This is a genomic window from Salmonella sp. SSDFZ69 (assembly GCF_004010755.1).
Classification (GTDB): Bacteria; Pseudomonadota; Gammaproteobacteria; order Enterobacterales; family Enterobacteriaceae; genus Salmonella; species Salmonella enterica.
This window is the reverse complement of record NZ_CP034831.1, coordinates 4,371,436-4,486,201: the sequence shown is the minus strand read 5'-3', so window position 1 is coordinate 4,486,201 and position 114,766 is coordinate 4,371,436. Positions and strand designations below refer to the sequence as shown.

At 52.6% G+C, this 114,766-nt stretch carries 102 protein-coding genes, 6 tRNA genes, 3 rRNA genes, 2 pseudogenes and 1 riboswitch (2 of these 114 running past the window's edge); of the genes and pseudogenes, 59 read left to right on the top strand and 54 right to left on the bottom strand.

The genetic code is table 11. The features are described from left to right. Both dtd and fabY read left to right on the top strand, forming a co-directional pair. Positions 1-163 carry the 3' portion of a D-aminoacyl-tRNA deacylase gene (dtd, locus tag EOS98_RS22185; RefSeq protein WP_000560969.1) on the top strand. It extends 275 nt beyond the left edge of the window, so 163 of the gene's 438 nt are visible here — the last part of the coding sequence; its start codon lies off the left edge, out of view; its stop codon occupies positions 161-163. A gap of 44 nt (positions 164-207) precedes the next feature. Next, complete coding sequence (gene fabY / locus EOS98_RS22180; RefSeq protein WP_001518251.1) at positions 208-1,149, top strand: fatty acid biosynthesis protein FabY; 942 nt, start codon at positions 208-210, stop codon at positions 1,147-1,149. Positions 1,150-1,163: 14 nt separating this feature from the next. Here the strand turns inward: fabY and EOS98_RS22175 are convergent, their stop codons facing one another. The 3 genes from EOS98_RS22175 to EOS98_RS22165 form a co-directional block, all read right to left on the bottom strand. Continuing rightward, positions 1,164-1,610, bottom strand: a complete 447-nt coding sequence (locus EOS98_RS22175; RefSeq protein ID WP_001259009.1) for a helix-turn-helix domain-containing protein — start codon at positions 1,608-1,610, stop codon at positions 1,164-1,166. After that, complete coding sequence (locus tag EOS98_RS22170) at positions 1,607-1,918, bottom strand: type II toxin-antitoxin system HigB family toxin (RefSeq protein ID WP_000558163.1); 312 nt, start codon at positions 1,916-1,918, stop codon at positions 1,607-1,609. Before EOS98_RS22170 ends, EOS98_RS22175 begins: the two co-directional genes overlap by 4 nt. Before the next feature lie 85 nt (positions 1,919-2,003). Continuing rightward, a complete protein-coding gene (locus tag EOS98_RS22165) occupies positions 2,004-2,933 on the bottom strand; it encodes an alpha/beta hydrolase (RefSeq protein WP_126524392.1) in 930 nt (309 codons plus the stop codon). 217 nt (positions 2,934-3,150) lie between these two features. On the opposite strand from EOS98_RS22165, the gene EOS98_RS22160 reads away from it, so the two are divergent. Both EOS98_RS22160 and EOS98_RS22155 read left to right on the top strand, forming a co-directional pair. Continuing rightward, positions 3,151-3,462, top strand: a complete 312-nt coding sequence (locus EOS98_RS22160; RefSeq protein ID WP_023138876.1) for a hypothetical protein — start codon at positions 3,151-3,153, stop codon at positions 3,460-3,462. Continuing rightward, on the top strand, positions 3,463-3,753 hold the full coding sequence (locus EOS98_RS22155) for a helix-turn-helix domain-containing protein (protein WP_000362050.1): 291 nt from the start codon (positions 3,463-3,465) through the stop codon (positions 3,751-3,753). A gap of 46 nt (positions 3,754-3,799) precedes the next feature. On the opposite strand, the gene fdhE is transcribed toward EOS98_RS22155, so the two are convergent. Genes fdhE through fdnG form a run of 4 tightly spaced genes read right to left on the bottom strand, consistent with a single transcriptional unit; the run spans position 3,800 to position 9,323 of the window. Beyond that, a complete protein-coding gene (gene fdhE, locus EOS98_RS22150) occupies positions 3,800-4,729 on the bottom strand; it encodes a formate dehydrogenase accessory protein FdhE (protein WP_000027730.1) in 930 nt (309 codons plus the stop codon). After that, the gene (gene fdoI, locus EOS98_RS22145) at positions 4,726-5,361 is read right to left on the bottom strand and encodes a formate dehydrogenase cytochrome b556 subunit (RefSeq protein ID WP_000829025.1); all 636 of its coding nucleotides are present in this window, start codon (positions 5,359-5,361) and stop codon (positions 4,726-4,728) included. The genes fdhE and fdoI overlap by 4 nt, the downstream gene beginning before the upstream one ends. Beyond that, a complete protein-coding gene (fdxH, locus tag EOS98_RS22140) occupies positions 5,358-6,260 on the bottom strand; it encodes a formate dehydrogenase subunit beta (RefSeq protein ID WP_000331364.1) in 903 nt (300 codons plus the stop codon). The genes fdoI and fdxH overlap by 4 nt, the downstream gene beginning before the upstream one ends. 12 nt (positions 6,261-6,272) lie before the next feature. Beyond that, complete coding sequence (fdnG, locus tag EOS98_RS22135; protein WP_077248424.1) at positions 6,273-9,323, bottom strand: formate dehydrogenase-N subunit alpha; 3,051 nt, start codon at positions 9,321-9,323, stop codon at positions 6,273-6,275. 194 nt (positions 9,324-9,517) lie between these two features. Here fdnG and fdhD point away from each other — a divergent pair, with 194 nt between their 5' ends. After that, the gene (gene fdhD, locus EOS98_RS22125; RefSeq protein ID WP_061383745.1) at positions 9,518-10,354 is read left to right on the top strand and encodes a formate dehydrogenase accessory sulfurtransferase FdhD; all 837 of its coding nucleotides are present in this window, start codon (positions 9,518-9,520) and stop codon (positions 10,352-10,354) included. 267 nt (positions 10,355-10,621) lie between these two features. On the opposite strand, the gene EOS98_RS22120 is transcribed toward fdhD, so the two are convergent. After that, positions 10,622-11,653 carry a YiiG family protein gene (locus EOS98_RS22120; protein WP_126524391.1) on the bottom strand — a complete coding sequence of 344 codons (1,032 nt, stop codon included), beginning with the start codon at positions 11,651-11,653 and terminating at the stop codon, positions 10,622-10,624. 182 nt (positions 11,654-11,835) lie between these two features. Between EOS98_RS22120 and EOS98_RS22115 the strand changes: the two genes are divergently transcribed. Further along, positions 11,836-12,936, top strand: coding sequence for a YiiG family protein (locus EOS98_RS22115; protein ID WP_000828048.1), 1,101 nt, complete (start codon positions 11,836-11,838; stop codon positions 12,934-12,936). Positions 12,937-13,290: 354 nt separating this feature from the next. On the opposite strand, the gene EOS98_RS22110 is transcribed toward EOS98_RS22115, so the two are convergent. Both EOS98_RS22110 and EOS98_RS22105 read right to left on the bottom strand, forming a co-directional pair. After that, on the bottom strand, positions 13,291-13,614 hold the full coding sequence (locus EOS98_RS22110) for an AzlD domain-containing protein (RefSeq protein ID WP_000527677.1): 324 nt from the start codon (positions 13,612-13,614) through the stop codon (positions 13,291-13,293). Continuing rightward, entirely contained in the window at positions 13,614-14,273 is a 660-nt protein-coding gene (locus tag EOS98_RS22105; RefSeq protein ID WP_000683586.1) for an AzlC family ABC transporter permease, read from the bottom strand. Before EOS98_RS22105 ends, EOS98_RS22110 begins: the two co-directional genes overlap by 1 nt. 100 nt (positions 14,274-14,373) lie before the next feature. Here EOS98_RS22105 and EOS98_RS22100 point away from each other — a divergent pair, with 100 nt between their 5' ends. Beyond that, positions 14,374-14,922, top strand: a complete 549-nt coding sequence (locus tag EOS98_RS22100; RefSeq protein WP_001517951.1) for a helix-turn-helix domain-containing protein — start codon at positions 14,374-14,376, stop codon at positions 14,920-14,922. An 88-nt stretch (positions 14,923-15,010) separates the two neighbouring features. Here the strand turns inward: EOS98_RS22100 and rhaM are convergent, their stop codons facing one another. The 5 genes from rhaM to rhaB all read right to left on the bottom strand — a co-directional run bounded on the left by rhaM (position 15,011) and on the right by rhaB (position 20,292). Continuing rightward, positions 15,011-15,325, bottom strand: a complete 315-nt coding sequence (gene rhaM, locus EOS98_RS22095; RefSeq protein ID WP_000619478.1) for an L-rhamnose mutarotase — start codon at positions 15,323-15,325, stop codon at positions 15,011-15,013. Beyond that, complete coding sequence (fucO, locus tag EOS98_RS22090; protein ID WP_000009254.1) at positions 15,322-16,470, bottom strand: lactaldehyde reductase; 1,149 nt, start codon at positions 16,468-16,470, stop codon at positions 15,322-15,324. Before fucO ends, rhaM begins: the two co-directional genes overlap by 4 nt. Before the next feature lie 126 nt (positions 16,471-16,596). Continuing rightward, entirely contained in the window at positions 16,597-17,424 is an 828-nt protein-coding gene (gene rhaD / locus EOS98_RS22085; protein ID WP_001179696.1) for a rhamnulose-1-phosphate aldolase, read from the bottom strand. A gap of 142 nt (positions 17,425-17,566) precedes the next feature. Next, a complete protein-coding gene (gene rhaA / locus EOS98_RS22080; protein ID WP_000211468.1) occupies positions 17,567-18,826 on the bottom strand; it encodes an L-rhamnose isomerase in 1,260 nt (419 codons plus the stop codon). Further along, positions 18,823-20,292, bottom strand: coding sequence for a rhamnulokinase (rhaB, locus tag EOS98_RS22075; RefSeq protein ID WP_061375796.1), 1,470 nt, complete (start codon positions 20,290-20,292; stop codon positions 18,823-18,825). Before rhaB ends, rhaA begins: the two co-directional genes overlap by 4 nt. Positions 20,293-20,579: 287 nt before the next feature. On the opposite strand from rhaB, the gene rhaS reads away from it, so the two are divergent. Next, positions 20,580-21,416, top strand: a complete 837-nt coding sequence (gene rhaS / locus EOS98_RS22070) for an HTH-type transcriptional activator RhaS (RefSeq protein ID WP_000217117.1) — start codon at positions 20,580-20,582, stop codon at positions 21,414-21,416. Positions 21,417-21,568: 152 nt separating this feature from the next. Beyond that, complete coding sequence (gene rhaR / locus EOS98_RS22065; protein WP_000013290.1) at positions 21,569-22,417, top strand: HTH-type transcriptional activator RhaR; 849 nt, start codon at positions 21,569-21,571, stop codon at positions 22,415-22,417. Here rhaR and rhaT read toward each other — a convergent pair. After that, positions 22,414-23,448: an L-rhamnose/proton symporter RhaT gene (gene rhaT, locus EOS98_RS22060; RefSeq protein WP_000063541.1), complete on the bottom strand. Its 1,035-nt coding sequence runs from the start codon at positions 23,446-23,448 to the stop codon at positions 22,414-22,416. The two genes, rhaR and rhaT, sit on opposite strands and share 4 nt — an antisense overlap. A gap of 618 nt (positions 23,449-24,066) precedes the next feature. Between rhaT and EOS98_RS22055 the strand changes: the two genes are divergently transcribed. Further along, complete coding sequence (locus EOS98_RS22055) at positions 24,067-24,750, top strand: oligogalacturonate-specific porin KdgM family protein (protein ID WP_000378721.1); 684 nt, start codon at positions 24,067-24,069, stop codon at positions 24,748-24,750. Positions 24,751-24,907: 157 nt separating this feature from the next. Here the strand turns inward: EOS98_RS22055 and EOS98_RS22050 are convergent, their stop codons facing one another. From EOS98_RS22050 to EOS98_RS22040, 3 genes are read right to left on the bottom strand one after another with little or no spacing between them, the layout of a single operon-like run. Continuing rightward, positions 24,908-26,215: a TRAP transporter large permease gene (locus EOS98_RS22050; protein WP_000566800.1), complete on the bottom strand. Its 1,308-nt coding sequence runs from the start codon at positions 26,213-26,215 to the stop codon at positions 24,908-24,910. Next, positions 26,208-26,723: a TRAP transporter small permease gene (locus EOS98_RS22045; RefSeq protein WP_001091413.1), complete on the bottom strand. Its 516-nt coding sequence runs from the start codon at positions 26,721-26,723 to the stop codon at positions 26,208-26,210. The genes EOS98_RS22050 and EOS98_RS22045 overlap by 8 nt, the downstream gene beginning before the upstream one ends. 18 nt (positions 26,724-26,741) lie before the next feature. Next, positions 26,742-27,725, bottom strand: coding sequence for a TRAP transporter substrate-binding protein (locus tag EOS98_RS22040; RefSeq protein WP_001749225.1), 984 nt, complete (start codon positions 27,723-27,725; stop codon positions 26,742-26,744). Between the two features lie 328 nt (positions 27,726-28,053). On the opposite strand from EOS98_RS22040, the gene sodA reads away from it, so the two are divergent. The 3 genes from sodA to EOS98_RS22025 all read left to right on the top strand — a co-directional run bounded on the left by sodA (position 28,054) and on the right by EOS98_RS22025 (position 29,840). Then, positions 28,054-28,674 carry a superoxide dismutase [Mn] gene (gene sodA, locus EOS98_RS22035; RefSeq protein ID WP_000122632.1) on the top strand — a complete coding sequence of 207 codons (621 nt, stop codon included), beginning with the start codon at positions 28,054-28,056 and terminating at the stop codon, positions 28,672-28,674. Between the two features lie 69 nt (positions 28,675-28,743). Continuing rightward, positions 28,744-29,433, top strand: a complete 690-nt coding sequence (yiiM, locus tag EOS98_RS22030) for a 6-hydroxyaminopurine reductase (protein WP_000559225.1) — start codon at positions 28,744-28,746, stop codon at positions 29,431-29,433. 11 nt (positions 29,434-29,444) lie between these two features. Next, positions 29,445-29,840: a nuclear transport factor 2 family protein gene (locus EOS98_RS22025; protein ID WP_021294276.1), complete on the top strand. Its 396-nt coding sequence runs from the start codon at positions 29,445-29,447 to the stop codon at positions 29,838-29,840. Between the two features lie 50 nt (positions 29,841-29,890). Here EOS98_RS22025 and cpxA read toward each other — a convergent pair whose 3' ends face one another. Together cpxA and cpxR are read right to left on the bottom strand one after the other, a co-directional pair. Next, positions 29,891-31,264 (bottom strand): envelope stress sensor histidine kinase CpxA, encoded by a 1,374-nt coding sequence (cpxA, locus tag EOS98_RS22020; protein WP_000580402.1) that lies wholly within the window; start codon positions 31,262-31,264, stop codon positions 29,891-29,893. Further along, positions 31,261-31,959: an envelope stress response regulator transcription factor CpxR gene (gene cpxR, locus EOS98_RS22015; protein ID WP_001033731.1), complete on the bottom strand. Its 699-nt coding sequence runs from the start codon at positions 31,957-31,959 to the stop codon at positions 31,261-31,263. The genes cpxA and cpxR overlap by 4 nt, the downstream gene beginning before the upstream one ends. Before the next feature lie 150 nt (positions 31,960-32,109). On the opposite strand from cpxR, the gene cpxP reads away from it, so the two are divergent. From cpxP to EOS98_RS21960, 11 genes and pseudogenes are all read left to right on the top strand, one after another. Next, positions 32,110-32,610 carry a cell-envelope stress modulator CpxP gene (gene cpxP / locus EOS98_RS22010; RefSeq protein WP_001233463.1) on the top strand — a complete coding sequence of 167 codons (501 nt, stop codon included), beginning with the start codon at positions 32,110-32,112 and terminating at the stop codon, positions 32,608-32,610. Between the two features lie 147 nt (positions 32,611-32,757). Further along, positions 32,758-33,660, top strand: a complete 903-nt coding sequence (gene fieF, locus EOS98_RS22005) for a CDF family cation-efflux transporter FieF (protein ID WP_127821206.1) — start codon at positions 32,758-32,760, stop codon at positions 33,658-33,660. A gap of 184 nt (positions 33,661-33,844) precedes the next feature. After that, positions 33,845-34,807, top strand: a complete 963-nt coding sequence (pfkA, locus tag EOS98_RS22000) for a 6-phosphofructokinase (protein ID WP_000591793.1) — start codon at positions 33,845-33,847, stop codon at positions 34,805-34,807. A gap of 203 nt (positions 34,808-35,010) precedes the next feature. After that, on the top strand, positions 35,011-36,000 hold the full coding sequence (locus tag EOS98_RS21995) for a sulfate ABC transporter substrate-binding protein (RefSeq protein ID WP_000758711.1): 990 nt from the start codon (positions 35,011-35,013) through the stop codon (positions 35,998-36,000). 100 nt (positions 36,001-36,100) lie between these two features. Continuing rightward, a complete protein-coding gene (locus tag EOS98_RS21990; protein WP_000750762.1) occupies positions 36,101-36,856 on the top strand; it encodes a CDP-diacylglycerol diphosphatase in 756 nt (251 codons plus the stop codon). Between the two features lie 264 nt (positions 36,857-37,120). After that, positions 37,121-38,455, top strand: a complete 1,335-nt coding sequence (locus EOS98_RS21985; protein ID WP_126524390.1) for an MFS transporter — start codon at positions 37,121-37,123, stop codon at positions 38,453-38,455. A gap of 10 nt (positions 38,456-38,465) precedes the next feature. Then, positions 38,466-39,425, top strand: a complete 960-nt coding sequence (locus EOS98_RS21980; RefSeq protein ID WP_126524389.1) for an aminoimidazole riboside kinase — start codon at positions 38,466-38,468, stop codon at positions 39,423-39,425. A 9-nt stretch (positions 39,426-39,434) separates the two neighbouring features. Then, entirely contained in the window at positions 39,435-40,475 is a 1,041-nt protein-coding gene (locus EOS98_RS21975) for an ADP-ribosylglycohydrolase family protein (protein WP_000557882.1), read from the top strand. Positions 40,476-40,537: 62 nt separating this feature from the next. Further along, positions 40,538-41,260: a GntR family transcriptional regulator gene (locus EOS98_RS21970; protein ID WP_001533426.1), complete on the top strand. Its 723-nt coding sequence runs from the start codon at positions 40,538-40,540 to the stop codon at positions 41,258-41,260. 97 nt (positions 41,261-41,357) lie between these two features. Next, positions 41,358-41,483 (top strand): annotated as a pseudogene (locus tag EOS98_RS21965) (hypothetical protein); the annotation flags it as partial. A 51-nt stretch (positions 41,484-41,534) separates the two neighbouring features. Next, positions 41,535-41,675, top strand: a pseudogene (locus tag EOS98_RS21960) (CDP-diacylglycerol diphosphatase); the annotation flags it as partial. Positions 41,676-41,764: 89 nt separating this feature from the next. Here the strand turns inward: EOS98_RS21960 and EOS98_RS21955 are convergent. From EOS98_RS21955 to lsrR, 3 genes are all read right to left on the bottom strand, one after another. Continuing rightward, the gene (locus EOS98_RS21955; protein ID WP_001173080.1) at positions 41,765-42,115 is read right to left on the bottom strand and encodes a cupin domain-containing protein; all 351 of its coding nucleotides are present in this window, start codon (positions 42,113-42,115) and stop codon (positions 41,765-41,767) included. Positions 42,116-42,128: 13 nt separating this feature from the next. After that, positions 42,129-43,721 carry an autoinducer-2 kinase gene (gene lsrK / locus EOS98_RS21950; protein WP_000113084.1) on the bottom strand — a complete coding sequence of 531 codons (1,593 nt, stop codon included), beginning with the start codon at positions 43,719-43,721 and terminating at the stop codon, positions 42,129-42,131. Between the two features lie 79 nt (positions 43,722-43,800). Further along, the gene (gene lsrR / locus EOS98_RS21945) at positions 43,801-44,760 is read right to left on the bottom strand and encodes a transcriptional regulator LsrR (RefSeq protein ID WP_001283049.1); all 960 of its coding nucleotides are present in this window, start codon (positions 44,758-44,760) and stop codon (positions 43,801-43,803) included. A 255-nt stretch (positions 44,761-45,015) separates the two neighbouring features. On the opposite strand from lsrR, the gene lsrA reads away from it, so the two are divergent. The 7 genes from lsrA (at position 45,016) to EOS98_RS21910 (ending at position 51,688) form a co-directional block, all read left to right on the top strand. Further along, positions 45,016-46,551 carry an autoinducer 2 ABC transporter ATP-binding protein LsrA gene (gene lsrA / locus EOS98_RS21940; RefSeq protein ID WP_001167250.1) on the top strand — a complete coding sequence of 512 codons (1,536 nt, stop codon included), beginning with the start codon at positions 45,016-45,018 and terminating at the stop codon, positions 46,549-46,551. Further along, positions 46,545-47,588 carry an autoinducer 2 ABC transporter permease LsrC gene (lsrC, locus tag EOS98_RS21935; RefSeq protein ID WP_000911133.1) on the top strand — a complete coding sequence of 348 codons (1,044 nt, stop codon included), beginning with the start codon at positions 46,545-46,547 and terminating at the stop codon, positions 47,586-47,588. Before lsrA ends, lsrC begins: the two co-directional genes overlap by 7 nt. After that, a complete protein-coding gene (lsrD, locus tag EOS98_RS21930) occupies positions 47,585-48,586 on the top strand; it encodes an autoinducer 2 ABC transporter permease LsrD (protein ID WP_000981826.1) in 1,002 nt (333 codons plus the stop codon). Before lsrC ends, lsrD begins: the two co-directional genes overlap by 4 nt. Positions 48,587-48,614: 28 nt before the next feature. Further along, positions 48,615-49,637: an autoinducer 2 ABC transporter substrate-binding protein LsrB gene (gene lsrB / locus EOS98_RS21925; protein WP_000090742.1), complete on the top strand. Its 1,023-nt coding sequence runs from the start codon at positions 48,615-48,617 to the stop codon at positions 49,635-49,637. A 28-nt stretch (positions 49,638-49,665) separates the two neighbouring features. Beyond that, entirely contained in the window at positions 49,666-50,541 is an 876-nt protein-coding gene (gene lsrF, locus EOS98_RS21920) for a 3-hydroxy-5-phosphonooxypentane-2,4-dione thiolase (RefSeq protein ID WP_126524388.1), read from the top strand. Between the two features lie 82 nt (positions 50,542-50,623). Beyond that, a complete protein-coding gene (gene lsrG / locus EOS98_RS21915) occupies positions 50,624-50,914 on the top strand; it encodes a (4S)-4-hydroxy-5-phosphonooxypentane-2,3-dione isomerase (protein WP_001543603.1) in 291 nt (96 codons plus the stop codon). A gap of 9 nt (positions 50,915-50,923) precedes the next feature. Beyond that, entirely contained in the window at positions 50,924-51,688 is a 765-nt protein-coding gene (locus EOS98_RS21910; protein WP_126524387.1) for an epimerase, read from the top strand. Positions 51,689-51,779: 91 nt separating this feature from the next. On the opposite strand, the gene tpiA is transcribed toward EOS98_RS21910, so the two are convergent. Beyond that, positions 51,780-52,547: a triose-phosphate isomerase gene (gene tpiA / locus EOS98_RS21905; RefSeq protein WP_001216339.1), complete on the bottom strand. Its 768-nt coding sequence runs from the start codon at positions 52,545-52,547 to the stop codon at positions 51,780-51,782. A 112-nt stretch (positions 52,548-52,659) separates the two neighbouring features. Beyond that, positions 52,660-53,256, bottom strand: coding sequence for a YiiQ family protein (locus tag EOS98_RS21900; protein ID WP_000802241.1), 597 nt, complete (start codon positions 53,254-53,256; stop codon positions 52,660-52,662). A gap of 100 nt (positions 53,257-53,356) precedes the next feature. Here EOS98_RS21900 and EOS98_RS21895 point away from each other — a divergent pair, with 100 nt between their 5' ends. Further along, positions 53,357-53,785 (top strand): DUF805 domain-containing protein, encoded by a 429-nt coding sequence (locus EOS98_RS21895; protein WP_000155237.1) that lies wholly within the window; start codon positions 53,357-53,359, stop codon positions 53,783-53,785. A 109-nt stretch (positions 53,786-53,894) separates the two neighbouring features. Here EOS98_RS21895 and fpr read toward each other — a convergent pair whose 3' ends face one another. From fpr to EOS98_RS21875, 4 genes are all read right to left on the bottom strand, one after another. After that, on the bottom strand, positions 53,895-54,641 hold the full coding sequence (gene fpr / locus EOS98_RS21890; protein WP_000796303.1) for a ferredoxin--NADP(+) reductase: 747 nt from the start codon (positions 54,639-54,641) through the stop codon (positions 53,895-53,897). A gap of 96 nt (positions 54,642-54,737) precedes the next feature. Further along, a complete protein-coding gene (glpX, locus tag EOS98_RS21885; RefSeq protein ID WP_001250624.1) occupies positions 54,738-55,748 on the bottom strand; it encodes a class II fructose-bisphosphatase in 1,011 nt (336 codons plus the stop codon). A 111-nt stretch (positions 55,749-55,859) separates the two neighbouring features. Further along, positions 55,860-57,368: a glycerol kinase GlpK gene (gene glpK / locus EOS98_RS21880; protein WP_000136808.1), complete on the bottom strand. Its 1,509-nt coding sequence runs from the start codon at positions 57,366-57,368 to the stop codon at positions 55,860-55,862. Between the two features lie 20 nt (positions 57,369-57,388). Next, positions 57,389-58,234, bottom strand: a complete 846-nt coding sequence (locus tag EOS98_RS21875) for an MIP/aquaporin family protein (protein ID WP_000084285.1) — start codon at positions 58,232-58,234, stop codon at positions 57,389-57,391. Positions 58,235-58,632: 398 nt separating this feature from the next. Here EOS98_RS21875 and zapB point away from each other — a divergent pair, with 398 nt between their 5' ends. Beyond that, entirely contained in the window at positions 58,633-58,872 is a 240-nt protein-coding gene (gene zapB / locus EOS98_RS21870; protein ID WP_000051370.1) for a septal ring assembly protein ZapB, read from the top strand. 221 nt (positions 58,873-59,093) lie between these two features. On the opposite strand, the gene rraA is transcribed toward zapB, so the two are convergent. From rraA to priA, 7 genes are all read right to left on the bottom strand, one after another. Next, a complete protein-coding gene (gene rraA / locus EOS98_RS21865; RefSeq protein WP_000872918.1) occupies positions 59,094-59,579 on the bottom strand; it encodes a ribonuclease E activity regulator RraA in 486 nt (161 codons plus the stop codon). 92 nt (positions 59,580-59,671) lie between these two features. Then, positions 59,672-60,601, bottom strand: coding sequence for a 1,4-dihydroxy-2-naphthoate polyprenyltransferase (gene menA, locus EOS98_RS21860; RefSeq protein ID WP_000139639.1), 930 nt, complete (start codon positions 60,599-60,601; stop codon positions 59,672-59,674). A gap of 66 nt (positions 60,602-60,667) precedes the next feature. Beyond that, positions 60,668-61,999 (bottom strand): HslU--HslV peptidase ATPase subunit, encoded by a 1,332-nt coding sequence (gene hslU / locus EOS98_RS21855; protein ID WP_001293360.1) that lies wholly within the window; start codon positions 61,997-61,999, stop codon positions 60,668-60,670. Between the two features lie 9 nt (positions 62,000-62,008). Continuing rightward, positions 62,009-62,539, bottom strand: coding sequence for an ATP-dependent protease subunit HslV (gene hslV / locus EOS98_RS21850; RefSeq protein ID WP_000208240.1), 531 nt, complete (start codon positions 62,537-62,539; stop codon positions 62,009-62,011). 91 nt (positions 62,540-62,630) lie between these two features. After that, the gene (gene ftsN, locus EOS98_RS21845) at positions 62,631-63,605 is read right to left on the bottom strand and encodes a cell division protein FtsN (RefSeq protein ID WP_000068812.1); all 975 of its coding nucleotides are present in this window, start codon (positions 63,603-63,605) and stop codon (positions 62,631-62,633) included. Positions 63,606-63,698: 93 nt separating this feature from the next. Continuing rightward, a complete protein-coding gene (gene cytR, locus EOS98_RS21840) occupies positions 63,699-64,724 on the bottom strand; it encodes a DNA-binding transcriptional regulator CytR (protein ID WP_000841337.1) in 1,026 nt (341 codons plus the stop codon). 154 nt (positions 64,725-64,878) lie between these two features. After that, positions 64,879-67,077 carry a primosomal protein N' gene (gene priA, locus EOS98_RS21835; RefSeq protein WP_061383754.1) on the bottom strand — a complete coding sequence of 733 codons (2,199 nt, stop codon included), beginning with the start codon at positions 67,075-67,077 and terminating at the stop codon, positions 64,879-64,881. 203 nt (positions 67,078-67,280) lie between these two features. On the opposite strand from priA, the gene rpmE reads away from it, so the two are divergent. Continuing rightward, entirely contained in the window at positions 67,281-67,493 is a 213-nt protein-coding gene (gene rpmE, locus EOS98_RS21830; RefSeq protein ID WP_000715284.1) for a 50S ribosomal protein L31, read from the top strand. Positions 67,494-67,537: 44 nt separating this feature from the next. On the opposite strand, the gene EOS98_RS21825 is transcribed toward rpmE, so the two are convergent. The 3 genes from EOS98_RS21825 to metJ form a co-directional block, all read right to left on the bottom strand. Continuing rightward, on the bottom strand, positions 67,538-68,200 hold the full coding sequence (locus EOS98_RS21825) for a TIGR02117 family protein (protein WP_000792797.1): 663 nt from the start codon (positions 68,198-68,200) through the stop codon (positions 67,538-67,540). Between the two features lie 200 nt (positions 68,201-68,400). Next, positions 68,401-70,191 carry an aryl-sulfate sulfotransferase gene (locus tag EOS98_RS21820; RefSeq protein ID WP_000899639.1) on the bottom strand — a complete coding sequence of 597 codons (1,791 nt, stop codon included), beginning with the start codon at positions 70,189-70,191 and terminating at the stop codon, positions 68,401-68,403. Between the two features lie 456 nt (positions 70,192-70,647). Continuing rightward, a complete protein-coding gene (metJ, locus tag EOS98_RS21815) occupies positions 70,648-70,965 on the bottom strand; it encodes a met regulon transcriptional regulator MetJ (protein WP_000852811.1) in 318 nt (105 codons plus the stop codon). 264 nt (positions 70,966-71,229) lie between these two features. Here metJ and metB point away from each other — a divergent pair, with 264 nt between their 5' ends. Then, positions 71,230-72,390, top strand: a complete 1,161-nt coding sequence (gene metB, locus EOS98_RS21810; protein WP_000197216.1) for a cystathionine gamma-synthase — start codon at positions 71,230-71,232, stop codon at positions 72,388-72,390. A 2-nt stretch (positions 72,391-72,392) separates the two neighbouring features. Next, the gene (locus EOS98_RS21805; RefSeq protein WP_000110805.1) at positions 72,393-74,825 is read left to right on the top strand and encodes a bifunctional aspartate kinase/homoserine dehydrogenase II; all 2,433 of its coding nucleotides are present in this window, start codon (positions 72,393-72,395) and stop codon (positions 74,823-74,825) included. 125 nt (positions 74,826-74,950) lie between these two features. Here the strand turns inward: EOS98_RS21805 and mscS are convergent, their stop codons facing one another. From mscS to EOS98_RS21790, 3 genes are all read right to left on the bottom strand, one after another. Then, a complete protein-coding gene (gene mscS / locus EOS98_RS21800) occupies positions 74,951-75,808 on the bottom strand; it encodes a small-conductance mechanosensitive channel MscS (protein WP_000398249.1) in 858 nt (285 codons plus the stop codon). Between the two features lie 2 nt (positions 75,809-75,810). Beyond that, entirely contained in the window at positions 75,811-76,809 is a 999-nt protein-coding gene (locus tag EOS98_RS21795) for a hypothetical protein (protein ID WP_000406812.1), read from the bottom strand. A 234-nt stretch (positions 76,810-77,043) separates the two neighbouring features. Further along, on the bottom strand, positions 77,044-78,168 hold the full coding sequence (locus tag EOS98_RS21790) for a cytoplasmic protein (protein ID WP_080213047.1): 1,125 nt from the start codon (positions 78,166-78,168) through the stop codon (positions 77,044-77,046). A 135-nt stretch (positions 78,169-78,303) separates the two neighbouring features. On the opposite strand from EOS98_RS21790, the gene EOS98_RS21785 reads away from it, so the two are divergent. The 3 genes from EOS98_RS21785 to katG all read left to right on the top strand — a co-directional run bounded on the left by EOS98_RS21785 (position 78,304) and on the right by katG (position 83,290). Beyond that, positions 78,304-79,860: a bifunctional metallophosphatase/5'-nucleotidase gene (locus EOS98_RS21785; RefSeq protein WP_094897845.1), complete on the top strand. Its 1,557-nt coding sequence runs from the start codon at positions 78,304-78,306 to the stop codon at positions 79,858-79,860. Positions 79,861-80,054: 194 nt separating this feature from the next. After that, positions 80,055-80,945, top strand: coding sequence for a methylenetetrahydrofolate reductase (gene metF, locus EOS98_RS21780; RefSeq protein ID WP_042948963.1), 891 nt, complete (start codon positions 80,055-80,057; stop codon positions 80,943-80,945). Positions 80,946-81,109: 164 nt separating this feature from the next. Further along, a complete protein-coding gene (gene katG / locus EOS98_RS21775) occupies positions 81,110-83,290 on the top strand; it encodes a catalase/peroxidase HPI (RefSeq protein WP_000108105.1) in 2,181 nt (726 codons plus the stop codon). Between the two features lie 57 nt (positions 83,291-83,347). On the opposite strand, the gene EOS98_RS21770 is transcribed toward katG, so the two are convergent. From EOS98_RS21770 to argE, 7 genes are all read right to left on the bottom strand, one after another. Then, a complete protein-coding gene (locus EOS98_RS21770) occupies positions 83,348-83,971 on the bottom strand; it encodes a DUF1287 domain-containing protein (RefSeq protein WP_000666689.1) in 624 nt (207 codons plus the stop codon). 258 nt (positions 83,972-84,229) lie between these two features. After that, positions 84,230-85,333, bottom strand: coding sequence for a bifunctional L-1,2-propanediol dehydrogenase/glycerol dehydrogenase (gene gldA / locus EOS98_RS21765; RefSeq protein ID WP_000374031.1), 1,104 nt, complete (start codon positions 85,331-85,333; stop codon positions 84,230-84,232). Positions 85,334-85,344: 11 nt separating this feature from the next. Further along, entirely contained in the window at positions 85,345-86,007 is a 663-nt protein-coding gene (fsa, locus tag EOS98_RS21760) for a fructose-6-phosphate aldolase (RefSeq protein ID WP_000424866.1), read from the bottom strand. A gap of 254 nt (positions 86,008-86,261) precedes the next feature. Beyond that, complete coding sequence (locus EOS98_RS21755) at positions 86,262-87,098, bottom strand: helix-turn-helix transcriptional regulator (protein ID WP_000274595.1); 837 nt, start codon at positions 87,096-87,098, stop codon at positions 86,262-86,264. Positions 87,099-87,258: 160 nt separating this feature from the next. Then, entirely contained in the window at positions 87,259-88,992 is a 1,734-nt protein-coding gene (locus tag EOS98_RS21750) for a phosphoethanolamine transferase CptA (protein WP_001192092.1), read from the bottom strand. Between the two features lie 210 nt (positions 88,993-89,202). Then, complete coding sequence (gene ppc, locus EOS98_RS21745; protein ID WP_001005548.1) at positions 89,203-91,854, bottom strand: phosphoenolpyruvate carboxylase; 2,652 nt, start codon at positions 91,852-91,854, stop codon at positions 89,203-89,205. A 368-nt stretch (positions 91,855-92,222) separates the two neighbouring features. Beyond that, a complete protein-coding gene (argE, locus tag EOS98_RS21735; RefSeq protein ID WP_000800208.1) occupies positions 92,223-93,374 on the bottom strand; it encodes an acetylornithine deacetylase in 1,152 nt (383 codons plus the stop codon). An 88-nt stretch (positions 93,375-93,462) separates the two neighbouring features. Here argE and argC point away from each other — a divergent pair, with 88 nt between their 5' ends. From argC to oxyR, 4 genes are all read left to right on the top strand, one after another. Beyond that, complete coding sequence (gene argC / locus EOS98_RS21730; protein ID WP_000935332.1) at positions 93,463-94,467, top strand: N-acetyl-gamma-glutamyl-phosphate reductase; 1,005 nt, start codon at positions 93,463-93,465, stop codon at positions 94,465-94,467. Positions 94,468-94,474: 7 nt separating this feature from the next. Continuing rightward, the gene (gene argB / locus EOS98_RS21725) at positions 94,475-95,251 is read left to right on the top strand and encodes an acetylglutamate kinase (RefSeq protein WP_126524386.1); all 777 of its coding nucleotides are present in this window, start codon (positions 94,475-94,477) and stop codon (positions 95,249-95,251) included. Positions 95,252-95,368: 117 nt separating this feature from the next. Further along, positions 95,369-96,745 (top strand): argininosuccinate lyase, encoded by a 1,377-nt coding sequence (argH, locus tag EOS98_RS21715; RefSeq protein ID WP_126524385.1) that lies wholly within the window; start codon positions 95,369-95,371, stop codon positions 96,743-96,745. Positions 96,746-97,028: 283 nt separating this feature from the next. Then, the gene (gene oxyR / locus EOS98_RS21705) at positions 97,029-97,946 is read left to right on the top strand and encodes a DNA-binding transcriptional regulator OxyR (protein WP_001025919.1); all 918 of its coding nucleotides are present in this window, start codon (positions 97,029-97,031) and stop codon (positions 97,944-97,946) included. Here oxyR and sthA read toward each other — a convergent pair. Then, a complete protein-coding gene (sthA, locus tag EOS98_RS21700; RefSeq protein WP_126524384.1) occupies positions 97,929-99,329 on the bottom strand; it encodes a Si-specific NAD(P)(+) transhydrogenase in 1,401 nt (466 codons plus the stop codon). The genes oxyR and sthA overlap by 18 nt on opposite strands. Positions 99,330-99,527: 198 nt before the next feature. Between sthA and fabR the strand changes: the two genes are divergently transcribed. Both fabR and EOS98_RS21690 read left to right on the top strand, forming a co-directional pair. Continuing rightward, entirely contained in the window at positions 99,528-100,163 is a 636-nt protein-coding gene (gene fabR / locus EOS98_RS21695; protein ID WP_000971958.1) for an HTH-type transcriptional repressor FabR, read from the top strand. A gap of 15 nt (positions 100,164-100,178) precedes the next feature. After that, positions 100,179-100,538, top strand: a complete 360-nt coding sequence (locus tag EOS98_RS21690) for a YijD family membrane protein (protein ID WP_000813838.1) — start codon at positions 100,179-100,181, stop codon at positions 100,536-100,538. 46 nt (positions 100,539-100,584) lie between these two features. Here EOS98_RS21690 and trmA read toward each other — a convergent pair whose 3' ends face one another. Further along, the gene (trmA, locus tag EOS98_RS21685; protein WP_126524383.1) at positions 100,585-101,685 is read right to left on the bottom strand and encodes a tRNA (uridine(54)-C5)-methyltransferase TrmA; all 1,101 of its coding nucleotides are present in this window, start codon (positions 101,683-101,685) and stop codon (positions 100,585-100,587) included. A 114-nt stretch (positions 101,686-101,799) separates the two neighbouring features. After that, positions 101,800-101,993, top strand: a riboswitch (cobalamin riboswitch). A gap of 65 nt (positions 101,994-102,058) precedes the next feature. Here trmA and btuB point away from each other — a divergent pair. The 9 genes from btuB (at position 102,059) to birA (ending at position 112,522) form a co-directional block, all read left to right on the top strand. Continuing rightward, a complete protein-coding gene (gene btuB, locus EOS98_RS21680) occupies positions 102,059-103,903 on the top strand; it encodes a TonB-dependent vitamin B12 receptor BtuB (protein ID WP_000591403.1) in 1,845 nt (614 codons plus the stop codon). Beyond that, on the top strand, positions 103,848-104,699 hold the full coding sequence (gene murI / locus EOS98_RS21675) for a glutamate racemase (protein ID WP_000201805.1): 852 nt from the start codon (positions 103,848-103,850) through the stop codon (positions 104,697-104,699). The genes btuB and murI overlap by 56 nt, the downstream gene beginning before the upstream one ends. Before the next feature lie 379 nt (positions 104,700-105,078). Further along, positions 105,079-106,620 (top strand): 16S ribosomal RNA (locus EOS98_RS21670). Positions 106,621-106,689: 69 nt separating this feature from the next. Continuing rightward, positions 106,690-106,766, top strand: a tRNA-Ile gene (locus EOS98_RS21665). 109 nt (positions 106,767-106,875) lie between these two features. Next, positions 106,876-106,951 (top strand) — tRNA-Ala (locus EOS98_RS21660). A gap of 182 nt (positions 106,952-107,133) precedes the next feature. Continuing rightward, positions 107,134-110,041, top strand: a 23S ribosomal RNA gene (locus EOS98_RS21655). Between the two features lie 196 nt (positions 110,042-110,237). Continuing rightward, a 5S ribosomal RNA gene (gene rrf / locus EOS98_RS21645) occupies positions 110,238-110,353 on the top strand. The 16S, 23S and 5S rRNA genes sit together here with 2 tRNA genes alongside, the layout of an rRNA operon. A gap of 181 nt (positions 110,354-110,534) precedes the next feature. Next, positions 110,535-111,563 (top strand): UDP-N-acetylmuramate dehydrogenase, encoded by a 1,029-nt coding sequence (murB, locus tag EOS98_RS21640; RefSeq protein ID WP_126524382.1) that lies wholly within the window; start codon positions 110,535-110,537, stop codon positions 111,561-111,563. Further along, positions 111,560-112,522, top strand: a complete 963-nt coding sequence (gene birA / locus EOS98_RS21635) for a bifunctional biotin--[acetyl-CoA-carboxylase] ligase/biotin operon repressor BirA (protein ID WP_000655746.1) — start codon at positions 111,560-111,562, stop codon at positions 112,520-112,522. Before murB ends, birA begins: the two co-directional genes overlap by 4 nt. A gap of 34 nt (positions 112,523-112,556) precedes the next feature. Here birA and coaA read toward each other — a convergent pair whose 3' ends face one another. Both coaA and EOS98_RS21625 read right to left on the bottom strand, forming a co-directional pair. Then, the gene (gene coaA, locus EOS98_RS21630; RefSeq protein WP_000023068.1) at positions 112,557-113,507 is read right to left on the bottom strand and encodes a type I pantothenate kinase; all 951 of its coding nucleotides are present in this window, start codon (positions 113,505-113,507) and stop codon (positions 112,557-112,559) included. A gap of 208 nt (positions 113,508-113,715) precedes the next feature. After that, positions 113,716-113,889, bottom strand: a complete 174-nt coding sequence (locus tag EOS98_RS21625; RefSeq protein ID WP_001541267.1) for a hypothetical protein — start codon at positions 113,887-113,889, stop codon at positions 113,716-113,718. Positions 113,890-113,908: 19 nt separating this feature from the next. Between EOS98_RS21625 and EOS98_RS21620 the strand changes: the two genes are divergently transcribed. From EOS98_RS21620 to tuf, 5 genes are all read left to right on the top strand, one after another. Then, positions 113,909-113,984 (top strand) — tRNA-Thr (locus EOS98_RS21620). Positions 113,985-113,992: 8 nt separating this feature from the next. Continuing rightward, positions 113,993-114,077 (top strand) — tRNA-Tyr (locus EOS98_RS21615). Positions 114,078-114,193: 116 nt separating this feature from the next. Further along, a tRNA-Gly gene (locus EOS98_RS21610) sits at positions 114,194-114,268 on the top strand. Positions 114,269-114,274: 6 nt separating this feature from the next. Next, positions 114,275-114,350, top strand: a tRNA-Thr gene (locus EOS98_RS21605). A 115-nt stretch (positions 114,351-114,465) separates the two neighbouring features. Beyond that, a protein-coding gene (gene tuf, locus EOS98_RS21600) for an elongation factor Tu (RefSeq protein WP_000031748.1) crosses the window boundary here: on the top strand, positions 114,466-114,766 show its 5' end (the start). It continues 884 nt past the right edge of the window; 301 of the gene's 1,185 nt are visible here — the first part of the coding sequence; it begins with the start codon at positions 114,466-114,468; its stop codon lies off the right edge, out of view.

Sequence of the window (114,766 nt, the reverse complement as noted above, 5' to 3'; positions counted from 1 at the left end):
CTTTTCCGGCGGGGCTGCGCCGGATCGCGCGCAGGCGCTTTATGAATATTTTGTCGAACGCTGCCGCCAGCAGGCGATAAACACGCAAACCGGACGCTTCGCTGCCGATATGCAGGTTGAGCTGGTTAATGACGGTCCCGTGACATTCTGGCTCCAGGTATGAGTCAGCTTCCGGCGTGGCCGCGGATAACAAGAGAGAGTACGGCTATGTATCACCTTCGAGTTCCGCAAACAGAAGAAGAATTAGAACGTTACTACCAGTTTCGCTGGGAGATGCTGCGTAAACCGCTGCACCAGCCGAAAGGGTCGGAACGGGATGGCTGGGATGCGTTGGCGCACCATCAAATGGTGGTGGACGAAGAAGGAAATTTAGTTGCAGTGGGCCGCCTGTATATCAATGCAGATAACGAGGCGTCTATCCGTTTTATGGCTGTACATCCCTCGGTACAGGATAAAGGGCTGGGGACATTAATGGCGATGACCCTGGAGTCTGTCGCCCGCCAGGAAGGCGTTAAGCGCGTCACCTGCAGCGCGCGCGAAGATGCGGTTGAGTTCTTTGCCAAACTCGGGTTTGTCAATCAGGGGGAGATTACTACGCCCACAACCACGCCAATCCGCCATTTTCTGATGATTAAACCGGTAGCATCGCTGGATGATATCCTGCATCGCGGCGACTGGTGCGGGCAGCTTCAGCAGGCCTGGTATGAGCACATTCCATTGAGTGAAAAGATGGGGGTGCGCATTCAGCAGTACACCGGGCAAAAATTTATCACCACGATGCCGGAAACCGGTAATCAAAATCCGCATCACACGGTGTTTGCCGGCAGCCTGTTCTCCCTGGCGACGTTGACCGGATGGGGACTTATCTGGCTGATGCTCCGTGAACGCCACCTGGGCGGGACGATTATTCTTGCTGACGCCCATATTCGCTACAGTAAACCCATTAGCGGAAAGCCAAACGCCGTGGCTGATTTGGGGTCGCTAAGCGGTGATTTGGACAGGCTGGCGCGGGGTAAAAAAGCGCGTGTCCAGTTGCAGGTTGAACTGTTGGGCGGCGAGACCGCTGGGGCAATTTTCGAAGGCATTTATATCGTACTACCTGCGAAACCGTTCGGCCCGTATGAAGAGGGCGGGAATGAGGAGGAGTAGCTGGACATCTCCAACTACTCGATGAAGGCATCTGCTGGTAGTTTGAAGCGTTGTGTAAGCGCTTTAATATGATTAACCGTTAGTGCTCTGCGGCCATTTAAGATGTTGCTGACGTTCGATTTAGAACCAAGTTCGTTGGCAAGATCTGCTGCTTTGAGACCGTATTGATCCATGAGCGTTCGCAATACTGAAACGCCAGGGGGCGTTTTCTCCAGGTGTTGGTTGAGTGCTTTGAATTCCGGCGCATGTTTTTCGTATTCACTGATTCGGGCACAGAGCAATTCAAATAGTGGGTTTTCAAGATCGTCGTGGTCGACCAGAAACTCCACTAGCGCTAGTGCCCTGCGATACTCATTGTCATTTCGGTCTTCCCCCATCAGTGGGACGCTTTTTACCGCATCGCTGAAGGTATCAACGATCTTTTTTGCGCTGGTTGCATCCATCTGACGATGAGTTCTCATTCTTTATTACCCCGATAATATGCGGTCAGTTTGTCATATTCGGCATGGGAAACGATATGTTTCACAAATATCTTATGTAACCTGAAATCTATGTAGGAAATGAGTCTCAGGCTGTTACCAGAAACATCAATCACCCACCATTTATCTCTGTGCTTAAAATTATCCAGTGAAGGAATATACCGCTTCATCTCTTCAGGCTGAGTGAATGTTTTTTTCTCCAGAACATTCAGCAACTCAGTGAGAGCAAGCTCATGGTTTGGATACATGAGCATCGCTTCATTGAACGGTTTTCGGCTGATAACATGCACACTGTAGTTCCATTACAAAGTTTTCAACCTGAAAACAATTTAGCGCAACGTTATCCAGTTTTCAAGTTGAAAACAAAATTGAATTTTAGGTCATTTTGCCTGTTGATGGACTTACAACACGCCAGGCCACATCTCGCATGGCGCTTCGTGCCGCCTGGCTCACGCCTCCGAGCTGGAAAAAGCCATGGATGACACCGAGATAGCGCTGGCAAGTACACGCCACGCCCTGGTCGTTCAGACGGTGATATAGCGCTTCGCCTTCATCACGCAGTGGGTCGAACTCTGCGGTGAGGATATGCACCGGCGGTAAACCGGCAAAATCTTCACGCCATATCGGACTGGCTTCCGGGTGGCGGAGGTCGGCACCCTGGAGATACATTTCGAAACCCGATAACAGCGTATCGCGGGTGATGATGTAGTCTTGCCCGTTGCTGGCATAGCTGGGGAAACTGGCAGTAGCGTCAAGCATCGGGTAGATCAACAGCAGCTTCGCCGGAGACCAGTGGGCGGCGGATTTCAGGCGTAGCGCGCTGACCAATGCCAGGTGCCCGCCTGCGCTATCGCCAGCAAGCGTGATACGTTCACGATCGATGCCTAACTGCTCCGCGTATTGATGGACGATATTGGCCCCACGTTCAGCGTCGTCATGAGCCGCCGGGAAGGTGTGCTCTGGCGCAAGGCGATACTGAATGGCAATCACCCTACAGCCGCTTTTCCAGGCCAGTTGCCGTAGCTGGGGGTCATGAGTCAGAAAGCCGCCGCTAACAAAACAGCCGCCGTGATAGTAGAGGATACAGGGTAGAGAACCGGATGCGTTTGGCGGCGAAACGACGCGAAATGTCATCCCTTCCAGCACGATATCTTCCGAACTCACCCGAATTTCTTTCTCACCCGCCAGCGTCGTGCTGGCAATATAGCCCGTTCTCCGGTCATCAATATTCTGCTCTCGTGAAGAGGGACGGCCCGCGGCGATAAACCCAGCGACCAGTTCGGCAATTCCTTTTTCCAGTGGCATATAACGCTCCTTTGACTGTATGTATGTACAGTTTATAACCTGGTCCGTTGGGGATGGAAAGTGGTGAAACGAGGGGATGATGATTCTGGATAGAGGTTCGCAAAAAATGGAATGCGGTTGGCGCTGGGTTTTTAATTTTTGTACTGTGAAATGATGATGCTATACGCCATTGACGTATAGATTATTTTCACTACTATAAGCCAATGGCGTAGGGAATATGCAATTCATAGAAACGGAACTCTTTACTGAAGATGTTAAAAAACTGCTCGATGAGGATGAATACCATAAGCTTCAGGTTTTTATGGCTCAGCATCCAGATTGTGGTGATGTCATTCAGGAAACGGGCGGCCTGAGAAAAATGCGCTGGGGATCGCGAGGCAAAGGAAAGCGTAGTGGCGTGCGAATTATCTATTTTCACCGTAGTCAACGGTATGAGATTCGCTTGCTTCTGATTTATCAAAAAGGCATTAAAGATGATCTCACGCCGCAGGAAAAAGCGGTGCTTCGTATGCTGAATGAGAGGTGGTAGATGGATAAAGTGTTATTTGAGCGATTAACTCAAAGTATGTCTCAAATGAATGAAATCATTGAAGGGACCCGTGAGCCTTCTCGTACCTTTCATATTGATGCAATGAAGATTAAAGAAATACGGCAGGCATCTGGGTTGTCGCAATCTAAGTTTGCAGAACTGATTTCGGTCAACGTGGATACGCTGCGCAACTGGGAGCAAGGAAGACGTTCACCGACAGGGCCAGCCAAAGCGTTACTTCGCGCCATTGCCAACGACCCGAGAAACGTTATACAAGCATTGCGTTATTGAGCAATGATCCGGCTAACGTAGATTGCTAGCCGGTATACCAGAGAACTTATTCCCCTTCCCCCGGGAACAGGAACGGGTTGATAGAACTGCGGGCGAAGCCCTCCTGTTCCATGCGCGCGTCCAGCACCAGCGAGGCGAGGTCGTCGGCCACGGCTTCCACTTTCGGGTCTTTTTCCTGATAGAGAATCTTCAGGTAAGTCCCGCAATCGCCGCAGCTTTCGGCTTTCACCGCAGCCTGCTCATTTTCCAGTGACCAGTAGTGTAAGTCGCGGCTCTGTTCGCAGTTACTGCATTTTACGCGCACGACATGCCATTCGGTTTCGCACAGGTTACAGTGCAGATAACGCAGCCCCTGCGTGGTGCCGATCTGCACCATGCTGGAGACCGGCATCGAACCGCACACCGGGCAATACTGGCGCGCTTCACCGTATTCCGCGCGGGCTTTGCCTGGAATCAAGCTGGCCATTTGCGCCCAGTAAAGGGAGAGCGCGGCCCAGATAAACGGGGCTTTATCGCTGCTGACGGAGGCAAAATCCGAGGCAAACAGCGCGCTGGCCATCTGCTCCAGCTCCTGCTCGGAGGCTTTCTCCAGGTTCTCAATCACCGCCAGCGCGGGGCCGCTCATCTCGGGTTTTAGCTCGGCAATTAACGAATGCAGCAGTTTTTGCCAGTGCTTATCACGCGGCAGCACGTGGATATCCAGCGGCGGCTTGCCCTGGTCGTTCGCTTCTTTAATACGTGCGGTCAGATCCATCTCCAGCGGATGGTCGTACAGCACCACTTCCTGCGCGTGCGCGATAAGCGCGGCAAAGCGCAGGTAATCGCCCAGCGGGTTATTTTCAGCCAGCTCGCGCAGACGTTCGGCGCGGCGGTTGTAGACGTTTTTGAGTCGGGGGAACAATAACGGCGGAATCATATCCGCCGTACGTTTCTCGCTCGACCCCAGCTCATCTTGCGGGATTATGCGAATACTCATTCAGTTTCTTTTTCCGTTGTCTTGCGGACTTCTCGGTACCAGCGTGGGTGATGTTTCTTCGCCCACGACCGGGTTACCCAGCCTTCCACCATCGCGGTAATGGTGCCTTTCACCCAAAGGGCGGCGTAGATATGCACCATGATAACCACAATTAACGCTACTGCGGCAAAAGAATGCAACATTAACGCGAATCGGATCACCGGGATTGAGAAAGCAGGCGCAAAGTACGGACGCCAGATAATTACCCCGCTTACCAGCAGCAGCACCAGGAAGATAATCGCCGCCCAGAATACGCATTTCTGACCGAAGTTATAACGCCCGGTGTCACCCACTTCCTCGTTGACGACGATCTTACGAATATTCTTCGCCCAAAAGATATCATCCCGATTGATTAGATTGTGGTGCCAATAACGGAAAAACATGATGATGAACGAGGCAAACATAACCACGCCCACAAACGGGTGCAGAATTCGCGCCAGTTGTGGGGTGCCCAGGATATGCATCAACCAGTTGAAGGATGGGAATAAAAAGCCCAGCCCGCTCACCGCCGCCAGCACGAAGCAGAAGGCGACGATCCAGTGGTTGATGCGTTCCGGCGCCGTATAGCGCACGATGGTGTCACGTCGTTTCATTTGCGCACCTCGTCTTTCTCTTCATGCAGGTTGTCATCTTCCTCTTCCGCGCGGTTCGGACCGACGCCGACATAGTGGAAGACGCTGGCGGCAAAGGTCGCGGCAAAACCGAACGCGGCGAGCGGTTTCCAGACGCCTTTCCAGAACTTAACGGTTTCGCTGATTTCCGGGTTTTCCGGCAGACCGTGATACAGATTCGGCTTATCGGCATGATGCAGCACGTACATGACATGCGTACCGCCTACGCCCGCCGGATCGTACAGACCCGCGTTGTCATAACCACGGGTTTTTAGTTCCGCCACCCGCTCGCCCGCCAGCGTTTTCATATCCTCTTTCGAGCCAAAATGAATGGCGCCGGTTGGACAGGTCTTCACGCAGGCCGGCTCCTGGCCGACCACCACACGGTCAACGCACAGCGTACATTTATAGACGCGGTTGTCTTCCGGGTTGAGGCGCGGCACGTTGAACGGGCAGCCAGCGATACAGTAGCCGCAGCCGATACACTGCTCGGACTGGAAGTCGACAATACCGTTAGCGTACTGAATGATTGCCCCTTCCGCCGGACAGGCCTTCAGGCAGCCGGGATCGGCGCAGTGCATACAGCCATCCTTACGGATCAGCCATTCCAGTTTGTCGTTCTGTTCCACTTCCGAGAAGCGCATTACCGTCCAGGATTTCGCGGTCAAATCAGCCGGGTTGTCATACACCCCGACGTTATTGCCCACTTCATCACGGATGTCGTTCCACTCGGAGCACGCCACCTGACACGCTTTACAGCCGATACAGGTGGTGACGTCGATGAGTTTCGCCACCTCTTCCTGGTGGTCCCGCGCCTGGGGCGCGGGGGTGAAACCGTTAGTGGCGGAACGACGAATGATGTCTTGCGATTGATAAGCCATAGGTCGTCTCCGTTACACCTTTTCCACGTTCACAAGGAAGGATTTAAACTCCGGCGTTTGCGTGTTCGCATCACCGACGAAAGGCGTTAACGTATTGGCGATAAAGCCTTTTTTCGCCACGCCTTCGTAGCCCCAGTGAATAGGAATACCGATGGTATCGATATCCTTGCCGTCCGCTTTCAGCGTGCGAATACGCTTGGTCACCACTGCTTTGGCTTTGATATAGCCGCGGTTCGAGGAGACCTTCACGGTATCGCCATGCGCGATGCCGAGTTTATTCGCCAGCTTCTCGCCAATTTCCACAAACTGTTCCGGCTGGGCGATAGCGTTAAGCAACGCGTGCTTGGTCCAGTAGTGGAAGTGCTCGGTCAGACGGTAAGTGGTTCCGACATACGGGAACTTATCCGCTTTACCCAGCGCGTCGGCATCGTCTTTAAAGATACGGGCGGCAGGGTTAGAGATAACGTTCGGGTGCAGCGGGTTAGTGCCCAGCGGCGTTTCAAACGGCTCGTAGTGTTCCGGAAACGGCCCTTCCGCCATCTTATCGATAGCAAACAGGCGGCCCATCCCTTCCGGCTGCATGATAAACGGTCCGACGTCGCTGCCGGGCGCGGCGGCGCTGTAGTCCGGAATATCCCATCCGGCCCATTTTCCGCCTTCCCATTTCAGTAGCTGACGTTTCGGGTCCCAGGGATTACCCTGCGGATCGGCGGAGGCGCGGTTATAGAGGATGCGGCGGTTAAGCGGCCATGCCCATGCCCAGCCCAGCGTGTTGCCGAGACCAGACGGGTCGGCGTTATCACGACGCGCCATCATGTTGCCTTCCGGCGTCCAGCTACCGGCGAAAATCCAGCAGCCGCTGGACGTCGTACCGTCATCGCGCAGTTGCGCGAACGAACTGAGCTGTTGGCCTTTCTTCACCACCACCGCGCCGGTTGCCGGATCGATAAGATCGGCCAGCGCTTTACCATTACTTTCCATCGCCACTTCTTCAGAGGCAGGTTCGTATGGTTTGGTGTAGTTCCAGGTCATATTCAGCACCTGTTCCGGGTTGGCGCCGCCCTGTTCAGAGTACATCTTACGCAGGCGTAAGAAGATACCGGCGAGGATTTCGCCGTCGGTCATGGCAATTCCCGGGGCGTCCGCGCCCTTCCAGTGCCACTGTAACCAACGACCGGAGTTAACGATGGAACCATTTTCCTCGGCAAAACAGGTGGAAGGCAGACGGAACACTTCGGTCTGGATTTTTGCGGGATCAACGTCGTTCGACTCACCGTGGTTTTGCCAGAAGGTGGACGTTTCGGTGTTGAGCGGATCGATAGTCACCAGGTACTTCAGTTTGGAAAGCGACGCGACCACTTTGTTTTTGTTCGGGAATGAGGCCACCGGGTTAAAGCCCTGGCAGATATAGCCGTTGACCTTGCCCTGTTTCATCATCTCGAAGTACTGCAACACGTCGTACCCTTTATCCCACTTCGGTAGCCAGTCAAAGCCCCAGCTATTTTCCGCTGTCGCTTTATCACCAAAGAAGGCCTTCATCATTGAGACGAAGAATTTCGGATAGTTACCCCAGTAGTTGACCTGATCCTTCAACAATGGCTTCGGCGTATTGGCAGCCAGATAGGTTTGCAGGTCGGTCTGTTTTTCGCTCGGCAGCGTCAGGTAGCCCGGCAGACTTTGCGACAGCAGTCCTAAGTCGGTCAGCCCCTGAATATTGGAGTGACCGCGCAGGGCGTTAACGCCGCCGCCCGCCATCCCCATGTTACCGAGCAGAAGCTGGATCATCGCCATAGTACGGATGTTCTGCGCGCCGATGGAATGCTGCGTCCAGCCCAGCGCGTACAGGAACGACGCGGTTTTATCTTTTGCGCTGGTTTCTGCAATGTACTCGCACACTTTCAGGAAGTCCGCTTTCGGCGTACCGCAGATATTTTCTACCACGTCCGGCGTATAGCGTGAGACATGCTGTTTCAACAGATTCCAGACACAGCGCGGGTGTTGCAGTGTCGTATCGCGTTTGGCAAAACCGTTTTCGTCCAGCTCATAGTGCCAACTGGTTTTATCGTACTGCCGCTTGTCTGCGTCATAGCCGGTGAACAGACCATCATCGAAGCCAAAATCTTCACGCACGATCAGGCTGGCATTGGTATAGGCCTCGGTGTATTCACGGTTGTATTTTTCGTTGGTCAGCAGATACAGCATCACGCCTGACAAGAAGGCAATGTCAGTACCAGAGCGTATTGGCGCATAGAAATCGGCCACCGACGCGGTACGCGTAAAGCGCGGATCGATCACAATCAGCTTCGCGCCGTTGTGAATTTTGGCTTCCATCGCCCAGCGGAACCCGACCGGGTGAGCTTCTGCGGCGTTACCGCCCATCACCACGACGAGGTTGGCGTTCTTGATGTCGACCCAGTGGTTGGTCATCGCACCGCGACCAAATGTTGGAGCAAGACTTGCTACCGTTGGTCCGTGTCAGACACGCGCCTGGTTGTCGACCGCGAGCATACCCAGCGCGCGGGAGAATTTTTGCGTTAAATAACCCGTCTCGTTACTGGATGCGGAAGCGCACAGCATCCCGGTGGTGAGCCAGCGGTTAACGGTAACGCCTTCGGCGTTCTGCGCCTGATAGTTGGCGTCGCGATCTTCCTTCATCAGTTTAGCGATGCGGTCAAACGCTTCTTCCCAACTGATCTGTTGCCACTTATCTGAACCCGGCGCGCGGTATTGCGGGAATTTCAGGCGGCTTTCAGAGTGGATAAAGTCCACCAGACCGGCCCCTTTCGGGCACAGCGCGCCACGGCTTACCGGATGATCCGGGTCCCCTTCGATATGGAAAATAGATGCTTTGGCGTTTTTCGCACCGTCGCCGAGGCTGTACATCAACAGCCCGCAGCCAACGGAACAGTAGGTGCAGGTGTTACGGGTTTCGCGGGTGCGCAGCAGTTTATATTGCCGTGTTTCCGCTAGCGCTACGCCGGGCGCGAAGCCCAGTGCCGCCGCCGTGGTGCCTGCCATACCGCCAGCGCAGATCTTAAAGAACTGCCTTCTGCTGACCTGCATGGTTTGCTCCTTGTTTCGACATTGTCACTTCTCTTTCACATTTCTCTATCCGAAACGCTCAGGGAGTGGTTGTTATTTTTCTTTGCGGACGGGCCCGCAAAGGTTCAGAATTGGATAAATTTTCCTCCATCCGGGAGGAGTTGTAACAGAATACCATAATGTTGGTGTGTGTGTTCTTATATGGTTAAAAGAAAGTGAACAATATACTGTCTGAAGAAGTCCTAAATGTGACTGATTTCACAACCTCACGCCAGTTGACTCTCTGGAAACGCGAGGATTTGCAGTCCCCCCAACTTGATGATGTTGCCGAGGAAGTGCCAGTGGCACTGGTGTATAACGGTATTTCGCATGTCGTTATGATGGCTTCTCCGAAAGATCTGACGAATTTCGCAATAGGGTTTTCTCTGTCGGAAGGGATCATTGACAGCCCGCGTGAAATCTATGGCATGGACGTTGTGCCGTCCTGTAACGGACTTGAAGTGCAGATTGATCTTTCCAGCCGTCGATTTATGGGGCTGAAAGCGCGTCGTCGCGCGCTGGCCGGACGTACCGGTTGCGGCGTATGTGGCGTGGAACAGCTCAATGACATCGGTAAGCCGGTGCAACCGCTGCCGTTTAGCCAAACGTTTAATCTCGGTAACCTTGATCGCGCGTTAAAACATCTGAATGATTTTCAACCGACGGGTAAGCTGACGGGTTGTACGCACGCTGCGGCATGGGTCATGCCGTCGGGTGAACTGGCGGGGGGCCATGAAGATGTCGGACGCCACGTTGCGCTGGATAAACTGCTCGGCCGCCGCGCTACGGAAGGTGAGGAATGGCGGCAAGGCGCGGCGCTGGTTTCCAGTCGCGCGAGTTACGAAATGGTGCAGAAGTCGGCGATGTGCGGTGTGGAAATTCTGTTTGCCGTCTCTGCCGCAACGACGCTGGCGGTCGAGGTGGCTGAACGCTGCAATCTGACGCTGGTGGGGTTCTGTAAGCCGGGTCGGGCGACGATTTATACCCATCCGCAGCGGTTAATCGCAGACTAAAATAGTACCCTCTACATTTTCGTAAAATATATATTTTCTCAATTTTACAGCCTCTCTTGATAACGGAATCACGTATAGTGGCGAGGCCATACAGGTTTTAATCGTTTTTATGCTGGGCCGCAGCTTATTCCAGCCATTCACGAGGCGCTTGCTACCCGGTAATACTTCGAACGAAAAAAGCGCCCCTGGGGCGCTCTTTCGGCAGTCGCTAACGACTTATTTGCTCAGTTCAGCGGTTATATGCACGCGATTTGCAGCGTGAAAAGCTTAGAACTCACGCTCAAGATGATAGCCATTATAGGTATCGATGAGCTCGTTATAAGCTTTAACCACAGCCTCATAAGAACCATCTACCATATCGCCGCTGCCGCTATTGAGGTAGTCCTGCTCATGCGAGGTATACGCCACGTTATCGCGCACGCGCCGAATGCGTTTTTTCACCTTGCCCTGGAATTTTTCCAGCTCAGAAATAAAACCAGGGAAGCTACGATGTTTATCTATATCAACGTTGATCTTCTCGTTTAGCTTCTGAGTATGCTCTTCAAAATCAGCGAGCTGTTTGCTTACTGCCGCCACATCAAAAGAATCATCAGCTACAGCGTCATTAAGCGTCTCGGCTTCCTGCATCGTCAAAAGCGTATAGTACTTAATGGATTTACCTTCTTTCTTCTCGGTCGCCTTAATTTCATTAGCCGCATGCTGCTTACTCATAATGGTAATCTCGGCGATATATTTCTTCGCAATGGGATCAAACTCATCGAACTGTTTTATAAACGTTTTATGGAACGCTTTAGCGCCAGCAAAGGCATCATCCTTGAAGTTATCTTGATCATAGTATTTATTCATACTATTGATTGTTTCAGCTAGTGGCCCAGCCGCATTAATAAATGCCAGAGCAGCACTATCCAGAGAGGCAAACGCCGGCTTTAATTCAGCCGCCGCCTTGATGTCTTTCCGGCAGTCCTGGATAAATGCAGGATACACAGGAACCAGCGGAGAGGGATCGTCTTCCTTACCGGTAGGGCCGGTGCGGAAATCGTCGAATGTGTTAGCATAACGATTTACAGCACGGTAAATATCTGCCTGGAGATTATTATAACAATCAATGTAAACATTCAGCTTTTGGTTAAGAACATCGTTCGCATCTGCGCTTTCCGCTGATGTGGGTTGTGTATTGCTCGCTGATGAATCCGCACTTTGAGCTACAGGTTGTTCGTCCGCTTTTTTTTCATCACAAGCGCTTAGCCCGGCAGTCATCAGCATAGCGATAATAATTGGTGATAACAAATCCTTTTTCATTAGAATAACCTATAAATAATATCATTGAAATTTACAGATTCATTTTAATGAAAAAAAACAGGTATGTGATTTATTCAACACAAAAAATACTTAATGCATATTTCATTATAATTAACATTATCAATATCAATGTGTTCGTTAAAATAAGAGAACCCCAACGTAAATATACAAAAGGCAATTAAATGAAAAGGAATTTATTATCCTCAGCGATAATCATTGCGCTAATGACCCTGGGCGCAACAGGATGTGATGACAATAATGTTAAAACCGAGGCGACGCCGGCCGCCAGCAGTCAGCCTGCGACGCCAGCGCCTTCTCAGACGCCGGAAACGCAATCTGGCGAAAGTCCAGCGCAGCCCCCAGCAGCGAAGCCAGAAACGGCAACTCAGCCCCCGGCGGCGAAGCCAGAAACGCCAGCTCAGCCGGAGGTTGACGCTGAAGAAGTTTATAGTGAAAAAATGGATGTCTATATCGATTGTTTTAATAAACTTCAATTGCCCGTTCAGCGCAGTCTGGCGCGTTACGCGGATTGGGTGAAAGACTTTAAAAAAGGTCCGACAGGGAAAGAGAGCCTGGTTTATGGCATTTATGGTATTACGGAGTCTTACATAACGAATTGCCAGAAAGAGATGAAACAGGTGGCCGCCTTAACGCCATTACTTGAGCCTATTGATGGCGTTGCCGTTAGCTATATTGATAGCGCCGCCGCGCTGGGTAATACCATTAACGAAATGGAAAAATATTATACCCAGGAAAACTATAAAGATGATGCCTTTGCTAAAGGTAAGGCGCTGCATCAGACATTACTGAAGAATATCGAGGATTTTAAACCCGTCTCGGAAAAATATCATGAGGCTATTCAGGAAATAAATGACAGGCGGCAATTGACACAGTTGAAGAGAATAGAAGAAGCGGAAGGCAAAACATTTAACTATTATTCTCTGGCTGTCATGATTTCGGCAAAGCAGATCAACAAGGTTATTTCTGCCGATACCTTTGATGCCGAAGCGATGATGAAAAAAGTCGCGGAACTGGAAACAATGATTGCGCAATTGAAAGAAGTGAATACTGATGGCCGTAATTCTTCTTTCATCAGCTCTGCGGCTGATTATCAGCTACAAGCTAAAAAATATATTCGTCGCATCAGAGACAATGTTGAGTATTCTGATTTTGAAAAGAAACGGGTGCAGGACCCTGCAACAGGATGGATGGTTGCGGATTCTTATCCGGCGTCGTTGAGAAGTTATAACGAGATGGTGGATGATTATAACCGCCTGCGTTGAGTGACGGCACATTAACTGTGCACAGGCTGGCGCAAGTGCCTATAAAATTACGCTATAACGCCAATAAAAAGCGCCGATCAGGCGCTTTTTTCGTTCATGTATTCTTCATCAGGCAATATCCGTAAAAATAGCTGACGTAAACATTAACTAAAGAGAGTTATTAGAAAAACCAGTAATCTGAAGCTATCACAAGATGTTGACGTCACGCTGGAAGGTACTGGTAGTGTCATTGAGGATCGGCATTCATATGGAAAGCATTTATCCCCCTGATGCGAAAATTCTGAGCCACTTCAGCATAGGGCGGCCCAGCCTTCATCACTTATAGGGTGTCACGTCCAACTGTTCTGTAAGACGTTAATTAATACCCGCCATTCGTAATAACGCGGTCACTACCGCGGCGGCGATAATCACCACAATAAGCGGCATTTTACGCCAGGCTAAAAATACGGCGAAGCCAACCCCAAGAACGCGCGCCATTCCGGCAAAATGTTCGCCTTCGTAAAAGGTGGTCGCCAGCGCGACGGAGAATAGCAGCACCGTTGCCGCATCCGAGAGCAGCGCCTGTGAACGCTCAGACAGCGCCAGACGGCTGCCAAGTTTCGCGCCGCCGAGGCGCATCAAATAGGTTCCCGCAGACAAAAGAGCAATACCGATAATAAATAGCGTCATATTGCCCATTATTTTTTCCTCGCCAGTAGGCCAAGCAGCGAAAGCAACACCGGCAATCCGGCAGCCACAAAAGGAACGGCGGCAAGCGACAGCGCGGCGCCGCTGCAACCACGAATCAATGTGGTGCGGTTTTTAAACGCCGGGATCACCAGCGCCAGTAAGATTGCCGGGAATACGGCATCCAGACCGATGGTTTCTGGGGCCGGGAGCAGTTTGCCGACACCTGCGCCAATCAGTGTGCCAATCGGCCAGAATAGGGCGACGCCCAGACCGCATAGCCAGTAGGCGGCTTTACGTTGTTCGGGTGTTTTTTGCGACAGGCCGAACACCACGCTCTCATCATTCATAATATGGCAGCCGAAAAAGCTGGCGGCGCGGGTGCCAACCAAATCGCGCACCGTTACGCCAAACGGCACGTGGCGCGCATTCACCAGCAGTCCTGCCGCCGCCGCCGCTAACGGATTGCCGCCGCTGGCAACAATGCCGATAAACATAAATTCGGACGCGCCCGCCAGCACAAAAATAGAGAGGACAAACGGCACCCACAGTGGGAAACCGTAGGCCATCGCCAGTGAGCCATAGGACATGCCGACGACGCCCACGGCCAGGCACACTAAAAATATCGCTTTTATCGTGTCTCCCTTGAGACAGGAAAAATAGTGTTTCATCTTCTTTAGTCATATCGAACGAATTTTCATTATAATGAACGGAACAGATTTGCTTTACAAGACGAACATTTCGTTCGTTATAGTGAACGTTGGATGCTTTATGACACAACCTATTAGCGTCATTGCCAGAAGTCTGGTACGCGAACGCCAGCGAACCGGACTGTCGCTGGCGGAGATTGCGCGGCGCGCAGGCATCGCTAAATCTACGCTTTCACAACTGGAAGCAGGGAACGGCAACCCCAGCCTGGAGACGTTATGGTCGCTATGCGTCGCGCTCGACATTCCCTTTGCCAGGCTGCTGGAGCCGCAGGTACAAAAAACGCAGGTGATTCGCCGCGGAGAGGGCACCAAAGTGGTGGCGGAGCAGGCGCATTATCAGGCGATATTACTGGCGGCGTGTCCGCCCGGCGCGCGGCGTGATATCTATCTGCTGTTGACGCAGCCGGGGGCCGACCGGATCTCTCATCCGCATCCGCCGGGGTCGGTGGAACATATTATTGTTACGCAGGGAAAAGCCCTCGTCGGCTTAACCGAGGCGCCGGAAGAGCTGGCGGAGGGCGATTACATTTGTTATCCCGGCGACCAGGCGCATATCTTTAAAGCGCTGGAACCGGATACTCAGGCTATCCTGGTGGCGGAGCAGAATTGAAATTGCCGGATGGCGGCGTAACCGCCTTATCCGGCCGACAAAAAATAAAACCGTAGGCCCGGTAAGCTTGCGCTACCGGGCACACGACTTACTGCAGATAAAACACCTCTTTTAGCTCTGCGCTGACCGGGCTGTTATCCGGATTCGCGGGCATAACGTCACGCATATGTTTCCACCAACGCTGGCAAACGTCGGTGCTGGCAACGGCGTTCCAGCGCTCCTCGGATTCAATCTCAACGGTGGCGAACAGCAGATTGCGCTCCTGATCGAGATAAATCGCGTAGTGATGCGCGCCGTGAGATTTTAATACGGCTTCCAGCTCCGGCCAGATTGGGTTATGACGACGCTGATACTCCTCGTGCGCGTCGGCATTTACCTGCATCACAAAGGCTTTGCGGATCATAACGCCTCCAGGTACAGCTCGCGAACTTCATCGCGGCTGGCGGTGCGCGGGTTACACGGCGCGCACGGGTCGGCGAGGGCTTTATCCAGCCAGCCTTCGATATCTTCTTTTGTGACGCCCAACGTGCTGAAACCTTCTGGAATGCCGACGCGTTTGCTCAGCGTACGGATAGCGTTAATCGCTTCCTGACTTGCGGCTTCGTCAGACATACCGCGCGTCTCCACGCCCATCGCCTGTGCGATGCGGGCAAAACGCGCGACGGCGTTCGGACGGTTAAAGTTCTCGACAATTGGCAGCAGGATAGCGTTGCAGACGCCGTGCGGCAGATTGTGGGTTGCGCCCGGCTGGTGCGCCAGCGCGTGAACCAGCCCCAAACCGGCGCTGTTGAACGCCATACCCGCCAGGTACTGGCCGAATGCCATTTGCTCACGGGCTTCGAGGTTATGGCCATCGTCAACCGCTTTCGGTAGCCACACATTGATTAAGCGAATCGCTTCCAGCGCGTTAGCGTCGGTGAGCGGATGCGCGCCAACGGAGACATAGGCTTCCACCGCATGGGTCAGGGCATCCATGCCGGTTGCGGCGGTCACAGAAGCCGGGATTTCCAGCATGACGCTGGCGTCATCCACGGCAATATCCGGGATGATATTCGGGTCGATGATCACCTCTTTGACCTTACGGGCAGAGTCGATAATCACCGCGTTGCTGGTCATCTCTGCCGCGGTACCTGCCGTAGTATTAATCGCTACCAGCGGTACGCCGGCGTTTTTCACTTTGCCGACGCCGGAGTAGGCGGTAGATGGGCCTGGGTTGGCGGTCAGAATTTTCACCGCTTTAGCGGTATCGATCGGGCTGCCGCCGCCGAAGGCGATAATGTAGTCACATTCTGCGCTCTGATACGCCGCAAAACCTTTCTGCACCAGCTCTTCTGTCGGGTTTGGGAACACCTCATCAAACAGGTGGTAAGACATTTGATGTTCATCCAGTGCGCTAAACAGGCTATCCAGCAGGCCCAGCTTTACCAGTTGACCATCGGTAACGATCAGCGCTTTGCCCCATTGCTTATTCGCCACGAGGTTCACCATATCGGCAATCGCTCCAGCGCCATGCAGGCTAATTTTTGGCAGTGCCAACATAAAGCTCATCACTATTCTCCTTAAAAAAATTCCCTGTTGCCCGATGGCGCTACGCTTATCGGGCCTACGGTAAAATGCGCACCGGCCTGTAGGCCGGATAAGGCAAAGCCGCATCCGGCGTTGAGTTGGGAGGTATCAGTACAGCGCTACGGCGCTGGCCAGCGGTGTCACGCCAAAACGTTTGCCGAGTGCGACCAGTTCTTCGCGCGTGATGGTCTGCTTCATACCGCCCATCGAATAGATTTTGACTAATACCTCAGCGGATTTCTCTGCGGTATCTATCAAACCGAAGGTTTCATCCAGCGTAGGTCCGCTTCCGAACACGCCGTGGAACGGCCACAGCACCAGCGAATGTTTCTGCATTTCTTGCGCGGTGGCCTGGCCGATTTCATCGGTGCCTGGCACCATCCACGGCAGAATGCCGACACCGTCCGGGAATACCACCAGGCATTCGGTGCTGCCTTCCCACAGTTTGCGGGTGATCAGCGCAGTGTTGTTTTCCAGTACGTAGGTGAGGGCGATCAGGTTAGTCGCATGGCAATGCATAATGACGCGGTCTTTGCCGTGGGTGGCTTTGATGCGTTCGCAGTGGGAAAGGAAATGCGCCGGGAGTTCAGAGGTGGGTACCGCGTCGTGGGTTAAGCCCCACAGAATGTGGTAGCCTGCGCCGTCGCTGTCGATTTTGACCACGCCTAAATTGGCTGCCGGATCGAGCTGCACGTTGCGGAAGAATTTGCCGGAACCGGTAACGATAAACGGCGTATTCGCCAGCAGCGGCATGGGTTGACTTAGCGCGATATAGCGCGGTTTTTCGTGGAAATTAGCCGCAAAAGGCGCGATATCGGTTTCATCGAGACGTAGCGTCAGGTTACCGCCATTACGTTCGTCCCACCCTTTCAGCCACGCATCAGACGTGGCTTTAATCATGCCCTGGACAAACCAGGAATCGGTAATATTTTGCATGTTCGTGTTCCCATTCATTGCCCGAAGGTTATTCGGGTCTTACGTAGGCCGGATAAGCGCAGCGCCATCCGGCAATCGTGTTTCATTTATTGCCGGATGGTGACGCGGGCGTCTTATCCGGCCTACAGATCAGGTGTCGCAGTCAGCTACGTTTGCTCAGGATCTCTTTTTCGTAGGCGCGAACGCTGTCCAGCCACTGGCTGCCAGCCGGCGTGTCGTGACGCTGGCAATACATTTCCCAGACGGCCTGCCACGGCAGAGATTTTTGCTCTTCCAGCAGCGCCAGACGCGCGGTGTAATCTCCGCTGGCCTCAAGCTGACGCAGTTGATCTGTGGGTTCCAGCAGAGCGCGCAGCAGCGCTTTTTTCATGTTGCGGGTACCGATAACCCACGCGGCGACACGGTTGATAGAGGCGTCGAAGAAATCCAGGCCGATATGCACACGGTCGAACAGGTTATGACGGACGATCTCGCTGGCAATTGCCTGGGTTTCATCGTCCAGGAGCACCACGTGGTCGCTATCCCAGCGTACCGGGCGGCTAACGTGCAGCAGCAGCCGTGGCACGTAGAGCATGGCGGCGGAAATTTTGTCGGAAATCACTTCAGTGGGATGGAAGTGGCCCGCATCCAGGCACAGCGCGGTCTGACGGCTGGTAGCGTAGCCCATGTAGAACTCATTGGAGCCGACGGTGTAGCTTTCCGCGCCGATGCCAAACAGTTTGCTCTCAACGGCGTCGATGTGGTGCGCCGGGTCGAATTTCTCGCTAATGACCTCATCCAGCGCTTCCAGCAGGCGCTGGCGCGGGGCTAAACGGTCGACGGTAATGTCTTTCATGCCGTCCGGGATCCAGATGTTCATCACCGACGGCGTACCGAGCTGCTCACCAAAGTATGCCGAGACGCGGCGGCTGGCTTTGCAGTGATCGATCCAGAACTGGCGAATTTTCGCGTCTGGATGAGAGAGGGTAAAACCGTCTGCGCTCAGTGGATGAGAAAAACAGGTAGGGTTGAAATCCAGCCCCAGCCGGTTCGCTTTCGCCCACTCCACCCAGTTTTTAAAATGCTCCGGTTTGATCTGGTCGCGGGCAACCGGCGTATCCGACTCAAGGTAAATGGCGTGCAGGTTCAGCCGTTTTGGTCCTGGGATCAGACGCAGCGCCTGTTCCAGATCGGCGCGCAGTTCGGTGGCGTTACGCGCTTTGCCCGGATAGTTGCCGGTTGACTGAATTCCGCCCGTCAACGAACCTTCCGGGTTCTCGAATCCGGCAACATCGTCGCCCTGCCAGCAGTGCATGGAAACCGGCAGGCGATCGAGCTGGCGCAGCGCCTCCTCGACATCAATACCTACTGCGGCGAAACGTTGTTTTGCCAGTTCCCAGGCTTGTTCCAGTTGAGTGGTCATGCGCAAAGCTCCTTTGTCTGTCGTTTGGGTTGAAACTGCGCAACGTGGCGGGCAATTTCACTATCAGGATTAGGGATATAGGTTGTCAGGTCGTAGTTAGCGCTGACGACCTGACGGAAGTCATCGACGTTGTTTAATTCGTCGAGGGTCATAAGCTGAATACCAATATTGCCAAGGGTGGAGGCTTCAACCGGCCCGGCCATCACGCGAATGCCACATGCATCGGCGCACAACTGGTTGAGTAGCGCGTTTTGGCATCCGCCGCCGACAATATGCAGTTGGGTAAATTTTTCGCCGCGCAGATTTGCCAGTTCGTGCAGAATGTCGGCATACAACAGCGCCAGACTGTCGAAAATGCAGCGCGCCAGTTCGGCATCGCTGACGGGAACGGGCTGGTCAGTCTCGCGACAGGCGGCCTGGATTTCGGCGCGCATATCGTCAGGATTGATAAAGCGATCGTCATTCGGGTTAATCAGGAAACGGCAGGCCGGCAGCGCTTCTGTTTGGGCGATAAGCGCAGGCAGATCGGTAATGCGCCGTTCTTTCAGCACACGCTGGAGCAGCCACAAACCCATAATGTTTTTCAGTACCCGATAACGCCCTTCCGCGCCGCCTTCGTTGGTGATATTGGCGGCCAGCGCCTCGTCAGTGGTGTAGGGCATTTTGCTTTCAAAACCCATCAACGACCAGGTGCCTGAAGACAGGTAAGCGCTATGTTTATTTGCCAGCGGAGAGGCAATAACGGCGCTGGCGGTATCGTGGCTGGCGACGGCTACCACCGGAATACGGTTGCCCTGCGGGCAAATCCAGTCGCCGATAACATTGCCAGGGTGCGAGGGGCGACCGAACCAGCTCTTTTTCGCGCCAGTCCATGTCAGCAGGGTCTCGTCCCAGTCATCGGTATTGATATTGACCAACTGGGTGGTCGTGGCGTTGGTGTATTCCCAGTTCATTTCACCGGTCAGGCGGTAGCTGAAATAATCGGGCATCAGCAGCGCATGAGCGACCTGCGCCGTTAACTCAGGCTGTTGTTTCGTCAGCGCGCGTAGCTGATAGATGGTGTTAAACGGCAGAAACTGAATCCCGCTGCGGCGATAGATTTCGCTTTTGCCGATCTGGACCAGCGCTTGCGGCATGATGCCCGTGGTACGGTTATCGCGGTAGGAGACCGGCAGGCCGACACGCTGACCTTGTTTATCCAGCAGGACATAATCGACGCCCCAGGTGTCGATGCCGATGCTGTCGATAAGAATGCCTTCATTGCAGACTTTCTTCAGACCAAGACGGATATCCTTTTCCAGACTGTCGATGTCCCAGGTGTCAAACCCGTCTGTTTTTTGTAGGCAGTTCACAAAACGGTGAATTTCACGTAGCGTCAGGGTACGGTGTTTGCTGTCGTAACGCGCCAGCATCACGCGCCCGCTGGATGCGCCGAGATCAACCGCGACACAATGGCGAAAAGTCATAATCAGGTCCTTCTTAGAGTCATTGCGCACAGTCTAAAAAAGCCCTCAAAGACCTACCTTCTCGTTACTGACAGGAAAATGAGCCGCTGGCAACAAGGCAAAGATGAACGTGATAGCGTTCACAGTTTCTACTAATAGGCCGGTGTGATGTCGTCCGCATTTCCCGCTTTTTCCCGCCTTTTCTTGAAAAAAAGACCATGTTTGCGCGCTTTAGCGTCAAAAATTTAAGGTGAGGCCGATAGCCCTTAATTACTATTCGGACATGTTGAATTCAGGAGGAAGCAACCATGACCGTACTGCATAGCGTGGATTTTTTTCCATCAGGTAAAGCGCCCGTAGCGATTGAACCTCGTCTGCCGCAAGCCGCTTTCCCTGAACACCATCATGACTTCCATGAAATCGTGATTGTGGAACACGGTACGGGCATTCATGTATTCAACGGGCAGCCGTATACCATCAGCGGCGGTACCGTGTGTTTTGTTCGCGATCACGACCGGCATTTATATGAACATACCGACAACCTATGCCTGACGAATGTACTGTGGCGTTCACCGGACGCCTTCCAGTTCCTGGCGGGGTTGGATCAATTGCTGCCGCAGGAGCAGGATGGTTACTATCCTTCGCACTGGCGGGTGAATCAGAGTGTGTTGCAGCAGGTGCGCCAGTTGGTCGGTCTGATGGAGCGCACCGGAGACGGCATGGATGCGCCTGCCGTGGCGAATCGCGAAATTTTGTTTATGCAACTACTGGTGTTGTTACGCCGCAGTAGCCTGATGGAAGGCGCGACCAATAACGACGCCAAACTCAACCAACTGATGGCATGGCTGGAAGACCATTTTGCGGAGGAGGTCTGCTGGGAGGCGGTAGCTGAACAGTTTTCGCTGTCGCTACGCACGCTGCATCGTCAGCTTAAACAGCATACCGGGCTGACGCCGCAACGTTACCTTAATCGCCTGCGTTTGATCAAAGCCCGGCATTTATTACGCCATAGCGATCATAGCGTGACAGAAATCGCGTACCGCTGCGGTTTTGGCGACAGTAACCACTTTTCGACTCTGTTTCGCCGAGAATTTAACTGGTCGCCGCGGGATATCCGTCAGGGACGCGATGCGATAATCCAGTAACGCGAACGCTATCAACGTTTTCGTCGCCAATATGCTGATAATTATACCCTTTAATACCGGATGGCGGCTGCGCCTTACCTGGCCTACGGCGGCGAGCGGTAGACAGAATAAGCGTAGCGCCATCCGGCAAGCATTCAACATGAGGTGCTGCGGTGGCAAATCAGTTAATCCTTTTGAAAAAAGATTTTTTTACTGATGAGCAGCAGGCCGTTACGGTTGCCGATCGCTATCCACAGGATGTTTTTGCGGAACATACGCATGAGTTTTGTGAACTGGTGATGGTCTGGCGGGGCAATGGCCTACACGTTCTTAATGAGCGCCCATACAGAATTACCCGCGGCGATCTGTTTTACATTCGTGCTGAAGACAAACACTCCTATACTTCCGTTAACGATCTGGTGCTGCAAAATATTATTTACTGCCCGGAGCGTTTGAAACTCAATGTAAACTGGCAGGCGATGATTCCCGGCTTTCAGGGAGCGCAGTGGCATCCTCACTGGCGGCTGGGCAGTATGGGAATGAATCAGGCGCGGCAGGTCATTAACCAGCTTGAACATGAGAGTAATGGACGCGATCCGCTGGCGAATGAGATGGCGGAATTGCTGTTTGGTCAACTGGTGATGACGTTAAAACGGCATCGCTACGCGACCGACGATCTTCCGGCAACCTCCCGAGAAACCCTGTTGGATAAATTAATTACCGCTTTGGCTAATAGCCTTGAGTGTCCCTTTGCGTTGGATGCGTTTTGCCAGCAGGAACAATGCAGCGAACGGGTGCTGCGGCAGCAGTTTCGCGCCCAAACCGGGATGACGATTAATCAATATTTACGCCAGGTCCGTATTTGCCACGCGCAGTATCTGCTTCAGCATAGCCCGCTGATGATTAGTGAGATTTCGATGCAGTGCGGTTTTGAAGATAGTAATTATTTTTCAGTGGTGTTCACGCGGGAAACCGGGATGACGCCGAGCCAATGGCGTCATCTCAGTAATCAAAGCGATTAACTGGCCATGCCTAAACCGACAATATTCGCCGCGATAATAATTACCACGCAGCCGAGGCTTAATACGGCAACGGGACGGCGGCCAGCATTTTTCCACTCTTTTAGCACCAGACCGACAAGCCCCCCGCACAGCACATAGAAGCTCATGTGCAGCATCCAGCTCATGTAGTCATATTGCGCTGGAATGCGCGCGTGACCCCAGGCATAGAAAAAGAACTGTAAATACCACATCAGACCGCCAAGCGCGGACAACAGAATATTGCTGATAATCAACGGTCTTGCCAGCGAGAAGTCGGCTTTTATCGACAGATTTTGTACTTTTGCCAGGCGGATAAAACAGAAACCGAGGTTAACCAGCGCGCCGCCGCCCATAATCACCACGTAACTCGGCAGCGCGACATAGAGCGGGTCAACGCCAAGCGCGGCAGCAGCTTCATGCATCGGTTTCGCGGCGTTCATGGCAAAAGACATCCCCGCCGAGAAAATACCGCACATCACTGCCAGCAGAAGCCCTTTCTTCAGATTGAACTCCTCCGCTTTAATGCCCATTTTGCGTTCTTTTAACTGTCCGGCGCGCGTCACAATCCCGACGCCGATCAGCGCGACAAAAACGCCAAGTAGCGTCATGCGTCCCCCTTCGGTATGGATTAACACATCGAAGTTACCGTTGATGATAGGCGTCATCAGCGTGCCGACGATAAGCGTAATGCCGATAGCGATGCCGATACCCATCGACATCCCGAGATAACGCATGGTCAGACCGTAATTAATATTGCCGATGCCCCACATGGCGCCGAACAGAAAAACCGGTAAAAGGGTGGAGAGGTTAAACTGCCCATAATAGGCCCAGAAATCAGGCAGTAACAGAGCGCTAATTGTCCACGGCAGAATAAGCCATGAGACGATGCCGCCCACTGACCACATGGTTTCCCATGACCACTGTTTCACTTGCTTGAACGGGGCATAGAAGCAGGCTGCACTGGCCGCCCCTATCAAATGCCAGAAAATACCCATCGTAATCGCGTTACTCATGACATGTTCCTCATTATTTTTTATGGACGGGATACCCCTTCCGTTTGCATGAGTTTAAAAATTACGCAGCCTGGTAACCTTATAACGATTGCCGCCGTTGGGTGTATTCTGGCAATCAGCACGTTAATGAAGTGATTAACTTCACGTTTTAAAAAAGTCGGAGCGCATCGTGACCGTCTGGATGTTATTTAAATCAGTGGGTAATATTTGTTTTCTAAAATACCTTCATCATAACGACACGAAACGACTTAGCTGGCAACAATGCAAAGAAAACGCTGCGTGAGATCACATAATGGGAATAGTCTGACTTACCGTTTGATAAAAGGGTAGTTATACAGTAATTATTTAGTTGTTTTATTTGTATTTACAATTTAAATATATTGAAATTAACGTTAGGAATCAATGAAATATAAATATAAGGAAATCCCTATATTGGCATTGTTGATGGTGCTTTGATTTTTATTTTATATGACGAATATGAATTTCATTTATTTTATTTTGCTTTTTGAACATTATCCCAATTTTAAATTAAAGGTCTTTGTCTATATTGTCGCCATTCACATTGCGTATTATGGTTGTAATGGTCTGACATGAAACAACGTTTTAATTTTAAATTAAATGGATTCTGTTATGAGAAAATCTCTTTTCTTACTATTACCTCTTGTTGTAACAAATGCGCATGCAGTATATGTCGATGTTCGTCATGAATATCTTGATGACAGTAAAGCTAACTATGACCGTGCGTATATTTCTCATCGGTTTGCGAATGGTGTTGGTTTTGCGATAGAAGCTATCTCAAAATCAGGCGGGGATGACACCAATAAAGCGTTTAATGACCTGGAAACACAGGGCAACGAATATACGATAAGCTACCAATTTAAAACCGGTGATGTCGCCTGGCAACCGGGTTTCGTGCTGGAAACAGGCAACGGTTACTCTACCTATAAGCCTTACTTCCGCGCGACGTGGACATTAAATGAAAGCTGGTGGGTTGGTGCGCGCTATCGTTTTGAATATGTACGCCGTTCTTCTGATATCCGTGATGATGATACCATCAATCGTATGGATGTCTGGGCGGGTTATAAATGGAACAACTTTGACTGGACAATCGAAGGAATTTATAAGAAAGCCGATAAATATGATCTTTACGATGGCGGCAAAGATAACTATGAATATAACTTCAGAACTGCCTATATTATTGATCAATGGTCGCCATTCGTTGAGGTAGGTAATGTTTCCGTCAATAGCAACAGCGATGAAAGACAAACCCGTTTCCGCGTGGGTATAGGCTACACATTCTAATCATTATCCCTGTTTATTATTTATTCCCTTTTCCGGCTACTTTATAGGTAGCCGGTTTTTTTTACCTGGTGATGACCTGCGGATAATTATTATCGTGCGTTGGCCGGATAAGACGCGAATCGCCATCCGGCAACGAGATGTGCAGGAAACTATGCGCTTACATGATGCCCAGTAGACGGGGTAAGAACAGTGTGATTTCCGGAATGTAGGTAATTAATAACAGAACGCCGATAATCGCGCCGTAAAAAGGCAGCAACGGTTTAATCACTTCCTCAACTTTGACCTTACCGACGCTCGCCCCGACATATAAACCACTGCCAACTGGCGGCGTAATGGTGCCAATCGCCAGGTTATAGATCATGATAATGCCAAAATGCACCGGATCGACGCCCAGTTTAGCCATGATCGGCAGCAGAATCGGGGTAAAAATCAGAATGGCCGGACCGATATCCATAAATGCGCCGATAATCAACAAAAAGACGGTAATGACTAACAGGATAACCAGTTTATTGGCGGAAATACCGAGGATCATATCGCTCAGCGCCGCAGGAATATTGGTGATCGACATCGAGAAGGACATCGCCGAAGAGGTTGCCAGCAGGAACATGATGACCCCGGTCATTACCACTGTCTGGAGCAAAATCGAAGGCAAATCCTTAATTTTCAGCGTGCGGTAAAACACCATCGTCAACAATAATGTATACACCACGGCAATCGCGGAGGCTTCAATGGCGGTGAAAATCCCCTGCACAATGCCGCCGACGATAATCACGATCAGCAGCAGGCTGGGAATGGCCTCAACGGCAACTTTTAGCGCCATGCCTTTTTGGACGGTGAAGAAAACCCGATAATTTCGACGCTTAGCGACCACCAGCGTGACCAGCATACAGCCAACGCCCCACAGCACTCCCGCGACCAGACCGCCGGCGAACAGAGCGGCAATCGATGTTCCCCCGCTTGCCAGCGCATAAAGGATAAAAGCCGTGGTGGGCGGAATTAACATTCCCGTCGGCGCGGAGGCGATATTCACCGCGGCCGCAAAGCCGCGATCGTAACCTTCGCGCGCGCTCATCGGCACCATCACGCCGCCGATGGAGGTTGAGGCGGCAATCGCCGATCCGGAAATTGCACCGAACATCATATTGCCGACGATGTTGGTATAAGAGAGCGAGCCGGGCAGTTTGCCAGTAAACAGTTTGGCAAAATTGACCAGCCGGGCGGCAATTCCCCCGCTATTCATGATCACCCCGGACAAAACGAAGAACGGCACGGCCAGCAAGGCAAAACTGTCCAGGCTGGAGAACATTTTTTGCGCGGTGGCGAACATCGAAATATCGAAAGGCAGTACCAGCATCATGGTGCTGAAAGAGGCGATAACGATGCAGATCCCAATAGGCGCGCCCATGGCCAGTAAAACAACAAAGACGGCAATTAGCGTACAGGACGCAAAAATAGGGTCAATCATGTGATTTCTCCAGAGTGTGCTCAGTGGTATCCGTGGCGGAATGGATAGCTTTCAGGGCGTCAACGATATTCAGCAGCCCATAGAGGATGATCAGTACGCCTGCGCAGGGGAGCGCGTAATAAATTTTCCCCATCGGAATGCCCAGCGCAGGGGAGATTTGCAGCATAGAAATCGCAGAAATCTTTAAGCCGCCGATAATCAATACCCAAATGGAAAACGCGATAAAAATGACCTGCAGAATAATATCCCACCAGCCGCGAATCGTCGGCGACACCTTATCCAGTAAGAGAGTCAGGCTGATATGCTGTTTCTGACCGGCGACAAAAGCCATGCCCAGCATTGATACCCACACCAGGAGAAATCGCAGCATCTCTTCGGTAAGGGTGCTGGGAACGCCCAGAATGTAGCGGCTCACCACCTGCCAGCAGGCGATGCCAACCATTATCGCCAGCACCAGGCAACAGATAGCGCCCAGCAATAAATCAAGTCCTTTTCTGAATGTGTTCATCTTAATTTCCTGATTAGATTAATTTTTTGCTGTCTGGATACGTTGATACAGCCCGTAAAGCCGCGGTTTGTTTTTCAGACCGTCGTAAATAGGCTGTACCGCCTCCTGGAAGGGCTTTTTGTCGATCTCGTAGAATTCAACGTTGAAATCTTTTACCGCCGCCAGCCTGGTTTTCTCTATTTCCTTGTCCCATGCGGCTTTCTCAAATTCGATCGACGCCTTGATGGCGGCTTCGACGATGCGCTGCTGTTCCGGCGTCAGCTTTTCCAGCGTGAGGGTACTCATTAGCAGGATATCGGGAATGCGGGTGTGCATATCGTAGGTGTAATAACGGGCGACTTCGCCGTGGCGGGCGATGGTGAGAGCGAACTCATTGTTTTCCGCGCCGTCGAGAATGCCTTGTTGTAACGAGGTATAGACCTCCGCCTGGCTCATGGCGATGGGCGAAGCGCCCAGCAGTTTGAGGGTTTGGATCGCCGTCTCACTCTGCATGACGCGGATCTTCTTCCCGCGTAAATCCTCAATGCGTTTAACCGGCGCTTTGCTCATATAAAAATTACGCGCGCCGGAATCATACCAGCCTACGCCGACAAACCCCTGTGCGGCGGTGGACTGATAAACAGGCTCCATCACCTGTGGGTTATCCATTACGCGGTAGTATTCATCGACGGTGGCAAACAGGTAGGGAAGTGAGAACACGCCGTACTCAGGCGAAAAACTCTCCATCAGCCCGGACGACACTTTAGTGATGTCGACGACGCCGACCTGCGTCAACTCCACCAGTTCGCGCTCGCCGCCAAGCTGTCCGTCCGGGAAGTACTGTACTTTGATATCGCCGCCCGTTTTCTCTTCAACTTGCTGCCCCAGGAAGTGCAACGCATCTTTTACCGGCTGGCTATTTTCAGCGTAGGCCAGGCGCAAAATGGTTTCGCCGTGGGAGAAGAAAGAGAGTGTGGAGAGTAAGGCCAACGTAGCCAGACGTATAAAACCAGGTTGCTTCATAATTCCCTCGCAATTGTAATAATTTACCGGGAATGTAATTGCATGGTGAAATTATAACCTTCTTGATTTTGCCACCGCTGACAAAAATTGGCACCAAAAGAAAGATTTTGAAACCCTGTTTCACATTTCATGATTTCCAGGAATTCATCAACAGGCGGTTTCGGTTGGAGGCGTAAAAATCGGTTGTTTTCAGCGGATGCCGTAACGTTTATAACCCTGGAAAAAGTACGGCATTGATAATCATTTTCAATATCATTTAATTAACTATAATGAACCAACTGCTTACGCGGCGTTAACACTGTGCCGCTCGACAATAATGGAGATGATTATGAGTTATACACTGCCATCCCTGCCGTACGCTTATGATGCACTGGAACCGCACTTCGATAAGCAGACGATGGAGATTCACCACACCAAACACCATCAAACCTATGTCAACAACGCTAACGCGGCGCTGGAAAACCTGCCTGAGTTTGCTGACCTGCCGGTTGAAGAACTGATTACTAAACTGGACCAGGTGCCAGCGGACAAAAAAACCGTGCTGCGTAACAACGCCGGCGGCCACGCTAACCACAGCCTGTTCTGGAAAGGGCTGAAAAAAGGCACCACTCTGCAGGGCGATCTGAAAGCGGCTATCGAGCGTGACTTCGGTTCCGTTGACAACTTCAAAGCTGAATTCGAAAAAGCAGCAGCAACCCGTTTCGGCTCCGGCTGGGCGTGGCTGGTGCTGAAAGGCGACAAACTGGCTGTGGTTTCTACCGCAAACCAGGATTCCCCGCTGATGGGTGAAGCCATTTCCGGCGCTTCCGGCTTCCCGATCCTGGGTCTGGACGTGTGGGAACACGCTTACTATCTGAAATTCCAGAACCGCCGCCCGGACTACATCAAAGAGTTCTGGAACGTGGTGAACTGGGACGAAGCAGCAGCGCGTTTCGCCGCTAAAAAATAATTTGCATTGCACGTCTGTAGAAGCGAGTCTGATGACTCGCTTTTTTTGTATCCGCGTAAGGAGCAGCAGATGCATTATCCGGTTGACGTGTTTATTGGCAAAATTCGTGACTATGACGGCAGCCGCCCGAGCGCTATCGCCAAGGTGCAAATCGACGGCGAACTCATGCTGACCGAGCTGGGTCTGGCAGGCGATCAGCAGGCCGAAAAGAAAATCCACGGCGGCCCCGACCGCGCGCTATGCCATTACCCCCGCGAACACTATGCTGATTGGATTCGCCAGTTCCCCGAGCAGGCGACGCTGTTTTGCGCTCCGGCGTTCGGCGAGAATCTGTCGACGGACGGAATGACCGAACACAACGTGTTTATTGGCGACATCTACCGCTGGGGCGAGGCGTTGATCCAGGTCACTCAGCCGCGCTCTCCATGCTTTAAACTTAATTTCCACTTTGCCATCAGCGACATGGCCCTCCTTATGCAGAACAGCGGAAAAACCGGCTGGCTGTATCGGGTCATTGCGCCAGGTAAGGTCTCCAGCGATGCGCCGCTGGAACTGGCGTCGCGTCTGAGCGATGTCTCGGTTCATGAAGCGGGTGTTATCGCCTGGTCTATGCCGTTTGATGACGAACAATATCACCGGCTGTTGAGCGCCGCCGGGCTGTCGGCGAGCTGGAGCCGCACCATGCAGAAGCGTCGTTTGAGCGGCAAAATTGAAGATAGCGCCAGACGACTGTGGGGGGATAAAACTCCGCCAAAATGAAAGGAAGGATTATGACTGAAGCTGAAAATGCGGTGGCGATCGTAAAAGAATTTTTGGTGGCCTCGATGATTCCCGATGCTGAACGTGCCGCAACGTATATGCACCCGGAGGTGAAAATTACCTTCACCGGAGGCCGGGCGATGGCGGGCGCGGCAGATATCGCGCAGTTTAACGGCGCTCGCTACAAGTGGGTGAAGAAGGCGCTGGGCGAGTTTGATGCGGTGCAGCATGATGATTACGTTGTGATTTATTCCAACGGTACGCTGTATGGGGAATGGCCCGACGGTCGCCCGTTTGCCGGTAATCGCTTTATCGATCGTTTCGAAGTGCGCGATGGCAAAATTACCCGGATGGACGTGTGGAACGACAGCGCTGAGTGGATTTTAGCGCCGGAAATCTCCCGGTAAATCTTGACGGCGAGATAAAAAATCGGCCTGCATTCGCAGGCCGATGGTTTTTAGGTTCGCTTGTACAGCGGTAGCCACAGCGTGAGCCGCAACCCACCCAGCGGGCTATCGTCAGCCTTAACCCAGCCGCGGTGCTGCTGCATGGCGCTTTCGACAATCGCCAGCCCCAGCCCGGTGCCGCCAGACTCGCGGTCGCGCGCCTCATCAGTGCGATAGAACGGACGGAAGATCTGCTCACGGTCTTCAGGGCTGACGCCCGGCCCGTCGTCATCGACCGTGATCGTAATACCGTCTTTATCCACCGAGAAGCCGACTTCAATCTTCGTATGTGAATAGCGCAGCGCATTACGAACAATATTTTCCAGCGCGCTTTCCAGCGCGTTTGGGTTGCCATAGAGCGGCCACGGCCCCGGCGGATAATTTACCGTTAACGACTTGCCCATCTGTTCGGCTTCAAAGGCGGCGTTATCCAGCACTTCGCCCCATAGCTGATTGGCTTTCATCGTTTCGCTGACCAGCGCATTTTTCTGTTGGTTACGCGACATCACCAGCAGGTCATTGATCATGCTGTCCAGACGCTGCGCTTCGGTTTCAATACGCTCCAGCTCTTTGCTTTCGCCGCCACGACGACGCAGCAGCGCGGTACCCAGTTGCAGGCGCGTAAGGGGCGTTCGCAGCTCATGGGAGATGTCTGACAGCAAACGCTGCTGCGAGGTCATCATCCGTTCCAGCGCCGTCACCATCTGGTTAAAACTGGCGCCAGCGGCGAGGAACTCCTGCGGACCCGCCTCCAGCTCCGGATGCTGACGCAGGTTGCCTTGCGCCACTTCATCAGCCGCGTTTTTCAACTTACGCGCCGGTTTCGCCAGACTCCATGCCAGCCATAGCAAGAGCGGCGAACTGACCAGCATCGTGACAATGAGCAACAGAAGCGGGCGGTCAAACAGCAGATTAATAAAATCGGATTGCGAACTGCTGGCCGGTCGAATCAGGTAAAGCTGGTAATTATCCTCTCCGTCGCGAACGGAGAACGGCCCCACCATCTCTACGCGGCCATATTTTTTCTTCTGCGGATGATCGGCGTTATCCGCCTGACCAATGAAGTTACGAATGATCTGCATTTCGCTGCGTTCAGCGCCGATCACGCGTCCTTCAGAGGTCACCAGTAATAACCGCTGTCCAGGCGGCGCCCACTTATCGATCGCGCGGAACAGGCGACGCCACCACATCAGGTCGTTGGGCGGATCGTTCGCAAGTTCAGCTTCTACATGTTGCTCTATCATCAATCCCTGGCGCTGTTCGCTGTCCAGCAGCTCGGTCATCTGGCGTGAATCGAGCTTGGGCAACATCAGTACCAGCATTAGCACCAGCGCCAGCGTCAACCAGAAGATGGCGAAGATGCGCGCGGTTAAACTTCCTATCATGAAGCGGAAACCATCAGATAGCCGCGACCACGCAATGTTTTAAACCACGGGTGACCGTCTTTGCGTTCCGGCAGTTTGCGGCGCAGGTTAGAAATATGCATATCAATGGCGCGATCGAACGGCGTCAGGCGCTTACCCAGCACTTCCTGGCTTAAATGTTCACGGGAAACTACCTGGCCGAGGTGTTGCGCCAGCAAATAGAGCAGGGTGAATTCCGTACCGGTCAGCTCCAGCGTTTGGCCATCGAAACTGGCTTCCTGGCGACCCGGATTAAGGCTTAGCGCATCAACTTCCAGCGTCGGCGAGCCGTTGTCGCTGCTCTGCTGCTGTTCGCTCCAGTGGGAACGGCGCAAAATAGCCCTGATGCGCGCTACCAGCTCGCGGTCGTTAAATGGTTTGGGTAAATAGTCGTCCGCGCCCAGCTCAAGGCCGAGAACGCGATCCAGCTCGCTGCCGCGCGCGGTCAGCATAATGACAGGCGTCTGGTGTGTCTGGCGAAGCGCTTTCAACGTATCGATACCGTTTTTCTTCGGCATCATGACGTCAAGCAAAAGTAAATCGATGCTGTCATCCAAAAGCTCAAGCGCCTGCTCGCCGTCGTGGGCCACCAGGACATTAAAACCTTCCATTTCGAGGAGCTCTTTTAACAGGGAAGTCAGCTCTCGGTCATCATCAACTAACAGGATTTTATTCATTGTTTACGTACCTCCGAGGCAGAAATTACGTCATCAGGCGTCGCTAATCCATGACTTTACGTTGTTTTACACCCCCTGACGCATGTTTGCAGCCCGAATCGTAAACTGTCTCTCGTTGAATCGCGACAGAAAAGATTTTGGGAGCAAGCGATGCGCAAAGTTACCGCTGCTGTTATGGCCTCAACGCTGGCATTCAGTTTTTTAAGCCACGCAGCTGAAGTTGTTACAAGCGATAACTGGCACCCCGGTGACGGGGCCACGCAGCGTAGCGCGCAAAATCATATGTTTGACGGCATAAGTTTAACCGAACATCAGCGTCAGCAGATGCGAGATCTTATGCAACAGGCAAGGCACGAACAGCCTCCTGTTAATGTTAGCGAAATGGAGACAATGCATCGGCTTGTCACCGCAGAAAAATTTGATGAAAGCGCTGTGCGCGCTCAGGCAGAAAAAATGGCGCAAGAGCAGGTCGCCCGCCAGGTCGAAATGGCCCGCGTGCGTAACCAGATGTATCGCCTGTTAACGCCGGAGCAGCAAGCGGTTTTGAATGAAAAGCATCAGCAACGAATGGAGCAACTGCGCGACGTGGCGCAATGGCAAAAAAGTTCATCGTTGAAATTATTGAGTAGTAGCAACTCACGTTCCCAGTAACAACCCTGTTTTCCTTGCCATAGACACCATCCCTGTCTTCCCCCACATGATGTGGGGGTTTTTTTTATCTCCAGTTTGTCATTCTGTTATTAGCTTACTGTTTTAAACCATCCGTTATACTACCGGCAGAAGATAGCGGGAGTATTTATGAATCAAACCTATGGACGGCTGGTTAGCCGGGCGGCTATCGCGGCAACGGCGATGGCATCAGCGTTACTTTTGATCAAAATTTTTGCGTGGTGGTATACGGGATCGGTGGGTATTCTGGCGGCGTTGGTGGACTCGCTGGTGGATATTGCCGCGTCATTGACGAATTTGTTGGTCGTGCGTTATTCGCTGCAACCCGCAGATGATGAACACACGTTTGGGCACGGTAAAGCGGAGTCGCTGGCGGCGCTGGCGCAAAGTATGTTTATTTCCGGTTCGGCGTTGTTTCTGTTTTTGACCAGTATCCAGAATCTGATTAAGCCGACGCCAATGAACGACCCCGGCGTGGGGATTGGCGTTACCGTCATCGCTCTGATATGCACTATTATACTGGTCACGTTTCAGCGCTGGGTGGTACGCAAGACCCAAAGTCAGGCGGTACGGGCGGATATGCTTCATTATCAGTCTGATGTTATGATGAACGGAGCGATTCTTATCGCGCTGGGGTTATCCTGGTACGGTTGGCATCGTGCGGATGCCCTGTTTGCGTTAGGTATCGGCATCTATATTTTGTATAGCGCGTTACGTATGGGGTATGAGGCGGTGCAGTCATTATTGGATCGCGCGCTGCCCGATGCGGAACGACAGGAAATTATTGATATCGTGACGTCATGGCCGGGAGTCAGCGGCGCGCACGATCTCCGCACGCGGCAGTCAGGGCCGACTCGCTTTATTCAGATTCATTTGGAAATGGAAGATAATCTGCCGCTCGTTCAGGCGCATTTTGTGGCTGACCAGGTAGAGCAGGCGATTTTGCGGCGTTTTCCGGGTTCAGATGTCATTATTCATCAGGATCCCTGTTCAGTCGTCCCCAGGGAAGGCAGGAAGTTCGAGCTTGTATAATTGATTGTTAAAAAGTGAGCCAGGCCAGCATTTTGTGTATAAATTACCGCCATTTGGCCTGACCTGAATCAATTCAGCAGGAAGGGATTGTTATACTATCTGTATATTCGTTGGATCGTTTCGAAGTGCGAAATCGGCTTCCGGCAATAGATTTCATTTTGCATTCCAAAGTTCAGAGGTAGTCATGATTAAGAAAATCGGTGTGTTGACAAGCGGCGGTGATGCGCCGGGCATGAACGCGGCAATCCGCGGTGTTGTGCGCGCAGCGTTGACGGAAGGGCTGGAAGTCATGGGTATTTATGACGGCTATCTGGGCCTGTATGAAGATCGTATGGTTCAGCTTGACCGTTACAGCGTATCTGACATGATCAACCGTGGCGGTACTTTCCTCGGTTCTGCCCGTTTCCCGGAATTCCGTGACGAAAATATTCGCGCTGTCGCGATCGAAAACCTGAAAAAACGCGGTATCGATGCGCTGGTAGTTATTGGCGGCGACGGTTCTTATATGGGTGCAAAACGTCTGACTGAAATGGGCTTCCCGTGCATCGGTCTGCCAGGCACTATCGATAACGACATCAAAGGCACCGACTACACTATCGGCTATTTCACTGCTCTCGGCACTGTAGTGGAAGCGATTGACCGTCTGCGTGACACCTCCTCTTCTCACCAGCGTATCTCTATCGTTGAGGTGATGGGCCGTTATTGCGGCGATCTGACGTTGGCGGCGGCTATTGCTGGCGGCTGTGAGTTTATCGTGGTGCCGGAAGTTGAATTTAATCGCGAGGATCTGGTGGCGGAAATCAAAGCCGGGATCGCGAAAGGGAAAAAACACGCTATCGTCGCTATCACCGAACATATGTGCGATGTTGACGAACTGGCGCACTTTATTGAAAAAGAAACGGGCCGTGAAACGCGTGCGACGGTGCTCGGCCACATTCAGCGCGGTGGTTCCCCGGTACCTTACGATCGCATTCTGGCTTCCCGTATGGGCGCGTATGCTATTGACCTGCTGCTGGAAGGCCATGGCGGTCGTTGTGTCGGTATCCAGAACGAGCAGCTTGTTCATCATGACATCATCGATGCGATTGAAAACATGAAGCGTCCGTTCAAAAGCGACTGGATGGAGTGCGCGAAAAAACTGTACTGATTGTTTTTGCGCGCCTGATGGCGCTACGCTTATCAGGCCTACAGGTTGCAGACACGTGTAGGCCGGATTAGGCGCTAGCCGCCATCCGGCAATCCCTCAGATTTATTCCTCGAAGTTATAGCCAATCTTTTTTTATTCTTTAATGTTTGGATCGCTTTCTGGCACGCTTTGCTCATCACAACACAACATAAGCGAGTCGGGCGATGAAAAAGTGGGGCGTGGGGTTCACATTATTGCTGGCGTCAACCAGCATTCTGGCAAAGGATATTCAGTTACTTAACGTATCGTACGATCCAACGCGTGAGCTGTACGAGCAGTACAACAAAGCGTTTAGCGCGCACTGGAAGCAGGAAACCGGCGACAACGTCGTGATCCGCCAATCGCACGGCGGTTCGGGTAAACAGGCGACTTCCGTTATTAACGGTATTGAAGCCGATGTCGTGACGCTGGCGCTGGCTTACGATGTGGACGCTATTGCGGAACGTGGTCGTATCGATAAAAACTGGATTAAGCGTCTGCCGGATAACTCAGCACCTTACACCTCCACCATCGTTTTCCTGGTCCGCAAAGGCAATCCAAAACAAATTCATGACTGGAACGATCTGATTAAACCCGGTGTGTCGGTGATTACGCCAAACCCGAAAAGCTCTGGCGGCGCACGCTGGAACTATCTGGCGGCATGGGGCTACGCCCTGCACCACAACAATAACGATCAGGCCAAAGCGCAGGACTTTGTCAAAGCCCTGTTTAAAAACGTTGAAGTGCTGGACTCCGGCGCGCGCGGCTCGACCAATACTTTCGTTGAACGCGGTATCGGTGATGTGCTGATTGCCTGGGAAAACGAAGCGCTACTGGCGACGAATGAACTGGGTAAAGATAAATTCGAGATAGTGACCCCGAGTGAATCTATTCTCGCAGAGCCGACCGTTTCCGTGGTCGACAAAGTGGTGGAAAAGAAAGACACCAAAGCGGTAGCGGAAGCGTATCTCAAGTATCTCTACTCGCCGGAAGGGCAGGAGATAGCAGCGAAAAACTTCTACCGTCCGCGCGATGCTGACGTGGCGAAAAAATACGACGATGCGTTTCCGAAGCTGAAGCTTTTCACCATTGACGAGGTGTTTGGCGGCTGGGCGAAGGCGCAAAAAGATCACTTCGCTAATGGCGGTACGTTCGACCAAATCAGCAAACGCTAAACCGTTTATAAACCCGGTAACGTATTATGTTACCGGGTTTTTTCTTTGCCACAATTTTGCGTTACTCTTCCCCGTCTATGGGTCACAGGGAACGCATATCATGAAAAAAACAGGCTACTTTTTACTGGCGGTGATAGTGATTGTCGCCGCGGCGGGCGTCGGTTACTGGAAATTTTCCGGCAATCCTGATGCATTACGGGAAATCGTGCTTGAACAGTGCCTGCCCGATCAGTTACAGCATCAAAACCCAGCGCCGTGCGCGGAAGTCAAACCTCGCGCCGGCTATGTCGTCTTTAAAGATCGTCACGGTCCGTTGCAATATTTATTGATGCCCACCTACCGTATCAACGGTACAGAAAGCCCACTATTGCTGGAACCCGCTACGCCCAACTTTTTCTGGCTGGCCTGGCAGGCTCGCGGCTATATGAGTAAAAAATACGGGCATGATATTCCGGATAGCGCGGTCTCGCTGGCGATTAATTCGCGGCTTGGTCGTTCACAGGACCATTTGCATATCCATATTTCTTGCATCCGTCCTGACGTTCGGGAACAACTGGATAACGATCTCACGCGCATCAGCACTCGCTGGCTTCCGCTGCCGGGTGGCCTGATGGGGCATGAATACCTGGCGCGCCGGGTAACCGAGAGCGAACTGGCGCAGCGTAGTCCGTTTATGATGCTGGCGGAAGAGGTGCCGGAAGCGCGCGATCATATGGGACGCTATGCGCTGGCGGTGGTACGCCAAAGCGACGACTCTTTTGTTCTGCTGGCGACCGAGCGTAACCTGCTGACGCTTAATCGCGCATCGGCGGAAGAGATTCAGGACCATAGTTGCGCCATTTTGTCTTCCCGCTGATTTTCGTTACACCCCCTGCTCATTATCTTATTGATTCTTATCCCGGTTTAAAACCGGGGTAAGATCGTGTCTATAAAAATATGTGAATCCGATCAAAAGATATAAAGGTATACCTTTATATCTTTTTGAGGATGGTTACACTCTCTTCATAGCCTCCATTGCGTGTCGGACAGGCGGCTTATTTATAAAAACGTTTTTATTTCATGTAGTGACATCATTAATTGTTCACCAGATTTGCGCTGCTAAGCGTAAAGGAATATCAACATGAAACTTTCTATCGTGGAAAAAATCGGCTTCGGCGCGGGAGATATGGCGATAAACGTTGTGATTATCGCCATGCAGCTGCTCCTCGCCTATTTCTATACCGATATCTACGGCCTGAGCGCCGCTGATGTTGGCGTACTGTTTGTGGTTGTGCGGATGATTGATGCCATTATCGATCCGGCCATGGGGGTTCTGACCGATAAACTGAACACGCGCTGGGGACGTTACCGCCCGTGGCTGCTGTGGTTTGCCATTCCTTTTGGTTTCGCCGTGTATTTGATGTTTATTACGCCTGACATGGCTTATATGGCCAAGCTGGCGTGGGCCTATGGCACCTATATTCTTATGACCCTGGTCTATACCGCGATCACCATTCCCTATATTTCGATGATTGGCGTGATTACCAGCGATCCCGCCGAACGGTTAAGCGCCAACGGTTATCGTTTTGTGATGACCAAGATTGCCGCTTTCCTGGTGACTATCGTCGTACCGATGCTTGCCGTCTGGCTGGGGCAGGGCAACAAGGCGCTGGGTTACCAGTTTTCGATGGGGCTGATGGGGGCGATGGGCGCCTTGCTGTTTATCTTCTGTTTTCTTACCACGCGTGAACGCAGCGAGCCGGAAATTACCTCACTATCGGTGGGGAAACAGTTTAAATATCTGTTACGTAACGATCAGTGGATTATTCTCGGCGTTGTTATTCTGCTGCTGATGTGCGGTTATGTTATTCGCGGTTCCGTTGCCGCTTATTACGCCAAGTATTATCTGAACGGCGGAGATAGCCTGATTTCACCCTTCCTGACTACCGGCGTCGTTGCCTCTATTTTAGCGATGATCGCCACCACCTGGATAACCAAGTTCTGGGACAAAATTAAGATGTTCCGCTACACCCAGATTATTACCTTTATCCTGAGCGCGCTGATGTATTTCTCTGTCGGGCGTGAAAATCTTATCCTGGCGTTTGCGTTCTATTTTCTCATTAATTTCTTCTGCGATATGCAAATGCCGGTGTTCTGGTCCTCTATCGCCGAAGCGGTGGATTACGGAGAAAAGAAAACCGGTCTGCGCGTTTCCGGGTTGGCGTTTGGCGGCATCCTCTTCTTCCAGAAGTTTGGGATGGGGATCGCGGGCGGGATACTCGGATTCCTGCTGAGCCACTTTGGCTATCAGGCCGATGTTGAACAGACCGCGCGTTCGCTCACCGGTATTGCGCTGATGATGACGCTCATTCCGGCTCTGTTCCACCTTGCGGTTGGGCTGCTTATGAAAAAGTATCTGATTAATAATGAATATTATCGAGATATTCAGCTCGCCCTGGCTCAGAAACAGGCATAAGGAGGCGCAAATGAAGGCCATGAATAAGGTTTGGGTTATCGGCGATGCCTCCGTTGACCTGGTACCGGAAAAGCAGAACAGCTATCTGAAATGTCCCGGCGGAGCGTCGGCGAACGTGGGGGTATGTATTGCCAGGCTGGGCGGAGAGTGCGGTTTTATTGGCTGTCTTGGTGACGATGACGCCGGCCGCTTCCTGCGCCAGGTTTTTCAGGATAACGGCGTGGATGTCTCTTCGCTGCGGCTGGATGCTGACCTGACCAGCGCGGTGCTGATCGTCAACCTGGCGGCTGATGGGGAGCGCAGCTTTACCTATCTGGTGCATCCGGGGGCTGATACCTACGTTTCGCCGCAGGATTTGCCGCCGTTCAGGCAGTACGAATGGTTTTACTTCAGCTCAATTGGCCTCACCGACAGTCCCGCTCGCGAGGCGTGCCTTGAGGGAGCGAGAAGAATGCGTGAAGAGGGTGGTTACGTACTGTTTGACGTCAACTTACGCAGCAAAATGTGGCGCAATACCGATGAAATCCCTGAACTGATCGCCCGGTCCGCCGCGTTGGCTTCTATCTGCAAAGTCTCGGCAGATGAGCTGTGCCAGCTCAGCGGGGCCAGTCACTGGCAGGATGCGCGTTATTACCTGCGCGATCTGGGCTGTGACACTACGATCATTTCGCTGGGGGCCGATGGCGCGCTGTTGATTACCGCCGAGGGGGAGTTCCATTTCCCCGCACCGCGCGTCGATGTCGTCGATACCACCGGGGCAGGCGATGCTTTTGTCGGCGGCCTGCTGTTCACCCTTTCCCGCGCAAATTGCTGGAACCATGCCCTGCTGGCGGAGGCTATCAGCAATGCCAATGCCTGCGGCGCCATGGCGGTAACGGCAAAGGGCGCAATGACCGCTTTACCGTTTCCCGACCAGCTAAACACTTTTCTTTCCAGCCATTCGCTGGCACAAGCCATGACCGTGAAATAAGGAGTCATCATGCACGTTGATCAAAACAAAATACTGGGATGCCTGGTGGGCGCCGCCGCCGCGGACGCGATGGGAGCCGCGACGGAAGTACGCACCCAGCAGCAAATAAAAGACTATTTTGGCGGCTGGGTGACGACCTTTCAAAAACCGCCAGCGGACACGTTTGGCCGCTGCAACGAAGCGGGGATGTGCACGGATGATTTTATTCAGGCGAAGTACATCATGGATGCGCTGCTGCGCCATCAACGCCAGGTCAGCGACGAGGCGATGCGCGAGGCTTTTCAGCAGTGGCTGGATTACCCGTACTACGCCAACTTTACCGGCCCGACGACGCGTGCGGCAATGAAGGCAATATTCAATGATAACCGCGCCTCTTTACAGGGTGAGCTGGAAGGCGAAAAACAGTCGGTACAGATTATTAATAAGGGTAACGCGGAGGCAACGAACGGCGCCGCCATGAAGATTTGGCCAGCGGCGGTGCTGCATCCGGGTGATATTGACGCGGCGATTGACTGCGCGCTACAGATTTGCCGTTTTACGCATAATAACGTGCTGGCGATGTCCGGCGCAGCGGCGATGGCGGCGGCAACCAGCGAGGCGTTAAGAGCGCAGACCAACGCAGACAGCATTATTGCCGCTGGTATTTACGGTGCGCAAAGGGGCTATCTGCTGGCGCAGGAGCAAGGGGCGATGATGGTGGCAGGGCCTTCCGTTGCCCGACGCATTGAGCTGGCCGTAGATATCGGTAAACGTCATCGCCATTGGGAAACGGCGGTGGTGGAACTTGCTGATATTATTGGCTCCGGGCTGCACGTGAGTGAAGCGGTGCCGGCGGCCTTTGGCCTGTTCGCGTGTTGTCCGAATTCTGCCGTAGATGCTATTATCTCCGGCGTTAATATCGGCAATGATACTGATACTGTCGCCACCATGGTCGGGGCGATTTCCGGCGCATTCCATGGCGTGGAGGCTTTTCCCGCCGATTATTTAACGACTTTGGATCGTATGAATCATTTCGATTTGGCAGAACTGGCCAGGCAAATCGCAGGGTAGCGACTTCACCCTGCCGGGGACGGTAAAACGTCCCCTGCTGGCGAAGACGTGAGGTGCGCAGCTTGCAGGTTGATAAAACGAGCTTTACTCCGCTTTATAAGCAACTATTTTTTATCATCTGTCAGCAGATCCAGAACGGGTCTTTGCCTTTGGGTAGCCAGCTGCCGACGCAAAAAGAGATTGCCAGAGCCTACAACGTCTCGCTGATTGTGGTTAAACAGGCCTGGAGCGAATTAATCAATGCGGGCATTATTTCGTCGCAGCGCGGAAGTGGTTCGGTGGTGTGCTCGGTACCGGAAGGCGTGAGCTACGGGCACACGTTTCGCGGTATTACCCGCGATCTCCAGGACGCCAGCGTGGCGATTGAGAACCGTATTCTGGAAATCGCGCCGCGCCGCGCGCGCGACGCTCAGGCAGACGGCTTGAGCCTGCCCGCACAGCATCACTATCTCTATATTTCGCGTATTCGTTGCCTGAATAACCGCCCATTTAACCATGAGAAAATATATCTCGATCTCAGCTTCTTTCCCGGCCTGGAACTGACGCCGCAGGCGCTGGAGCATACGTCGCTCTATTCGTTATTAAACGTCACAAGCGACTCGGCGATAGAAAAAGTTGAGGCGATTTTACCTTCCGCCGACCTGTGTGAAAAACTGCAAATTGCCGCCAATAAACCGCTGCTATCCGTTGCCAGACAGACGTTTCAGGCCGGACAAGACAACCCTTTTGAGTATTGTCGCTATTACGTACTGTCTGAATACTTTGGTGAAATTCATTATCACTGATCTGTCCACTTAATCTTGCGATAACCCCACTATATCTGGCGTTTACCTGCCTGACTGTCCGTCGTATTCTTGCTGAAAAAATCGTCAGGAGACAGGTATGTCGCTTTGGTTGCCCCATCCTCTGTTCCTCCCTTCCATCATGGTTGGCATTACTATCCTTCTGTGGGCGACTTCGCTACTGCCGGAGTTTATGACCGCACTGCTATTTTTTGCTGCTGTGGTGGCGATGGGACCAGGGAAAGTTCCTGCGCGGGCGGGGATGCTGTGATGTATCGCGCTGGCGGTGGTACGCCAAAGCGATGGCTCTTTTGTCCTGCTGGCGACCGAGCGTAATTTACTGACCTTCAATCGCGCTTCTGCCGAGGAAATTCAGGATCATCAGTGTGATATCTTGAACCAACAGGTCATCAAATGACAGCTTGATATTGCATTAACGAATGCCGTTTGGAGGCCGGACAAGGCTCTCGTGGCGCTATCCGGCAAAATCTGGCGATGGCGCGGGCGTTACCAGGCCGGTGGATCTGCGGGGTGGCTGTCATTTTCCAGATGCGGCGATTTAATAAACACGCCTTTCCAGGGTTTATCGCCGTTATTAATGAGGTAATGCGCCTCCCCTGGTTCGCACTGTAAAACATCTCCAGTTTGCAGGATATGAGGTGTTCCTTCCAGATACAGGCACACTTCACCGCTTAGGGTATAAAAAATCTCACAAGCGGTATTATGGCGATGGTTAGGGAATGACTGCCCTGGTTGTAGTATGACGACGCCCATATCGCAGCCCGGCCCACGGATTAAGTATTTAGGGCCATTATCGCCAAAGCGGTATTCATGATTCTTCTCATTCGTTTTTTGCATGCTTATTCTCCTGTTACAGGCCTGGCGCTTTCCAGAGGGATGTCGTTAAGCCACCATCGACCAGCGCGCGTTGATCCTGATAAACGGCCTGCCATTTTTCTCTGGCCTGCTGATAGACAGCGAAATTTTCAGGATTAGGTTTATGCTCCCGATCCCAGCGCACTAGCTTTTCTCCCGTTTCCGCCAGCGATGGCCAGATACCCACGCCAACGCCTGCGGCAATAGCGCACCCTAGCGCGGTAGCTTCTTTGACGACAGGTACGTGAACGGTGAGTCCCGTAACGTCGGCAAGGATTTGGCTCCATAATTTGCCTTTAGATCCTCCGCCGGCAAAAACCAGCGAGTCGGCCTGTACGCCGGAAAACGCGGCAATTTGCTGTAAATTGCAGGCGGAAACAATGGCGGCATTCTCTTCCAGCGCGCGAAATAGGGTCGCTTTATTACACTTTTCAGGATCGATAGACAGATTGATAAACGACGGCGCGGCATGGTACCAGCGTTTAAAACGCATAACGTCAGAGAAGATGGGCATCACACCGTACGCGCCGGGAGGCACCCGGCTGGCCATATCTTCCAGCAGGGAATACGCATCAATACCTAACCTTTCAGCGATTAGTTTTTCCTCGGCGCAAAAGGCGTCGCGGAACCAACGCATCGTTAACCCAGTAAAAAAGCTAATAGACTCGGTTTGTACCATACCGGGGATCACATGAGGATTGATGCGAACGTTCATGTTTGGGTCGGTGACCGGCGCGGGAAGATTGACGACCTGTTGCCAGAAGGTTCCGCCCAGCACGGCCGTTTGCGCCGGGCGTACGACGCCCAGCCCCAGACAGCCTAACTGCACATCGCCGCCGCCAACGATGACCGGCGTACCCGCTTGCAGGTCGCACTGTTCAGCCGCTTTCTGTGAAATGTGACCGAGCAGCGTCCCGGTTTCTTTTACCGGCGAGAGAATGTCAGAACGCAGGCCCGCCATCTGTAACAGGCTACGTTTCCAGTTGCGGGTCACCAGATCCAATAACCCCGTCGTGCCTGCGTTGGAGGGATCGACCGCCAGTTCGCCGCTGAGCATAAAGGCCATCCAGTCGCTGATCATAGTGACGGTTGACGCGCGATGATAAATATCCGGACGATGGTGGGCAAGCCAGAGCAGACGCGGAATAGCGCTGAGCGCCAGCGTTTGCCCGGAGCAACGATAAACTTCCTCCTCAAAGGTGTTATCGTGCAGCTCTTTTAATTCACTGACTTCGTGCGCCGCGCGGGCGTCAACATTAGCGCAGGCCCAAATTGGTTCGCCGTTACTGTCATAAATAACAATGCCTTCACGCATCGAGCAGGCCGATACGGCAGCGATAGCCGTTGCAGGAATGGCGGCTTTCTGTAGTGCCTGACGGATACACTGGCAAGCCAGTTGCCAGTTTTTGGCAAGATCAAACTCCATCGAACCAGGCACATCCGGCACGGCCAGATGCTGCCATTCCGCTTGACCGACAGCTATTTGCTTTCCTTGTAGATCAAAAATTACTGCTCTGACGCTACCGGTACCGGCGTCAAGAGCCATCAGGTAATGTCCTGATTCAGTATGGGTACAGAGTCGAGCCATTTTTTTATCCTCGGCTATTTTTACATCGTTACATAAAATCCTGTCAGTTATTGTTTATTGAATTGAGGTAAGTGTTATTTTATTTTTCAATAAGTTGAATTATTTTCCCTGCGGTTTTCTGATCGGTAACCAGCGCATTGATATAGTTACCGCGCATAGCGGCAATAATAGCTTCTGCTTTTTGTTCGCCGCCGGCGACGCCAATCACGGTTGGGATCGTGGAAAGTGAATTTAACTTCAGGCCAATTAATTCGTTATGGATTTTGATGTCTGGAATAATTTCGCCATGAGCATCAAAAAAATAGCCCAGAATATCGCCTACTGCGCCTTTGCGGCCAATCATGAGTTGTTCACCCTGAGTGATATAGCCGGATTTTAAGATACTGGCTTGATCTTTCTGGTTAATTGCCCCAATCCCCACGATGGCGGCATCGGCAGCTTGCGCTGTGAGCATCACATCCCGCACGCTATTTTCATTGCGCAGCGTGCAGGCAATTTCCTGCGATGATGCGCGCAGCGGCGCGGGCATAATACTTACGCTACAAGCGGCATCAAGCTGGCCTATTCCGGTCATATACGGCCCCACGCCGCCGGATAACGTGACCAGTCGGATTTGTTGCGCCGAGATAAATCCGCTGAGGCGTTTTAATGTGGTCATCGTGGCTTCGCCAAAGCCGACGGCCAGCAATTGCTGTGGCCGCAGTGACTCCATCAACATATGGGCGGCGCCGATTCCTAAGCGCAGACCAATATCGGCATCGGGTAATGCCGGCAGCACGCGGATATTCTGCAATGCGAAGTGGTTGCGCAAGGCATTTTCATACTCAAGACACCCTTCAAAGCGGGAGTTGATTTGTACGCGAATAATACCGGACTGATGCCCTTTCTCCAGCAGACGAGAAACCTTCAGCCGGGTTAGCCCCAGACGCTCGCTGATTTCACTCTGCGTCAATCCATCGTGATAGTAGAACCAGGCAATACGCGCCACCTGCTCTTCTTCGCACATTCCATAATCAGATACCAACGTATTATCGCTCATTGTCATAACCTGGCTTTACTTTGAACATTTCTAAATCATTAACACAATTGTTCAGTTATCACTCCGAAATAACCGTGATTAACGCCACAAAAACGCGTCAAATCTGAACATTTATCATCTAAAAATTCATTTATTCAGAAAACGTGATCTGGATGAGAGTTTTTTGACCAAATAACTACTACCGTTTTGAACAATTTCTTTTTCAAAAAACATTTGTTCAGTCCCGTCAGTCAACATTGAGGGAGCGGAGGCAACATGCAAATCAGTCACAATACTGCATCCCCTCTGATTTGTGTGCAGAACATTTATAAAAGTTATTCCGGCGTCGAAGTACTAAAGGGAATTGACTTTACTCTGCATGCGGGAGAGGTGCACGCATTGCTTGGCGGCAATGGTGCGGGTAAATCAACATTAATGAAGATTATTGCCGGTATAGTCCCGCCAGATGGAGGGACTATCGATATTGCTGGTGTGCGTTGCAGTCATTTAACGCCTCTGAAGGCGCACCAGTATGGCATTTACCTGGTTCCCCAGGAGCCTCTGTTATTTCCGAGTTTATCTGTGCGGGAAAATATCTTGTTTGGCTTACAGGGACGTCAGGCCTCCACGGAAAAAATGCAGCAGCTATTAAAGGCGATGGGATGCCAACTCGATCCGGCGAGCGCTGCGGGTACGCTTGATGTTGCAGACCGCCAGATCGTTGAAATTATGCGCGGCTTGATGCGCGACTCGCGAATCTTAATTCTTGATGAGCCCACGGCGTCGTTAACGCCAGCCGAAACTGACCGGTTATTTACGCGTCTGCAAGAGTTGCTGAAAAAGGGTGTCGGAATTGTATTTATTTCTCATAAGCTACCAGAAATTAGACAGTTAGCTCACTGCGTTAGCGTGATGCGTGACGGTAAAATCGCATTATTCGGAAAAACGCATGACCTTTCTACCGACGAGATTATTCAAGCTATCACCCCGGCAACGCAGGGCGTCAGTCTTTCTGCGAATCAAAAGTTGTGGCTGGAATTGCCTGGCAGCCGCCCGCAGAACGAACGCGGCGCGACGGTATTAGCGCTGGAGTCACTGACGGGCGAAGGTTTTATGAATATCAACCTTGAGGTGCGGGCAGGCGAAATCCTTGGTCTGGCCGGGTTGGTCGGCGCGGGACGCACAGAACTGGCTGAAACGCTGTACGGTATTAGACCGGTCAATGCGGGGCGGATGCTGTTCAATGGTCAAGAAATTAACGCCCTGACAACCCAACAGCGGTTGCAGCTCGGCCTGGTCTATTTGCCGGAAGATCGGCAGTCATCCGGGCTGTATCTTGACGCTTCCCTGGCATGGAATGTCTGTTCGCTGACCCACAACCAAAAAGGATTTTGGATAAAGCCCCAGCGGGATAACGCCACCCTTGAACGTTACCACCGCGCGTTAAATATCAAACTCAATAATGCCGAACAGGCGGCGCGTACTTTATCCGGCGGTAACCAGCAAAAAGTATTGATTGCCAAATGCCTGGAAGCCTCTCCGCAATTACTGATTGTCGATGAACCGACCCGCGGTGTCGATGTCTCCGCCCGCAGCGATATTTATCAGCTGTTGCGCAGTATCGCGCAACAAAATGTCGCGGTGCTGTTTATTTCCTCCGATCTGGAAGAGATAGAGCAGATGGCCGATCGCGTATATGTCATGCACCAGGGGGAACTGGGGGGGCCTGCGTTATGCGGCGAGGAAATTAACGTTGATACCATCATGCACGTTGCGTTTGGCGAACATGGTGCGTCGGAGGCAACATGTTGAAATTCATCCAAAATAATCGGGAAGCAACGGCGCTGCTGGCAATAGTCTGTTTATTCGTGTTTCCTGGCGCGCTGGATAGCCAGTATTTGAGCGTGCAAACGCTGACAATGGTTTTCAGTAGCGCGCAAATTTTGATGCTGTTGGCGATTGGCGCGACGATGGTAATGCTCACCCGCAATATTGATGTATCGGTGGGCTCGACGACAGGCATGTGCGCGGTATTGCTGGGAGTGATGTTAAACGCCGGCTATAGCCTGCCGGTCGCCTGCCTGGCCACACTAATATTAGGAATTGTCGCCGGATTTTTTAATGGCGTACTGGTTGCCTGGTTGAAGATACCCGCCATTGTCGCCACTCTGGGAACGCTGGGCTTGTATCGTGGGATCATGCTGCTATGGACAGGGGGGAAATGGATTGAAGGATTACCCGCAGGCTTAAAGCAACTCTCTGCTCCGGTGTTTCTGGGAATTTCCGCAATCGGCTGGTTTACCCTGGTGTTAGCGCTGCTTATGGCCTGGCTCCTGGCGAAAACCGCCTTTGGCCGCAATTTTTACGCCACCGGCGATAACCTGCAGGGTGCCCGGCAATTGGGTGTCCGTACCGAGATGGTACGCATCATGGCATTTTCACTTAATGGCGGTATGGCGGCATTGGCTGGAATCGTGTTTGCCTCGCAGATTGGCTTCATTCCCAATCAAACCGGCACGGGGCTGGAAATGAAAGCCATCGCAGCCTGCGTATTGGGGGGAATTAGCCTGTTAGGCGGGTCAGGCACGGTCATCGGCGCTATTCTCGGCGCTTATTTTCTTACGCAAATCGATAGTGTGTTAGTGCTGCTGCGTATCCCCGCCTGGTGGAACGATTTTATTGCTGGCCTGGTATTGTTGGGCGTACTGGTATTCGATGGGCGGCTGCGTTGCGCATTACAACGCAATCTGCGCCGCCAGAAATATGCCCGTTTTATATCACCACCCACTCCACTACAGGCGGAAGCAAAAACGCACGCACAACAGAATAAAAACAAAGAGGTGGCATGATGAATCCATGGCGACGCTATAGCTGGGAAATTGCGCTGGCAGCCTTATTGATCTTTGAAATTCTGGCTTTCGGTCTGATTAATCCACGTTTATTAGATATTAATGTCTTACTTTTTAGCACTAGCGATTTTATTTGTATCGGTATTGTCGCTTTGCCGCTAACAATGGTTATTGTCAGCGGTGGTATGGATATTTCATTTGGTTCTACAATCGGGCTATGCGCGATTACCCTGGGTGTGCTGTTTCAGCTCGGTATGCCGCTACCTTTAGCGATTATTATTACCCTACTACTTGGCGCAATATGTGGGCTGATAAATGCCGGACTTATTATTTATACCGGCGTAAACCCGTTGGTGATTACCCTGGGAACCATGTATTTATTTGGTGGTAGCGCATTATTGTTATCTGGTATGGCTGGCGCCACAGGTTATGAAGGTATTGGTGGATTTCCCACAGCGTTCACTGACTTTGCCAATATTTCATTTCTTGGTATTCCCATGCCGCTTATTTTTTTTCTTGTGTGCTGTCTGTTTTTCTGGCTGCTCATGCATCGTACGCATATGGGACGCAACGTTTTTCTGATTGGCCAGAGCGCCCGTGTCGCGCAGTACAGCGCGATCCCGGTGAATCGCACGTTGTATACCGTGTATGCCATGACCGGATGCGCCTCCGCGATCGCCGCCGTATTACTGGTTTCTTACTTTGGCTCCGCACGTTCGGATCTGGGCGCCTCTTTCCTGATGCCGGCCATTACGGCGGTTGTGCTGGGAGGCGCCAATATTTATGGCGGCTCCGGGTCGATTATGGGGTCCGCGTTGGCGGCGCTGCTGGTGGGATTTTTACAGCAGGGGCTACAGATGGCCGGAGTGCCGAATCAAATTTCCAGCGCATTGTCCGGTGCGCTTCTCATTGTTGTTGTCGTTGGTCGTTCCGTCAGTTTGCATCGTCACCAAATCCTTGAATGGTACTCACGCCGTCGCAATGCGCATCAGGCATGATTTCCTTTTGAAATTTATGGAGAAAAAAATGGCAAGACACAGCATTAAAATGATCGCCTTACTCACTGCGTTTGGTCTGACATCTGCGGTAATGACCGTACAGGCGGCAGAGCGGATTGCTTTTATTCCCAAACTGGTTGGCGTGGGCTTTTTTACCAGCGGCGGCAATGGCGCGCAGGAAGCGGGAAAAGCGCTGGGCATTGACGTAACTTACGATGGCCCTACAGAGCCCAGCGTCTCAGGCCAGGTTCAACTGGTGAATAACTTTGTCAATCAGGGGTATGACGCCATTATCGTTTCTGCCGTTTCGCCTGATGGCCTGTGCCCGGCGTTGAAGCGGGCAATGCAAAGAGGCGTGAAAATATTAACCTGGGATTCCGATACCAAGCCGGAGTGCCGTTCTTACTATATCAATCAAGGGACGCCAAAACAGCTCGGCAGCATGCTGGTAGAGATGGCCGCTCATCAGGTGGACAAAGAGAAAGCGAAAGTCGCTTTCTTCTATTCCAGCCCAACGGTGACCGACCAGAACCAGTGGGTGAAAGAAGCTAAAGCCAAAATTAGCCAGGAACATCCGGGGTGGGAGATAGTCACTACCCAGTTTGGCTATAACGATGCCACGAAATCGCTCCAGACGGCGGAAGGTATCATCAAAGCGTATCCCGATCTGGATGCCATCATCGCGCCTGACGCTAACGCTTTACCTGCTGCGGCACAGGCGGCGGAGAACCTTAAACGCAATAATCTCGCGATTGTTGGTTTTAGTACGCCGAATGTGATGCGCCCTTATGTTCAGCGCGGCACTGTTAAAGAGTTTGGCCTGTGGGATGTCGTCCAACAGGGAAAAATTTCCGTATATGTCGCCAACGCGTTGCTGAAAAATATGCCAATGAATGTCGGTGACTCACTGGATATTCCCGGCATCGGCAAAGTCACCGTTTCACCTAATAGTGAGCAGGGATATCACTATGAGGCAAAAGGTAACGGCATTGTGTTATTGCCGGAGCGTGTCATTTTCAACAAAGACAATATCGACAAATATGATTTCTGATAACTGTTATGTATCGACGGAGTAAAGAATGGCTGATTTAGATGATATTAAAGATGGCAAAGATTTTCACACCGATAAACCACAAACTAACACTTTGTTCGCATTAAAAGGCTGTGGCGCGCTGGATTGGGGAATGCAGTCCAGACTGGCGAGGATTTTTAATCCCAAGACCAGAAAAACGGTCATGCTGGCCTTTGACCATGGATACTTCCAGGGGCCGACAACCGGACTTGAGCGTATTGATATCAATATTGCGCCGCTCTTTGAATATGCTGATGTCTTAATGTGTACTCGCGGCATATTACGCAGTGTGGTACCTCCGGCAATTAATAAACCAGTCGTTTTACGCGCGTCCGGGGCGAATTCTATTCTCACTGAATTAAGCAATGAGGCGGTTGCGGTGGCGATGGATGACGCTGTGCGGTTGAATAGCTGTGCTGCTGCCGCACAGGTTTATATTGGTAGTGAGCATGAACATCAGTCGATTAAAAATATTATTCAACTGATTGATGCCGGGTTACGCGTCGGGATGCCAATAATGGCAGTGACCGGGGTGGGTAAAGATATGGCTCGCGACCAGCGTTATTTTTCACTGGCAACGCGTATCGCTGCGGAAATGGGGGCGCAAATTATCAAAACGTATTATGTCGATAAAGGTTTTGAGCGTATTGCGGCAGGTTGTCCGGTGCCGATTGTCATCGCCGGCGGTAAAAAACTGCCTGAACGTGAAGCATTGGAAATGTGCTATCAGGCGATTGACCAGGGGGCTTCTGGCGTAGATATGGGGCGTAATATATTCCAGTCAGAAGATCCGGTAGCCATGATTAAAGCGGTACATGCTGTCGTTCATTATAACGAAACAGCAGAGCGTGCTTATGAGCTGTTTTTGAGTGAGAAAGGTTAAATGAGATCGCTTCCCCATCTTTTACCGATGCGAGGAGATGGGGATGACTGTTATTTTATTTGGAATAATCAGGGGGGTAATGATGCACGTTACGCTGGTTGAAATTAACGTTCATGATGACAAGGTTGAACAATTTATCGATGTTTTTCGGCAGAATCATCTGGGCTCAATTAAAGAGCCGGGTAACTTGCGTTTTGATGTTCTGCAGGATCCGCAGGTGCCTACGCGATTTTATATTTATGAAGCCTACGTTGATGAACAGGCCGTCGCTTTTCACAAGACAACGCCACACTACAAAACTTGCGTGGAGCAGCTTGAACCGTTGATGACCGGTCCGCGGACAAAAAAAGTTTTTATGGGTTTGATGCCTTAAGGAGCGCTCATGAACAGCCAGTTTGCCGGATTAACGCGCGAAGCATGTGTGGCATTGTTAGCGTCATATCCGCTTAGTGTGGGTATTCTGGCAGGGCAGTGGATTGCGTTGCATCGCTATCTGCAACAGTTGGAAGCGCTAAACCAGCCGCTGTTGCATTTGGATTTGATGGATGGCCAATTTTGCCCGCAGTTTACCGTTGGGCCATGGGCAGTTGGGCAACTGCCGCAAACCTTTATCAAAGATGTTCATTTGATGGTAGCGGATCAATGGACGGCGGCGCAAGCCTGTGTGAAGGCGGGCGCACACTGCATCACGCTTCAGGCTGAAGGCGATATTCATCTGCATCATACGCTAAGCTGGCTTGGTCAGCAGACCGTGCCCGTTATCGGCGGTGAAATGCCGGTGATCCGGGGGATTAGTTTATGCCCGGCAACGCCTCTGGATGTCATTATCCCCATTCTGAGCGACGTTGAGGTTATTCAACTACTGGCAGTAAACCCTGGATACGGCAGTAAAATGCGCTCCAGTGATTTGTACGAGCGCGTGGCGCAGCTTCTCTGTCTACTTGGTGATAAACGCGAAGGTAAAATTATCGTTATTGATGGGTCGTTAACGCAGGATCAGTTGCCTTCGTTGATTGCACAGGGCATCAATCGTGTTGTTTCTGGTAGTGCGTTATTTCGTGATGATCGGCTGGTTGAGAATACGCGGAGCTGGAGGGCGATGTTTAAGGTTGCCGGGGATACTACTTTCTTACCCTCCACAGCATAAATGCCGGATGGCGGCTTTACCTTATCAGGCCTACATAAGCACTCGGCTGGTAGGCCTGATAAGCGCAGCGCCATCAGACATTGATTGGCAATTAAGCCTGTTTAGCAGCTTCTGCTGCTTTCACGATCACGGCGAAGGCGTCAGCTTTCAGAGAAGCGCCGCCTACCAGTGCGCCGTCGATGTCCGGCTGCGCGAACAGTTCGGCTGCGTTGGAGGCATTAACAGAACCGCCGTACTGGATAATAACCTGTTCAGCGATTTTCGCGTCAGCTTTGGCAATGTGGTCACGGATGAATTTGTGCACTGCCTGCGCCTGCGCAGGAGTTGCAGATTTACCGGTACCGATCGCCCATACGGGTTCGTAAGCGATAACCGCGCCTTCAAAGGCTGCCGCGCCCTGCGTTTTCAGTACCGCGTCGATTTGGCGTGCGCACACTTCTTCTGTTTTGCCCGCTTCGTTTTCCGCTTCGGTTTCACCGATGCACAGTACCGGCGTCAGACCTTGTTCTTTCAGTACGGCGAATTTTTTGGCGATCAGCTCGTCAGATTCTTTGTGATAAGTACGACGCTCGGAGTGGCCGATAATAATGTACTGCGCGCCGATATCCTTCAGCATTTCAGCCGAAGTTTCACCGGTGAATGCGCCAGACAGGTTCAGATCAACGTTCTGCGCGCCCAGCATAATGTGGCTACCGGCAGCAGCGCGTTTCGCCAGATCGATATACATTTCCGGCGGAGCGATTGCCACGTCGCAGCCTGCTACGCCCGTCAGTTCTTTACGCAGGTTAGCCACCAGTTCGTTTACCATGTGGCGGCTGCCGTTCAGTTTCCAGTTACCCATCACTAAAGGATGTCGCATTTCATTTCTCCACGCTTAGTCAGCGAATTAAGGAAGATGGCCGCTCGTCAGAGCAGCATGGTCTGTGAAACAGTATAGAGATTCATCCCCGGAAAGGCTTTGCTTTTTGTCATCAATTCGCCCCTTCCAGATTTTCAGATAACGCCAGCTTAATCGGTTCAACCGCGAAGGTCAGCCCCTTTTCTCCGTTATCTGCGACAACATAACGTACCGCGCCTTCGGTCTCGGCGTAATAGTGTTTACCTTTACCGGCGATAAGCATCTTTTGCAGTTTTTTCTGGCTTTGCTCTTTTGTCAGCAACGGGGCGACAGTGCGAATAATGGCGGCCATATATTCCAGCGCTTTCGCTTTCGCCGCTTTCTGTTCCGGCCCCTGAATGGGCAGCCAGGTAATCTGCATACTTTTCACTTTGAGCGTACCGCGCTCCAACGCCGTGGAGGCATACAGATTTTCGTTAATCTTACTGGCGGCGCGGGTCAGATTCGCCTTATCGCGGCTATTCTCAATGGCGCGAAATTCATTGAGCGGCAGATCGGGATTCTGGCGGTTAAAGTTCTCACGAAACTGGCTAATAGAAAGATCAAAGGTTGGCGAGCCCGCCAGCAGATAGGGCGCTGTCGTGGTCGATGAAGAGAGCTGCGCGTGCGCCGTTATGCTGGCGGTGAGAGCAGAAAACAACAGTAAAAACAGAGTACATCCTGGCTTCATCAATCTTACCTTTCGTTAGGACTGCTCACGATTAAAACGATAACTGTCGGGCTTGTCAAAAGGGTAAACTGTAGCGGAAGGCAAAATATAAGGAACTTACATGACCATACAGCAATGGTTATTCTCATTTAAAGGGCGTATCGGACGCCGTGATTTCTGGATTTGGATCGGCCTCTGGTTTGCCGGGATGCTGGCGCTATTTTCGCTGGCGGGGAAAAACCTGCTTGATATCCAAACGGCGGCATTTTGCCTGGTGTGCCTGCTGTGGCCGACCGCCGCCGTCATGGTCAAACGTCTGCATGACCGGGGACGTTCCGGCGCGTGGGCGTTGCTAATGATTCTGGCGTGGATGCTGCTGGCCGGAAACTGGGTGATGCTGCCGGGGATGTGGCAGTGGGTCGTCGGGCGATTTATTCCGACGCTGATCCTGGTGATGATGCTTATCGATCTGGGCGCGTTTGTCGGTGTTCAGGGGGAAAATAAGTTTGGGAAAGCGACACAGGACGTGAAGTTTAAAGCAGAACCGTAAACGGGCGGTAAACCGTAATTTGCCCGGTGGCGCTGACGCTTACCGGGCCCACAGATTGGTGATGATTTGCAGGAGGCCGGATAAGCCCCAGCCGCCATTCGGTAAAACATCACCAGTAATGTTCAGCCGTCATATGCCCCGGTCGGCGGCGCAGATGTTTAGTCATCTGTCGGGTCTCTTTCAGCAGTTGCTGCGTATCGCGCACCATCTGCGGGTTCCCGCACAGCATGACGTGGCTGGTCTCTTTATCCATCGGTAATCCAACGGCTTTTTCCAGCTCGCCGTTTTCAATGAGCGCTGGCACGCGTCCGGTAAGCGAGCCTGGCACGCTCTCCCGGCTGACCACCGTTTGGATGCGCAGCTTGCCTTCATAACGCTGTTGCAGTTCCAGCATTAGCGGCAGATAGCTTAAATCGGCGGCGAAGCGTGCGGCGTGGACCAAGACCAGATTTTTAAAGCGCGCGACATCCTGGCCATATTGCAGAATAGACAAATACGGGCCAATAGCGGTTCCGGTCGCCAGCATCCATAGCGTCTCGCAGTCAGGCACTTCATCCAGTACAAAGAAACCCGACGCGTCGCTGACCACTTGCACCTCATCGCCAGGTTTTAGCGCCGCCAGCCGCGGGCTGAGCTTTCCTTGCGGAACCGTCACCAGATAAAACTCTAAATTCGGATTGTCAGGCGCATTCACATAGGAATACGCGCGCTGAACGCGCTCGCCATCGATCTCCAGTCCGAGTTTGGTAAATTGGCCTGCAGTAAAAGGATTAATGGGGGCGTGAACGGTCAGGCTGAACAGTGCGTCAGTCCAGTTTTGCACCTTAGTGACTTTACCTGTTACCCAATCGGCCATGGTTTTCTCCTGTTCTGAATCGCTAACCTTATCTTCGTTCGTCAGGAGAAAGATTTCCAGCCCCGCGAGGCTGGAAGGCTCTAACTAACAAATACGCTAGAGGATATGCGCCTGTACATCCGGATCTTTACGATCAAGATAGTGGATCGACTGAATGCGGCGGATGGTGCGTGATTTGCCGCGGATCAGCAGTGTTTCCGTCGTGGCAATATGGCCTTTCCGGCTAATTCCTTCCAGCAGATCGCCTTTCGTGATGCCGGTCGCGGAGAAAATAACGTTATCGCTACGCGCCATGTCGCCCAGGCATAACGCCTTGCCCGCTTCAATGCCCATTGCTTTGCAGCGCGCCAGTTCCTGTTCGCCAATGCGGCGGTTTTCTTCGCTGTCGCCTTTCACGTCATGGCGCGCCAGCAGACGCCCCTGCATATCGCCGTCCAGCGCGCGGATCACCGCTGCGGATACTACGCCTTCTGGTGCGCCGCCAATCCCGTACAGCACGTCGACTTCGCTATCCGGCATACAGGTCAGAATTGAGGCCGCGACGTCGCCGTCAGGAATGGCAAACACGCGTACGCCCAGTTTGGCCATCTCTGCGATGACCTCGTCATGACGCGGTTTTGCCAGAATGGTCACGGTCAGATCGCCAAGCGGTTTACCCAGCGCATCCGCGATGTTGCGCAGGTTATCCGCCAGCGGCAGATTGAGATCGATCGCCCCTTTGGCGCCCGGACCGACAATCAGTTTTTCCATATACATATCGGGCGCATTCAGGAAACAGCCTTTATCGCCGACCGCCAGCACCGCCAGCGCGTTCGCCTGACCCATCGCCGTCATGCGCGTGCCCTCAATCGGATCGACGGCGATATCTACCGCATCGCCGTGGCCGGTACCGACTTTCTCGCCGATATAGAGCATCGGGGCCTCGTCGATTTCGCCTTCGCCAATCACGATGGTGCCGTCAATGTTGACCTGGTTGAGCATGATACGCATGGCGTTGACTGCCGCGCCGTCCGCGGTATTTTTATCGCCGCGTCCCAGCCATTTGTAGCCAGCCAGCGCCGCCGCTTCGGTCACACGGGAAAATTCGATGGCAAGTTCTCGTCTCATAACAAACTCGTAGCAAAAAGGAGTGGCGCGCAGTGTAGCACAGGGGAAGGAGGGAATAATTGATGTGTGTGCGGAGTTGCCCCCGCACAAAGATTTTGCCGGATGGCGACCTTACTTGTCGTGATCTTCCCACGCCATTGCGCGTTTAACCGCTTTCTTCCAGCCGCTATAACGGTAGTTACGCTCGGTGGTTTCAATGCCGGGGCGGAATTCTCGCTCGATGACGGCTTTTTCCTGCAGCTCGTCCAGGTTCTGCCAGTAACCGACGGCCAGACCAGCCAGATAGGCGGCGCCCAGCGCGGTCACTTCGCGCACTTCCGGGCGTTCCACCCGCGTGCCGAGAATATCTGACTGGAACTGCATCAGGAAGTTGTTGGCCACTGCGCCGCCGTCCACACGCAGAGCGTGCAGGCGGATACCGGAGTCGGCCTGCATCGCTTCCAGTACATCGCGGGTCTGGTAAGCGATGGATTCGAGCGTCGCGCGGATAATGTGATTAGAGTTCACGCCGCGGGTCAGGCCAAAAATGGCGCCGCGGGCATACGGGTCCCAGTACGGCGCGCCCAGACCGGTGAAGGCCGGAACCACGTAGACGCCGTTGGTATCTTTCACTTTCGTGGCGAAATATTCGGAGTCGAACGCGTCGCTGATGAGCTTCATTTCATCACGCAGCCATTGAATGGACGCTCCCGCCATAAACACCGCGCCTTCCAGCGCATAGTTGACTTCGCCGCTTGGGCCGCAGGCGATGGTGGTCAGCAGGCCGTTTTCCGATTTTACCGCTTTCTCGCCGGTGTTCATCAGCATAAAGCAGCCGGTGCCGTAGGTATTCTTTGCCATTCCTTCCTTTACGCACAGTTGGCCGAATAGCGCAGCCTGCTGATCCCCGGCAATCCCGGCGATAGGAATACGTGTACCGCCTTTACCGCCAATATTGGTCTGGCCGTAGACTTCGGAGGATTTACGTACCTGGGGCAGCATCGCGCGTGGGATATCCAGCACGTCCAGCATTTTATCGTCCCAGTCCAAATCATGGATGTTGAACAGCATGGTTCGTGAGGCGTTGGTGTAATCCGTAACGTGGACGCGGCCCTGCGTCATCTTCCAGATAAGCCAGGTATCCACCGTACCGAACAGCAGCTCGCCACGCTTCGCGCGTTCGCGCGAACCTTCCACATGGTCAAGGATCCATTTCACTTTAGTGCCAGAGAAGTACGGGTCGACGACCAGACCGGTATTGTCGCGGATGTAATCTTCCAGGCCGTCGCGTTTAAGCTGTTCGCAAATATCGGCGGTACGACGGCACTGCCAGACAATAGCGTTGTATATCGGTTTGCCGGTTTCACGTTCCCAGACGATCGCGGTTTCACGTTGGTTGGTGATACCGATAGCGGCAATCTGATCGGAACTGATATCGGCCTTAGCCAGCACTTCTACCAGCGTTGAGCTTTGGGACGCCCAAATTTCCATCGGGTCGTGTTCTACCCAGCCTGGCTTAGGATAAATTTGCTCAAATTCACGCTGTGATACGCTGACGATATTCGCGTCATGATCCATAACGACCGCGCGGGAGCTGGTGGTACCCTGGTCGAGCGCAACGATATATTTTTTTTCAGTCATAATTTTGTCCCGTAATCAGATTACAGCGAAGCATTTTGTTGTGTGGTCGCGGTGGAGTCCTTCTCTTCCACGACGCAGGTATCGCACGGCAAATGACGGCCAATAAATTTGCGATAAGCAAACGCGCCCAGAATGGCGCCGACGATGGGGCCAAACAGCGGCACCAGGAAGTAAGGAATGTCTCTACCGCCGGTAAACGCAATTTCACCCCAGCCGGCAAGCCCGGCGAACATTTTGGGGCCAAAGTCACGCGCCGGATTCATCGCAAACCCGGTCAACGGCCCCATAGAGGCACCGATAACGGCGATCAGTAAACCAATGAGCAGTGGCGCAAGCGGACCGCGAGGTACGCCGTTTCCGTCGTCGGTCAGCGCCAGAATCAGCCCCATCAGAATAGCGGTAATCACCATTTCAACCGCGAAGGCCTGCACAAAATTGATATGAGGATTCGGGTAAGTTGAGAAAATGCCTGCGAGATCGAGACTTTCAACGCTGCCACGGACGATATGGTGGGTTTGTTCGAAGTCCACAAAAAGATTGTAATAAAGCCCGTAAACTAACGCCGCTGCGCAAAAGGCGCCGGCAACTTGAGAAATAATAAAAGGAACAACTTTACGTTTGTCGAAACAGGCAAATAGCCAGAGTGCGATGGTCACTGCCGGGTTCAGGTGTGCGCCAGAAACACCTGCCGTCAGGTAGATAGCCATCGCTACCCCCAGACCCCAGATGACGCTGATTTCCCACTGTCCAAAAGTAGCTCCGGCAACTTTAAGCGCAGCGACACAACCCACACCGAAAAAAATCAACAACCCGGTACCGAGGAATTCAGCAATGCACTGGCCTTTTAAGGTTGATGTTTGACTCATAATCGGATCCTGAAGAGTATGTAATGATTATTGGTATGCGAGGAGGTCATGGACATCCACGATGCCCTGTAGGCACACTGTTAATTTATCGTTAACGAGCAAAAACGAGAAATATCGAAATTAAAATGTGTGTACTGCGTCAATAAAATGAGCGTTATCGCGCCATGAGGCGCATTTTGAGACAGCAGAAGAGAGTGAATTGAATCATTTCATTAACCAATATGTTAACACTTTTAAGTTATTGAATGAATGTTACCAGGAGATGGATGAAAATTGCTGCAAACCGCGATCTACGCGGTATGTCGCTGGACAGCGAGAGCGGGGCTTCATACAATCGACACTATATATTGTGCGCGTTTACGTGAAGCGTCGCCTTGCAATTCAGGAGAGGTAAGATCATGTCTTTAGAAGTGTTTGAGAAACTGGAAGCAAAAGTACAGCAGGCGATTGACACCATCACCCTGTTACAGATGGAAATTGAAGAGCTGAAAGAAAAGAACAACAGCCTGACGCAGGAAGTGCAGTCTGCACAGCATCAGCGTGAAGAACTCGAGCGTGAAAATAATTCTCTGAAGGAACAGCAGAGCGGCTGGCAGGAACGTTTACAGGCGCTGCTTGGTCGTATGGAAGAAGTCTAATCCTCGTCATATTTCACGTTATGGCGGCGTTGGCTGCGTGCGTTCACCCCAGTCACATAGTGGCCTATGCTCCTGGGGATTCACTTACTTGCCGCCTTGCCCTGACGCGAAATCTATAGAGGATTTAGAATGCGGATACCGGTGGGCCGGATAAGGCGTAAGCTGCCATCCGGCAATCAGCGACAACGCATAAAAAAGGCGCCTTACGGCGCCTTTTTTGATCACTCGATATCAAGCGGGTCTTCGGAAAGGATAATCCCGGTGTTGTCGGCATAGAGATGATCGCCGGAGAAGAACGTCACGCCGCCGAAATTGACGCGCACATCGCTTTCCCCAATGCCTTCACCTGCGGCGCCAACCGGAATGGCGGCGATCGCCTGAATGCCGATATCCAGCTCTTCCAGATCGTCCACCTGACGCACCGCGCCATAGATAACCAGCCCTTCCCATTCATTTTGCGTGGCCAGACGCGCCAGCTCCGCATCGACTAATGCACGGCGGACAGAACCGCCGCCATCGACCAGCAGAACCCGACCACGGCCATTTTGTTCGAGCAGATCGTACAGCAACCCGTTGTCCTCGAAACATTTTACCGTGATGATTTGTCCGCCAAACGACGACCGCCCTCCAAAATTAGAGAACAGCGGTTCCACGACGTTGACATCTTCCTGATAGATGTCACAAAGCTCGGAAGTATCGTATTTCATAGGCTTAACGTTCAGTTGCTGCGAGAATTTTTAGTATATCGCGCTAAGTATACTGTTGGCAAAATCATCAATTGTTAATTGATATTTGTCAGTTAAACGGCCCACTGACTTAAGAGTATCCCAATCACAAATAACAGGTTGGTTAACAACGCGCCTTTAACGGTACGTTCAAGCATCGGGCGCATTGCCGCAGGCTCCCTTTCGCGCATTACGTAGCGCGCTTGTTTAATGAGCAATGGCGCGGCCAGAATAAACAACCATCCCCACGGACTGTGTAGCGAGAGCAGATTAAACAGCGCCAGACAGAGCAGCGCGCCTAGCAACAGGCAGGCGTGATAACGACGCGCGTTGACATCGCCCAGTCGTACTACAAGGGTGTTTTTGCCGTTCTCTCTGTCGCTATTAATATCGCGCAGGTTATTAATATTCAGCACCGCCGTCGCCAGTAAACCGCAGGCGGTGGCCGGGAGAATCAGCGCCGGAATCAGCGTATGCGCCTGGAGATACCAGCTCCCCATGACACTTAGCCAGCCAAAGAATACCAGGACAGAGATATCACCCAGCCCGATATAGCCGTAGGGCCGATTACCCACGGTGTAGGTGATGGCGGCGATAATCGACAGCCCGCCCAAAATCAGGAAGCCGACAAAATCGGTTAACGTATGGCACGCGACCGCCACCAGCGCCAGTCCGGAGATACAGATCAGCACGACGGTAATGATTAACGCCCGCTTCATCTCCTGCCGGGTGATGACGCCTTTTTGCATCCCCCGCAGCGGCCCGATGCGATCTGGTTTATCACTGCCTTTGACAGCGTCGCCGTAATCGTTGGCGAGGTTGGATAAAATTTGCAACAGCCCGGCGGTGATAAGGGCCAGCAGTGCGACCAGAGGATCGAAATAGCCTTGCCACCATGCCAGGGCCGTACCGACGATAATCGCTGCGAAGGCGAGGGGTAAGGTTTTGGGTCGTAAGCTTTCCAGCCAGGCCTGGGTGCGGCTAATTTGTTGTTGTTCAGTCATATTTAGCGCCAATAAAAATGGGGCTTTTCAGCCCCATCAACAGTGATGAAAATGCATTGGACGCGATTATAAGATAAAACGGCTTAGATCTTCATCTGCGACCAGCGCATCCAGATGTTTGCTCACATATTCCGCATCAATTGTGATGTTTTGGCCGTGCAGATCGCTGGCGTTATAGGAAATTTCTTCCATCAGACGCTCCAGTACGGTATGCAGACGGCGCGCGCCGATGTTTTCGGTGGTTTCGTTAACCTGCCAGGCGGCTTCGGCAATACGTTTAATACCGGAATCGGTGAACTCGATATTGACGCCTTCAGTTGCCATCAGCGCTTTATACTGCACGGTGACGGAGGCGTTTGGCTCGGTCAAAATGCGTTCGAAATCGCTGGTGGTCAGCGCCTGAAGTTCAACGCGAATCGGCAGACGGCCCTGCAGTTCCGGGATCAGATCAGACGGCTTCGCCACCTGGAACGCGCCAGAGGCGATAAACAGAATATGATCCGTTTTGACCATCCCGTGTTTGGTCGAAACCGTGCAGCCTTCTACCAGCGGCAGTAAGTCGCGCTGTACGCCTTCGCGTGAAACATCCGGGCCGGAGGTTTCGCCACGCTTACAAATTTTGTCAATTTCATCGATAAACACGATGCCGTGCTGTTCAACCGCGTCGATAGCGTCCTGTTTCAGCTCTTCCGGGTTGACCAGCTTAGCAGCTTCTTCTTCAACCAACAGTTTCATCGCGTCTTTAATTTTCAGCTTACGCGGTTTCTGTTTCTGACCGCCCAGGTTCTGGAACATAGACTGCAACTGGCTGGTCATCTCTTCCATGCCCGGAGGCGCCATAATCTCTACGCCCATCGGCGCGGCGGCGAGGTTAATCTCGATCTCTTTATCGTCGAGCTGGCCTTCGCGCAGTTTTTTGCGGAACGTTTGACGGGCGGCAGAAGGCTCCTGCTGCTGTTCGGCCTGGCCCCAGTTATTTTTTGCGGGTGGGATCAGTACGTCGAGAATACGTTCTTCCGCCAACTCTTCCGCACGATAGCGGTTTTTCTCGATAGCCTGTACGCGAACCATTTTCACCGCGGCATCGGTCAGATCGCGGATGATAGAGTCCACTTCTTTCCCGACATAGCCCACTTCGGTGAATTTGGTGGCTTCGACTTTAATGAACGGCGCGTTGGCGAGTTTTGCCAGACGACGGGCGATTTCGGTTTTACCGACGCCGGTCGGGCCAATCATCAGAATATTTTTCGGCGTCACTTCGTGGCGCAGCTCTTCATCAAGCTGCATACGACGCCAGCGGTTACGCAATGCAATCGCCACGGAACGCTTTGCGTTATCCTGGCCGATAATGTGTTTGTTCAGTTCGCTGACAATTTCGCGTGGGGTCATTTCAGACATGAGAGGTCCTTACGCTTTGGCGGTCAATTCTTCAATGGTGTGGAAATGGTTGGTGTAAATGCAGATATCGCCTGCAATATCCAACGCCTTTTCAGCAATTTCGCGCGCGCCGAGCTCGGTATTTTCCAACAGAGCGCGAGCGGCAGCCTGGGCATAAGGACCGCCGGAGCCGATAGCAATTAAATCGTTTTCAGGTTGCACGACATCGCCGTTACCCGTGATGATGAGCGAGGCGGTTTCATCCGCGACGGCCAGCAACGCTTCCAGTTTGCGTAGCATACGGTCGGTACGCCAGTCTTTCGCCAGTTCAACGGCGGCTTTGACCAGGTGCCCCTGATGCATTTCCAGTTTACGTTCAAACAGCTCGAACAGCGTGAATGCATCCGCAGTACCGCCCGCAAAGCCCGCAATGACCTTGTCGTTGTAGAGGCGGCGGACTTTCTTCACGTTGCCTTTCATTACTGTGTTACCCAGTGTGGCCTGACCATCACCGGCGATTACCACGTGGCCGTTACGGCGTACGCTTACTATTGTTGTCACGAGCAGACCCCTTGGTTACTAATGCTGAATTGCGGCCCCGTACGGCGTACGGGGCATAATGCAAGTATAGATGGGGGAGATTTTGAGGGTTTCAACCCCCGGTGGCGAGTCGAATGCAGTTTGTATGGCCCGCCATCTTCAGACGGTTAATGGTGCTGTCGGCATTTTCTTTACCTTTCACCGGCCCGATAACCACGCGATTCCAGCCGTTATTGGTGGTAATTTTGGAGTCAAAGCCTTCAAACGCCAGCTGAGCGCGGACGCTTTCTGCCTGCTCGGCGCCTTTGAATGAACCACATTGCACCATCCAGCGACGTTCATCTTTTTTCTCTGCTGTCGCCTTCGGCGCTTCAGGCGCGCGCGTAATGGGCGCGGCTTTTGGCGCTGCCGCGCTGGTATGCGCCGGCGTTTGCAGCAAATCCTGATAAGGTTGCTGCGAGGCCGTCTGCTTCGGCGGCTGACTTTGGCGCGCGGGTTGCGCCGGGGCGGACTGTACCGTGCGCGTTTGCGACTGTTCGTTTACCCGTGGCTGCGTGCGTGGTTGCTGAACAGGCTGCGTTTGAGCCCACTGCTGCTGCTGCGCCTGACGCTGGCGCTGTAGCGTTTGCTGGCGTTGTTCTGGCGTCTGCTCGTTCCACGGCACTTCGTTAAGTTGCGTTGGCTGCTGACGCATATCCGCCTGCATCTGCTCCAGGAGTTGACGCTGCTCGCTGGTGAGCTGATTCGGGTTCATGACTTCGCCGCCGGCGGACGGTTCCGTTGGCGTACGCACGCCCGGCTGGCGACTTTCCAGCTCTTTGATGTAACGCCAGCGCTCTTCCGGTTTTGGCGGAAGCCCATTGCCGGTGACTTTCTGGTTTTGTAGCGTTTCGGACTCTTCTTTCTTATGGTGAGTAATGAAGTACAGACCGCCGATAAAGGTCACAAGGACGGCTGCCGCAATCGCGACCATTGCCGGCGAGACGGCAGGCATGTTGCTTTGCTTCTTCCGTGAGTTCCGTGAGGTGCTCTTTTTGCGCCGCGAAGGAGCCGGTTGGCCGCGACGTACATAATCTCGTTGTGCCACTATCGTTTCGCTGTATTTATTCGTTCGTCAGCCCGTCATGTTACTGAAGCGGCGGGCCTTTGACCAGACAGGTGAGTCTTAAAGCTATTTACTTTAGGGTAAAGCGCGCGTAGAACCGCGAATAATCAGCTCGCAATCCATTAAACGCGAGCCGCTGCTCACATTTTGCCCCTGCATCTGATCGAGCAACAACAGCATCGCCTCGCGACCAATGTCAAAACGCGGCTGCGCCACGGTTGTCAACGGAGGGTCGCAAAACTCGGCCAGCGCGATATTGTCAAAGCCGATAATCGACAGATCGTCAGGCACTTTCAGACCCTGGCGCTTGGCCCAGGAGAGGGCGCCCAGCGCCATTACGTCGCTATGACAAAAGACGGCGGTAGGCGGCAACGGTTGCTCAAGCAACTGCTTTAATGCGTTTGCCCCGGCTTCAAAGGTAAAGTCGCCACGGGCGATGTAATGCGGATCGACCACAATGCCACTGCGTCTTAATGCCTGTACGTAACCTTGTAAGCGATAGTGACAGAGCGGCATATCTTCCGGCCCCGCAATACAACCAATCCGCTTGTGGCCCAAATCCAACAGGTAATTCATGGCGTTGAACGCGGCGGTCAGGTTATCAATATGTACCGTCGGTAGTTCAAGCTCCGGCGCGAACTCATTCGACATCACCATCGGAGGCAAATTGCGCTGCTCCTCAACGCTGGCGTCAAAGGGCAGTCGGGAACTGAGAAGTACCATGCCGTCGATCTGTTTGGTGATGATGAGATTAAGAAAGGTTTTTTCTTTCTGGTTTTGATGGGCGCAATCGCCAATCAGCACCAGATACCCCTGTTCTGCCGCGGTCACTTCGATACCGCGGATAATTTCACTGAAGAAGGGATCGCAAATATCCGGGACAATCACCAGAATCGTACGGGATTCATTGCGTTTTACATTTCGCCCCATCGACTGCGGGAAATAACCCACTTCAAGCGCGGCCTGTTCAACCCGGCTACGGGTCGACTGGGAGACTTTATCGGGGTTCATTAACGCGCGGGATACGGTTGCCGTAGAGACTTTCGCCTTCAACGCAACATCCTTCATCGTAGCGGCAGTAACCTGCTTGTTCGATTTCACTCTTTCTCCTCGCCTGGGAACTGCTGGCGCAGATCTATCCCTGGTAACACTCATCGAAAACATTTTTATCAGATAGTGCGTGGAAGCGGTTACAGAATTTTCATAAAAAGTGTGATGGATCTTTAATTTTACGATCCGCCTCGCATCGTGAGGACTATCCTTCAATCGGATCGACGTCAAGAACCCATTTAACTTTCCGCGCTTCAGGGAGCGTATTGATCAACGCCAGCGTGCCGCTGATGATGTGTTGCAGGCGAATCCGTGAAGGATGCTGAAGTAAAATTTGCCAGCGATAGCGGCCGCCGCGTTTTGGCGCGAGGGCCGGAACCGGACCTAAGATCCACAGCTTATCGTCTGATAGCGGGCTGGCCTGAATCAGATTACGCAACTGCTGGAGAAAGACGGGCGCCTGCTGATTGTTGTGATCCTCTGCGCGAATAATGACGTGGCTGGTCCACGGCGGAAGCTGGAGCGTTTGCCGTTCCGCCAGCGCCTGTTCCGCAAACGCATCATAGCCTTTATACAGTAACGTTTGCAGCAGGGGATGCTCAGGATGGTGCGTTTGGAGCACCACTTCGCCCTGTTTGCCCGCGCGCCCGGCGCGGCCGGAAACCTGAGTGTAGAGCTGGGCGAAGCGTTCCGCCGAACGAAAATCTGCGGAAAAAAGCGCGCCATCGACATCCAGCAACGCCACCAGCGTGACGTCAGGAAAGTGATGGCCTTTCGCCAGCATTTGTGTGCCTATCAGAATGCGCGCTCCGCCGCGGTGAACTTCCGCCAGATGCTGCTCCAGCGCGCCTTTACGACTGGTGGTATCACGGTCGATTCGTGAGATCGGCACGCCGGGGAAGAAGGGCGCCAGCACCTGCTCCAACTGTTCCGTCCCTAACCCAACCGGTAGCATATGTGTGGAGCCGCAGGAGGGGCACTGACGCGGTACCGGACGTTGGCTGTCGCAGTGATGACAGCGTAAATGATGCTGCGCCTGGTGCAGCGTGTAGTAGTGATCGCAACGCGGGCACTCCGCAATCCAGCCGCAGTCGTGGCAAAGCAGCGCGGGCGCGAATCCCCGGCGGTTAAGAAATAAAATTACCTGATTGTCGGCCTGGAGATGTTGGCGCATACGGGCGATAAGGGCGGGCGCCAGTCCCGCCTGAAGACGCTGGCCTTTTAAATCCAGCACATGCTGCAGGGCTGGGTGGGCGTTGCCTGCGCGCCGCGTCAGACGCAGCATCCGGTATTTTTTCTGCCGCACGTTGCATAGCGTTTCCAGGGCTGGGGTGGCGGAGCCGAGAATAATCGGGATCTGCTCGCTATGGGCGCGATACACAGCCAAATCGCGGGCATGGTAGCGCCACCCTTCCTGCTGTTTATAAGAGCTGTCGTGCTCTTCGTCGATGACAATTACGCCAAGATTTTTAAACGGCGTAAACAGCGAGGAGCGCGTGCCGATGACAATCGCCGCTTCGCCGTTTTTCGCTTTCAGCCATGCCGAAAGACGCTCGCTATCGTTTAGCCCGGAATGCAGCACTTCCACCGGCGCGTTAAAACGTTCGCGAAAACGGGCGATCGTTTGCGGCGTCAGGCCGATTTCCGGTACCATCACCAGCGCCTGTTTGCCCTGGGCGAGGACGTTTTCCAGCACGCTCAGATACACTTCGGTCTTGCCGGAACCGGTTACGCCTGCCAGCAACCAGGCGGAGAAACCGTCCGACGCGCTGTGAATCGCGCCGACTGCTGTCGCCTGTTCGGTATTCAGCCGCAGGCGCTCTCCTGCGACGGCATAACGCTCCCGCCAGTCGGTAAACGCGGGCGTTTCACTGGCAAGCTCACAAAGCCCCTTACGCCGCAGCGTTTGCAGCGTGGCGTCAGTAAAATCAAGCTCGGCTACCTGATAGCGCCAGATCTTTCCTTGCCGCAGCGCCGCCAGCGCCTGTTGTTGTTTGGCGGAGCGTTTCAGGCTGTTGATGTCGACGGCTTGCCCCTCTTCGGTGGCGAACCAATACCATAGGGGCGCGTTGCTGGCTGGTTTTCCCTGACGCAGTAAAACCGGCAGAGCGTGAAACAGAACGTCGCCGAGGGGATGGTGGTAGTAATCCGCCGCCCAGAGGAGTAAGCGCCAGATGGAGGGAGAAAAGATTGGCTCGTTATCCACGATTTCAATGACCGATTTTAATTCATCGAGCGGCAATTCGCTGTGGTCGCTAACCGAGACGACAATGCCCACGCGCTCTTGCTGCTTGCCGAACGGCACGCGCACGCGGCACCCGGCTTTGGCGACCCCGCCTTCCGGCAGCAGGTAATCAAAGGTTCGGGGAAGCGGAACGGGCAAGGCAACGTGCGCGACGGACATAGCATCTTCCTGACTTGAAATTTCGTCGGGTAGTATACACATTACGATAAGGGAGCGCGGATCAGTTTGCATACGGTGGTCAAATTCTGTATGATTCGCCGCCTTTGGTGCGTGTTGTGAGCATCAAACCCTTTACTATTAACTTCGCGTGGTGTCTGGCGTTAGGGCTGGAAGAGCGACGCGGCCTTACACTGAGGTTCCCCATGAAAAAAGGTATTCACCCGAATTACGTAGAAATTACTGCAACCTGTTCTTGCGGTAATGTTATCAAAACCCACTCTACCGTGGGTCACGACCTGAACCTGGACGTGTGCGGCAAATGCCACCCGTTCTTCACTGGTAAGCAGCGTGTTGTTGATACCGGTGGTCGTGTTGAGCGCTTCAACAAGCGCTTCAGCATCCCTGGCAGCAAATAAGTTACCGCCAGAAAAAAAGCGCCGCAGGGCGCTTTTTTTGTTTTCTAGGGATAACAGTATTTGTTCAGACACATTCTGTGATCCGTAATCGCTTTCATTACGCTTCCTGCCGTGAGTTTTAACGAAGGATTTATAGTCAGTCCCGCGCTTTCCAGCCCCTTCGCTGTCCATTTATTGCAGGTATTGAGTATGCCGTAGCGGCCATTCGCGGCGTAAAACTGGCTATCGCCGTAAATTCCTTGTTTTAACGGAATCAGATTACCCTCTGCGTCACGCGCAAAGCTGCGGCCCAGATAACGCATCAGACTGTTACGCTGGTTTGTGTGCAGGAGCAGTGATTTTATCTCGCTACCGGCGAAATAGCGTTCTGGTTGACCGGAAAAGGCGACGATGTGCATAACCGCGCCGGATGACCAGAACATGGCCTGGAGCGTAAGCGCGGTGGTTATTTCTTGTGACTGATAAAAGCCCTTATCGCCCCAGCCGATTTCATACCACTGCGTCTCCTGAGCGAACCGTTTTTTAAGCTGTGGCAGAACGGTATTAACATCATGGGCCGGCGCAATAATTCCCGTGTGCCAGCCATGACTGACGATATAGATTTCCGTCGGGGAGGGCTGTCCGCCTGTCGTAGGTTTTACGGCTTGTGGAAAGGTTGTGCAGCCATATAGCAATAAACTTAACCAGGCGATAAAGAGATTTTTCATGACATATCACCAGCAAAGGCGCGGTATGTTGTGGCGTTTGTCTAATGACGCTGCGTTTATCGGGTCGGTGCCGGATTGGTAATTCATTGATATTTTTGCATTCCTCTTCGAGGGCAATAAGGCGAATGTCATAACTACAATACGTTTTAACCATTCAGGCGGAAGTTAGCTTCCGCCTGTTTTACTTTTACTATCTCGCTTTATTTTTTAAACATCTGCTCTGGATCGATAATCAGCGCCCGATAACCCAGCATACCGGCACGGTTACTGTGTACTTTTAGCTCCAGCATCACATCCTGAGTACCGTCTTTGACTTCATCCAGAACGGAAACGATCGGTTTTGTACCGCTCATTCCCGCTGTAGCCGAGTACATGAACATCGTTTTGGTTTCCGGGCGATATTCCGTGACGGAAGTAATAGCGCTGTACCAGTCAAAACCGCGCTCTTTACCATATTCCCACATTTGGGAAACCGTCATATTTTTTTCGTCAATCTGATATTCCACGCCGCGGGAATATTTCATTGACGGCATGGCCGGTTGTTCCATACCGCGCGCATCGCCGTTATCAAAGGCGGTCACGACGGTTTTACCTCCGGTGCTTTTGGATGGCACTAACCAACCGGTATGTTGTGTCCATGTCCAGTCAAATCCACCGTCGCAGTGGTGCGCTTCGCAGGTTAGCGGTTTACCGTTGCTGTCTACGGGTTTCAGCACTTTTTTCGCCAGTTCGCCTTTCCAGCCGGATGGATCGGAAAGTATCCATTTCACTTTTTTATCGCGACCAATTTTGATGATGGCAGACTGGTGGCGCGAGCTAATGATAATGCTGTCGTCGCGAGGATCGTAGCTGACGGAGTTAACATGCGCCCAGTTGCGGCCCGGGCCGGAACCCGCGATATCGCCGAAGGGTTGTTTTGCAAGCTGCTCTTTGGTCATGACCTGACCGGAATGTTCGGCATCGACGCTCAAACATACCGCTCCCTGATCCATCGCCAGAATAACGTCGTCACGATAGGGATCGAGGATTTTTGGCAGATCCCAGTAATCGACGGTATCGCCGTTCTGGTCAACTTCAAGAATATGATCACGCACCGTATTGATGGTGTATTTACCATTTAATGGATAATTTTCTTTTGCGACACGCAGCAGGTAGGTGCCTTTCGGCGTTTCGGTAATGGCGTGCGAAAAATCAATAAATCCTTTTGGCAGTCGTTTATCGGAAATAACGCGGCCTAAGAAATCATATTTAAAGTAACGTTGACCCTGGCCAAAAATAAGATTGCCATCGTTAACCTGATGGAAGCTCATCATGGAACCAAAGCGCGTTATATCATCCTGGTTACGGAATTTATCAATATTCATATAGCCGCGAACATCGCCATTCGTATCGCTAATCCAGTTGATACCGGTATAATCCCAGTTCGCCGCGCCGCCTGCGACATGCATAATGTGGCCGGCTCTTGGCATCCCTGTTATATGGTTAAAAAGATATAAGCGATTTTTAAGCGAGCTATCGACTTTAACCGGTTCTACTGTAGGAAGAACGGCAGTTTGCCCGGTAGTAGAGGGTAATGATACCGGTGCGGCGTAAATGGACCACGTATAAGTTTGTTTTTTACCTTCTTCAGTCCAGTCAACTTTAACCTTATTGACATAATCTGGATACAAGCCAAATACAGGTATGCCGTCATGGGTATTTATAGCCTGCGGGCCGACATCATAACTGATCGGGATACCTTTTTCCCCTTTCCCTAAAACGGTAACCTTCACGTCCTGTACATTATGATTGGCTTTATTAATGATTGCTGTTAATGGGAAAACGCCGCCGTAGGGAGCGACATCGACCATACCTAATGGCCCTTCATGTACTGGAATGACATCTGCTGATGCGACCATTGGCCTGTTTGGGTCTAAAACGCCTGAGGCCAAAACGCTGCCGCTCAAACACAGGCAGCATAATACAGGTAAGACTTTCCTTGTAAATAACATATTTATTTCCCCATTCGATATTATCGATAAAATGAATGTATATTAACCTTCTTATTTATCGGAGATGAAAAAACATTTAAAAAAGTAAAACAATCCGCGGAGGGGAATAATGATGTTGGTCACAAATATGAGGTGTCCATGGTCTTTTTAACAATACTCATCGTTATACTATTTGTTCAGTAAATATATGGCGGTGTATTATTATTCATGTACGCTTTGCTACGTGAAACTTTAAATAAAGATTGGAATTTTAAATATAATAAAATTATATCGGTTATGGCATGCCGGGAATTTTTTGCAGGAAAATAACGAAGAGAAACTTATCATGTCTGACAAATTCATCCACCGAGGGCTATTCGGGAAGATGAACGGTTAGAAAAATGTCGGAGATAGCCGTGTACAGGGGGAATCGTTAAAAAAGCGCGGCCAGAGGCGTTCTGACCGCATGCTTTGCTATCAGTATTCCCACGTTTCCGGGTCAATCCCCATCTCACGCATGATCTCTTTTGCCGCTTCCGGGATTTCATCGCTGCGCTCTTTTCGCAGATCGGCATCATCCGGCAAGGGTTGCCCGGTAAAGGCGTGCAGAAATGCTTCACACAACAGCTCGCTGTTGGTGGCGTGGCGCAGGTTGTTCACCTGACGACGCGTACGTTCATCGGTGAGGATTTTTAACACCTTCAGAGGAATGGAAACCGTAATTTTTTTGACTTGCTCACTCTTCTTACCGTGCTCAGCGTATGGGCTGATATATTCGCCGCTCCATTCAGCCATGAGATACTTAATCCTCTTCGTCATTAATATTGAGGTCTGAACCTGAGCCCGGACCATAATCGCGCGTAGTTTACCGTAGTGGCGCGGCCCTGACACGAAGTTAGCGGTCGCAGATGTGCGCTAATGCATATAATTTTAACGGCTATTTGCGGTTTGCTCAATCTATACGCAAAGAAGTTTAGATGTCCAGATGTATTGACGTCTATCGTGGTAGTGGTTAATCTGTGGCCTGACTTTCACCGACTCAGCCAGGAATATCTTCATATGACGCGTAAACAGGCCACTATCGCAGTGCGTAGCGGATTAAACGACGACGAGCAATACGGCTGCGTTGTGCCGCCAATCCATCTCTCCAGTACCTATAACTTTACCGGTTTCAATGAGCCGCGCGCGCATGATTATTCCCGCCGCGGTAATCCCACGCGTGATGTGGTTCAGCGCGCATTAGCGGAACTGGAAGGCGGCGCGGGCGCGGTATTGACGAATACCGGCATGTCGGCGATTCATCTGGTCACCACCGTTTTCCTCAAGCCGGGCGATCTGCTGGTCGCGCCGCATGATTGCTATGGCGGCAGTTATCGTCTGTTTGACAGTCTGGCGACACGCGGCTGTTATCGTGTGCGGTTTGTCGATCAGGGCGATGAACGCGCCTTACAGGCGGCGCTGGAAGAAAAACCGAAGCTGGTACTGGTAGAAAGTCCAAGTAATCCATTGTTACGCGTGGTGGATATTGCGAAAATCTGTCGGCTGGCGCGCGAGGCGGGCGCAGTGAGCGTCGTTGATAACACGTTTTTAAGCCCGGCGCTGCAAAATCCGCTGGCGTTGGGTGCCGATCTGGTGTTGCATTCATGCACGAAATATCTCAACGGTCATTCGGATGTCGTGGCCGGCGTGGTGATTGCGAAAGATCCGGAAGTGGTCACTGAACTGGCGTGGTGGGCGAATAATATTGGCGTGACCGGCGGGGCGTTTGATAGCTATCTGCTGCTGCGCGGTTTGCGAACTCTGGTGCCGCGTATGGAGCTGGCGCAGCGCAACGCGCAGGCGATTGTGAAATATCTGCAAACCCAGCCGTTGGTGAAAAAACTGTATCACCCGTCGCTGCCGGAAAATCAGGGGCATGAAATTGCCGCGCGCCAGCAAAAAGGCTTTGGCGCAATGTTGAGTTTTGAACTGGATGGGGATGAGGAGACGCTGCGTCGTTTTCTGGGCGGGCTGTCGCTGTTTACGCTGGCGGAATCTTTAGGGGGAGTGGAAAGTTTGATCTCTCACGCCGCCACCATGACGCATGCCGGTATGTCGCCGCAGGCGCGTGCCGCCGCCGGGATCTCCGAAACGCTACTGCGTATCTCCACCGGTATTGAAGATGGCGAAGATTTAATTGCCGACCTGGAAAATGGCTTCCGGGCTGCAAACAAGGGGTAAACATGAGTGTGATTGCGCAGGCAGGGGCGAAAGGTCGTCAACTGCATAAATTTGGCGGCAGTAGTCTGGCGGATGTGAAGTGTTACCTGCGTGTCGCAGGCATTATGGCGGAGTATTCGCAGCCTGACGATATGATGGTAGTGTCCGCCGCAGGCAGTACCACCAACCAGTTGATTAGCTGGCTCAAGTTAAGCCAGACCGATCGCCTTTCTGCGCATCAGGTATTACAGACGTTACGCCGCTACCAGTGCGATCTGATTAGCGGGCTGCTTCCCGCCGACGCGGCAGATGACTTAACCAGCGCTTTTATCAGCGATCTGGAACGTCTTGCCGCCTTGCTCGACGGCGGCGTAACGGATGCCGTCTATGCCGAGATTGTCGGACACGGCGAAATTTGGTCGGCGAGATTGATGTCCGCCGTCCTGAATCAGCAGGGGCTGGATGCCGCCTGGCTGGACGCGCGCGCATTTTTACGCGCCGAACGCGCCGCACAGCCGCAGGTTGATGAAGGGCTATCTTATCCTTTATTGCAACAGCTACTGGCGCAGCATCCTGGCAAACGTCTGGTCGTGACCGGGTTTATCAGCCGCAATCACGACGGCGAAACGGTCCTGTTAGGCCGGAACGGTTCCGACTATTCCGCCACGCAAATCGGCGCGCTGGCGGGCGTTTCCCGCGTGACCATCTGGAGCGATGTCGCGGGCGTTTATAGTGCCGACCCGCGCAAAGTGAAAGATGCCTGCCTGCTGCCGTTGCTGCGTCTGGACGAAGCCAGCGAGCTGGCGCGTCTGGCGGCGCCTGTTCTGCACGCCCGCACGCTACAGCCAGTGTCCGGCAGCGATATCGATTTGCAGTTGCGCTGTAGCTACACGCCGGATCAAGGGTCAACCCGAATTGAACGAGTGCTGGCTTCCGGGACGGGCGCGCGTATCGTGACCAGTCACGATGATATCTGTCTGATTGAGTTTCAGGTGCCTGCCAGCCAGGATTTCAGGCTGGCGCATAAAGAGCTCGACCACATTTTAAAACGGGCGCAGGCGCGTCCGCTGGCGGTGGGCGTGCATCGCGATCGCCAGCTATTGCAGTTCTGCTATACCGCCGAGGTAGCGGATAGCGTACTGAAACTCCTCGACGATGTCGGGTTGCCGGGCGAATTGCGCCTGCGACAGGGGCTGGCGCTGGTGGCGATGGTCGGTGCGGGCGTCACTCGCAATCCACTACACTGCCATCGCTTCTGGCAGCAGCTTAAAGGTCAGCCAGTGGAATTTACCTGGCAGTCGGAGGAGGGCATCAGTCTGGTGGCGGTGCTGCGTACCGGCCCGACTGAGAGCCTGATTCAGGGGCTGCACCAGTCGGTTTTCCGTGCCGAAAAACGCATTGGCCTGATGCTGTTCGGTAAGGGGAACATCGGTTCCCGTTGGCTGGAACTGTTTGCCCGTGAACAAAGCACGCTTTCCGCGCGTACTGGTTTTGAATTTGTGCTGGCGGGCGTGGTGGATAGCCGCCGTAGCCTGCTGAATTATGAAGGGCTGGACGCCAGCCGCGCGCTGGCATTCTTTGATGATGAAGCCGTTGAACAGGATGAAGAATCGCTATTCCTGTGGATGCGGGCGCATCCGTATGATGATTTAGTGGTGCTGGATGTGACAGCAAGCGAGCAACTGGCCGATCAGTACCTTGATTTCGCCAGCCACGGTTTTCATGTGATTAGCGCCAATAAACTGGCGGGCGCAAGCGCCAGCGATAAGTATCGCCAGATTCATGACGCGTTTGAAAAAACCGGGCGTTACTGGCTGTATAACGCCACCGTGGGCGCGGGGTTGCCGATCAACCACACGGTGCGGGATCTGATTGACAGCGGCGATACGATTCTCTCGATCAGCGGGATCTTCTCCGGGACGCTATCCTGGCTGTTCCTGCAATTTGACGGCACGGTGCCGTTTACCGATCTGGTGGATCAGGCCTGGCAGCAGGGGCTGACGGAACCCGATCCGCGCGTCGATCTTTCCGGAAAAGATGTCATGCGTAAGCTGGTGATTCTGGCGCGCGAGGCGGGATACGACATCGAGCCGGATCAGGTGCGTGTAGAATCGTTGGTGCCGGCGCATTGTGAAGAAGGGTCTATCGATCACTTTTTCGAAAACGGCGACGCGCTGAATGAACAGATGGTGCAGCGTCTGGAGGCAGCCCGCGAACTGGGGCTGGTGTTGCGTTACGTGGCGCGTTTCGACGCCAATGGCAAAGCGCGCGTCGGCGTTGAAGCGGTGCGTCCGGAACATCCGCTGGCGGCGCTGCTGCCGTGCGATAATGTCTTTGCTATTGAAAGCCGCTGGTATCGCGATAACCCGCTGGTGATCCGTGGGCCGGGCGCGGGTCGCGATGTGACCGCCGGGGCGATTCAGTCGGATATCAACCGCCTGGCGCAGTTGCTGTAATAAAGGCAATTTCGTGAGCGAAGCGCCGGGTTGCGCTTCGCTCCCTCATCAATACGTTTCAATACGTTATGCAGTCATTCTGTAGATACTGATATACGAAGCGCCATCCGATTGCTGACGAAACATTATGGCGTGATGCTTTTTACATTCTCAACCCGGACATCCATCCGGGGGTAAGGAATATTGATGCCGTTTTCATCCATCGCTTCCTTGATATTTTCCAGAAGATCGTAGTAAGTACTCCAGTACTGAGCGTTGGGCACCCATACGCGAACATAGAAATTCAGGCTAGAGGGCGCAAGTTCGCCCAGGCGGACCGTAATATCGCGGGTTTTATCAATGCGATGATCTTGCTCAATAATACGATGTATCACGTTTTTTACGTCAGCAATACGGCTTTGGTAATCCACGCCAATAATCAGATCAATACGTCGATAGGGGTGTCGTGAATAGTTGATAATATTATCAGCAATAATTTTACCATTCGGGATGACAACTTCTTTGCTATCCGCAGTGAGCAGAGTGGTGGAGAAAATATGGACCTTTTCTACTGTGCCGATAACCAGGCCAATTTGTACAATTTCCCCGGCGCGGAAAGGACGCAGGGAGACAAGCAGTACGCCTGCGGCAAAGTTGGAAAGTGACCCTTGCAGCGCCAGGCCAATGGCTAAACCCGCCGCGCCGATAACGGCAATAATTGAGGAGGTTTCTATACCGACACGGCCAAGAGCGGCTACTGCCGTGAAAGCTATCGTGATGTAGCGAACCAGCGCGGAGAAAAAGTGGACAATAGTGGCATCCACTTGCCGCCTGAGAAGTAATTTTTCCAGCCCCCTCGATAGTAAGCGAGCTATTAACTTACCGATGAAAAGTAGAATGATGGCGGCAACAACATTCCAGCCAAAATGAATTACCGAGTCACTGTGCTCGGCCATCCATTTGATCGCGCCTTTAATTTTTGGAAATAACTCAAAACCTTCCATGTTTATCCTCTGTCAGCAGTATCCGCGGTATTAGCAGTAATAAAACGGTTCATTTTTGCCTGGATAATCGCCGCGCCGACGGGTGGCAGCAGTAACGCCCAGAATAGTGTCCAGCCGGTTCGTATTCCGCCATCTTCGTTTTTATTCGCCAGCAGAGCGCGGATTTCGTCGCTAAGCGTCAGACACAATATGGCTGTGCCAAACGGCATAATGGCTGACAGCCATCCCGCGCCACATGCGGTCATGAGTCGGGGCGAAGGCGCCACAAATTGCATTTCCCGGTGAATTCTGAAGAACCAATAAATAATATAAAATGGAATGAAAAAGGCCAATAATGCGACGACAAGGGGTTCTGCGCACTCAGGTCGCTGGGTTGATGAGAACCTTTTGGGCGGTGCAATATAGAAAAGTTCTTTTTTGAGCGGTAATAGTAGCAAAAGCGCGATAACCGCTAAAGTAATTACGATTATTCCTATATAAGGAATTGAGTATATAAATATAGACAGATAGCCAGCGATGATAAATTTGAACAGTAAGCAGAGGCTAAATAAAATAACAAATGTCTGAGCACTGCCGATAGCGCTGAAAAGCAGCATGGGGACTAACAGCGTTATGATCCCCACACCCAGATTAATTAAAAACTGCGCTATGATAAGCCTGACTACGTCAGACGGGCCATTTATGCAGAAGGAACAGACCACGCCAATGATTAACAGGAGCGCAACAAAGTAGAAGGGGTAACAATTTTTTATACGGCAGACAAACCAGCTGGCAACCATACCCAGGAGGTATCCCAGTTGGCCGCCAACGAGAATGGCGCCAATACGATCGGCTGGAATAGACAGAGATTTACTCCAAAAATAAACACCATACGACGATCCCAGCGAACCGATAAAAGAGAGCACCAAAAAGAAAAAAGTGATCCCCCAGAATCGATAGCTACTCAGGAGATCGGCACAGGTCCATTTTTTATCTGACATTGACGGTAAAGTAATTTCCATATTTATCCCTTGTTTTCCATAGAAAATAAGAATGTATAGAACTATTTAAATTGATAATAAATATTGATTATGTGAATAACGTTTATAGCCGATTTTAACTTAAAACGAAGGGCCATTTTATCAAATGGTTCTATTCTTTTTCAGCGTATAAAAGCAGGATGTGAGGTGATTAAATCTGTAGCGCCTTCTGAATGATAATCTGTGATTTTTTATGCGTGGCATTACATCATTGGGTTAAATGTGATTCCATTGTGAGTTATATTTTTCCGTCAGCAAATACAGAATTTGCGTGACGCGTTTGGCGGAATAGTGGGCGCTTTGCTGGAATTCAGGTTGTTGCCATAGCCAGGTAACAAAGCGGCGACTGGCCGCCAGATTAACGGCGACACCTTGTTCTAAGTGGGAACCGGTTAACGAACAGACCATTTTGCGGTTGTGACCTTGCCCCCAGAGTTGCCACTGATTTTGCCACCATCCCTGCCATGTTTTGCCTAACAGTTGCCACTCTGCGCGGCAATCGTCATCGTTTATCTCTTCCTCAACGAACCACAGCGAGGAGAGACGCTGGCGAAACCGCTCCGCCCATGCGGTAATGACCGCGCCGCGCAAAAAACACTCATGGGCAATGATGTGTGTCGTGACATCAGGAAAGCGGTTTTTCAGCACCCGAAAATGACCATGCGCCGTAATGACCGGGCGAAGTATTGTCCCTTGCGCGTTCCGTTTAAGCGCCGCCGAGCCATACTGAATCTCATCGAACTGGCTGCGCTGTAAAAATTGCCGTTCTTTAATGGCGATACGGTGAATAATATCGCCATCCTCACCCTCGGGCGGCGCAATTCCTTTCCAGTGGTAATGCAAACTCTTTCCGGCAGAAAGTAACGTGAAATTGCTGGAAAGGTGAAGAACATTGCCGCGAACAGCGTCAAAACTGAATAAAAAGTACAATTGTTGGAAGGCATTCGCTCCCTGAAACGGTACGAGCAGCGGAATACTGCAAATCTGTTCCGGCGTTTCGGCGACATTCAGCGCGTGCTTTTTTGGCGTCCAGACTTTCTTACAGTACTGGCACTGAAGTCGCTGCGTTCCGCCGGGATTACGTCCATAGCGAATCCATGTTTTTTGATAGCAGTCGGGACAAAAGTGACCATGCTCTTTGGCATATTGCGCGATATAAGCAGACGCCCAGCGGCGAAATTCCACCTCGTTGAAGAGCGGCGGATAACTGCCGCAGGCTCGACAATGCAATGCCGGATAACCCAGGCGATAGTCCGGCCACACATAATCCGGCGAGTCAGGCAGCCCAAGATTGCGACAACCAGCGCTTTTGCAGGCATTAATGGTGAACAGAGGCGGCATACATTTTACCAACGATTTTGGCAGGTCGTTGATTCTGCCTTCATAAAACGGTACGCGGGTGTGAGGACTCTCACATAAAAAAACCTTTCAGAACGTAACGTAGCGAATCTTTATATGACTGAAAGGGACTTATTTATGAAAGTAAAACTGCTTGCTGCCGGTATTTTGTTCACGCTGCCGTTCTGGGCCTGCGCCAAAGATGTCACCATTATTTACACCAACGATCTACACGCCCATGTGGAGCCTTATAAAGTGCCGTGGATTGCTGACGGTAAACGCGATATTGGCGGTTGGGCCAATATCACCACGCTGGTGAAGCAGGAAAAAGCCAAAAATAAGGCGACGTGGTTTTTTGATGCCGGAGATTACTTTACCGGACCGTATATCAGCAGCCTGACGAAGGGTAAAGCGATTATCGATATTTTGAATACCATGCAGTATGACGCTGCCACTATCGGTAATCATGAGTTCGATCACGGCTGGGACAACACATTGTTGCAACTTAGCCAGGCGAAGTTCCCGATTGTGCAGGGCAATATCTTTTATCAAAACAGCAGCAAAGCCTTCTGGGATAAGCCGTACACCATTATTGAAAAAGATGGCGTCAAGATTGGCGTAATCGGCTTACACGGTGTCTTTGCTTTTAATGATACGGTTTCTGCCGCGACGCGCGTGGGCATTGAGGCACGCGATGAAATTAAGTGGCTGCAACGTTACATTGATGAACTTAAAGGTAAAGTCGATCTGACCGTCGCGCTGATTCACGAGGGCACCCCGGCCCGCCAGTCCAGCATGGGGAATACCGATGTGCGACGCGCGCTGGATAAAGATATTCAGACCGCAAGTCAGGTAAAAGGGCTGGATATTTTGATTACCGGCCACGCGCATGTCGGTACGCCGGAACCGATTAAAGTCGGTAATACGCTGATCCTCTCAACGGACAGCGGCGGTATTGATGTGGGTAAACTGGTGCTGGATTACAAAGAGAAACCACACCACTTTACGGTGAAGAACTTCGAGCTGAAGACCATTTTTGCTGATGAGTGGAAGCCCGATCCGCAAACGAAACAGGTGATCGACGGCTGGAACAAAAAGCTCGATAAAGTCGTGCAGCAGACGGTGGCCCAGTCGCCGGTCGAGTTAACGCGCGCGTATGGCGAATCGTCGTCGCTGGGGAACCTGGCGGCGGATGCGCTGCTTTTGACGGCGGGGAAAGACACCCAGTTAGCGCTTACCAACTCTGGCGGTATCCGCAACGAAATCCCGGCTGGCGCGGTGACGATGGGGGCGGTAATCAGTACCTTCCCGTTCCCTAATGAACTGGTCACGATGGATTTAACCGGTAAACAATTGCGCAGCCTGATGGAGCATGGCGCTGGCTTAAGCAACGGCGTATTGCAGGTGTCTAAAGGGCTGGAGATGAAGTATGACAGCAGCAAACCTGTCGGCCAGCGGGTTACCGTGCTGACGCTCAATGGCAAACCGATTGACGATGCTACGGTTTATCATATTGCCACCAACAGCTTCCTTGCCGACGGCGGCGATGGTTTTGCGGCATTCACGGAAGGCCAGGCGCGGAACACCTCCGGCGGCTACTATGTGTCGAATGCGATAGTCGATTACTTTAAGGCGGGCAACACCATCACGGATGAGCAGCTCAAAGGGATGCGCGTTGCGGATGTGAAGAAGTAATTTCCCCTGCCGCGGCGCGTTCAGTGCCGCGGCGTGACATGAAGAAAATTCATCTTTGCTGAATATTCCTCATTCTTTGGCGTGATTTTTCAGTTGACGTCCTTCTGCTTTTCCGTCATTTTTACATCTGGACGTCTAAACGGATAGATGTTTACAACACAACAAATAATAACATGCGATTGATGAGGTAAGGTATGAGCTTTTTTCACGCCAACCAGCGGGAAGCCCTGAATCAGAGCCTGGCGGAAGTACAGGGTCAGATTAACGTTTCGTTTGAATTTTTCCCGCCGCGCACCAGTGAAATGGAGCAAACCCTGTGGAACTCCATCGATCGCCTGAGCAGTCTGAAACCGAAGTTTGTTTCGGTAACGTATGGCGCCAACTCCGGGGAACGCGACCGCACTCATAGCGTTATTAAAGGCATTAAAGAGCGTACTGGGCTTGAGGCCGCGCCGCACCTTACCTGTATTGACGCCACGCGCGATGAACTGCGCACCATCGCCCGCGACTACTGGAATAACGGTATCCGCCACATTGTCGCTTTGCGCGGTGATTTGTCGCCGGGCAGCGGTAAGCCGGAGATGTACGCCGCCGATCTGGTTGGTTTGCTCAAAGAGGTGGCCGATTTCGATATTTCAGTAGCGGCCTATCCGGAGGTACATCCGGAAGCGAAAAGCGCGCAGGCCGATCTGCTTAATCTGAAGCGTAAAGTGGATGCTGGCGCTAACCGCGCGATAACCCAATTTTTCTTCGATGTGGAAAGCTACCTGCGTTTTCGCGACCGCTGTGTTTCTGCCGGTATCGACGTAGAAATTATTCCCGGCATTTTACCGGTGTCTAACTTTAAACAGGCGAAAAAATTTGCCGATATGACCAATGTCCGCATTCCGTCCTGGATGTCACTGATGTTTGAGGGGCTGGATGATGACGCAGAAACCCGCAAGCTGGTGGGCGCTAACATTGCGATGGACATGGTGAAAATTTTAAGTCGCGAAGGAGTAAAGGATTTCCACTTCTACACGTTGAATCGTGCGGAAATGAGTTATGCCATTTGCCACACACTGGGCGTAAGACCGGGTTTATAACCTCCAGCTCCCTGCCGGGAGCTTTATTACACCTCATATTGATCTACATCTCTGTAACTAAAAATATAAAAGGTATTAGCTATCGAATCTGTGGATTAATTCAACTATATCTATTTGCTCCTGGTGTATATCGTAACGGTAACACTTTAAAAGGGAGCTGAGATATGAGCACGACCGACGATACCCATAACACGTTATCCACTGGAAAATGTCCTTTCCATCAGGGGGGGCATGACCGAAGCGCAGGCGCAGGGACTGCCAGCCGCGACTGGTGGCCGAACCAGCTTCGCGTGGATCTTTTGAATCAACATTCCAACCGTTCTAACCCGCTGGGTGAAGACTTTGACTACCGCAAAGAGTTTAGCAAGTTAGACTACTCCGCCCTGAAAGGGGATCTCAAGGCGCTGCTGACCGATTCACAACCGTGGTGGCCCGCCGACTGGGGCAGCTATGTCGGTTTGTTTATTCGTATGGCCTGGCATGGCGCTGGCACCTACCGTTCTATTGATGGTCGTGGCGGCGCGGGTCGTGGTCAACAGCGTTTTGCGCCGCTTAACTCCTGGCCGGATAACGTCAGCCTCGATAAGGCGCGTCGTTTGTTGTGGCCGATTAAGCAGAAATATGGCCAGAAAATTTCCTGGGCTGACCTGTTTATTCTGGCGGGTAACGTGGCGCTGGAAAACTCCGGCTTCCGTACCTTCGGTTTCGGCGCCGGGCGTGAAGATGTCTGGGAGCCGGATCTGGATGTGAACTGGGGCGATGAAAAAGCCTGGTTGACTCACCGACACCCTGAAGCGCTGGCAAAAGCGCCGCTGGGCGCGACCGAGATGGGCCTTATCTACGTTAACCCGGAAGGGCCGGATCACAGCGGCGAACCACTTTCTGCCGCCGCCGCTATTCGCGCTACCTTTGGCAATATGGGGATGAACGACGAAGAAACCGTGGCGTTGATCGCTGGCGGGCATACCCTCGGTAAAACCCACGGCGCGGCAGCGGCATCCCATGTAGGGGCCGATCCGGAAGCCGCGCCGATTGAAGCGCAGGGCTTAGGTTGGGCCAGCAGCTATGGTAGCGGCGTTGGCGCGGATGCTATCACCTCCGGGCTGGAAGTGGTCTGGACGCAGACGCCGACCCAGTGGAGCAACTATTTCTTCGAGAACCTGTTCAAATATGAGTGGGTACAAACCCGTAGTCCGGCTGGCGCTATCCAGTTTGAAGCGGTAGACGCGCCGGACATCATCCCGGACCCGTTCGATCCGTCGAAAAAACGTAAGCCAACCATGCTGGTCACCGACCTGACGCTGCGTTTTGATCCGGAGTTCGAGAAGATTTCCCGTCGTTTCCTTAACGATCCGCAGGCCTTTAATGAAGCCTTTGCTCGTGCCTGGTTCAAACTGACGCACAGAGATATGGGACCAAAAGCGCGTTACATCGGACCGGAAGTGCCGAAAGAAGATCTGATCTGGCAGGACCCGTTGCCGCAACCGCTCTACCAGCCAACGCAGGAAGACATTATCAACCTGAAAGCGGCGATCGCTGCATCCGGGCTTTCTATTAGCGAGATGGTTTCGGTTGCCTGGGCATCCGCGTCTACTTTCCGCGGCGGCGATAAGCGTGGCGGCGCTAACGGCGCGCGTCTGGCATTAGCGCCTCAGCGCGACTGGGATGTCAACGCCGTTGCGGCTCGCGTTCTGCCGGTATTAGAAGAGATCCAGAAAACGACGAATAAAGCCTCGCTGGCCGATATTATTGTGCTGGCGGGCGTGGTCGGTATCGAGCAGGCGGCCGCTGCTGCGGGTGTCAGCATCAGCGTACCTTTTGCGCCGGGCCGGGTGGATGCGCGTCAGGATCAGACCGACATCGAGATGTTCTCGCTGCTTGAACCGATTGCCGATGGATTCCGTAACTATCGTGCGCGTCTGGATGTGTCGACGACCGAATCGCTGTTGATTGATAAAGCGCAGCAGTTAACGTTGACCGCGCCGGAAATGACGGTACTGGTTGGCGGGATGCGTGTGCTGGGAACCAACTTTGACGGCAGCCAGAACGGTGTCTTTACCGACAGACCGGGCGTGCTCAGCACAGACTTCTTCGCTAATCTGCTGGATATGCGTTACGAGTGGAAACCGACCGACGAATCTAATGAGCTGTTCGAAGGCCGGGATCGTCTGACTGGCGAGGTGAAATACACGGCGACCCGCGCCGATCTGGTGTTTGGTTCCAACTCCGTACTGCGCGCGCTGGCGGAAGTTTACGCGTGTAGCGATGCGCACGAGAAGTTTGTGAAGGACTTCGTCGCGGCATGGGTGAAAGTGATGAACCTGGACCGTTTCGATCTGCAATAATCTGATAGGTTAATTCGTCAGCGGCTGCTATTCGGTAGTCGCTGACGTTTTCCGCGTTTAATGCGAAAAATAACGAAAATGCCCCGTGACTTTCCAGTTAAATAATACATCTTCCTCCTGTGCTCCCGCGCCTATGTTATGCACAACCAGCGGCACCCCTTCAGGCGTGACGTTCAGGGATACCACGCCAATATGCGCAAGGCCGTTATCCAGTCGCCAGGAGACAATATCTCCCGGTTGATAATCGCTATATTTATCTGTCACCGGCAACGCTTTGTTTTGACGCTGGAACCAGGTTTCCAGATTCGGAACGCGGCGATGGTCGATATTGCTGTCCGGGCGTTTCAGCTTCCAGTTATTCGGGTAGGCAGAGAAATGCGCCTGCATGTCTTCATGTACCCGTTTCTGTAAATCAACCTGCTGACTGCGCAGCGCGCGGATGACGACATCTGCACATACGCCACGCTCCAGCGGAAGATCGCCATTCGGATAATCCAGACGAACATAGGCAGCATCATAAAATAGCGTCTTACCTATTTGCGTCCCGGCACTTTGGGCGATTGCAGCATTAGTTTGCGCCTGAACGGTTATTGGTCTGGTATCAGAGCGTGGCGAATGATGAGAGATATGGCTAATAAAAAAAGCAGCAAGAATACCGATAAGCGCCTGTGCGAATTTCATCTTCTTCGTCCGTGAAGTGTGTCAGTACGTCATTTGACTTTCCGCGGAGAGAATGGTGCGTGATAAAAAAGTCTATTTCAGGACAAAATGGACTGATTCCAGGCTATGGAATACCTGATGATAGCGCTTCGCTTACCCGGCCTGGATGATTGGATAACAAGGCCAGATAAGGCGCCTGTGTCGATATTCGGCAACTGAATTCTGTTGTGTCAGCAAGCTGAAATACTCCTGACTATCGTCAGGAGTATTGCTCAGACCTTATTCCCATTCCTGCAAAAAGCGTTGACCGTACTGGTCGGCGACCAGCAGCGCGGCGTACACTTCATCCGGCGTTGCGCCGCCAGGCATGTTATGAATAGTTTCACCTTCTGCGCAGGAGGCTTCCGCGACGGTGCGCATTTTGGCCGGGATATCCTGTTTAATATCCAGTTGCGCCAGCGTAATCGGCAGGCCAACGGAATGGCACAGCGCCGCAACGGTTTCGATTTCTTCGACCGGCGCGTTTTCCAGCACCAGTTGCGTCAGCGTACCGAAAGCGACTTTCTCACCGTGATAATAGTGGTGCGCATCCGGAATCGCCGTTAAACCGTTATGAATCGCGTGCGCTGCGGCCAGACCGCCGCTTTCAAAACCGACCCCGCTCAGGTAGGTGTTGGCTTCGATGACGCGTTCCAGCGCTGGCGTGACGACGTGCTGTTCGGCGGCCAACATGGCTTTTTCGCCTTCTTCGATCAGCGTGTTATAGCATAGCTCCGCCAGCGCCAGCGCGGCCTGTGTACACTTGCCGCCCGCCATTGTGGTGGCGCCGCTGCGTGAGCAGGCGCGCGCTTCAAACCAGGTCGCCAGCGCATCGCCGATACCGGCTGCCAGCAGACGCGCCGGCGCGCCCGCCACTATCTGCGTATCGACAATAACCATATTCGGGTTATGCGGCAGCAGCAGATAACGGTCAAACTCACCGGCATCGGTATAAATAACCGAGAGCGCGCTGCACGGTGCGTCGGTAGAGGCGATGGTCGGCGCGATAGCGACCGGGACGTTCATAAAGTGCGCCAGCGCTTTGGCGGTATCCAGCGTTTTACCGCCGCCGATACCCAGTACGGCGCCACACTGACTTTTTTCGGCGACGGCGCGCAGCCTGTCGATCTCATTTTGCGAACATTCGCCGCCAAACGGGGCGATTTCTACTGACAAACCGGCATCCGTCAGGCTTTTGCGCAGCGTCTCTTCGGCAAATCCCAGCACGAATTTATCGCCCACAACCAGCCAGTTGTTCGCCATTGGTTTTAAATAATCGCCAAGACGCGCGATGACGTTTGCACCCTGAATATACTTACCTGGTGACTGAATAATGCGATCCATACATTTCTCTCCTACAGGTTCAGATTACCAAAAGCGTTTTTCCAGTCTTGCTCAAACTTCTCTATTGCTGACTCTACCGCAGGCGTATTGAGCATTTGTTGCGCTACATCTAAAGGAAGGGTAATCGCCTGGCAACCTGCCAGTAAGCAATCCAGCGCCTGCCGCGGTGTTTTAAAGCTGGCCGCCAGCACCATGCTGTCGGGAGCGTGATGTTCCAGTAGCGTTTGCAGCTCCTGAACCATACGAATGCCATCGCCGCCCTGCGCATCAACGCGATTGACGTAGGGAGCGACATATTTTGCGCCCGCCAGCGCCGCCAGCAGGCCCTGCGACGCGCTGTAGACGGCGGTGCCCAGCGTCACGATGCCTTCTTTTTTCAGCAATTTAATCGCTGCAAGACCTTCGGCGGTCACCGGAATTTTCACCACAATGCCGGGGATGGCGTTATTCAGTCGTTTGGCTTCTTCCACCATCCCTTTCGCGTCGCGGCTCATGGTCTGCGCAAATAAAGTGCCTTCTTCGCCGATGGCGTTTTGCAGCCTGGGCAGCACATCCCAGATAGATTCTTTGCTGGCTGCCACAATGCTTGGATTGGTGGTGACGCCGGCAATCGGGAAAATGCGCGCCAGACGTTCAACTTCCGCCACGTTAGCGGTATCCAGATAGAGTTCCATAGTCTTTCTCTTCGTGAGTTTTCGTTATGGACAGGATAAAGGAGCGTGCCCCGGATGCGCTATGTGACAAATCTGCCAAAAACTAGACAAATGTGATGCCCTTGGTAAAGTGTGATTTACTTCACAAGTTGGTGATGATTAACGTATAACGTGCTGTTGTATGCCATGTGGGGGAGTGAGGTTTTTGTATTGATATTACAATAATCCAGTAAATGCGCGTTTTATCTACTGTATTCTCTTTATTGGCGTGTGGATTATTTCTCCGTTAGCTGGCTGTGATACTGGCGGCGATACTCCGACGGCGAGCGTTCCGTATTTTTGCGAAACAGGCGGCAGAAATAGTTACTGTCGACAAAACCGCAGCGGTGCGCCACCTCTTTCACTTTCAGGTCATAGCCCTTCAGCAACGTTTTGGCGTGTTCCAGTCGCGTATGGTTCAGGTATTCGTTAAAGCCGATGGCCCCCGTTTTCTGGAACAGGTGCGAGAGGTAATTTGGCGAGATATAAAACGCTTGTGCTACCGATTCGCGCGTCAACGGCGCGGCGTAGCGTTCATCAATATACTCCCGAATGGCTTCAAAAAGCGCGCGGCTGCGGGAGGCGGTCTGGATTTGGCTGCCGAGCAGATCGCGGCAATGGCTTAGTAGGCTGGCGACAATCAATCTGGCCGTTTGCTGCTCTTGCGGCTGCATCTGCATCTCATTAAGCGTTTGTAACAGGAAAGAGCCGATACGCGGGCCACGGCGCGCAACGTGCTGTTTCGTGAGGTTTTGATGCTGCTGACCGTCCCAGTGGACCACGCTGAAACCTAACTGCTGTTTGCCAAACAGAATGCTCAGGGTGGTGACGGGCGTTTGCCATTGCGGGATGTTCCAGCCGCCAGCCGGAACGTAGAGAACATCGCAAGGAATGAGCGGGGCGGTAATGCTCATATCAGTAAGCTCGCCCTCCAGCACAATCTCCAGCCGCGGAAAATCCACCTGGTACGCCAGTTCCGGCGCTGGGCCGCTGGCGCTGGCAAAATAAATCTGGCGCAGCGGCAGCGGGCCGTTGATGAGACGGGAGAGAAGGTGGCTGACGTCGTGATACATGATAATCCCCTGCCGATCGCAAACAGAGGAAACAGTAACGTCGAAAACCGATGTCCTCAAGCGATTATTGCCGGATGGCGGCGCTTTGCGCCTTATCCGGACTACGGGAGAGAAGAACGCCAGGCCCGATAAGCGTTAGCGTTATCGGGCAACATACAGGCTATTGATTACCGACCTGATCGCCATACGGCAACGTATCATAATCAATCAGCGCGTTTTTCTTATACGGGTTGCCAATCCAGCGCGTGGTCTCTTTGAACTGTGGGTTGGTGATGGAACGCGTCGGGTCGTAGCCATCATAGGTCAGGCCCGCTAAGTCAGACCAGGTATGGATAAGCTCGGAACTGCTGTACTTACGATCGACATCCTGTGAGAAGTCGCGCGGATGCGCCGCCTGCCATTTCTCTGAGGTCCACAGCAGGAACGGCACCGTATACATATGACGGGTTGGCGAATCTTCGTTTCGTCCCTGCGTCTTATGCGGCGGCGTGTCATACACTTCTTCACCGTGATCGGAGAAGTAGAGCAGGAAACCGTTCGGATCGGTCGCTTTATAGTCCTTAATCAGGCTGGCGACAACATAGTCGTTATACAGGTTCGCGTTGTCGTAATCGTTATACGATTCCAGTTCGTCGCTGCTTAATCCCGGCGGAACATGGTCGGTTTTACCATCAAACTTGCCCTGGTTTTCTGGATAGCGGAACTTGTATTTAATGTGCGTTCCCAGCAGATGCACAATAATGAATTTTTTCGGCGCCGGGTCTGCTAACACCGCTTTAAACGGCGCCAGCACGTTGCTGTCATATTCGCGTGCGCTTTGAGTGCGCTGCTGGTTCATATAGAACTGCTTATCAGTCTGCTTAGAGAACACGGTCAGCATGGTATTACGCGCCGTCATCGTCTGCTGGTTAGTGATCCAGAAGGTTTTATACCCGGCCTGTTTCATCATATTCATCAGCGATGGCTTCGTCAGATACCAGTCCGGGTTCTTTTCGTCCGCGAACGTTAGCGCCTGTTGCAGAATCTCAATGGTGTATGGTCGCGAAGTTACCACGTTATTAAACACGGTCAGCCCGGGGTCGGTTTTATGCAGCGCGTCCAGTTCCGGCGTGGTTTCGCGCGGATAACCGTACAGGCTCATACGGCCACGCTGGGTCGATTCGCCAATCACCAGTACCAGCGTGCGCGGCGCATCGCCGGAGTGGTCCTGGAAGTTAGCCAGCGGCGGCAGGGCATCGTTTTCATTCAGCAGTTTATTCAGCGAGGCGAGCTGTAAACGGTACTGATAGTAGCCAGTAATAAATTGCCACGGCGCAGCAGGTTCCATTCGTGACGCCAGGCTATCCAGCGTTTTCTCCATCGACTTATGCTTGATAAAGGTATTCATCGCGATGGGATGGAGGATCAGCCCGTACAGCAGGGCAAACGACACCAGATAGCGCCAGGGGGATGGAATATAAACCGGGCGCAGACGTGTCCACAGCAGAATCGCCGCTACCGTATAAGCCAGGGCGACAAGAACAATTTTCAGACTGAAATATTGGCTTAAATATTCGCTGGCTTCATTGGCGTTGGTTTCAAACATCACAAACAGCACGCTTTGCGAGAACTCCTGCCCGTAGATTACGTAATAGCTCAGCGCCGCCAGCGAGGCGGCCCAAAGTACGACGCCAATAACGGCAGCAATAACCCGGATGCGGCCTGGAAACAGAAAGACCGGGATCAGCCACAGTGAGCTGTACAGTAGCGAATCCCGCAGACCGTTTGTCCCACTGTATCCGGTGAGATAAATAATGGCCTGCAGGAGGGTGGAAAAGAACCAAAAGTAGAGCAGTGCCCAGCCCAGGGCTTTCCAGCTAAACGCGGGTTTAGTCTGGAGTAATGTGGATTGCATAATGAGAGCCTGTCTTTAATCGTAGCGCCAAACGTAACGCCTGAACCTTAAAAGAATCTGAAGCAAACCTGCTTTATGCCGCACGTTTTGCTAAGAAAGATTTACAAATGCATAAAATGCAGACAGGAATATATTGAAAAAATGACGAGGATGACAGCAGTATTTCATGCCGCCCCCACATAACTGCGTGAGGGCGGCTTTCTTTTGGCGTTAGCCGGTGTTGCGCATACCGGCGGCGACGCCCGCAATCGTGACCATCAACGCCTGTTCGACGCGAGGATCGGGCGATTTGCCCTGCTCTTCAGTCAGACGGGAACGATACAGCAACTCGGCCTGCAACACGTTTAATGGATCGGTATAAACGTTTCTTAACTGAATGGACTCCGCAATCCACGGTAAGTCGGCCATCAGGTGCGAATCGTTGGCAATCGCCAGCACCACTTTAATGTCTTCTTCCAGCAGGTCTCGTAGCTCTTTGCCCAGCGGCCATAGCGTTTTCGCCACCAGACGCTGATCGTAATAGTCGGCCAGCCACAGGTCGGCTTTCGAGAATACCATTTCCAGCATCCCAAGACGCGTGGAGAAGAACGGCCAGTCGCGGCACATGGCTTCCAGTTCGCTTTGTTTACCGTCTTCCACCACTTTTTGCAGCGCAGTACCCGCGCCCAGCCAGGCTGGCAGCATCAGGCGGTTTTGCGTCCAGGCGAAGATCCACGGAATCGCGCGCAGCGATTCGACGCCGCCAGTTGGACGACGTTTCGCCGGACGTGAGCCGAGCGGCAATTTGCCCAGCTCTTGTTCCGGCGTCGCGGAGCGGAAGTACGGTACAAAGTCTTTATTTTCGCGCACGTAGCCGCGGTAGGTTTCACAGGAGATGACGGAAAGCTCATCCATAATATGACGCCAGCTGTCTTTCGGTTCCGGCGGCGGCAGCAGGTTTGCTTCCAGAATTGCGCTGGTGTAGAGCGACAGGCTGCTGACGGTGACTTCCGGCAGGCCGTATTTGAAGCGGATCATCTCGCCCTGCTCGGTCACGCGCAGACCGCCTTTCAGACTGCCTGGCGGTTGCGAAAGCAGCGCCGCGTGGGCTGGCGCGCCGCCACGGCCAATAGAGCCGCCGCGGCCGTGGAAGAGGGTGAGCTCGATGCCAGCTTTTTCACAAGTTTTGATCAGGGCGTCCTGCGCCTGATACTGCGCCCATGACGCGGCCATAACGCCGGCGTCTTTCGCCGAGTCGGAGTAGCCGATCATGACCATCTGCTTACCCTGAATCAGCCCGCGATACCAGTCGATATTCAACAACTGGGTCATCACGTCGTCGGCGTTGTTCAGGTCGTCGAGGGTTTCAAACAGCGGCGCGACCGGCATGGCAAAGCCGATACCAGCCTCTTTCAGCAGCAGATGCACAGCCAGCACATCAGACGGCGTTTTCGCCATTGAAATTACGTAGGCGGCGATCGACCCTTTTGGCGCTTCGGCAATAACCTTGCAGGTTTCAAGCACTTCGCGGGTATCGTTGCTCGGCTCCCAGTTACGCGGCAGCAGCGGACGTTTGGAGTTCAGCTCGCGGATCAGGAAGGCCTGCTTGTCGGCTTCCGACCAGCTTTCGTAGTCGCCAATACCAAGGTAGCGGGTAATTTCGCCCAGCGCTTCGGTATGGCGGGTGCTCTCCTGACGGATATCAATGCGCACCAGCGGTACGCCGAAACACTTCACGCGGCGGAGCGTGTCGAGTAACTCGCCGTTGGCGATAATGCCCATGCCGCAGGCCTGTAACGACTGGTAGCAGGCGTACAGAGGTTCCCAGAGCTGCTCGTTTTGCGTCAGCAGGCCAGCCGGTTTGGGCAGCTTCTCGCCTTTCAGACGCGCTTCCAGCCAGGACTGGGTCGCCATCAGACGGGCGCGCAATTTTTTCATGAGGTAGCGATACGGCTCAGACGCGCCTTCTTCGCCCACTAACGCCAGCAGCTCCGGCGTGGCGTCGACCATCGACAGTTCTGATACCAGAACATGAATGTCTTTCAGGAACAGATCGGTGGCTTTCCAGCGGCTTAACAAGAGCACGTGGCGGGTGATATCCGCCGTCACGTTCGGGTTGCCGTCACGGTCGCCGCCCATCCAGGAGGTAAAACGTACCGGCACAAAATCCACCGGCAATTTGTAGCCGAGATTTTCTTCCAGCTGTTCGTTCAGTTCACGCAGATAGTTAGGTACGCCCTGCCACAGGCTGTTCTCAACCACGGCGAAGCCCCATTTGGCTTCATCCACCGGGCTTGGACGCTGCTTGCGGATCTCATCCGTATGCCAGGATTGGGCAATCAACTGGCGCAGGCGACGCATCACCTGGTGGCGTTCGTAGTCGGCGATATCGGTATTATCAAGCTGTTTCAGACAGTTGTTGATTTCACCCATCTTGTGAATAAGCGTACGGCGGGTAATTTCTGTCGGGTGGGCGGTTAGCACCAACTCCAGAGACAGCGACTCTACCGCTTTTTTGATGGTTGCGTCGTTGAGGTCCGGTTGGTTTTTTAGTTTACGCAGAGTGCGGGCAATCACTTCCGGGTTGCTGGCGGCTTCGCCTTTTGGCGAAATGCTGTGGTATTGCTCGGCAGTATTGGCCAGGTTCAGGAACTGACTAAACGCGCGCGCAACTGGCAGCAGCTCGTCATTAGACAAATTTTGTAGCGTGGTGAGCAGCTCCTGGCGATTAGCTTCATTGCCGGCGCGTGAAGATTTGGATAGCTTACGGATTGTTTCTACGCGATCAAGAATGTGTTCTCCCAGCGCATCCTTGATGGTTTCTCCCAGCACCTTGCCGAGCATACTGACATTACTACGCAACGCGGAATATTGTTCGTTCATATGACCCCAGACACCCCATCTTTAATGTAATTGCCCTGTCTCTTTCATGCCACAGCGGCAGTGGCTGCGCTCGCCCGTATGCCAGTTCTGCGAAATGGGCTCGTTTGCCGCCTTGCTGTGACGTGAAATTTTTCGGACTTTGCTTTTTAGCCGTCTTTTATAAAGCCACGTAAAACCCGTGGCGTCAATTACTGCGAAATCGGTTCAGCAAACGAAAAAATGGCGGTAATTTATTAAAGTTAATTCGCATCGTGCCAAATAAGAAATGCTTATGAACATGTGGCGTAGAGACGCCGGATGGCGCTGCGCTTATCCGGCCTACAAGACGGGGTAGGCCCGGTAAACATCACGTCACCGGGCAATATGCATTAATGCCAGCAAAAATGGTGTACTACCTGGGTAATCAATTCCCGGGTTGGCTTAATAAAACGCGTTTCGAGATATTCATCCGGCTGATGCGCCTGATTAATTGAGCCCGGACCAAGCACCAGCGTTGGGCATAATGTCTGCATAAACGGCGCTTCAGTACAGTAGTTCACCACGTCGGTTTTTGTTCCCAACAGTTTTTCTACTACTTCAACCAGTTGGTGGTCCGGTGGACACTCGTAACCTGGAATCGGCGGATGTAATTCCGCCACCGTCAGGCGGCCCGGCCAGCGTTCGCTTACCGGGGCCAGCGCGTCGTTAAGCAGTCCATTAAGGTCGTTTAACGTCATGCCCGGCAGTGGACGAATATCCATATGCAATTCGCAGCAGGCGCAGATACGGTTTGAGGCATCGCCGCCGTGAATATGGCCCAGATTCAGCGTTGGATACGGAACGGTAAACGCCTCGTAGTGATACCGCGCTTTCAGCGAGTCACGCAGTTGCATGATATGGCCAATCGCATCGTGCATCAGTTCAATGGCGTTAACCCCACGCGCCGGGTCGCTGGAATGACCGGACTGCCCCAGGACGCGAACGACATTAGAGATATGCCCTTTGTGCGCGCGTATCGGTTGCAACGACGTCGGTTCGCCAATGATCGCGCAGTCCGGACGTAATGCCGTGGTTTCGGAAAAATAACGCGCCCCCGCCATGCTGGTCTCTTCATCGGCGGTCGCCAGAATGTAGAGCGGCTTTTTCAACTTTGTGACGTCAACGTCACGTAGCGCGTCCAGAATAAAAGCGAAGAAGCCTTTCATATCCGCAGTGCCCAGACCATAGAGCTTATTGTCGTGCTCGGTCAGCGTGAACGGGTCGCGCGTCCAGCGTCCGTCATCAAAGGGAACCGTGTCGGTATGGCCGGTCAGCAGCAAACCGCCCGCGCCATGTCCGGTGCTGGCGAGCATATTAAATTTGTTTCGCGTTCCTGGAACCGGTTGAACCTCTACGTTGAAACCAAGATCGCTGAACCAGCCTGCAAGCAAAGTGATTAAAGACGCATTACTTTGATCCAGGGATTCTTCGGTTGCGCTTATCGACGGTGTGGCAATCAGAGCGCGGTAAATCTCGATAAATGGCGGTAAAACGTTTTTCATTGTTGACACACCTCAGGTCATGATAGTATCAATATTCATGCATTGATTATGAATAAAAATACATTAACGTTGAGCATAAAGGAACCCGATGTTGAATACGCTGATTGTAGGCGCTAGCGGTTATGCGGGCGCAGAGCTTGTAAGCTACGTAAATCGCCACCCACATATGACCATAACCGCTTTGACCGTCTCAGCGCAAAGCAATGATGCAGGAAAGTTAATTTCTGATTTACATCCGCAGTTAAAAGGGATTGTCGACCTGCCATTGCAACCGATGTCGGATGTACGTGACTTTAGCGCAGATGTTGATGTGGTGTTCCTGGCGACAGCGCATGAAGTGAGCCACGATCTGGCGCCGCAGTTTTTACAGGCCGGATGCGTCGTATTCGATCTTTCCGGCGCGTTTCGGGTAAACGATCGCGCCTTCTATGAAAAGTACTACGGATTTACTCATCAGTATCCTGAGCTGCTGGAGCAGGCGGTGTACGGTCTGGCGGAGTGGAATGCCGATAAACTGAACACGGCGAATCTGATTGCGGTTCCTGGTTGCTATCCAACCGCAGCGCAGTTGTCGCTAAAACCGCTGATTGACGGCGGGCTTCTGGATCTGACGCAGTGGCCGGTAATTAATGCCACCAGCGGAGTGAGCGGCGCGGGGCGCAAAGCGGCAATATCGAACAGTTTCTGTGAAGTGAGTTTGCAACCGTATGGCGTGTTTACGCATCGTCATCAGCCGGAAATCGCCGCCCATCTGGGCGCGGAGGTCATCTTCACCCCGCATCTGGGGAATTTTCCGCGCGGGATTCTGGAAACCATTACCTGCCGCCTGAAAGCGGGAGTAACCCATGCGCAGGTCGCCGACGTGTTGCAAAAAGCCTATGGCGACAAACCGCTGGTGCGCCTGTATGACAAAGGCGTTCCGGCGTTAAAGAACGTCGTCGGGCTGCCGTTCTGCGATATTGGTTTTGCCGTCCAGGGCGAACATCTGATTGTGGTGGCAACCGAAGACAACTTGTTGAAAGGCGCAGCGGCTCAGGCGGTGCAGTGCGCTAATATTCGTTTTGGCTTCGCTGAAACGCAGTCTCTTATTTAAGGGTGAAATGATGAATCCATTAATTATCAAGCTGGGTGGCGTATTACTGGATAGCGAAGAGGCTCTGGAACGTCTTTTTACCGCGCTGGTCAACTATCGTGAGTCCCAACAGCGTCCGTTGGTGATTGTTCACGGCGGCGGTTGCGTGGTGGATGAGCTGATGAAAGGGCTTAATTTGCCGGTGAAAAAGAAAGACGGACTGCGCGTGACGCCTGCCGATCAGATTGGCATCATTACCGGCGCGCTGGCGGGAACCGCTAACAAAACTTTGCTGGCCTGGGCGAAGAAACACCATATCGCCTCTGTTGGTCTGTTTCTGGGCGATGGCGACAGCGTAAACGTGACTCAACTCGATGAAGCGTTAGGCCACGTCGGGCTGGCGCAGCCGGGGTCGCCGAAGCTGATTAACATGCTGCTGGAAAACGGCTTCCTGCCGGTGGTCAGCTCCATTGGCGTAACAGACGACGGCCAACTGATGAACGTCAACGCCGATCAGGCGGCAACCGCGCTGGCGGCGACGCTGGGGGCCGATCTGATCCTGCTTTCCGACGTGAGCGGTATTCTGGACGGCAAAGGCCAGCGTATCGCCGAAATGACGGCGTCCAAAGCCGAGCAGCTTATCGACCAGGGCATTATTACCGACGGGATGATTGTGAAAGTGAATGCGGCTCTCGATGCTGCGCGGGCGCTGGGTCGCCCGGTGGATATCGCTTCCTGGCGTCATGCGGAGCAACTGCCGGCGCTGTTTAACGGCACGCCGATTGGCACGCGTATTCTGGCTTAAGTATTTGTTCGCCCGATAGCGGCTGCGCCTTATCGGGCCTACGTGAACAGAAATTATAGGCCGGATAAGCGTAGCGCCATCCGGCAGTGAAATTCGAAGAATTTAAGGAAGTCTATTATGGCACTTTGGGGTGGGCGTTTTACACAGGCGGCAGACCAGCGGTTTAAACAATTCAATGATTCGTTGCGCTTCGATTACCGTCTGGCGGAGCAGGATATTGTCGGTTCTGTGGCCTGGTCCAAAGCATTGGTCACGGTAGGCGTACTGACTGCCGATGAGCAACGACAGTTGGAAGACGCGCTGAACGTGCTGCTGGAAGAGGTTCGCGCGAATCCGCAGCAAATCCTGCAAAGCGATGCGGAAGATATCCATAGCTGGGTGGAAGGTAAGCTCATCGACAAAGTGGGTCAGTTGGGTAAAAAGCTGCACACCGGGCGCAGCCGTAACGATCAGGTGGCGACGGACCTGAAACTGTGGTGCAAAGAGACGGTGAGGGAACTGCTTACCGCTAACCGCCAGCTACAGAGCGCGCTGGTGGAAACCGCGCAGGCGAACCAGGACGCGGTAATGCCGGGATATACCCATCTGCAACGCGCGCAGCCGGTGACTTTCGCCCACTGGTGTCTCGCGTATGTCGAAATGCTGGCGCGCGATGAAAGCCGCCTGCAGGACACGCTTAAACGTCTGGACGTGAGTCCGCTAGGCTGCGGCGCGTTGGCGGGAACGGCCTATGAAATTGACCGTGAACAATTGGCAGGCTGGCTGGGCTTTGCGTCTGCGACCCGCAACAGCCTGGACAGCGTGTCCGATCGTGACCACGTACTGGAACTGCTTTCTGATGCGGCTATCGGCATGGTGCATCTGTCACGCTTCGCGGAAGATCTGATTTTCTTTAATTCTGGTGAAGCGGGTTTTGTAGAGCTTTCTGACCGCGTGACTTCCGGTTCATCGTTAATGCCGCAGAAGAAAAACCCGGACGCGCTGGAGCTGATTCGCGGTAAGTGCGGTCGCGTACAAGGGGCGCTAACCGGCATGATGATGACCTTAAAAGGTCTGCCGCTGGCGTATAACAAAGATATGCAGGAAGACAAAGAAGGGCTGTTCGATGCGCTCGATACCTGGCTTGACTGCCTGCATATGGCGGCGTTGGTGCTGGACGGTATTCAGGTGAAACGCCCACGTTGTCAGGACGCGGCGCAACAGGGGTATGCCAACGCCACGGAGCTGGCGGATTACCTGGTCGCGAAAGGCGTGCCGTTCCGCGAAGCGCACCATATTGTCGGCGAAGCGGTGGTAGAAGCCATTCGCCAGGGTAAGCCGCTGGAAGCGTTGCCGCTGGCCGATTTACAGAAATTCAGCCGCGTGATTGGCGACGATGTGTATCCGATATTGTCTTTGCAGTCGTGTCTGGATAAACGGGCGGCAAAAGGCGGCGTTTCTCCGCAGCAGGTGGCGCAGGCCATCGACGATGCCAGGGCGCGCCTCGCGTTGTAGGCCTTATAAGCGTAACGCTATCAGGTAATACTGCCCGGCCGAGCATCAGCGACGCCGGGCTTTTTTACGCAAAAAAAAGCGGACCAGAGGTCCGCAAAAGTTCACGTTGGCTTTAGTTATTTCGGGTTCGAGAGATACCCTCTGAACGGGCGGTGTCTTCAAGGGTTAAACGAGAAACCGCTCCGTTCTGTGATGTATTATTAATCAGAAAGGTTGATAGGGATAATCGTTCGTTGCTATGCTACCTATCGCCATGAACTATCGTGGCGACGGAGGATGAATAATGAATATTCGTGATCTTGAATATCTGGTGGCGTTAGCCGAACATCGCCATTTCCGGCGAGCGGCGGACTCCTGTCACGTCAGCCAGCCAACCCTTAGCGGGCAAATACGCAAGCTGGAAGATGAACTGGGCGTTATGCTGCTGGAGCGTACGAGCCGTAAAGTGCTGTTTACCCAGGCGGGCTTACTGCTGGTGGATCAGGCGCGTACCGTACTGCGTGAGGTCAAGGTGCTCAAGGAGATGGCAAGCCAACAAGGCGAGACGATGTCCGGCCCGCTGCATATTGGTTTAATCCCAACGATTGGTCCCTATTTGCTGCCGCTTATCATTCCAATGTTGCACCAGACTTTCCCGAAGCTGGAAATGTATCTGCATGAGGCGCAAACGCATCAGCTGTTAGCGCAACTCGATAGCGGCAAGCTTGACTGCGCTATTCTGGCGCTGGTGAAAGAGAGCGAGGCGTTTATCGAAGTGCCGCTGTTTGATGAGCCCATGATGCTGGCTATTTATGAGGATCATCCGTGGGCGAATCGCGATCGCGTGCCGATGTCCGATCTGGCGGGCGAGAAATTGCTGATGCTGGAAGATGGCCACTGTCTGCGCGATCAGGCGATGGGGTTCTGTTTTGAAGCGGGAGCGGATGAAGATACCCATTTCCGGGCGACCAGTCTGGAAACGCTGCGCAACATGGTAGCGGCGGGCAGTGGTATTACACTACTTCCCGCGCTGGCCGTACCGCAGGAGCGTAAGCGCGACGGCGTGGTTTATCTGCCATGTATTAAGCCGGAGCCGCGTCGTACCGTGGGGCTGGTTTATCGCCCGGGATCGCCGCTGCGTAGCCGTTATGAGCAACTGGCAGAGGCCATCCGTGGCGCAATGGATGGCCATTTCGACAAGGCGTTAAAACAGGCGGTTTAAGCCGTTCAACGCCGCAACCCGATAAGCTTCCGCCATGGTTGGGTAGTTAAAGGTGGTGTTAACGAAGTATTCGATAGTGTTACCGCCACCTTTCTGCTCCATGATCGCCTGGCCGATATGAATAATTTCGGCGGCGCGTTCGCCAAAGCAGTGAATCCCCAGAATTTCTTTGGTTTCGCGGTGGAAGAGAATTTTTAGCGTGCCGACGTTCATGCCGACGATTTGTGCTCGCGCCAGATGCTTAAACTGCGCGCGGCCCACTTCGTAAGGCATTTTCATTGCCGTTAACTGCTGCTCGGTTTTGCCGACAGAACTGATTTCCGGAATGGTATAAATCCCGGTGGGGATATCTTCGATAAGATGCGCGGTCGCTTCGCCTTTCACCAGCGCCTGCGCTGCAATACGCCCCTGATCGTAGGCGGCGGAGGCCAGACTGGGATAGCCAATCACGTCGCCCACCGCATAGACGTGCGGCAGGGCGGTCTGGTACATACTGTTGACTTTGAGCTGTCCACGGCTGTCTGTTTCCAGACCGATATTTTCCAGCGCCAGCGAATCGGTGTTACCGGTACGGCCATTAGCATAGAGCAGGCAGTCAGCCTTCAGTTTTTTGCCGGATTTCAGGTGCATGATGACGCCATCATCGCAGCCTTCGATTTTCTCATACTCTTCATTGTGGCGAATAACCACGCCGCTATTCCAGAAATGGTAAGAGAGAGAGTCGGACATCTCCTGATCGAGAAAGGCCAGCAGGCGATCGCGGGTGTTGATCAGATCCACTTTCACATCCATACCGCGGAAGATGGACGCATATTCGCAGCCGATAACGCCGGCACCGTAAATAATAACGTGGCGCGGCTCATGGTGGAGACTCAGGATTGAGTCGCTGTCATAAATGCGCGGATGCGAGAAATCCACATCACTGGGATGGTAAGGACGCGAACCACAGGCAATAACAAATTTTTCTGCCGTCAGGGTTTCAACCGTGCCGTCATGGCATTCCAGCGCCAGGGTATGTTCGTCAATAAAATGGGCGTTGCCCTGCAATATTTCACAGTGGTTACGCTCATAAAACCCCTGACGCATACGCGTTTGTTGATTAATCACGTTATCGGCATGATTAAGGATGTCGGCGAAAGAAGAACGAAGGAGACGGGAGTGGTCGCTATAGAGCGGGTTTTGATTAAATTCAATAATGCGGCTGACGGCGTGGCGAAGGGCTTTGGATGGGATGGTGCCCCAGTGGGTACATCCGCCGCCAACGTTATGATAACGCTCAATCACCGCGACGCGTGCTCCTTGCTTAACCAGACCCATTGCAGCGCCTTCACCGCCGGGGCCTGACCCTATGACGACTGCATCATAATCCCAGGAATGTGGCATGGTATTACTCACCTGTTTTTATACATAAAATAAACACGATGATAACATTTGCCCAGCTTTAACCCAATTATCGTTGTGCTTTTTTGCGAAGCCGGAGCACAAACTGTCTGTAAACAATCATTCACAATCCAGTGTGAACCCGTTACTTTTATTCTCTGGTATAGTGCCGAATAAGGCATATGGAAGGATTCAGACATTGTGATGGGTGTTAGAGCGCAACAAAAAGAAAAAACCCGGCGTTCGCTGGTGGAAGCCGCATTCAGCCAACTGAGCGCTGAGCGGAGTTTTGCCAGCCTGAGTTTGCGTGAGGTGGCGCGTGAAGCGGGCATTGCGCCAACGTCGTTTTACCGTCATTTTCGCGATGTCGATGAACTCGGTCTGACGATGGTGGATGAAAGCGGTCTGATGCTGCGTCAGTTGATGCGTCAGGCGCGACAGCGCATCGCGAAAGGCGGCAGCGTCATTCGCACGTCGGTCTCCACATTTATGGAGTTTATCGGCAACAACCCCAACGCCTTCCGTCTGTTGTTGCGCGAGCGTTCCGGCACTTCAGCGGCGTTTCGTGCCGCCGTCGCGCGGGAGATTCAGCATTTTATTGCGGAACTTGCCGACTATCTGGAACTCGAAAACCATATGCCGCGCGCGTTTACTGAAGCCCAGGCCGAAGCGATGGTGACTATTGTCTTTAGCGCGGGCGCAGAGGCGTTGGACATCGGCGCTGAACAGCGTCGGCAATTAGAAGAGCGGCTGGTATTGCAACTGCGCATGATTGCGAAAGGGGCGTATTACTGGTATCGCCGTGAGCAAGAGAAAATAGCACATCATTCCGAATAACGTGAAGGACGAGTAATGAAACAGTCAGGTCAAGATAAAGGTACGCTGTTGCTGGCGCTCATCGCTGGCTTATCGATTAACGGCACATTCGCGGCGCTGTTTAGCGCTATTGTGCCGTTCTCCGTATTCCCGGTTATCTCGCTGGTGCTGACGGTATATTGCCTGCATCAGCGCTACCAAAATCGTACTATGCCGGTAGGTTTGCCGGGGTTGGCCGCCGCTTGTTTCATTCTTGGCGTTTTACTGTATAGCACCGTCGTGCGTGCAGAATATCCGGATATTGGCTCTAATTTCTTCCCGGCGGTGCTGTCGGTGATTCTGGTATTCTGGATTGGCTTTAAGCTGCGTAACCGCAAGCAGGACACCGCAGAGTAGTGTGCGAAGGCCGGATGGCGGTATAACCGGCCATCCGACGTACATTTTACCTTGCGGTAAGTAATACCCCGCATTCCATATGATGCGTATACGGGAACTGATCGAATAGCGCCAGGCGAGACACCGTGTGCGTCTGGCTTAACGTTTCCAGGTTTTTGCACAACGTTTCCGGATTGCAGGAAATGTACAGAATACGTGGATAAGCCTGCACCATTTTTTCCGTTTCGCTGTCCAGACCGCTGCGCGGCGGATCGACAAAAATGGTTTCGCACTGATAGCGCTTCAGGTCGATCCCCTGCAGGCGGTTAAACTCACGAACGCCATTCATCGCCTGGGTAAACTCTTCCGCCGCCATGCGAATAATTTGCACATTATCAATATGATTAGCGGCAATATTGTACTGTGCGGCAGCGACGGACGGTTTGGCGATTTCGGTTGCCAGCACGCGGTTAAAATTGCGCGCCAGCGCTAAAGAAAAATTGCCGTTGCCGCAATACAACTCAAGCAGATCGCCTTTTGAGTCTTTCGTCACCTCCAGCGCCCACTCTAACATCTGAATATTCATGGCGGCGTTTGGCTGCGTAAAGCTGTTTTCGACCTGGCGGTAGATCATCTCTTTACCTGCCACAGGCAGACGCTCATCAATATAATCCTGATCCAATTCGATTTTAGTTTTAGTGGCCCGGCCAATCAGGTGTACGTTCAGACCTTGCGCGCGTAAAGCATCGCGTAACGCAGTGGCGGCTTTACGCCACTCTTCGTCCAGCTTCTTATGGTACAGCAACGACACTACCGCCTGGTTGCTCAAGGTCGTGAGATAATCGATCTGGAACAGCTTATGCCGCAGTGCATGATTATCGCGCACGCCGGCAATCATCGCCTTCATTAAGGTATTAATCAGTTGGCTGGCCGCCGGGAAGGTGTCAACGCGAATCCGGCTTTTGGTCTGCTGATCAAACATAATGTGGTACAGGTCATCGCCGTCATGCCACAGGCGAAATTCCGCACGCATACGATAGTGACTGACCGGCGAGCGAAATACTTCCGGAACCAGGCCAGAAAACGGCGCCATCATACTCTGCAAGCGCGCCACTTTTTCGGCCAGCTGCGCCTCATACTGTTCTGTCGGAAGATGTTCGGGGGTCATATCGCATCCTGAATAATAAAAGTACGCGGGGATTGTAGGGATTGCTCAGTGGATGTCCAGCTATTGATGATTTCTGATTTGTGATGCGCGGTCTGGACAGGGTGTTGTGACAGACGGTAGCATCCGTGGGCCGGTCCTGTGAGTTAATAGGGAATCCAGTGAAAATCTGGAGCTGACGCGCAGCGGTAAGGAAAGGTGAGATGAGAGCGTAAGCAGACACTGCCTCCGGCGGGAAGTCATCATTTCTGCTATCCAGCCAACGGATAACCCTCCAAGCCCGAAGACCTGCCGGCTAACGTCGCATCTGGTTTTTCATCATCGCGTACTATCGATGAAGCCTGCGGCATCCTTCTTATATTGTGGATGCTTTACAATGATTAAAAAAGCTACGCTGCTGACGGCGTTCTCCGTCACGGCCTTTTCCGCTTGGGCGCAGGACACTAGCCCGGATACCCTGGTTGTCACCGCCAACCGTTTTCAGCAGCCGCGCAGCGCGGTTCTGGCGCCCGTTACCATCGTGACGCGTCAGGATATTGAACGCTGGCAATCGACCTCCGTAAATGATGTTCTGCGCCGTTTGCCTGGCGTCGATATTGCGCAGAGCGGCGGCGCCGGACAAAACTCCTCCATTTTCATTCGCGGCACCAACTCCAGCCATGTACTGGTATTGATTGACGGCGTGCGTCTGAATTTAGCAGGCGTGAGCGGGTCCGCCGATCTCAGCCAGTTCCCGGTATCGCTGGTACAGCGCATTGAATATATTCGCGGTCCGCGCTCCGCTATTTATGGTTCCGATGCTATCGGCGGCGTAGTGAATATCATTACGACGCGCGATAACCCAGGCACAGAATTAACCGCTGGATGGGGAAGCAATAGCTACCAGAATTACGACATCTCGACGCAACAGCAACTTGGCGAAAACACGCGGGCGACGTTGATCGGCGATTACGAATACACCAAAGGGTTTGACGTGGTAGCGAAAGGCGGTACCGGGATGCAGGCGCAGCCTGACCGGGACGGCTTTTTGAGTAAAACGCTCTATGGCGCGTTAGAGCATACCTTTTCTGATCGCTGGAGCGGATTCGTGCGTGGTTATGGCTACGATAACCGTACCGATTACGACGCCTATTACTCGCCGGGCTCGCCGCTGATTGATACACGCAAACTTTATAGCCAAAGCTGGGACGCCGGGCTGCGCTTTAATGGCGAACGTATTCAGTCTCAGCTGGTTTCAAGCTATAGCCACAGTAAAGATTACAACTATGATCCGCACTATGGCCGGTATGATACCTCCGCCACGCTGGATGAGATGAAACAGTACAATGTTCAATGGACCAACAGTGTGGTCGTGGGGCACGGTAATGTTGGGGCGGGCGTAGACTGGCAGAAACAGACTACCACGCCAGGTACCGGCTATGTGCCCGAGGGATATGACCAGCGTAATACCGGGGTTTACCTGACAGGATTACAACAGTTGGGTGACTTCACTCTGGAAGCGGCGGCGCGCAGTGATGACAACTCCCAGTTTGGTCGTCACGGTACATGGCAAACCAGCGCGGGATGGGAGTTTATAGAAGGTTATCGCTTTATTGCCTCCTACGGAACCTCCTACAAAGCGCCTAATTTAGGCCAACTGTATGGTTATTACGGTAATCCGAACCTGAATCCTGAAAAGAGTAAACAGTGGGAAGGCGCATTTGAAGGGCTAACCGCTGGCGTCAGCTGGCGTATTTCAGGTTATCGTAACGATATTAATGACATGATCGATTATGACGATCATCTGCAAAAATATTACAACGAAGGTAAGGCGCGCATTAAAGGTATTGAGGCGACGGCGAATTTCGATACCGGACCGTTAACGCATACGGTCAGTTACGATTACGTTGATGCGCGTAATGCGATTACCGATACGCCATTACCGCGGCGTTCCAAACAGATGGCAAAATATCAACTTGACTGGGACGTTTACGATTTTGACTGGGGGGTGACATATCAATACCTTGGTTCCCGCTATGATTCGGATTACTCCGCTTACCCATACCGGACAGTAAAAATGGGCGGCGTCAGTTTATGGGATCTTACGGTTGCATATCCGGTCACCTCACATCTGACAGTTCGTGGTAAAATAGCCAACCTGTTCGACAAAGATTACGAGACAGTTTATGGCTACCAAACTGCAGGACGAGAATACACCTTGTCTGGCAGCTACACCTTCTGAACCACGTCCCACCGTGCTGGTATTTGATTCCGGCGTCGGTGGATTGTCGGTCTATGATGAGATTCGGCGGCTCCTGCCGGATCTCCACTATATATATGCTTTCGATAACGTGGCTTTCCCCTACGGGGAAAAGAGTGAAACGTTTATCGTCGAGCGCGTTGTCGAGATTGTGACTGCGGTACAGCAGCGCTATCCCCTTTCACTGGCGGTGATTGCCTGTAATACCGCCAGTACGGTCTCACTTCCCGCATTACGTGAAAAGTTTGCCTTCCCGGTGGTGGGCGTTGTGCCTGCGATTAAACCAGCGGCGCGGCTGACCGCCAATGGCGTCGTCGGGCTACTGGCGACGAGAGCCACGGTCAAACGTCCTTATACTCACGAGCTGATTGCGCGCTTCGCTAATGAATGTCAGATAGCCATGTTGGGGTCGGCAGAACTGGTGGAACTGGCGGAAGCTAAACTACATGGCGACTCGGTATCGCTGGAAGAGCTGCGCCGTATATTACGCCCATGGCTACGAATGCCGGAGCCGCCTGACACGGTCGTTCTGGGGTGTACGCATTTCCCTCTATTACGGGATGAGCTTTTGCAAGTCCTGCCCGAAGGGACGCGGTTAGTGGATTCCGGCGCGGCGATAGCGCGTCGTACAGCCTGGCTGTTGGAACATGAAGCGCCGGATGCGAAATCAACCGATGCCAATATTGCTTATTGCATGGCAATGACGCCAGGAGCTGAACAATTATTACCCGTTTTACAGCGTTATGGCTTTGAAACGCTCGAAAAACTGCCGGTTTAATGGCGTTTTGGGTAAATACCAGGCACTTGAGAAATTATTTTAAATTTCCTCTTGTCAGGCAGAAATAACTCCCTATAATGCGCCACCACTGACACGGAACAACGGCACACAGGCCGCCGGGTCAGCGGGGTTCGGACCAGAACCTCACGGAGAAAAGCGAAAATAAACGCTTGACTCTGAAGCGGGAAAGCGTAATATGCACACCCCGCGCCGCTGAGAAAAAGCGAAGCGGCACTGCTCTTTAACAATTTATCAGACAATCTGTGTGGGCACTCGAAGATACGGATTCTTGACGTCCTCGGACGAAAAATGAATACCAAGTCTCAAGAGTGAACACGTAATTCATTACGAAGTTTAATTCTTTGAGCATCAAACTTTTAAATTGAAGAGTTTGATCATGGCTCAGATTGAACGCTGGCGGCAGGCCTAACACATGCAAGTCGAACGGTAACAGGAAGCAGCTTGCTGCTTCGCTGACGAGTGGCGGACGGGTGAGTAATGTCTGGGAAACTGCCTGATGGAGGGGGATAACTACTGGAAACGGTGGCTAATACCGCATAACGTCGCAAGACCAAAGAGGGGGACCTTCGGGCCTCTTGCCATCAGATGTGCCCAGATGGGATTAGCTAGTTGGTGAGGTAACGGCTCACCAAGGCGACGATCCCTAGCTGGTCTGAGAGGATGACCAGCCACACTGGAACTGAGACACGGTCCAGACTCCTACGGGAGGCAGCAGTGGGGAATATTGCACAATGGGCGCAAGCCTGATGCAGCCATGCCGCGTGTATGAAGAAGGCCTTCGGGTTGTAAAGTACTTTCAGCGGGGAGGAAGGTGTTGTGGTTAATAACCACAGCAATTGACGTTACCCGCAGAAGAAGCACCGGCTAACTCCGTGCCAGCAGCCGCGGTAATACGGAGGGTGCAAGCGTTAATCGGAATTACTGGGCGTAAAGCGCACGCAGGCGGTCTGTCAAGTCGGATGTGAAATCCCCGGGCTCAACCTGGGAACTGCATTCGAAACTGGCAGGCTTGAGTCTTGTAGAGGGGGGTAGAATTCCAGGTGTAGCGGTGAAATGCGTAGAGATCTGGAGGAATACCGGTGGCGAAGGCGGCCCCCTGGACAAAGACTGACGCTCAGGTGCGAAAGCGTGGGGAGCAAACAGGATTAGATACCCTGGTAGTCCACGCCGTAAACGATGTCTACTTGGAGGTTGTGCCCTTGAGGCGTGGCTTCCGGAGCTAACGCGTTAAGTAGACCGCCTGGGGAGTACGGCCGCAAGGTTAAAACTCAAATGAATTGACGGGGGCCCGCACAAGCGGTGGAGCATGTGGTTTAATTCGATGCAACGCGAAGAACCTTACCTGGTCTTGACATCCACAGAACTTTCCAGAGATGGATTGGTGCCTTCGGGAACTGTGAGACAGGTGCTGCATGGCTGTCGTCAGCTCGTGTTGTGAAATGTTGGGTTAAGTCCCGCAACGAGCGCAACCCTTATCCTTTGTTGCCAGCGATTAGGTCGGGAACTCAAAGGAGACTGCCAGTGATAAACTGGAGGAAGGTGGGGATGACGTCAAGTCATCATGGCCCTTACGACCAGGGCTACACACGTGCTACAATGGCGCATACAAAGAGAAGCGACCTCGCGAGAGCAAGCGGACCTCATAAAGTGCGTCGTAGTCCGGATTGGAGTCTGCAACTCGACTCCATGAAGTCGGAATCGCTAGTAATCGTGGATCAGAATGCCACGGTGAATACGTTCCCGGGCCTTGTACACACCGCCCGTCACACCATGGGAGTGGGTTGCAAAAGAAGTAGGTAGCTTAACCTTCGGGAGGGCGCTTACCACTTTGTGATTCATGACTGGGGTGAAGTCGTAACAAGGTAACCGTAGGGGAACCTGCGGTTGGATCACCTCCTTACCTGAAAGAAGCGTACTTTGAAGTGCTCACACAGATTGTCTGATGAAAAACGAGCAGTAAAACCTCTACAGGCTTGTAGCTCAGGTGGTTAGAGCGCACCCCTGATAAGGGTGAGGTCGGTGGTTCAAGTCCACTCAGGCCTACCAGATTCGCTCCCGTGCTTTGTTGTGGCAAAGCTCGCATACTTCAGTATGCTTCGCTTCACCACGCCGCGCCCGGAAACGAATCAAAGGTAAGAGGTTCTGACTACACGATGGGGCTATAGCTCAGCTGGGAGAGCGCCTGCTTTGCACGCAGGAGGTCTGCGGTTCGATCCCGCATAGCTCCACCATCTCGTGAGTATTTACGAAAAAATACTTCAGAGTGTACCTGAAAGGGTTCACTGCGAAGTTTTGCTCTTTAAAAATCTGGATCAAGCTGAAAATTGAAACACAGAACAACGAAAGTTGTTCGTGAGTCTCTCAAATTTTCGCAACACGATGATGAATCGCGAGAAACATCTTCGGGTTGTGAGGTTAAGCGACTAAGCGTACACGGTGGATGCCCTGGCAGTCAGAGGCGATGAAGGGCGTGCTAATCTGCGATAAGCGCCGGTAAGGTGATATGAACCGTTATAACCGGCGATACCCGAATGGGGAAACCCAGTGTGACTCGTCACACTATCATTAACTGAATCCATAGGTTAATGAGGCGAACCGGGGGAACTGAAACATCTAAGTACCCCGAGGAAAAGAAATCAACCGAGATTCCCCCAGTAGCGGCGAGCGAACGGGGAGTAGCCCAGAGCCTGAATCAGCATGTGTGTTAGTGGAAGCGTCTGGAAAGGCGCGCGATACAGGGTGACAGCCCCGTACACAAAAGCGCATGTGCTGTGAGCTCGATGAGTAGGGCGGGACACGTGGTATCCTGTCTGAATATGGGGGGACCATCCTCCAAGGCTAAATACTCCTGACTGACCGATAGTGAACCAGTACCGTGAGGGAAAGGCGAAAAGAACCCCGGCGAGGGGAGTGAAAAAGAACCTGAAACCGTGTACGTACAAGCAGTGGGAGCACAGGTTTACCTGTGTGACTGCGTACCTTTTGTATAATGGGTCAGCGACTTATATTCTGTAGCAAGGTTAACCGTATAGGGGAGCCGTAGGGAAACCGAGTCTTAACCGGGCGTTAAGTTGCAGGGTATAGACCCGAAACCCGGTGATCTAGCCATGGGCAGGTTGAAGGTTGGGTAACACTAACTGGAGGACCGAACCGACTAATGTTGAAAAATTAGCGGATGACCTGTGGCTGGGGGTGAAAGGCCAATCAAACCGGGAGATAGCTGGTTCTCCCCGAAAGCTATTTAGGTAGCGCCTCGTGAATTCATCTCCGGGGGTAGAGCACTGTTTCGGCTAGGGGGCCATCCCGGCTTACCAACCCGATGCAAACTGCGAATACCGGAGAATGTTATCACGGGAGACACACGGCGGGTGCTAACGTCCGTCGTGAAGAGGGAAACAACCCAGACCGCCAGCTAAGGTCCCAAAGTCATGGTTAAGTGGGAAACGATGTGGGAAGGCCCAGACAGCCAGGATGTTGGCTTAGAAGCAGCCATCATTTAAAGAAAGCGTAATAGCTCACTGGTCGAGTCGGCCTGCGCGGAAGATGTAACGGGGCTAAACCATGCACCGAAGCTGCGGCAGCGACGCTGATGCGTTGTTGGGTAGGGGAGCGTTCTGTAAGCCTGCGAAGGTGGCCTGTGAGGGTTGCTGGAGGTATCAGAAGTGCGAATGCTGACATAAGTAACGATAAAGCGGGTGAAAAGCCCGCTCGCCGGAAGACCAAGGGTTCCTGTCCAACGTTAATCGGGGCAGGGTGAGTCGACCCCTAAGGCGAGGCCGAAAGGCGTAGTCGATGGGAAACGGGTTAATATTCCCGTACTTGGTGTTACTGCGAAGGGGGGACGGAGAAGGCTATGTTGGCCGGGCGACGGTTGTCCCGGTTTAAGCGTGTAGGTGTGTGTTCCAGGTAAATCCGGTTCACTTTAACACTGAGGCGTGATGACGAGGCACTACGGTGCTGAAGCAACAAATGCCCTGCTTCCAGGAAAAGCCTCTAAGCATCAGGTAACATCAAATCGTACCCCAAACCGACACAGGTGGTCAGGTAGAGAATACCAAGGCGCTTGAGAGAACTCGGGTGAAGGAACTAGGCAAAATGGTGCCGTAACTTCGGGAGAAGGCACGCTGACACGTAGGTGAAGTGATTTACTCATGGAGCTGAAGTCAGTCGAAGATACCAGCTGGCTGCAACTGTTTATTAAAAACACAGCACTGTGCAAACACGAAAGTGGACGTATACGGTGTGACGCCTGCCCGGTGCCGGAAGGTTAATTGATGGGGTCAGCGCAAGCGAAGCTCCTGATCGAAGCCCCGGTAAACGGCGGCCGTAACTATAACGGTCCTAAGGTAGCGAAATTCCTTGTCGGGTAAGTTCCGACCTGCACGAATGGCGTAATGATGGCCAGGCTGTCTCCACCCGAGACTCAGTGAAATTGAACTCGCTGTGAAGATGCAGTGTACCCGCGGCAAGACGGAAAGACCCCGTGAACCTTTACTATAGCTTGACACTGAACATTGAGCCTTGATGTGTAGGATAGGTGGGAGGCTTTGAAGTGTGGACGCCAGTCTGCATGGAGCCGACCTTGAAATACCACCCTTTAATGTTTGATGTTCTAACGTGGACCCGTGATCCGGGTTGCGGACAGTGTCTGGTGGGTAGTTTGACTGGGGCGGTCTCCTCCTAAAGAGTAACGGAGGAGCACGAAGGTTGGCTAATCCTGGTCGGACATCAGGAGGTTAGTGCAATGGCATAAGCCAGCTTGACTGCGAGCGTGACGGCGCGAGCAGGTGCGAAAGCAGGTCATAGTGATCCGGTGGTTCTGAATGGAAGGGCCATCGCTCAACGGATAAAAGGTACTCCGGGGATAACAGGCTGATACCGCCCAAGAGTTCATATCGACGGCGGTGTTTGGCACCTCGATGTCGGCTCATCACATCCTGGGGCTGAAGTAGGTCCCAAGGGTATGGCTGTTCGCCATTTAAAGTGGTACGCGAGCTGGGTTTAGAACGTCGTGAGACAGTTCGGTCCCTATCTGCCGTGGGCGCTGGAGAACTGAGGGGGGCTGCTCCTAGTACGAGAGGACCGGAGTGGACGCATCACTGGTGTTCGGGTTGTCATGCCAATGGCACTGCCCGGTAGCTAAATGCGGAAGAGATAAGTGCTGAAAGCATCTAAGCACGAAACTTGCCCCGAGATGAGTTCTCCCTGAGACTTAAAGTCTCCTGAAGGAACGTTGAAGACGACGACGTTGATAGGCCGGGTGTGTAAGCGCAGCGATGCGTTGAGCTAACCGGTACTAATGAACCGTGAGGCTTAACCTTACAACGCCGAAGATGTTTTGGCGGATGAGAGATGATTTTCAGCACTGATTCCGGATTTTCGGGAACGAAAGATTTTACGCTGAGGCAAGGCGGCAAATGAAGGAAAGGAAGGAGCATACAGAAGTATGTGACTGACTTTGCGAATGCAGCCAACGCAGCATCGGTGTAAAAGATTCGTTTCCGGTAACAGAATTTGCCTGGCGGCACTAGCGCGGTGGTCCCACCTGACCCCATGCCGAACTCAGAAGTGAAACGCCGTAGCGCCGATGGTAGTGTGGGGTCTCCCCATGCGAGAGTAGGGAACTGCCAGGCATCAAATAAAACGAAGGGCCCTGTCGGAAGACAGGGCCTTTTGTTTTTGTCTGTTTCTGCCGGATGGCGGCTCCGCCTTATCCGGCCTACAGGGACGCGCCGATCTACCCTCAATATAACCACAAGCCTTCCCAACACAGATACGGTAAACTATTGCCGATTGAGTATCAGGAAAGCAGCCATGACCCACTCCCTAAAACCCTGGAATACCTTCGGCATTGATCATTGTGCAAAGCACATCGTATGCGCTGAAAACGAACAACAACTACTGAGCGCCTGGCAGCAAGCAACTCGTGAGGGACTGCCGGTTATGATCCTGGGTGAAGGAAGCAATGTCCTGTTTCTGGAAAATTATGCCGGCACCGTGATCCTTAACCGCCTGAAAGGCATTGAGGTCAATGAAACCGCGGACGCCTGGCACCTACACGTCGGCGCAGGCGAAAACTGGCATCAGCTGGTTCGCTACGCGCTGGACAACAACATGCCCGGCCTGGAGAATCTGGCGCTCATCCCTGGCTGCGTTGGTTCCTCGCCTATACAGAATATTGGCGCGTATGGCGTAGAACTACAGCGCGTCTGCGACTACGTTGACTGCGTTGAACTGGAAACGGGAAAACGTCTGCGTTTGTCCGCGGCGGAATGCCGTTTCGGCTATCGTGACAGCATCTTCAAAAATGAATATCAGGATCGCGTTGCGATCGTCGCGGTGGGTCTGCGTTTGTCAAAGCAATGGCAGCCGGTGTTGACCTATGGCGATCTTACTTGTCTGGACCCGAAAACGGTCACCGCGCAACAGGTGTTTGATGCTGTATGCCATATGCGCACCACAAAATTGCCGGACCCTAAAGTGAATGGCAATGCGGGCAGCTTTTTTAAAAATCCCGTTGTCGCAGCCGATATCGCCATGGAACTACTGGAACGATTCCCCAACGTGCCGCATTACCCTCAGGCAGACGGCTCAGTGAAGCTGGCGGCAGGCTGGCTGATAGATCAATGTCAGTTGAAAGGCGTCACCATTGGCGGCGCTGCGGTGCATCGCCAACAGGCGCTGGTATTGATTAATGCGAATGATGCGACAAGTAAAGATGTGGTGGCGCTGGCGCATCATGTCCGGCAAAAAGTGGGTGAAAAATTTAATGTCTGGCTGGAGCCTGAGGTTCGCTTTATTGGTCAGTTCGGAGAGGTGAACGCTGTGGAGAGCATTGCATGAAAGATACTACCGTTCCCCTGACGCTGATCTCACTACTTGCCGACGGAGAGTTTCACTCAGGCGAGCAGTTGGGTGAACGGCTGGGAATGAGCCGCGCGGCGATTAATAAACATATCCAGACATTACGCGACTGGGGAGTAGATGTATTTACCGTTCCCGGGAAAGGATATAGCTTACCGGAACCCATCCAGTTACTGGATGCTGACCGTATACATAGCCAACTGGATAGCGGAAACGTGGCGGTATTGCCCGTTATCGATTCAACCAATCAGTATTTACTTGATCGAATTGGCGAGCTGCGTTCAGGCGATGCCTGTGTAGCAGAATACCAACAGGCGGGGCGTGGTCGTCGCGGGCGTAAATGGTTCTCACCGTTTGGTGCGAATCTATATCTTTCAATGTACTGGCGTCTGGAGCAGGGGCCTGCGGCGGCAATAGGCTTGAGTCTGGTCATTGGAATTGTGATGGCGGAAGTGCTGCGTGAACTGGGCGCAGATAAAGTTCGCGTGAAGTGGCCTAACGACCTCTACCTGCTGGACCGCAAACTGGCGGGTATTCTGGTTGAGTTAACCGGTAAAACGGGCGATGCCGCACAAATAGTGATTGGCGCTGGTATTAACATGGCAATGCGTCGCGTAGAAGAGGACGTGATAAATCAGGGATGGATCACGTTGCAGGAGGCCGGAATTACGCTCGACCGCAATATGCTGGCCGCAAAGCTGATTTATAAGCTACGTGCTGCGCTTGAGCTTTTTGAGCAAGAAGGTCTTTCTCCTTATCTTTCGCGCTGGAAAAAACTGGATAATTTTATTGATCGTCCGGTAAAACTAATTATTGGCGACAAAGAAATATTTGGTATTTCTCGCGGCATTGATACTCAGGGTGCATTATTGCTTGAACAGGATGGCGTGATTAAACCCTGGATGGGGGGGGAAATATCGCTGCGAAGCGCCGAATAGTAAAAAAGGGGAGTCGGTACTCCCCTTTTTTCTGTTATTTCCGCAATCTTACCTGTTCCACCGCATGGTTAGCGCTCTTGGTCATAATAAGGCTGGCACGTTCTCGTGTAGGTAAGATATTTTGTTTTAAATTCAACCAGTTAATTTCTTTCCAAAGCGAAGCTGCTGTATTAACAGCTTCTTCTTTAGATAATTTCGCATAATTGTGGAAATAAGAGTCAGGATCGGTAAACGCCCCTTCGCGGAATTTCAGGAAGCGATTGATATACCATGTCTGAAGAAGTTCTTCTGGCGCATCCACGTAAATAGAGAAATCAACGAAATCAGAGACAAATACATGATGCGGATCGTGAGGATAATCCATACCGCTTTGTAAAACATTCAAACCTTCAAGAATCAATATATCAGGCTGAGCGACGGTTTTATCCCCTTCAGGAATAACATCGTAAATCAAATGAGAATAGACTGGCGCCGTCACGTTCGGTACGCCCGACTTGAGGTCAGAAACGAATTTCACCAGTCGGTGCATATCATACGATTCGGGGAACCCCTTTTTCTTCATTAACCCGCGTTCTTTCAACACCTGGTTTGGGTGGAGGAAGCCGTCTGTGGTAATCAATTCAACACGGCGGTGTTCCGGCCAGCGACTCAGCAACGCTTGCAGAACGCGTGCTGTCGTGCTTTTACCCACTGCGACGCTGCCCGCGATACTGATGATGTAAGGGATTCTCTGGCCGTTAGTGCCCAGAAACTGTTCCAGGACAGCCTGACGACGCAGATTTGAACTGATATAGAAATTTAGCAAACGGGAGAGAGGTAAATATATTTCTGCAACTTCTTCCAGCGATAAATCTTCATTAATGCCTTTTAACTGCGCGATCTCATCCTCGGTCAGGGTCATCGGCACAGAATCGCGAAGCGCAGCCCACTGGCTGCGATCAAACTGTAGGTAAGGCGTCATTAACGATTGCTCTTTTATACTCATAAGCATGTTTCTGGCTGCTATTGCTACATCAGTTCAGCGATGAACGAGGGCCATCCCTGACATGCAACGGCACGTCACATTTAAGTTAATTTGGACAATGGGCAGGAGGGTAACACCAGATGGGGAGGAATAATAAGAAAAAATCTCGCTGTGAAAGCTATCCCTGAGAAGCAATGTGACGAATATACCAGATACAGAAGATTGCTTTCTATCGACGGAGCGTTGAAATGCCGCGTCGTATCCTGGTCAGACGGTCAGTAAAATGCCGAAAATTTATGCTCTCTTGTTTGAAATTAGAGCATTTTTGTCTCTTATAGCGCAAAATGTGAGCGATAGAACATTTTATGCAATTTTTTAGTTGCATGAGCACGCAGGTCTCCATAGAATGCGCGCTACTTGATGCCGACTTAGCTCAGTAGGTAGAGCAACTGACTTGTAATCAGTAGGTCACCAGTTCGATTCCGGTAGTCGGCACCATCAAGTCCGGTGGGGTTCCCGAGCGGCCAAAGGGAGCAGACTGTAAATCTGCCGTCACAGACTTCGAAGGTTCGAATCCTTCCCCCACCACCATTTTCGGCCGCGCGATGGCGCAGCCCGAGACGATAAGTTCGCTTACCGGCTCGAATAAAGAGAGTTTCTCTCGATATTCAGTGCAGAATGAAAATCAGGTAGCCGAGTTCCAGGATGCGGGCATCGTATAATGGCTATTACCTCAGCCTTCCAAGCTGATGATGCGGGTTCGATTCCCGCTGCCCGCTCCAAGATGTGCTGATATAGCTCAGTTGGTAGAGCGCACCCTTGGTAAGGGTGAGGTCGGCAGTTCGAATCTGCCTATCAGCACCACTTCTTTTCTCCTTCCTGTTTTTCTCTTCTGTTTATTAGCATTCAACAAGTCGGGCGTGTTGCCTGGTTGATGTGGTGATATCACCGATTTATCCGTGTCTTAGAGGGACAATCGATGTCTAAAGAAAAGTTTGAACGTACAAAACCGCACGTTAACGTCGGTACTATCGGCCACGTTGACCATGGTAAAACAACGCTGACCGCTGCCATTACTACCGTACTGGCTAAAACCTACGGCGGTGCCGCTCGCGCATTCGACCAGATCGATAACGCGCCGGAAGAAAAAGCGCGTGGTATCACCATCAACACTTCTCACGTTGAATACGATACCCCGACCCGCCACTACGCACACGTAGACTGCCCGGGGCACGCCGACTATGTTAAAAACATGATCACCGGTGCTGCTCAGATGGACG

What these genes read in the sequence shown, in the direction of transcription:
- fabY (WP_001518251.1), top strand. Translation starts at nt 208, where the DNA reads ATGTATCACCTTCGAGTTCCGCAAACAGAAGAAGAATTAGAACGTTAC.
- EOS98_RS22175 (WP_001259009.1), bottom strand. Translation starts at nt 1,610, where the DNA reads ATGAGAACTCATCGTCAGATGGATGCAACCAGCGCAAAAAAGATCGTT.
- EOS98_RS22165 (WP_126524392.1), bottom strand. Translation starts at nt 2,933, where the DNA reads ATGCCACTGGAAAAAGGAATTGCCGAACTGGTCGCTGGGTTTATCGCC.
- EOS98_RS22160 (WP_023138876.1), top strand. Translation starts at nt 3,151, where the DNA reads ATGCAATTCATAGAAACGGAACTCTTTACTGAAGATGTTAAAAAACTG.
- EOS98_RS22155 (WP_000362050.1), top strand. Translation starts at nt 3,463, where the DNA reads ATGGATAAAGTGTTATTTGAGCGATTAACTCAAAGTATGTCTCAAATG.
- fdhE (WP_000027730.1), bottom strand. Translation starts at nt 4,729, where the DNA reads ATGAGTATTCGCATAATCCCGCAAGATGAGCTGGGGTCGAGCGAGAAA.
- fdoI (WP_000829025.1), bottom strand. Translation starts at nt 5,361, where the DNA reads ATGAAACGACGTGACACCATCGTGCGCTATACGGCGCCGGAACGCATC.
- fdxH (WP_000331364.1), bottom strand. Translation starts at nt 6,260, where the DNA reads ATGGCTTATCAATCGCAAGACATCATTCGTCGTTCCGCCACTAACGGT.
- EOS98_RS22120 (WP_126524391.1), bottom strand. Translation starts at nt 11,653, where the DNA reads ATGAAAAAGGATTTGTTATCACCAATTATTATCGCTATGCTGATGACT.
- EOS98_RS22115 (WP_000828048.1), top strand. Translation starts at nt 11,836, where the DNA reads ATGAAAAGGAATTTATTATCCTCAGCGATAATCATTGCGCTAATGACC.
- EOS98_RS22110 (WP_000527677.1), bottom strand. Translation starts at nt 13,614, where the DNA reads ATGGGCAATATGACGCTATTTATTATCGGTATTGCTCTTTTGTCTGCG.
- EOS98_RS22105 (WP_000683586.1), bottom strand. Translation starts at nt 14,273, where the DNA reads ATGAAACACTATTTTTCCTGTCTCAAGGGAGACACGATAAAAGCGATA.
- EOS98_RS22100 (WP_001517951.1), top strand. Translation starts at nt 14,374, where the DNA reads ATGACACAACCTATTAGCGTCATTGCCAGAAGTCTGGTACGCGAACGC.
- rhaM (WP_000619478.1), bottom strand. Translation starts at nt 15,325, where the DNA reads ATGATCCGCAAAGCCTTTGTGATGCAGGTAAATGCCGACGCGCACGAG.
- fucO (WP_000009254.1), bottom strand. Translation starts at nt 16,470, where the DNA reads ATGAGCTTTATGTTGGCACTGCCAAAAATTAGCCTGCATGGCGCTGGA.
- rhaD (WP_001179696.1), bottom strand. Translation starts at nt 17,424, where the DNA reads ATGCAAAATATTACCGATTCCTGGTTTGTCCAGGGCATGATTAAAGCC.
- rhaA (WP_000211468.1), bottom strand. Translation starts at nt 18,826, where the DNA reads ATGACCACTCAACTGGAACAAGCCTGGGAACTGGCAAAACAACGTTTC.
- rhaB (WP_061375796.1), bottom strand. Translation starts at nt 20,292, where the DNA reads ATGACTTTTCGCCATTGTGTCGCGGTTGATCTCGGCGCATCCAGCGGG.
- rhaS (WP_000217117.1), top strand. Translation starts at nt 20,580, where the DNA reads ATGACCGTACTGCATAGCGTGGATTTTTTTCCATCAGGTAAAGCGCCC.
- rhaT (WP_000063541.1), bottom strand. Translation starts at nt 23,448, where the DNA reads ATGAGTAACGCGATTACGATGGGTATTTTCTGGCATTTGATAGGGGCG.
- EOS98_RS22055 (WP_000378721.1), top strand. Translation starts at nt 24,067, where the DNA reads ATGGATTCTGTTATGAGAAAATCTCTTTTCTTACTATTACCTCTTGTT.
- EOS98_RS22050 (WP_000566800.1), bottom strand. Translation starts at nt 26,215, where the DNA reads ATGATTGACCCTATTTTTGCGTCCTGTACGCTAATTGCCGTCTTTGTT.
- EOS98_RS22045 (WP_001091413.1), bottom strand. Translation starts at nt 26,723, where the DNA reads ATGAACACATTCAGAAAAGGACTTGATTTATTGCTGGGCGCTATCTGT.
- EOS98_RS22040 (WP_001749225.1), bottom strand. Translation starts at nt 27,725, where the DNA reads ATGAAGCAACCTGGTTTTATACGTCTGGCTACGTTGGCCTTACTCTCC.
- sodA (WP_000122632.1), top strand. Translation starts at nt 28,054, where the DNA reads ATGAGTTATACACTGCCATCCCTGCCGTACGCTTATGATGCACTGGAA.
- yiiM (WP_000559225.1), top strand. Translation starts at nt 28,744, where the DNA reads ATGCATTATCCGGTTGACGTGTTTATTGGCAAAATTCGTGACTATGAC.
- EOS98_RS22025 (WP_021294276.1), top strand. Translation starts at nt 29,445, where the DNA reads ATGACTGAAGCTGAAAATGCGGTGGCGATCGTAAAAGAATTTTTGGTG.
- cpxA (WP_000580402.1), bottom strand. Translation starts at nt 31,264, where the DNA reads ATGATAGGAAGTTTAACCGCGCGCATCTTCGCCATCTTCTGGTTGACG.
- cpxR (WP_001033731.1), bottom strand. Translation starts at nt 31,959, where the DNA reads ATGAATAAAATCCTGTTAGTTGATGATGACCGAGAGCTGACTTCCCTG.
- cpxP (WP_001233463.1), top strand. Translation starts at nt 32,110, where the DNA reads ATGCGCAAAGTTACCGCTGCTGTTATGGCCTCAACGCTGGCATTCAGT.
- fieF (WP_127821206.1), top strand. Translation starts at nt 32,758, where the DNA reads ATGAATCAAACCTATGGACGGCTGGTTAGCCGGGCGGCTATCGCGGCA.
- pfkA (WP_000591793.1), top strand. Translation starts at nt 33,845, where the DNA reads ATGATTAAGAAAATCGGTGTGTTGACAAGCGGCGGTGATGCGCCGGGC.
- EOS98_RS21995 (WP_000758711.1), top strand. Translation starts at nt 35,011, where the DNA reads ATGAAAAAGTGGGGCGTGGGGTTCACATTATTGCTGGCGTCAACCAGC.
- EOS98_RS21990 (WP_000750762.1), top strand. Translation starts at nt 36,101, where the DNA reads ATGAAAAAAACAGGCTACTTTTTACTGGCGGTGATAGTGATTGTCGCC.
- EOS98_RS21985 (WP_126524390.1), top strand. Translation starts at nt 37,121, where the DNA reads ATGAAACTTTCTATCGTGGAAAAAATCGGCTTCGGCGCGGGAGATATG.
- EOS98_RS21980 (WP_126524389.1), top strand. Translation starts at nt 38,466, where the DNA reads ATGAAGGCCATGAATAAGGTTTGGGTTATCGGCGATGCCTCCGTTGAC.
- EOS98_RS21975 (WP_000557882.1), top strand. Translation starts at nt 39,435, where the DNA reads ATGCACGTTGATCAAAACAAAATACTGGGATGCCTGGTGGGCGCCGCC.
- EOS98_RS21955 (WP_001173080.1), bottom strand. Translation starts at nt 42,115, where the DNA reads ATGCAAAAAACGAATGAGAAGAATCATGAATACCGCTTTGGCGATAAT.
- lsrK (WP_000113084.1), bottom strand. Translation starts at nt 43,721, where the DNA reads ATGGCTCGACTCTGTACCCATACTGAATCAGGACATTACCTGATGGCT.
- lsrR (WP_001283049.1), bottom strand. Translation starts at nt 44,760, where the DNA reads ATGAGCGATAATACGTTGGTATCTGATTATGGAATGTGCGAAGAAGAG.
- lsrA (WP_001167250.1), top strand. Translation starts at nt 45,016, where the DNA reads ATGCAAATCAGTCACAATACTGCATCCCCTCTGATTTGTGTGCAGAAC.
- lsrC (WP_000911133.1), top strand. Translation starts at nt 46,545, where the DNA reads ATGTTGAAATTCATCCAAAATAATCGGGAAGCAACGGCGCTGCTGGCA.
- lsrD (WP_000981826.1), top strand. Translation starts at nt 47,585, where the DNA reads ATGATGAATCCATGGCGACGCTATAGCTGGGAAATTGCGCTGGCAGCC.
- lsrB (WP_000090742.1), top strand. Translation starts at nt 48,615, where the DNA reads ATGGCAAGACACAGCATTAAAATGATCGCCTTACTCACTGCGTTTGGT.
- lsrF (WP_126524388.1), top strand. Translation starts at nt 49,666, where the DNA reads ATGGCTGATTTAGATGATATTAAAGATGGCAAAGATTTTCACACCGAT.
- lsrG (WP_001543603.1), top strand. Translation starts at nt 50,624, where the DNA reads ATGCACGTTACGCTGGTTGAAATTAACGTTCATGATGACAAGGTTGAA.
- EOS98_RS21910 (WP_126524387.1), top strand. Translation starts at nt 50,924, where the DNA reads ATGAACAGCCAGTTTGCCGGATTAACGCGCGAAGCATGTGTGGCATTG.
- tpiA (WP_001216339.1), bottom strand. Translation starts at nt 52,547, where the DNA reads ATGCGACATCCTTTAGTGATGGGTAACTGGAAACTGAACGGCAGCCGC.
- EOS98_RS21900 (WP_000802241.1), bottom strand. Translation starts at nt 53,256, where the DNA reads ATGAAGCCAGGATGTACTCTGTTTTTACTGTTGTTTTCTGCTCTCACC.
- EOS98_RS21895 (WP_000155237.1), top strand. Translation starts at nt 53,357, where the DNA reads ATGACCATACAGCAATGGTTATTCTCATTTAAAGGGCGTATCGGACGC.
- fpr (WP_000796303.1), bottom strand. Translation starts at nt 54,641, where the DNA reads ATGGCCGATTGGGTAACAGGTAAAGTCACTAAGGTGCAAAACTGGACT.
- glpX (WP_001250624.1), bottom strand. Translation starts at nt 55,748, where the DNA reads ATGAGACGAGAACTTGCCATCGAATTTTCCCGTGTGACCGAAGCGGCG.
- glpK (WP_000136808.1), bottom strand. Translation starts at nt 57,368, where the DNA reads ATGACTGAAAAAAAATATATCGTTGCGCTCGACCAGGGTACCACCAGC.
- EOS98_RS21875 (WP_000084285.1), bottom strand. Translation starts at nt 58,234, where the DNA reads ATGAGTCAAACATCAACCTTAAAAGGCCAGTGCATTGCTGAATTCCTC.
- zapB (WP_000051370.1), top strand. Translation starts at nt 58,633, where the DNA reads ATGTCTTTAGAAGTGTTTGAGAAACTGGAAGCAAAAGTACAGCAGGCG.
- rraA (WP_000872918.1), bottom strand. Translation starts at nt 59,579, where the DNA reads ATGAAATACGATACTTCCGAGCTTTGTGACATCTATCAGGAAGATGTC.
- menA (WP_000139639.1), bottom strand. Translation starts at nt 60,601, where the DNA reads ATGACTGAACAACAACAAATTAGCCGCACCCAGGCCTGGCTGGAAAGC.
- hslU (WP_001293360.1), bottom strand. Translation starts at nt 61,999, where the DNA reads ATGTCTGAAATGACCCCACGCGAAATTGTCAGCGAACTGAACAAACAC.
- priA (WP_061383754.1), bottom strand. Translation starts at nt 67,077, where the DNA reads ATGTCCGTCGCGCACGTTGCCTTGCCCGTTCCGCTTCCCCGAACCTTT.
- rpmE (WP_000715284.1), top strand. Translation starts at nt 67,281, where the DNA reads ATGAAAAAAGGTATTCACCCGAATTACGTAGAAATTACTGCAACCTGT.
- EOS98_RS21825 (WP_000792797.1), bottom strand. Translation starts at nt 68,200, where the DNA reads ATGAAAAATCTCTTTATCGCCTGGTTAAGTTTATTGCTATATGGCTGC.
- EOS98_RS21820 (WP_000899639.1), bottom strand. Translation starts at nt 70,191, where the DNA reads ATGTTATTTACAAGGAAAGTCTTACCTGTATTATGCTGCCTGTGTTTG.
- metJ (WP_000852811.1), bottom strand. Translation starts at nt 70,965, where the DNA reads ATGGCTGAATGGAGCGGCGAATATATCAGCCCATACGCTGAGCACGGT.
- metB (WP_000197216.1), top strand. Translation starts at nt 71,230, where the DNA reads ATGACGCGTAAACAGGCCACTATCGCAGTGCGTAGCGGATTAAACGAC.
- EOS98_RS21805 (WP_000110805.1), top strand. Translation starts at nt 72,393, where the DNA reads ATGAGTGTGATTGCGCAGGCAGGGGCGAAAGGTCGTCAACTGCATAAA.
- mscS (WP_000398249.1), bottom strand. Translation starts at nt 75,808, where the DNA reads ATGGAAGGTTTTGAGTTATTTCCAAAAATTAAAGGCGCGATCAAATGG.
- EOS98_RS21795 (WP_000406812.1), bottom strand. Translation starts at nt 76,809, where the DNA reads ATGGAAATTACTTTACCGTCAATGTCAGATAAAAAATGGACCTGTGCC.
- EOS98_RS21790 (WP_080213047.1), bottom strand. Translation starts at nt 78,168, where the DNA reads ATGCCGCCTCTGTTCACCATTAATGCCTGCAAAAGCGCTGGTTGTCGC.
- EOS98_RS21785 (WP_094897845.1), top strand. Translation starts at nt 78,304, where the DNA reads ATGAAAGTAAAACTGCTTGCTGCCGGTATTTTGTTCACGCTGCCGTTC.
- metF (WP_042948963.1), top strand. Translation starts at nt 80,055, where the DNA reads ATGAGCTTTTTTCACGCCAACCAGCGGGAAGCCCTGAATCAGAGCCTG.
- katG (WP_000108105.1), top strand. Translation starts at nt 81,110, where the DNA reads ATGAGCACGACCGACGATACCCATAACACGTTATCCACTGGAAAATGT.
- EOS98_RS21770 (WP_000666689.1), bottom strand. Translation starts at nt 83,971, where the DNA reads ATGAAATTCGCACAGGCGCTTATCGGTATTCTTGCTGCTTTTTTTATT.
- gldA (WP_000374031.1), bottom strand. Translation starts at nt 85,333, where the DNA reads ATGGATCGCATTATTCAGTCACCAGGTAAGTATATTCAGGGTGCAAAC.
- fsa (WP_000424866.1), bottom strand. Translation starts at nt 86,007, where the DNA reads ATGGAACTCTATCTGGATACCGCTAACGTGGCGGAAGTTGAACGTCTG.
- EOS98_RS21755 (WP_000274595.1), bottom strand. Translation starts at nt 87,098, where the DNA reads ATGTATCACGACGTCAGCCACCTTCTCTCCCGTCTCATCAACGGCCCG.
- EOS98_RS21750 (WP_001192092.1), bottom strand. Translation starts at nt 88,992, where the DNA reads ATGCAATCCACATTACTCCAGACTAAACCCGCGTTTAGCTGGAAAGCC.
- ppc (WP_001005548.1), bottom strand. Translation starts at nt 91,854, where the DNA reads ATGAACGAACAATATTCCGCGTTGCGTAGTAATGTCAGTATGCTCGGC.
- argE (WP_000800208.1), bottom strand. Translation starts at nt 93,374, where the DNA reads ATGAAAAACGTTTTACCGCCATTTATCGAGATTTACCGCGCTCTGATT.
- argC (WP_000935332.1), top strand. Translation starts at nt 93,463, where the DNA reads ATGTTGAATACGCTGATTGTAGGCGCTAGCGGTTATGCGGGCGCAGAG.
- argB (WP_126524386.1), top strand. Translation starts at nt 94,475, where the DNA reads ATGATGAATCCATTAATTATCAAGCTGGGTGGCGTATTACTGGATAGC.
- argH (WP_126524385.1), top strand. Translation starts at nt 95,369, where the DNA reads ATGGCACTTTGGGGTGGGCGTTTTACACAGGCGGCAGACCAGCGGTTT.
- oxyR (WP_001025919.1), top strand. Translation starts at nt 97,029, where the DNA reads ATGAATATTCGTGATCTTGAATATCTGGTGGCGTTAGCCGAACATCGC.
- sthA (WP_126524384.1), bottom strand. Translation starts at nt 99,329, where the DNA reads ATGCCACATTCCTGGGATTATGATGCAGTCGTCATAGGGTCAGGCCCC.
- EOS98_RS21690 (WP_000813838.1), top strand. Translation starts at nt 100,179, where the DNA reads ATGAAACAGTCAGGTCAAGATAAAGGTACGCTGTTGCTGGCGCTCATC.
- trmA (WP_126524383.1), bottom strand. Translation starts at nt 101,685, where the DNA reads ATGACCCCCGAACATCTTCCGACAGAACAGTATGAGGCGCAGCTGGCC.
- btuB (WP_000591403.1), top strand. Translation starts at nt 102,059, where the DNA reads ATGATTAAAAAAGCTACGCTGCTGACGGCGTTCTCCGTCACGGCCTTT.
- murI (WP_000201805.1), top strand. Translation starts at nt 103,848, where the DNA reads ATGGCTACCAAACTGCAGGACGAGAATACACCTTGTCTGGCAGCTACA.
- murB (WP_126524382.1), top strand. Translation starts at nt 110,535, where the DNA reads ATGACCCACTCCCTAAAACCCTGGAATACCTTCGGCATTGATCATTGT.
- birA (WP_000655746.1), top strand. Translation starts at nt 111,560, where the DNA reads ATGAAAGATACTACCGTTCCCCTGACGCTGATCTCACTACTTGCCGAC.
- coaA (WP_000023068.1), bottom strand. Translation starts at nt 113,507, where the DNA reads ATGAGTATAAAAGAGCAATCGTTAATGACGCCTTACCTACAGTTTGAT.
- EOS98_RS21625 (WP_001541267.1), bottom strand. Translation starts at nt 113,889, where the DNA reads ATGGAGACCTGCGTGCTCATGCAACTAAAAAATTGCATAAAATGTTCT.